Source organism: Tepidicaulis marinus, assembly GCF_000739695.1.
In the GTDB taxonomy this organism is placed as follows: Bacteria; Pseudomonadota; Alphaproteobacteria; order Parvibaculales; family Parvibaculaceae; genus Tepidicaulis; species Tepidicaulis marinus.
Map to the genome: position 1 here is coordinate 1 of NZ_BBIO01000005.1, position 113597 is coordinate 113597.

Sequence of the window (113597 nt, forward strand, 5' to 3'; positions counted from 1 at the left end):
TTGCCTGCCGGCGGAAAGCGTGCCTTGGCTGATCGCGTATGGCCCGCCCGCCACGGTCTCCCCTGCCGTCCGGACAAGCGCGCCGGTGAAGATCGAGGCATCATCCCCGTTCGTCAGCCCGCTATGGGTGAAGGTGAGCGCGGGGTCCACCGCGCCATAGACTTTTGAAAGCGCATTCGCCATTACCGTCAGCGCTGCAGGCGTGATGGTCAGGTTCGCGCCATTGAAGCTGATCGTATAATTGCTGCCGGCCGACAGCGTGCCTTGCGTGATCGCATAAGGCCCGCCTGCTACCGTTTCGCCTGCGGCCCGCACAAGCGCGCCGGTGAAGACCGAAGCATCGTCCCCATTCGTCAGCCCGCTATGGGTAAAGGTGAGCGCCGGATCACGCTCCGCATAGACTTTGGAGACCGCATCCGCCGTCACGGTCAGCGCCGCCGGCGTGATGGTCAGATTGGCGCCGGTGAAGCTGATCGTGTAATTGCCCCCGGCGGAGAGCGTGCCTTGGCTAATCGCGTAAGGCCCGCCCGCCACCGTCTCCCCTGCCGCGCGGGTCAGCGCGCCGGTAAAGAGCGAGCTGTTATCCCCGCCGACAAAGCCGGAGAAATTGAAAGTGAAAGCCGGGTCCGCGTCACCGTAAGTTTTCGTCTGCGCATCCGCTGCCACGCTCAAACTCGCCGGTGTAATGGCAGCAGAGCTGCTGGCCGTCGGCGAAAGCGTATAGTTCCCGGCATCGGTGCCTGAAAGCGCAAGGCCTGTCACGTTGACCGTCTTGCCTGCGCCCACATTGGCATCGGTAAAGGCAAAAGTGCCGGAACCTGCCGCCGACACATCATCTCCGCCCACAATGCCGGTAAGGCCGAGGATCGTACCGGTCGCCGCGACGGTGGCATCGTAGACCTTATCGTTCGCGGCCAAATTCACGCTGAGTGCCCTCGGCGTGATCGTGAAATTCGCGCCCGTGAAATCGATGATGTAATTGCCGCCTGCCAAGAGCGTGCCTTGGCCAATCGCATAAGGCCCGCCCGCCACCGTCTCGCCCGCTGCCCGGACAAGGCCGCCGGTAAAGAGCGAGCTGTTATCCCCGCCGACGAAACCGGAGAAGTTGAAGGTCAGGCCGGGATCCGCATCGCCATAAGTCTTGGAGAGCGCATCGGCTGCAACCGTCAGCGTTGCCGGCGTAATCGTTGCCGTCGCCGCCACACCCGGCGCGAGGACATAATTATTGGAATCCGCACCGTTAAGCGCCAGGCCCGAAATCAGAATGTTCTTAGCGACGCCCGCATTGGGATCGGCAAAGGCAAAGCTGCCCGAAACCGTGACATCATCTCCGCCGATCACGCCCGTCACGACGCTGCCTGACACACGTGCCACCACCGTGCCGTCATAAACCTTGTCATCCACCGTCACGGTCACCGTCAGCGTTGCCGGGTCGATGGTCAGCGTGCCGTTCTGCCAGATGATGTCGGCGCCGAGCGCATCGGAAAAGAGCCCGCGGATTTCATAAGTGCCCGCATCCGTCACCCCGGCAAGATTGCCGCCCAGCGTGCCGGACAAGGCAGCCATCGGGTCGGAGATTGTCGCCGTGAAGCCGCTCGCTGCCTGCCCGTCATAGGTCTTGGTGATGTCGTTCACATCGATGGTGATGGGGGTGAGGAAGGAGCGCAGCACCGGGCGCGCTTCATCTTCGTAGATTCGCCAGGTCGTGCCCGTGCCGCCATCGCCGTCAATGTCCCAACCCGCATCGATATAGGTTTGCGGGTCCATCAGTTCGGCTGTCGTGTGGCCCGTCACCGGCGATCCGCCGCCGACACCGTCAAGCCCGATACCGTTTGCCTGGCCAGATGTGTCCGTATCCCAGAAGGACCCGGTAAGCGGCGCGCCGCTGCCGCCGGGGGCAACCCGGCCCGCATAACCGCCGACATTGGTGCTGCCCGTCACCGCGCCCGATGAATAGGTGTTGACGATGCGGGACTGCGCCGAGGCCGGGGCATAGCGCCCGGCAAAGCCGCCCACTTCGTCATTGCCGTTCACGGCGCCGGTTGCATAGGAATTCTCGATAATGCCCGACTGCAGCCCGACGAAGCCGCCGATGAGATCGTTCCCGCTTACGCTGCCCGTCGCAAAGGAAAGCGTGATCGTGCCATTCGTGCTGTTCGTGCCGGCAAAACCGCCCACTTCATCCGAAGCGCCGCCCGGCGTCACGTTCCCCGTCGCATAGGACCGCGTGATCGTGCCGCGGCTATTGACGCCGATGAAACCGCCGACCCCTTCGATGCCTGTGCCCGTTACCGTGCCGCTAGCAGAAGAATCGCTGACCGTGCCCAGAATATCGAGGACGTTCACGCCATCGAAGAACGAGAAGCCGTTCGAGCCGATCAATCCGCCAACGCTGCCGCTGATCGCATTGTTGACGCCCGTCACATTGACGGAAGAGCTGACATTGCGGATGACGCCGCCATTCTGCCCGACCAATGCACCCGTATCCGCGCCGCCCGTCACCGAGCCGCCCGCCAGATGCACATTCTGAATGGTGGAGTTACGCGTGCGTCCGAAAAGACCGATATAGCCGTCCGTTTCCCCGCCGCGGCTGATGAAGAGACCCGAGATCGTGTTGTTGAGCCCTTCGAACGTACCCTGGAAATGATTGTTCCGGTCGCCGATGGGATCGAACCCCAGCCCGCCATTCAGCCCGGACGTGGAGGACGCATCGAGATCGCCCGCAAGCGCATAGCGCCCGGTAAGGCCGGAACCGATGGCCTGCAGATCGCTGACACTATGGATCAACGTATAGGCCTGCCCGTCAATGCTCAGGCTGGCGCTTGCCCCGGCAAGCGTCACGCTGCCATTCGTGCCGAAAGAATAATCCCCGCCGAAAGTCAGCGTCAGACCGCCCGAGGTGCCGGTCGAGGTGATATCCGAATTGATCTCGATATTGCGCACCGCATCGAGAATAAGAACCGTATCGGCACTCCAGGTAATATCGTCATTGATGAAGATATCACCATTGCCCGCGCTGGCGCCATTGTCGCTGTCGAGCGTCACGTTGGTGCTGGCAAGATTGGCGGACACCGTCGCCCCCGTAATATCCTCGCCGGTGGCCGCCACGGTCAGATCGTTCGGGTCGATGAGCCAGGTGCCGGTCGTGCCGTTTTCGGCAAGGGTCGAAACGCGTGTGCTCCCGGCAATGTCGATATCGCCGCCGGAGGTTTCTATGAAACCGCCCGAAGCCCCCGCGCCGCCTTCGGCTTTCAACGTGCCCGAAACGCGCATGCGCCCGCTTGCGACAAGCACGGCGTCACCGCCGTCTTTGCCCGCGTTTGAGGCGGAAACATCGATGAGCCCCGAAACATCGATATCCGCGGCCTCAGCTGTTACCGTGCCGCCCGCACCGTCAAGACCCCGCGCTTCCAGCGTGCCGGAAATGCCGATCTCATTCGACGCGGTCAGAAGAATGCGCCCGTCCCGCTCGGCGCTGCCCGTGGCGCGCACCAGCCCTTGCGTGTTCCCGGCAAGCGCATAGACATTGCCATGGGCGGCGGCAAGTTCCGCCTGCGCCGCGCTGACAGCGCCCTCATTCGTCACATCGCCGCTGGTGCTTGCGCCCTGAATGAAAAGCCGCTGCCCGCCGCCTTGCGTTTGCAGCAGCACCTCATCGCCCGCGCCGAGCGCCGCCACACCGTTTTCCGCCTCAACCGTTCCGGAATTCTGCACCGCCCGGCCGATCAGCACCACATCGCCAGCCTGCGAGACGATGCGGCCCGCATTGACGATGGAACCATGCGAGGAACCGGCAAAGCGCATCGCTCCGCCATCCAGAAAATCTTCATTGGCAATGTCGCGGGTCGAGGCAACGAAGCTGCCTCCCGTGACGATTTCCCCGCCGGGGCCGACTACAATGCCGTTAGGATTGATGAGATAGGCCGAACCCGTCGCGGTCAAAAGCCCGTCGATCTGCGAGATGTCGCCGCCCGTCACGTGGTTCAGCGTGGCGCCGAGGCCGTTCTGGATCGCCACGCTATTGCCCGCGCCGATGGAAAAGCCGTCCCAATTGATGATCCCGGCGAGCGAGCTTTGCGTGATGGTGGCGCTGGCGCCGGAAAACTGGATATCCCCCTGCCCGGCAACGAACTGCCCGCCGCTCGGCAGCGCCTCGGCGCCCAGCGCCGGCATCGCATAGCCCTGCGCAATGATCGTTGCACCCAACAGAGCCTTGCGGCTCGTCCCGAACACACGGTCCCCAGTAGCCATGCCGATCACCTTTCTACTCACTCATGAAACTGCTGTTCTAGGTGAAGCAAAAAAGGCGGGTGAAATCTAGGCAATTATTGATATAATATTAAAAAGTGATCGACTATTCACACTATTTATATACCGATTTACTTTTTTGAATAGAGATATATTTAATGCACACAAATAAACGGACCCCATCTTAACACATAAGTAAGGATTTCACATTTCACCATAGCGTGAGTGAAATTTTGGCAGTTTTTCTGGGATTTCCGTACCCCCACACCCTCATCAACCAATCGCCCCGCCAACCAGCCAGCCGGGAGGAAGCCGCCGCGTCATGAATATCCGGCAATTAGATCTCAATCTGCTTCTGGTTTTCGATGCCGTTTACAAGGAGCGCAGCATCAGCAAGGCGGCAGCGCGGCTCGACCTTTCCCAGCCCGCCGTCAGTAATGCGCTAAAGCGCCTGCGCCACTTCACCGGAGACAATCTCTTCTTCCGGGCCGGAAACGCCATGATGCCGACCCGCACGGCCAATGCGCTTGCGGTGCCGGTCGCCCACGCGCTCAGCACGGTCGAGGAAAGCTTTTCCTCGCTGCGCGCCTTCGACCCGGCGGCATCGACACGCCTTTTCAAACTCACCATCAACGATTTTCTGCGCGTGACGCTCGTTCCCCCGCTCACCAACTTTCTCGAGCGCGAGGCGCCCGGCATCAAAGTGGAATATCAGGCCCGGACCGGCACGGCCGCTGCTCATATCGACGCGCTCCGGCGCCGCCAGACGGAAATGAGCATGCTGCCCCGCTCGGCGGTCGAGGGGCTTGAGGAGATTTCCTATCTGCCGGTAACGACCGACGGGCTGCAGCTTGCGGTGCGGGCCGGCCACCCCCTGCTTGCCGGGCCCGTGACCAAAGAGGCGCTGGCCGGCGCGCGCTATGTCGCAACGAATAACGCGCCCTTCGTCCGCGCCATCGTCGACGGCGCCTTCAAGGCGGAGGGGATCGAGCGCAACATCACCTGCTTCGTGCCCGACACGACGACGATTCCCTCCATCGTCGAAATGACGGACCTGATCGGCGTGATCGGCCAGAACAGCCTCGCCCGGTATCAGCGCGATCATGCGCTTGTCAAACTGCCCGCCCCCTTCACCTTCCCGCAAATCGAGGCAGGCTTCGTTTGGCTGCGCGAGGCGGATGAAGATCAAGGCCTGCAATGGCTGCGGGATAAAGCCGCCCGGATTCTCCAGACCGCGCTTGCCGTCCATCCGCAAGACACGGCACCAAAAGATTAGGGGGAAGCGGAACCGGAAGTGGTGGCCGCGGCCGGACTCGAACCGGCACTCGCAAAAAGCGAAGCAGATTTTAAGTCTGCTGTGTCTACCATTCCACCACGCGGCCAGCGGGACCGGACGAAAGAAGCCCGGCAGGAAAGCCAAGGATAAGGCCCCAAAGAGACGCGGATTTCAACACGCTTGTCGGAATAGCTGCGCCCTTTCCAAGAGTTTTCCCCAAACAAAAACGGCGGCCCGAAGACCGCCGTTTTGAAACTTTCGTCAAGACAGGCTTAGTTGGCCATGCCCTGCCACACCGGCCAGCAATTGTTGCCGGCTTTGGCGGCGAGCTTCGCCTGCGCGTCTTTGGCGTTGGAGCCATCCGCAGCTTCGACGTAGTCGTCCTTGCCCGTGCACCAGACATAGAACTGATGCTTGCCGGCTTTCGACATGGCATCGAAGCTGGAGTCGAGCGCCATGGCGCCTGCGCTCATCAGCATCGTTGCTCCCGCAGCCATCCCAAGAATACCAAAAACTTTTTTCATCTTCCTGATCTCCCTCCGGGTTTAAAACCCTTGTTACAGGCCAGTGCCTGTTTTCCCCCACATGGCTCTTTCTCACCCAGGAGCCAAATGCACCGGGCGGCGACTGACAAGCCTTTTTCATTCGGCAATTTAGTCGATCGTGGGGAAATTGTATCCGATTCCATAAGAGATTCGACTGAATTCTTCGTAATGTTCGCGGGGATGTTGCAGAAAAGCGACGGAAAACCAAGCTTTTCCGCGGGGTTTGTGCCCCACCCTCGTCTCTGCCATCCCGCTTAAGGTTAAGAGGCCGCCCGCACGTCCCCCTCGATCGGCACCGCCCCCAGTTCCCGCATCAAGCCCCGCACCTCTTCTTGCGTGCGCACCAGCGCCGCCTCGTCAATGGACCTGATGACAATGCTGGTGCCGTAGCGCTTGCCGATGAAGAAGGGATAGGAGCCGATGCTGACATCGGGATGCGCGGCCTGCAGCGCGCCCAGCCCCTCCGCAAGCTGCCCCTCGCCCATCTCGCAGCTCACCGTGGCCGAGAGCATTTTGCGCCCGCCTTTCAGGCGCCCGGCAAGCCCGTCCATCATCACTTGTACGATCATGGGAATGCCCGCCATGACGAAGACATTCTCCATCTGAAAGCCCGGCGCCTTGCTCACCGGGTTGGGGATGAGCGAGGCCCCTTCCGGAATCCGCGCCATGCGCTTGCGCGCCTCGGTAAAGGGATTACCGGTTTCCTCATAATGCCTGGTGAGAATCGCCATGGCTTCGGGGTGATGGCCGATGGGCACGCCGAAGGCCTTGGCCACACAGTCGGCAGTAATGTCGTCATGGGTCGGGCCGATGCCCCCGGTGGTGAAGACATAGTCATAATTTGCCCGCACCTCGTTCAGCGTCTCGACGATCACCCGCTCCACATCCGGGATCATCCGCGCCTCGCGCACCTGGATGCCCATATCGCCGAGATAGCGGGCAATATAGGAAAGGTTGGCGTCCTTAGTGCGCCCGGACAAAAGCTCATCGCCGATCAACAAAACGCAGGCCGTCACCGGACCTTCCGCCGCGCCATTTCCCATCAGGGCCTCCAAACTGCAAAACTTTCTCTAAGGATAATACGCCAGCGGGCGCAGGCAATGGCCGCCATGCCTGCGCCTGCGCAAGGGGTCCCGCGCGAATTGCAACGAAAGCCCTTCAGTTGCGGCTTTTCCCCGGACTGATTATGGTCCGCCCCCATGAAATTCGACCCGCCCCTCCTCTCCGGCCGGCTAATCAAGCGCTATAAGCGCTTTTTAGCGGATATCCGCCTCGATAGCGGCGAGGAGATTACCGCCCATTGCGCCAATCCGGGCTCCATGATGGGCCTTGCGGGCGAGGGCATGCGGGTCTGGCTCTCGAAAAGCGGCAATCCGAAGCGAAAACTCGCCCATTCCTGGGAAATCGTGGAACCGGAGGCCGGCTGCCTCGTCGGTATCAACACGGCCCATCCCAACAGGATCGTGGAAGCCGCCATCTTGGCAGGCGAGGTGCCGGAACTGACGGGCTATGAAACGCTGCGCCGGGAGGTGAAATACGGCCAGAACAGCCGCATCGACCTTCTGCTGGAAGATCCCGGCAGGCCGCCCGCCTATGTCGAGGTGAAAAATGTCACCCTCGCCCGGGAGCCCGGAATCGCTGAATTTCCCGATGCCGTTACGGCCCGAGGGGCGAAACATATGGAAGAACTCGCCCGGCGGGCAGTTGCGGGCGAGCGGGCGGTTGTGTTCTTTCTTGTCCAGCGCAGCGATGCGGAACGGTTCCGCCTTGCCGCCGATATCGACCCGGCTTACGCAAAAGCCTTTGAGGCCGCTGTTAACGCCGGGGTCGAAGCCCTATGTTATAAATGTGTGATCACGCCGGAGGAAATCCGGCTCGACCGGAAGCTGACGCTATGAGCCTGACCGACCAAGACGAGGATTTCGAATTCGGGGATTACGACCCGATGGGCCGGAATATTAAAACCCATGGCGCGGAAGCCTTTGAGGGCATGCGCGCGGCGGGCCAGCTTTCGGCAAGCTGCCTCGACATGCTGACCAAGGAAATCCGCCCCGGCATGACGACGAAGGCAATCGACGATCTCGTTTTCGAGTTCGGCATGGATCACGGCGCCCAGCCCGCCACACTCGGCTACAGAGGCTTCACCGCCTCCTGCTGCACCTCTATCAACCATGTCGTTTGTCACGGCATTCCCGGCGACCGGGTGATGCGCGAGGGCGATATCGTCAATGTCGACGTCACCTTCATCAAGGATGGCTGGCACGGCGACACGAACCGCATGTTCTTTGTCGGCCAGGTGCCGCGCAAGGCCGAGCGGCTGTGCGAGATTACCTACGAAGCGATGATGCGCGGCATTGCCGAGGTCAAGCCCGGCGCAACGCTCGGCGATATCGGCGCGGCCATTCAGGAATATGCCGAAGGCGAGCGCTGCTCGGTGGTGCGCGAGTTTTGCGGCCACGGCCTCGGCCTCGTCTTCCACGACGCGCCCAATGTGCTGCATTACGGCCGGCGCGGCGAAGGCGCGGTGCTGAAGGAAGGCATGTTCTTCACCATCGAGCCGATGATCAATGCGGGCCGCCCGCATGTGAAAATGCTGAATGACGGCTGGACCGCCGTCACCCGCGACCGCTCCCTCTCCGCCCAGTTCGAACATTCGATCGGCGTGACAAAAGACGGCGCGGAAATTTTCACGAAATCCCCTGCCGGGCTCGACCGCCCGCCTTACGCCTAAACTCCGTGGCAGAGGCGGGGCAGCAGGATAAAGCCTCCGGCACGCCGCATCATGCCGGCCACCGCCAGCGCCTGCGCGAGCGGTTCAGAAAGGCAGGCGCCGAGGCGCTGGCCGACTACGAGCTCTTGGAGCTTGTGCTTTTCCGCGCCATCCCGCGGCGCGATGTCAAACCGCTCGCCAAGGGCCTGATCGCCAGGTTCGGCTCCTTCGCCGCGGCGATTGCCGCCGAGCCCGCCCGGCTTCTGGAAACCAAAGGCATCAGCGAGGCGGTCGTGACCGAATTCAAACTGGTGCAGGCGGCAGCCCTTCATCTTGCCCAGGCAAAGGTGATGAAACAGCCCGCCATTTCTTCCTGGTCGGCGCTTCTCGATTATTGCCGCGCCGCCATGGCATACGGGACGACAGAGCAATTCCGCATTCTCTTTCTCGACCGCAAGAACATTCTGATTGCCGATGAGATTCAGCAAAAAGGAACGGTCGATCACACGCCCGTCTATCCGCGCGAAATCGTCAAACGCGCGCTGGAACTTTCCGCCTCCGCCATCATTCTCGTGCACAATCACCCAAGCGGCGATCCGACCCCCTCTCAGGCCGATACCGAGATGACGAAGAAGATCGTGGAAACGGCAAAACCGCTCGGCATCGCCGTGCACGACCATCTCGTCATCGGCAAGGACGGCCATGTGAGCTTTAAGTCACTCGGCCTGCTCTAAGAGTGCCGCCTGCCGCTTTCGGGAATTGACGCCGCGCCGCCCGCGGGTATTCTCAGGGCCGCCGGGTGAACCGGCGATCAGGAGACTTTATGTCCAGCAAGGAAATTGTGCGCTAACTGCCCCGCTCTTCTTGAGTGAGCCTGGGCAGTAATCAATCCGCCCCGCAGGCCGCGCGTGCGCCTGCGGCGCTCGTTGATGTGTAACTTGCTGGTTTCCAATGAACATCTCGAAGAAAGAGCAGCGCGTACTTCACGCGCTGGCTCAAGGCGGGCGCATCGTCATTGAACGCGATGGCCCCCGCAAACTCACCCGTGTCGATTGCATCACCCGCGACGGCTGGTTCCTGACGGACTGCACCGAACCGGTTTTCAAGAAGCTGAAACGCCGCCGCCTCATCCGCTCGCAAGGCGGCAAGCCCTATAGGATCACCCGCGAAGGGCTCGAGGCGGTGCGCGCGCAGCTCGACAACAGATGAAAAGAAAGGGCGCCTCACCGGGCGCCCTTTCCTATCCATTCTAGTTTTTACCGGGCTCAGGCATTCACCGCCGAGTAAGGCGCCCATTTGTCCATCCAGGGCTGGGCTTTTTCGAGCTCATAGGCAAGCTGCAGCAGCAGCCCTTCCTGGCCCTTGGCGGCGGCGAACTGGCTGCCGATGGGAAGCCCCGCCTCGTTCCAGCTCAAGGGCACGGACATGGCCGGTGTGCCCGCCACATTGTGCTGCGGCGTGTAAGCGACGTAAGTCGTCGTGCGCTCATAAAGCGTATCGAAATCGACCGTCGGTGCCTGCTCGCCGAGTTTGGGCGGCGCGCTCGCCAGCGTCGGCGTCAGCCAGACATCATAGCCGGTGAAGAACTCGGCAATATCCGCTTCCACCTTGGCGAAATAGGCGAGCGCGTTTTTCATCGCATCCGCGTCCTTGGCATTGAAGAAATCGGCAAGGCCGAGCGTCCAGGGCTCGAGCAGTCCGGTTTCGGCGGCGGGCTTGCCCGTCTTTTCTTCCACCAGCGCTTTGAGCTGCGCCGGGCCGGAGGCCCAGGCCGTCAGGAAATGATCGATGAATTTCGGCCCGTCGATGGGCGGCGTCACATCGACGATCTCATGGCCGAGCCCTTTGCAAAGCTCCGCCGTTTCCTCGATTGCTTTGCGCACATCGCCGTCCGGGTCGCTGCCGTCATAGCGCGCCATGCTGAAGGCGATCTTGAGGCGCTTCGTGCCCGCATCCGTCACATTGCCGGTCGGAGCAAAAGCGCCGCCCTCTTTCACTTCCGTCAGATCGAGCAGCGCCGCGCTGTCGCGCACCGAGCGCGAGATGACATGCTTCACGGAAATATCGCCCGGCATCGGGTCCTTGTTCTGCTCCAGCATGCGCCCGCGGCTGGGTTTGAGGCCGAAAAGCCCGCAGCAGGACGCGGGAATACGGATCGAGCCGCCCCCGTCGCTCGACTGCGCGAAGGGCACCATGCCCGCCGCCGTTGCCGCCGCCGAGCCGCCGGAAGAGCCGCCTGTCGAATGCTCGAGATCCCAGGGATTGCGGCAGGCACCGAGCAGCAAAGGCTCGGTCGTCGCCAGAAGGCCGAATTCCGGCGTGTTGGATTTGCCGAGCACGACAAGCCCCGTCTCCAGCGTCTTATCCGTGTAAGGCGACTGCCAATCGGACACATAATCGGCGAGCATTTTAGAGCCGGAGGTGCGGCGCCCCCCTTTCAGGTCGTTCAGGTCTTTGAGAAGATAAGGCACACCGGCGAAAGCCCCCTCGCCCGCGCCTGCCTTGGCTTCCTCACGGGCCGCCTCGAAGGTCTCGGTCACCACCGCGTTGACCTTGCCGTCCAGCCGCTCGATCCGCGCAATCGCGGCATCCACCAGTTCAAGCGGCGTCACTTCTTTCTTCTTCACCAGTGCCGCCTGGCCCAATGCGTCCAGCTTGACGAAGGGGTCGTTTGCCGCGCGCGCGGGCATATGGCGAAAACCGATGGCAAGGGCGCCGGCCGCAGCCGAGCCCTTCAAAAATTGACGGCGATCCATGTATTCCTCCCAGAATTCTGTCTTTTCCATCTCGGCCGATGGGTAGGAGGGCAGTATTGCGCCTCTTTTTGCCAAATAAAATGCAATATATCTGAAGGACCCGTTCAGATTATTCATCGATAGGCCCCTTTCCGGGCAGAATTGGTCCCCTGCCCGCCTGCCGGGGCAAGGTTCAACCGGGCCGGAGCGGGCCGGTTGAGCCTTGCCCCGCCATCTGCTAAAGCAACGGCCTCCACTCCACCTCATTAAAGGCGAATGCTCGATGATCCCGCGCTACTCCCGGCCGGAAATGGCCTCCATTTGGGACCCTGCCACGAAATTCCGTATCTGGTTCGAGATCGAGGCCCATGCCTGCGATGCGCTGGCGGAGCTCGGAGTGATTCCCAAAGAGGCGGCCAAAACCATCTGGGAGCGCGGCGGCAAGGCCGAGTTCGACGTGGCGCGGATCGACGAGATCGAGCGCGAGGTCAAACACGACGTCATCGCCTTCCTGACGCACCTGTCCGAATTCGTCGGCGAGGACAGCCGCTTCGTCCACCAGGGCATGACCTCCTCGGACGTGCTCGACACCTGCCTCAACGTGCAGCTCACCCGCGCCGCCGACCTTCTGCTCAAAGACCTCGACGCCCTGCTCGCCGCGATCAAGAAGCGCGCCTTCGAGCATAAAGACACGATCACCATCGGCCGCAGCCACGGCATCCATGCCGAGCCCACCACATTCGGCCTCAAAATGGCGCAGGCCTATGTGGAGTTCGAGCGCTGCAAGGAGCGTATGCTCGCCGCGCGCAAGGAAATAGCGACCTGCGCCATTTCCGGCGCCGTCGGCACCTTCGCCAATATCGACCCGCAGGTCGAAGAGCATGTGGCAAAAGCCATGGGGCTCGAGCCGGAACCCGTTTCGACCCAGGTTATCCCGCGCGACCGTCACGCCATGTTCTTTGCAACGCTGGGCGTCATCGCCAGCTGCATCGAGCGGCTGGCGACGGAAGTGCGCCATCTGCAGCGCACGGAAGTGCTGGAAGCGGAAGAATATTTCTCCGAGGGCCAGAAGGGTTCCTCGGCCATGCCGCATAAGCGCAACCCGGTCCTGACCGAAAACCTGACCGGTCTTGCCCGCCTCGTGCGCGGCATGGCGCTGCCGGCCATGGAGAACGTCGCGCTCTGGCATGAGCGCGATATTTCGCACTCCTCCGTTGAACGGATGATCGGCCCAGACGCAACTGTCACGCTCGACTTCGCGCTCGTGCGCCTCACCGGCGTCATCGAGAACCTGCTCGTCTATCCTGAGCGCATGCAGGAAAACATGGACAAGCTCGGCGGCCTCGTCTTCTCTCAGCGCGTGCTTCTGGCGCTCACGCAGAAAGGCGCAAGCCGCGAGGACGCCTACCGCTTCGTGCAGCGCAATGCGATGCCCGTCTGGCGCGGCGAAGGCAATTTCCTCGAGCTTTTGAAAGCCGACAAAGAGGTTTCCGCGAAACTCTCGGACGCCGAACTCGATGAGCTTTTCGACATCGGCTACCACACGAAACATGTGGATACGATTTTCAAGCGCGTCTTCGGCAAGGCATAACTTTTTTTGTCGTCCCGGGACTTGTTCCCGGGATGACCGAAGAGCGGTGCGGCGATGCGCAAAGCCGCCGACACATGCCACACAGCTGACACCTAAACATGTATAGTCCCCGGCAAAACAACCGGAGGACAGACATGCGCACCGCTTTCGACGGCTCCATCCGCCGCCGCATCCATTTTTTCCGCCACGGCGATGTTTCCTATGTGGACAAAGAGGGTAACCGTGTGCCGGACAGCCGCGCCGTGCCGCTGACCGATTGGGGCCGCGAGCAGGCCGCGCTGATGTGCGACTATGTAAAAGAGCTTTCCTTCGATAAAGCCGTCTGTTCCGGCCTGCCGCGCACGGTGGAAACCGCCGAAGGTATTTTGAAGGACCGCGGCCTCAAGATCGAGGTGATGAGCGAGTTCGAGGAAATCCGCTCCGACCCCGACCGTTACAAGAACCTGAAAAGCCTGCACGATGTCGCTTACGCCTTCGAAGGCGCGCATCTTCCGGGCGCCCGCTACGGCGAGGGCGAAACCTTTCTGGAATTCGAGGCCCGCGTCGTTACCGGCATGATGCATCTTGTCGCCGACAAAAGCTGGCAGAACCTCGCCCTTGTCGCCCATGGCGGCGTCAACCGCGCCATTCTGGGCTGGGCGAGCGGCGCCAGCCTCGGCGCCTTCCACGCTTTCGATCAGAACACCTGCTGCCTGAATATCGTCGATGTGGACACGCACCCCGATACCGGCGAAATCCGCCGCATGACCGTGCGCGGCATGAACATCACGCCTTACGATCCGGTCAAAAAGAACGTCGACAAACTGGCGCTCGAAATGATCGCCGAACGCATGCGTGCGAAATACGGGTGAGGCTCAAGCGGGCTTGATCCCCGCCCAGCGGAAGGAGCGGCGCAGGAAGGAAAGCGCGCCGTTCTCAATGCACGCCCCGTGGGCGAGGATGATTTTCTCCGGCTGCCAGGACAGTATCTTTTCGACCTTAGCGCGCAGATGGGCCTTTCTGCCGAAAAACGTCGCGCGCAGATCGCGCGGCGCGGCGCCATTGGGCGCCATGATGCCGGTGAGGCGCAAAAGAAGATGCGTCCAGAACCCGTGCACTTTTTCCGGCTCGAAATTCTCGATAAGGTCCGTGACGATCAGCGTGCGCGAGGCGGCATGAAAGAACACCGCTTCGCTGAGCACATGCCCCTCGACGACACAGAACGCGATCTCCCCCGCCCAGGGCGTGTCCGCGCCGTTCGTCAATTCGTGATCGAAACGCACGCCCTTCTCCGGCCATGAGCGCTCTTCGACACGCGGCGCGGCAAAGCTTTGCGCATCCGGGTAAGCCGCCATCCACTCCCCGATCCACCAATAATGGATCTTGTTCGGGGCAACGAGATAAGCAACCTCGCCCAGCGCATCGACTTGCGCTTTCAGCTTATCGGTCAGCGGCACGGGCGAATGCAGCCAGAGCTTACCGTCTTTCAGGCGCACGATGGTCATGCGCGTCGGATAAGGCACGGTCACGATGCCCGCCTTGAAATCGATCAGCGGACCATCGGCAAGCCATATGTCCGGCCCGAAGGGTTTCAGTTCATAAAGCGGCTCATACGCATCGATCTGCCAGGCCATATCTCCTCACTGCGGATTTTCCTCCGGCAGTGCAAAACCTATCACATAATCGCCAAGCGTCGTGGTGGAGCGCGAATGGCCGCCCGCCGCGATCACCACATATTGCCGCCCTTCCCACTCATAAGACATGGGCGTTGCCTGCCCGCCCGCCGGCAAGCGCCCCTTCCAAAGCTCCTCACCCGTTTTCGCATTAAAGGCGCGCAGGTAATTGTCCATCGCCGCGCCGATGAAAAGAAGGCCCGACTTCATGACGAGCGGCCCGCCAAAACTCGGTGTACCGAGTTTCAAGGGGATCGGCACGGGCGCCAAATCTTCCACCGTGCCGAGCGTTGCTTCCCAGGCGATGCTGCCATCGGAAAGGTCCACCGCGTGCAGCACGCCGAAAGGCGGCGCGTTGCAGGGAAGCGAAAGCGGCGAGAAAACGAGATCGCGCTTCATGCCCCAGGCCGTGCCGGTCTGCGGGCTGATCTCTTTGCCGGGCTCCGCCGCCTTTGCCGCCGCAAAATCTTGCCGCCGGATGAGTTTGACCATATGCAGCGCGCGGTTCGTGTTCACATACATGAGCTGACTTTCCGGATCGAACGCCATGCCGCCCCAATTCGCACCGCCGCCTGTGAAGGGGAACAGCAAAGTGCCCTCCTCGCTCGGCGGCGTGAACAGCCCTTCGGAGCGGTATTTCGCGATCTCCCGCGAACAGGCCCATCTGTCGAGCGGGGTGAGGCCCCAGGCTTCGTCCGGCGTGATCGTCGTCGGCACGAGTGGCGGCGGGGCAAGCGGGAAAGGCTGTGTCGGCGACAATTGTTCGCCCGCCACCGCCCCTTGCGGCACGGGCCGTTCCTCCACCCCGAAAATCGGCTCACCCGTCTCCCGGTCGAGCACGAAGACAAGCCCCGTCTTTGCCACTTGCACGACCGCATCGCGCGGGCCTTCCGGGCGCTTCAGCGTCACAAGGCTCGGCTGCGCGGGCAAATCGTAATCCCAAACATCGTGATGCACGGTCTGGAAATGCCAGCGCACCTTTCCGCTCTCCGCCTCGAGCGCCACAACGGAATTGGCATAGCGGTTATCTCCCGGCCGCTCGCCGCCGAAAAAATCCGGGCTCGGCGAGGAAGTCGGCAAAAAGACAAGGCCCCGCCTTTCATCCACCGACATGGGCGCCCAGACATTGGCATGGCCGGTGCGCGCGGCCCGCGCGTCCCAGCTTCCTTCCTGCTCCGCTGCCCCCCGCGCCACGGGATCGAAGTTCCAGAGCGCCTCGCCGCTGCGCGCATCGAAGGCGCGCACCGTGCCCTTCGGCGCATCGGCGCGGTTATTGTCGCCGATCGACGAGCCGGTAATGAGAACGCCGCGCGCCACAATAGGCGGCGAGGTGATTTGAAACTCGCCGGGATAGGCAAGCGCCATGCCCGGCGCGATCCGCACTTCACCTCCAGCCCCGAAATCCGCGCAAGGCAGACCGCTTCTCGCATCGAGCGCAATGAGCCGGGCATCGTTCGTGCCCATGAAAATGCGCGCCGCGCAGGCCTCGCCCCTGGCCGCCGCCTCGTCCTTCCAATAGGTCACGCCCCGGCAGACGAATTGATTGGCCGGCTGATAATCGGTTTCGATCTGGGGGTCGAAGCGCCACTTTTCTTCCCCCGTGCCCGGATCGAGCGCCACCACCTCGTTGAAAGGCGTGCAAAAGATAAGCGAACCTTCGGCGAGAATGGGCGTGCCTTCAAAGGCGCTGTTCTTAATCGCCTCGGGCCGCGTGTTCATATCGCCGGTCGAATAACGCCAGGCGATTTCCAGATCGTCCACATTTTCAGGCGTGATCTGCGCCGCGCTGACATAGCGCTGGCCGCCCGCATCCCCGCCATAATGGCCCCAGCCGCTTTCGGCCCCCGCTGGCCCGCCGCCCGCGAGCATCACGCCAACAAACGCAGCGAAAACCGCCAATCCCGCAGCCCGGTTTCCTGTGCCCCAGCTTCTCATCTTCCCGCCCATGCGCCGACCGGTCATAGCCATCTCCATAAATGAATGATTCATTCATATACTCACATCTACGCTCTCCCGGTCAAGTCTGATATATCGGCCTAGAGCAACAACACACCTCACCTGGCGGGGCCCATGCGCAAAAAATCACCGGACCGGCTGGAGGCCATTGTCGAAGCCGCCCTCACCTGCTTCTCCCAAGCCGGCTATGCCCGCACGCAAATGGCCGATGTGGCCCGCGCCGCCCATGTCTCCGCCGGCACGCTTTACCTTTATGCAGCGAGCAAGGAGGCCCTTCTTCATCTCGCGGTGCTGAAAGCCGCCGGCGAGCCGCTGGAAGGGCTGGAGCTGCCCTTTGCGACGGAAGGGCTCGACGCGGTCAATGCCACGATCCGCGGCATTGCGGGGGAAGAAGGGCTCTGGCCGGAGCTCGGCAAAGCGCTGGAAAGCGGCAAGGCCCCTTCCCGCGCCGGGCTTCAGGCCATCGGCGCCGAGCTTTACGACCTCCTCGTCCCCGTCCGCCGCGCCGTCTGGCTGCTCGATAAGCTGGTGCTCGACATTCCTGAGATCGACCAGACTTACGCTGACGTGATGCGCGGGCGGTATATTGCGGATCTTTCGGCCTTGATCGCCCGCCTGCCCGGCGCCGCCTCGCCCATGGAACAGCGGCTGAAGGCGCGCATGGCCATCGAAATCATTTCCTGGGCCGCCATGCATCGGCGCAAGGAAAGCGAGCGGCACAGTTTCGCGCCGCTCAGTGAGGAAGATATCCGCCGCGCGGCAACCGCCGCCTTCGCTGCCTCTTTTTTAAGCGCTTGAGGCGGCGTTACTCTTCCAGCGAACAGGCCAGCCTGCCTGTCCAAAATTCCCATATCGCAACGCTTTTTTGCAGCTTGAGCGTGCAGAAACCCGCGCGCCATTTACCCGCAGTAAAGGCGCGATCCTGTTTAATGAAAGGGAGATAGCGCCCGCACCGCGCCGGCGCCTTGGGGAGATGACATCGTGGCCCGGCCCGCATTGTTCGGCATCAAGAGGGACAAGTTCTCCCTCGACACGATCCGCCTATATACGCAAGTCCAGGTGTTGGAACACCCGGAGCACCAAGACGCCTGCTACCTGCTGGAAGCATGGCAAAAGCTGCGCGATGAAGACCGCCTCCTTCACGCCAAGGACTTGCCGTCCAAGGCTTTCGCCGCGCTTTTGCCCCGCCTTTACCTTCTCGAACCGGCCAACGAAGCGGCAACCGATTGGCGCTTCCGCCTGGTCGGCACCGACATCGCCAACGCGTTTCCCGCCGACCCGACAGGCCGGTCGATCAGCGAGCTTTACGCGCCGGATAAAGTCCTCTCCAACGCCGCCGTCTACCGTGATGTGCTGCGGTTCATGCGCCCCGTCTTCACCAAGGGCCAGGTCGAAGGGCTCGACCGGGACTACAAGATCATGGAGTTCATCCATCTGCCGGTCGCCATTGGCGAGAGAGATGACAAGGTGCTGCTCGGCGGCGTCTTCGAGCATGGCTATGGCCGCTTGCCGCCGCTTCCGCTCAAGAAAAAAGAGCCGCCCGCTTCCTGAACAGCGAACGGCCCCGCTTCAATATACCGCAGGCTGAAAAGCCCCGCGTGACGCTCTTTAAGCTTCTTTTTCGATCTGTTCGGCGGCGGCGACCAGCAATTCGGCCATCTGGCGGCGAATCTGATGGTCCGACTGATCGACACCGGCCGCATCGAAATCGCCGCGCACCTTGCGGAAGACATCCTCTTCGCCCGCCTCTTCCAGATCCGCTTTCACGACCTCGGCGGCATAGGCTTCCGCCTCCGCGCCCGTCTTGCCGAGCAGGCTCGCGGCCCACAAACCAAGGGCCTTGTTGCGCCGGGCCTGGGCTTTGAAGCGCAGCTCCGCGTCATGCGCGAATTTGTTTTCGTAAGCTTTCTCGCGATCGCTGAAGCTCGACATATCGGGGTCTCCTTGGGAACAACTTTGACACAAATCTGCAAATCGGCGCTCTTGGGCGGCCTCTCCGGGCAGATTAGCGTCAACCGGTTGATTTTCATATATATTTTGAGTGACAAGAGGGTCGTTGTGCAAGCCGGGGTCTTCGGGTACTTTCCGAGCCATTGAACGGGGCGGAATCGACGGCTGACCCGCCCCCGCCTTCCGGCATCCGCCGCCGTCGGACGGGTGCAAGTTGATTGGAATCACACATATGAACCGCCGCAGACGGGTTTATGAGGGAAAGGCCAAGGTGCTTTATGAAGGCCCGGAGCCTGGCACCCTCATCCAGCATTTCAAGGATGACACCACTGCCTTCGACAACACCAAGCACGAGTTGATCGACGGCAAGGGCGTTCTGAACAACCGGATCTCGGAATATATTTTCACCCGGCTGAACGATATCGGCGTGCCGACCCATTTCATCCGCTCGCTCAACATGCGCGAGCAGCTGGTGCGTGAGGTCGAGATCATTCCGATCGAGGTCGTGGTGCGCAACGTCGCTGCCGGCTCCATTGCCAAGCGCCTGGGCATCGAGGAAGGCACGCCCCTTCCCCGCTCGATCATCGAGTTCTATTACAAGGCCGACGAGCTGCACGATCCCATGGTCTCCGAAGAGCACATCACCGCCTTCGGCTGGGCGACGCCTCAGGAGATCGACGACATCATGGCGCTGGCGCTCAGGATCAACGATTTCCTGACCGGCCTTTTCCTCGGCGTCGGCATCCGGCTTGTCGATTTCAAAGTCGAGTTCGGCCGTCTTTATGAAGGCGACATGATGCGCATCGTGCTCGCCGACGAAATCAGCCCCGACAGCTGCCGCCTCTGGGACATCGCGACCCAGGACAAGCTGGACAAGGACCGGTTCCGCCGCGACCTCGGCGGCCTTGTCGAGGCTTATCAGGAAGTGGCCCGCCGCCTCGGTATTCTCTTCGAGAACGATCCGAAAAAGCGCTCCGGCCCCACGCTGGTCAAATCGTAAAAGCACCGGCCTCTTCCCCGACAGAAGAGGCCGGTCCGTTTCCGCCCATCCGGCCCTCCCGGCCCGCGAAGACCCCTAGAAGGCTCGTTCATGAAGGCTCGTATAATTGTTACGTTGAAAAACGGCGTTCTCGACCCCCAAGGCAAAGCCATCGAACATGCGCTCGGCCAGCTCGGCTTCGGCGGCATCGGCGATGTGCGCCAGGGCAAATATTTCGAGGTCACTTTGAGCGAACAGGACCCGGCCAAAGCCCGCGCCCAGCTCGAAGACGCCTGCAAGAAACTCTTCGCCAATACCGTCATCGAAAACTACGCGATCGAGCTCGACGTATGAAATCCGCCGTTATCGTTTATCCCGGCATCAACCGCGAACGCGACCTCGCACGCGCGCTGGAACTGGTGACCGGCACCGCCCCTTACATGGTCTGGCATGACGATGCCGAAATTCCGGATGTCGATCTCATCGCCGTGCCGGGCGGCTTTTCCTATGGCGACTATCTGCGCTGCGGCGCCATCGCCGGGCAGGCCCGCATCACGGCCGATCTGAAAAAGAAAGCCGCGAAGGGCGTGCGCGTCTTCGGTGTCTGCAACGGGTTTCAGATTCTCACCGAAATCGGCCTCCTGCCGGGCGCGCTCCTGCGCAATGCGCATCTGAAATTCGTCTGCAAGGAAGTGAAGCTGGAAGTGGTGAACAGCCGCACCGCCTTCACGAACGCCTATGCCCAAGGCCAGATCATCCGCTGCCCCGTCGCCCATCACGACGGCAATTATTTCGCCGATGAAGGCACGATCCGCAAACTGGAGGACGAGCACCGCGTCGTCTTCCGCTATGCGCAAGGCACGAACCCCAATGGCTCCATCAACGACATTGCTGGCATTATAAATGAAAAAGGCAATGTGCTCGGCATGATGCCGCATCCGGAAAATCTGGTGGAACCCCTTCATGGCGGCCTCGACGGCCGCGGCATTTTTGAAAGCCTGTTGGAGACTGTTGCGTGATCCCCAACGAGATCGAAATCACCCCCGAGCTGGTTGCCGAACACGGGCTGAAGCCCGATGAGTATCAGCGTATCCTCGACCTCATCGGCCGCACCCCGACGCTCACCGAGCTCGGCATCTTCTCGGCCATGTGGAACGAGCACTGCTCCTATAAATCCTCGAAGAAATGGCTGCGCACTTTGCCGACCAAAGGCCCGCGCGTCCTTCAAGGTCCCGGCGAAAATGCCGGCGTCGTCGATATCGGCGACGGGGAAGCGGTGGTCTTTAAAATGGAAAGCCATAACCACCCCTCTTACATCGAGCCCTATCAGGGCGCGGCGACGGGGGTCGGCGGCATCCTGCGCGATGTCTTCACCATGGGCGCGCGGCCCATCGCGGCTATGAACGCGCTGCGCTTCGGCGCGCCCACCCATGAGCGCACCCGCCATATCGTTTCCGGCGTCGTTGCCGGGATCGGCGGCTATGGCAATTCCTTCGGCGTGCCGACCGTGGGCGGCGAGGTGAATTTCGACCCGAGCTACAATGGCAACTGCCTCGTCAACGCCTTTGCCGCTGGCCTTGCCGACACAGATAAGATTTTCCTTTCCGAGGCCAAGGGCGTCGGTATGCCCATCGTTTATCTCGGCTCCAAGACGGGCCGCGACGGCATTCACGGGGCAACCATGGCCTCTGCCGAGTTCGACGATGACTCGGAAGAAAAACGCCCCACCGTTCAGATCGGCGATCCGTTCGGTGAAAAACTGCTGCTGGAAGCCTGCCTCGAGCTGATGGCGACGGGCGCCGTCATCGCCATTCAGGACATGGGCGCGGCAGGCCTGACCTGTTCGGCCGTCGAAATGGGCGCGAAGGGCAATCTCGGCGTCGAGCTTGACCTCGACAAAGTGCCCTGCCGCGAAGAAGGCATGACCGCCTATGAGATGATGCTGTCGGAAAGCCAGGAGCGCATGCTCATGGTGCTGCATCCGGAAAAGCAGGCCGAGGCCGAAGCCGTCTTCCGTAAATGGGATCTCGATTTCGCCGTGGTCGGCAAGACGACGGACGATCTGCGCTTCCGCATCTTCCGCCATGGCGAGCTGATGGGCGATTTGCCGATCAAGGAACTGGGCGATGAAGCGCCCGAATATGACCGCCCCTGGGTGGAGACGAAACCGCCCGCCCCGCTCGATCCTGAAAGCGTGCCCGCGCCGAACGATCTTGGCGCGGTCTTGCTGAAGCTTTTGGGCTCGCCCGACATGTGCTCGCGCCGCTGGGTCTGGGAACAGTATGACCATCTGGTGCAGGGCAACACCGTGGTACGTCCGGGCTCGGACGCCGCCGTCGTGCGCGTCAAGGACTCCAACAAGGGCCTTGCCTTCTCGCTCGATGTGACGCCGCGCTATTGCACCGCCGATCCCGTCCAAGGCGGCAAGCAAGCGGTTGCCGAATGCTGGCGCAACATCACCGCCTCGGGCGCCGAGCCTTTGGCCGTCACCGACAATCTCAATTTCGGCAATCCGGAAAAGCCGGAGATCATGGGCCAGTTCGTCGGCTGCATCAAAGGCATTGGCGAGGCTTGCGAAGCGCTCGCCTTCCCCGTCGTCTCCGGCAATGTCTCGCTTTATAACGAAACGAACGGCCAGGCGATCATGCCTACGCCCGCCATCGGCGGCGTCGGCCTCATCCCCGATCTCGGCAAAACCGCCACCACCGCTTTCAAGGGTGAAGGCGAGGCCATCTATGTGATCGGCGAAACGCTCGGCCATCTCGGCCAGTCCGTCTATCTGCGCGATATCGAAGGCCGCCGCGAGGGCCCAGCCCCGCATGTCGACCTCGGCGCGGAAAAACGCCACGGCGATTTCGTCCGCTCCCTCATCCGCTCGGCCCGCGTTACCGCAGTCCATGACGTCTCAGACGGCGGCCTCCTTATCGCCCTCGCCGAAATGGCGATGGCAGGCGGCATCGGCGCTGAGCTTGAGGCGGAAACGGACCTGCCGCTCCATGCCTGGGGTTTCGGGGAAGATCAGGCCCGCTATGTCATCACGATTGCGCAGGCCGGCGCCGGCGATCTTGAAAAAGACGCGGAAAAAGCGGGCATTCCGCTGACCCGTCTCGGGCGCACAGGCGGTCGTGAATTGACACTGAACGGGCAGATCACCATATCATTGGATAAGTTGGCCCAGGCCCATGAGGGCTGGTTCCCGGCCTATATGGCCGCTCCCGATACCAACGCCTAAGCAAGGCAGGCCCGGCAAAGGAGACGACACATGGCCATGAGCGCCAAGGAAATCGAAACGCTGATCAAGGACGCCCTGCCGGACGCGACGGTGGAGATTCAGGATTTGGCGGGTGACGGCGATCATTATGCCGCCGTGGTCGTGTCCAAGGAATTCGAAGGCAAAAGCCGGGTTCAGCAGCATCAGATGGTTTACAAGGCCCTGCGCGGCCAGATGGGCGGCGCCCTGCACGCGCTGGCCCTGCAAACCTCTGCCCCCAATGCATGAAATTGGCGCATAAATCTCAGAGTTGAAAAGGACCCCGACATGAGCGAGCCCGAAGTTTTCAGCGCAATCCGCTCCGACATCGAAAACAACGACGTCGTGCTTTTCATGAAAGGCACGCCCGTCTTCCCGCAATGCGGCTTCTCCAACACGGTGGTACAGGTACTCACTTATCTGGGCGTGCCCTTCAAGGGCGTGAACGTGCTGGAAACGGACGAGCTGCGCCACGGCATCAAGGAATTCTCGGACTGGCCGACCATTCCCCAGCTCTATGTGAAAGGCGAATTCGTGGGCGGCTGCGACATCATCCGCGAAATGTTCGAAAACGGCGAGCTGCGCGAATACCTCGCCGCCAAAGGCATCGAAGCGGAACCGGCGCAGCAGTAAGCACCGCCGGCTTAAAACACAAAGGGGCCTTCAAGGCCCCTTTTCTTTTGTGCAGCTTTCCCCCGCACCGTAGCTGTCACCCCGGGCTTGTCCCGGGGTCCATGCAGCGTTGCGGCAGGCGGAGAGGCCGTGTGGGCCCCGGCTCGGGGGCCGGGGTGACGAGTGGGTGCAGGGGCGCTGTGCGTCCCAAACACGAAGACACACCTCCTCGCATCGCAGGGACGTACTTCCTTAGACACATATGAGGCCGTCACCCCGGGCTTGACCCGGGGTCCATGCAGCCTCCGCATCCGGCACCCCTGCCCCATGGATGCTCAGGTCAAGCCCGAGCATGACGAGCAGAAAACAAAAAAGCCGCGGAGCGAACCCCGCGGCTTTTCCAATTTGCACTCGCGCGAAACTTAGCGCGAATAAAATTCGATGATGAGGTTCGGTTCCATCTGCACCGGATAGGGCACATCGGCAAGCGCGGGCACGCGCACGAAGCTTGCCTTCATCTTGGAATGATCGACCTCGATATAATCGGGCATATCGCGCTCTGCGCTCTGGCTGGCTTCCAGCACGATCGGGTGCTGGCGCATACGCTCGCGCACTTCGATGACATCGCCCACACGCACCCGGTAGCTCGGGATCGTGACGCGCTTGCCGTTCACGAGCACATGGCCGTGGCTGATAAACTGGCGCGCGGAGAACACGGTCGGCACGAATTTGGCGCGGTAGATCACCGCGTCGAGGCGGCGCTCCAAAAGACCGATGAAGTTCTCACCGGCATCGCCCTTCATGCGCGTGGCTTCGTGATAGGTGCGCTTGAATTGTTTCTCGGTGATGTTGCCGTAATAGCCTTTCAGCTTCTGCTTGGCGCGCAGCTGAATACCGAAATCCGACAGCTTGCCTTTGCGGCGCTGGCCATGCTGGCCGGGGCCGTATTCACGGCGGTTGACCGGGCTTTTCGGGCGGCCCCAGATGTTTTCGCCCATACGCCGGTCGAGTTTATACTTCGAAGTGATGCGCTTGCTCATCGCAGTTTCCTTGTCATGTCTTGTGTCAGGAAACGCGCCCTCCTCTGCCCTGCTTGAGGGCCGACAGGGAGACGGTGCCAAGGCGCCTGGCTCTCCCGCGGGTGCGTAAATGTCCTGCGGGCCCGGCTGCAAAAGCCAGACCCGCAAGGACGGGCTGGGTTTACACCGCCCTTCTTTCCAAGTCAATTGCCCAAGTCAATTGCTCAGAAGGGCGCTTAATCCCCGGATTTCTTCACGCCCAGCTCTTCGCGCGCGCGCCGGTAGGCATGTTTGGTGAGCGCGGAGATGATCCCCCGGAAGGTGCGCACCTCTTGCTCGGTCATGGCCGCTCTCTGGAATAGATTCCTAATATTGCGGATCATGGCCGGGCGCTTTTCTTCCGGGCGCAGGAAGCCCGTGTCATCGAGCTCTTCTTCCAGATGGGTGAAAAGCCCCAAAAGCTCGCTCTTGGTGGCTGGGCGCGTATCGGCCATGGGCAGTTCTTCGTCCGGCGTCTCATCCCCCGCCCGGTTCCACTCATAGGCCATGAGCAGCACCGCCTGGGCGAGATTGAGCGAGGAAAAGGCCGGATTGAGCGGCACCGTCACCACCGCATCGGCCAGCGCCAGATCGTCATTCGTCAACCCCGTGCGCTCCGGCCCGAAGAGAAAGCCGGGATTGCCCCCCGCTTTCAAATGCGCGCGCATGCGCCTCACCGCCTCTTCCGGCGTATAGACGGGTTTGACCATGTCGCGCGGGCGCGCCGTCGTCGCCAGCACGAAATCGAGATCGCCCACCGCTTCTTCAGTGGTCGTCACCACTTTTGCATTGTCCAAAAGCGAATCGGCGCCCGATGCCGCCTTCCAGGCGCGCGGGTTCGGCCAGCCATCGCGCGGCGCCACAAGGCGCAGGTCCGTCAGGGCGAAATTCAGCATGGCGCGGGCCGCCGCGCCGATATTGTCGCCGAGCTGCGGCACCACCAGCACCATGGCCGGCCCCTTGGGCAGGTTTTTCGCAGCGTCTGCCTTGCGTTTATCCGTTCCGGCCATGCGCCCTTAAAATTCCCGTCACAATTTTCGGTTTGCCTGGCGCCCGCCCGCCCCGCCTGAAGCGGAAAAGGGGCGGAAAACGAAGCCAGCGCCGCTGCTTAAGCGATCCGCGATCTTTTATCAATCACCGCCGGATGCTATAGGTTCTGGCGGCTTATATAAGACACGAATCCCGCCTGCGGCCCCCCGGCCGTCCCACCCCAAAGAGGCCAGCGGCCCGCCATGGTCCGCTCAATAAACGAGGTACGTATCGATGTCCAAGATCAAGGTCGAGAATCCGGTTGTCGAGCTCGACGGCGACGAGATGACGCGGATCATCTGGGCGCTCATCAAAGAGAAGCTCATTCTTCCCTATCTGGACATCAAGCTGGATTATTACGATCTGGGCATCGAGCACCGCGATGCGACCGACGATCAGGTGACCGTCGATGCGGCGAACGCCATCAAGAAGCATGGCGTCGGCGTCAAATGCGCGACCATCACCCCCGATGAGACGCGCGTGGAAGAATTCGGCCTCAAGAAAATGTGGCGCTCGCCGAACGGCACCATCCGTAACATTCTCGGCGGCACGGTTTTCCGTGAGCCGATCATCTGCCGCAACATCCCCCGCCTCGTGCCGGGCTGGACGGAGCCGATCATCATCGGCCGCCACGCGTTCGGCGACCAATACCGCGCCACCGACTTCCGCGTACCGGGCAAGGGCAAGCTGACGGTGAAATGGGAATCGGAAGACGGCAAGGAAACCATCGAGGAAGAGATTTACGACTTCCCGGGCTCGGGCGTTGCCATGGGCATGTATAACCTCGATGACTCCATCCGCGACTTTGCCCGCGCCTGCATGAAATACGGCATGGACCGCGGCTATTCGATCTATCTTTCGACGAAGAACACGATCCTGAAAGCCTATGACGGGCGCTTCAAAGACCTCTTCCAGGAAGTGTACGAGAACGAATTCAAATCCCAGCTCGACGCCAAGAAGCTGACCTATGAACACCGCCTGATCGACGACATGGTGGCCTCCGCCATGAAATGGAGCGGCGGCTATGTCTGGGCGTGCAAGAACTATGACGGTGACGTGCAGTCCGACTCCGTCGCGCAAGGCTTCGGCTCGCTCGGCCTCATGACCTCCGTGCTGATGACGCCGGACGGCAACACGATCGAGGCGGAAGCGGCCCATGGCACCGTCACCCGCCATTACCGCGCCCACCAGCGCGGCGAGGAAACCTCGACCAACTCCATCGCCTCCATCTTCGCCTGGACACGCGGCCTCTCCTACCGCGCCAAGCAGGACGGCAACGGCGATCTGGCCGAATTCGCCGAAAAGCTCGAACAAGTCTGTGTCCGCACGGTTGAAAGCGGTTACATGACGAAAGACCTTGCCCTGCTCGTTGGCGCAGAGCAGAAATGGCTCACCACGGAAGGGTTCCTCGACAAAGTCGAGGAAAACCTGAAAAAGGCGATGGGAAAAGCCTGATACGGCCCGGCACCGCCGAGATACGGGATGCAATAGGGGAGCCATGCGCTCCCCTTTGTTTTAGGTCTCTCTTTCTTTTTCCGCCGCTATTTCTTCGGCCATTTCATCGCTGTCATCGAAGGCATGCTGGCGTGCGCGCGCGGCCTCGCGGATATTCTCGAAGGCCTTTTCATGGCGGCTGACAAAGCGGTGAAAATCGGCCCGCGATAGTTTGAGTACATGGCAGCGGGTCAGCGCCTCCACCGACGCCGAGCGCTTGCGCTCATCGATGAGCGCCATCTGGCCGAAGAAATCGCCCTCCTCCAGATCCACCACACCGCCGGGCAGATAAGCCCGCGCCTGCCCGACAACGATGAAATACATCCCGTCCGCGTCTTCTCCGCGCTGGGTAATCAGCGTGCCGGCGGGAATGATCTGCGATTGCAGGAGTTTGAGAAGATCGCCGACGGCGTAAGGCTCGAGCCCCTGAAAAAGCGGCACCCGCGCCACCATATCCCAGTTCACCACGAAATCGCGCCGGTGAATTTCCTGGGCAAAGCCGCTGGAGACGATGGCGATCGGCACCGCGAACATGCAAAGACCGAGCAGCATGACAACGCCGCCGACCAGCTTGCCGAGCAGCGTGACCGGCACCGCATCGCCGTAGCCGACGGTGGTCAGCGTTGCAATCGCCCACCACATGGCATCGGGCACGGAGCCGAAATGCGCCGGCTGCACTTCTCCCTCGATCCAGTACATTGCCGTCGCCGAGGTCATGAGAAGCCCGGCCATGATGATAAGCGCGCCCATAATGGCCCGGCTTTCGGCCGCCAGCACCCGGCCGAATGTGGCAAGGGCCGGCGAAAACCGCACCAGCTTGAGAAAGCGCAAGAGACGGAAGAGCCGGAGCACCCGCAAATCGATGAAGAAGAGGAACGACAGATAGAAGGGCGCGATCACCGCAAGATCGATCAGCATCGGCCAGGTCAGCGCCCAGCGCGCCCGCGCCTTTAGCGGGCTGAGATGCCGCACGCTCGGATGGTCCACCGCCACCCAGAGCCGGGCAAAATATTCCAGCGTAAAAATCGCGATGGAGAAAATCTCGAAGCGGAAAAACGCCGCGCCGTAACGCGCATCGACCTCCGGCACGGTCTGCAGCGCGAAGGCTGCGACATTCGCCAGAATGAGGCCGACCATAAAAATATCGAAGATAATGCTCGGCAGATCACCGGTCTTGCCCGCCTCCAGCACCACATAGAGGCGGCGGCGCAGCCCATGGGCGCCGGACGCGTTATGCGGGCCTTCAGGCGGCACCGGCAAGGGAGCTGACCATGGCGCGGATCGCGCCGAGCGCCGCTTCTGCTTTCGCCCCGTCGGGACCGCCGGCCTGGGCCATGTCGGGCCGGCCGCCGCCGCCTTTGCCGCCCACGGCTTCCGCCCCCGCCCGCACAAGCTCCACTGCGCTATAGCGGTCCGTCAAATCGCCCGTCACGCCGACGGCAAGGCCCGCTTTGCCTTCTTCCGTGGCCGTGACGAAGGCGACGATGCCGGTGCCGATCTGTTTTTTCGCCTCGTCGATCATGCCGCGCAGGTCCTTCGGATTGACCCCGTCGAGCTTGCGCGCAATGAGTTTGATACCGCCGAGGTCTTCGGCTGCCTGCCCAGAAGAAGACGAACCGCCGCCGCCCAGCGCGAGCTTGCGCTTGGCATCGGCGAGTTCCTTTTCAAGACGTTTGCGTTCCTCGACCAGCGAGAGAACGCGGGCCGGGACTTCATCCGGCGTCACCCGCAAGGCCGCCGCCGCATCGCGGGCAATCTCTTCCTGATGCACGAGATAGCGCCGCGCGCCCTCGCCCGTCAGCGCTTCGATGCGCCGCACGCCCGAACCCACGGCGCCCTCGGAGATAATTTTGAACAGCGCGATGTCGCCGAGGCGGCGCACATGCGTGCCGCCGCACAGTTCCACCGAATAAGGCCGCTTGCCCTCTTCATCGGGCGCGCCCATGGCAAGAACGCGCACTTCATCGCCGTATTTTTCCCCGAAAAGCGCAAGCGCCCCTGCCTCGATCGCGGCGTCCGGCGTCATCAGGCGAGTGGAAACATCCGTATTGCGGCGGATCTGATCATTGACGATCTCTTCCACCTTCGCGATTTCCTCCGCGCTCATCGGCTTGGGATGGGCAAAGTCGAAACGCAGCCGCTCGGGCGAAACGAGAGAGCCCTTTTGCGCCACATGTTCACCGAGCACCCGGCGCAGCGCCTCATGCACAAGGTGGGTCGCGGAATGATTGGCGCGCGTTGCCGTGCGCCGGGCCTGGTTCACCTGCAACTCGGCAATATCGCCGCTCTTCAGGCTGCCGCGTTTCAGCGTACCGAGATGGACGATGAGATCGCCGACTTTTTTCTGCGTGTCGCGCACGTCGAATTCGGCGCCGGCGCCGGTAAAGATCACGCCGGTATCGCCGACCTGGCCGCCGCTTTCCCCGTAAAAAGGCGTTTGGTTGAGAATGACCGCGCCTTCATCGCCCGCTTGAAGAGCGTCCACCCGCGCGCCGTCCTTGACGAGCGCCACGATTTTGCCTTCCGCCGTTTCATTCTCATAGCCAAGGAACTCGCTTGCGCCCGCTTCATCGCGCAGCTCGAACCAGAGCGTTTCGGTTGCCTGTTCGCCCGATCCCGCCCAGGCCTTGCGCGCCTCGGCCTTCTGGCGGGCCATGGCTTCATTGAACCCCTCCACATCCACATCCATGCCCCGGCCGCGCAGCGCATCCTGGGTCAGATCGAGCGGAAAGCCATAGGTGTCGTAAAGCCGGAAGGCGACATCGCCGGGCAGCGTGCCTGTGCCTTGACGCTGTTCGACCTCCTCATCCAGCAGCTTGAGGCCGCGGGCCAGCGTTTCACGGAAGCGGGTTTCTTCCAGTTTGAGCGTTTCGGTAATCAGCGCCTGCGCGCGCGTCAATTCCGGATAGGCCGCGCCCATCTGCTGGACAAGCGCGGGCACCAGTTTCCACATCATCGGGTCACTTGCCCCCAAAAGCTGGGCATGGCGCATGGCGCGGCGCATGATCCGGCGCAGCACATAGCCGCGCCCTTCATTCGACGGCAGCACCCCGTCGGCGATGAGGAAAGAAGACGAGCGCAAATGGTCCGCGATGACACGGTGGCTGACGCCATGGGCCCCGCGCGGCTCGGTGTTTGAGGCATGAGCCGAGGCCTCGATCAGTGCACGGAAGAGGTCGGTTTCATAATTATCATGCGTGCCCTGCAGCACCGCGCTGATCCGCTCCAGCCCCATGCCTGTGTCGATAGAGGGCTTGGGCAGCTCCACCCGGTTGTCGGGGGCGAGCTGGTCGAACTGCATGAAGACGAGGTTCCAGATCTCGATGAACCGGTCGCCGTCTTCATCCGGACTGCCGGGAGGGCCGCCCGGAATATGCTCCCCGTGATCGTAGAAGATCTCCGAGCAAGGCCCGCAAGGGCCCGTCTCGCCCATGGACCAGAAATTGTCCGAGGTGGGAATGCGGATGATCTTGCTGTCGGAAAAGCCCGCGATCTTTTTCCACAGTTCGAAGGCTTCATCGTCCTCGGAATAGACGGTGGCGAGCAGCTTGTCCTTCGGCAAGCCGAATTCCTTCGTGATCAGGTTCCAGGCAAATTCGATCGCCTCGGCCTTGAAATAATCGCCGAAGGAGAAATTGCCCAGCATCTCGAAGAAGGTGTGATGGCGCGCCGTATAGCCCACATTGTCGAGATCGTTGTGCTTGCCGCCCGCGCGCACGCATTTTTGCGAGGAAGCCGCGCGCACGTAAGGGCGCTTTTCCGCGCCGGTAAAAACGTTCTTGAAGGGCACCATGCCCGCATTGGTGAAAAGCAGCGTGGGATCGTTCGAGGGAACGAGCGAGGCCGATTGCACGGTCTCATGGCCGTGCTGGCCGAAATAATCGAGAAACGTCGCGCGAATATCGTTCAGGCCGCTCATAAAATTCACTCAAAAGATCAAGGTTTGTGGGCAGTTACCGGCAATAGCATGAGCCTAGCTTTTACTAGGCAAGCCCTACCCTGTCCAGCGGCGCCGGAGGCCTCTATCGCCCGCCCGCTTACCATTTAGAACGCTCCATCCGGCCGCCAAACGGGGGCCCATGCGAGAGAGTGCGAGAGAGAAGGCAAGAAAGAGGGCAAGCCTCGGGAAGACGAGCCCCGGAATCAAGAAGCGGCGCCGGGGACCGGCGCCGCTTCAACGCCTCAGGAGGCGTCACAGGAACTTTGAGCCTTTAAAAGAGGCGGCAGAGAAGGCGGATCAAGCCGTCTCGGCCTCATCGCCGTCATCATCCTCTTCGGCGCTGCCTTCGAATTCGGTCGCCACCAGGCCGGCATTTTCCCGCACGGCCTTTTCGATGGACGCGGCCATGTCCACATTTTCCTTGAGGAATTGCTTGGCGTTTTCCCGGCCCTGGCCGATCCGCTGGCTGTCATAGGAATACCAGGCGCCGGATTTCTCCACGACCCCGGCCTTCACCCCGAGGTCAAGCAATTCACCGGTCTTGGAAATGCCCTCGCCATACATGATGTCGAATTCCACCTGCTTGAAGGGCGGGGCAACTTTGTTTTTGACCACCTTGACGCGGACATTGTTGCCCACCACCTCGTCACGCTCCTTGATCGAGCCGATGCGGCGGATATCGAGGCGTACGGAAGCATAGAATTTCAGCGCATTGCCGCCCGTCGTCGTTTCCGGGCTGCCGAACATTACCCCGATCTTCATGCGGATCTGGTTGATGAAGATCACCATGCAATTGGATTTGGAGATAGAAGCCGTCAGCTTGCGCAGCGCCTGGCTCATCAGACGGGCCTGAAGACCGGGCAGGCTGTCGCCCATATCCCCTTCAAGCTCGGCGCGCGGGGTCAAAGCCGCCACGGAATCGATCACGACAATATCCACCGCGCCGGAGCGCACCAGCGTGTCGGCGATCTCAAGCCCCTGCTCGCCCGTATCGGGCTGGGAGATCAAGAGGTCTTCCAGATTGACGCCCAATTTACGCGCATAAATGGGATCGAGCGCATGCTCGGCATCGACGAAAGCGCAGACGCCGCCGCTTTTTTGCGCTTCGGCGACCGTATGCAGCGCAAGCGTCGTCTTACCGGAACTTTCCGGCCCGTAAATTTCGACGACACGGCCCTTCGGCAATCCCCCGATGCCCAGCGCAATGTCGAGACCGAGAGAACCGGTTGAAATCGACCCGATTTCGACCACCTGCTCGTTCTTGCCCAGGCGCATGATCGATCCTTTGCCAAAGGAACGTTCGATCTGGCCCAAGGCGGCGTCCAATGCCTTCTGCTTATCCATATCGCTCTTATCGTCTTTCCTGGAAAGGCTGACTACGTTTTCGGCTGTATCGCTCTTCGCCATCTTCGGCACCCCTTATTTCACAGGGGCCGGAGCCCCGCAATGGAAGTAAATGTACATATTTTGTTCTCATTGACAAGCGGTGAGATAAGTAGCTGTTTTAAAACGATAAATAAGAACGTGTTCGCAGAGCGTTCTCGAAAAATGGACCCCATTGGAACCGGAGCGAAGGCGACTCGCCGCCCGCCTCTGGCCAGCCTGCGCGCGGTGCAAGATTCGCCGCTCTCCTGCAGCCTATGAGCGTGCCCGCCGCACCCGTCAGATATGAAATCCTGACGCCAGATTTGCCGCGCCTTTGCCGTTGCAGGCAAGCCCTAAGCAGGGCACCTAAAGCGCCGGGGATGATCACGCCAATCCGGGGGACCTGCCCATGGCCGCCACCAGCCTTCCGCTTTCTTCCTTGCCGCTGCTGCTTCTGGCGCTGTTCGGCACGATCACCTTTATGGGCGCGCGGGCCTGGCGCGCAGGGACGCTTAGCCAAGGCGAAGCTGCGCTCCTTTTCGGGCTCTTTGCCGCCGGCGCGCTTTGGACCTGGGCTGCCGCCGAACTTGCCCTTTCCAGCACGGCGCAAAGCGCGGGCTTCCTCTTCTGGCTGCCCGGCCTCTGGCTGCCCTATACGATCATTTTTATCCTGCAGCCTTTGCGGCTGACCGCTTTCGGCCGCCAGGGACTTTACAAACTGATGGATCAGATCTCCCCCGCCGTCATCGTCGCGCTGGAAGGCTTGCGCATTCTCGGCCTCGGCACCTTGCTCAAAACGTTTCAGGGCACCTTCCCCGTTCATTTCGAAGTGCTGACGGGCATCCCCGATCTTCTTTTCGGCGTTTCCGCCCTCGCCGTCCTCTGGCTCATCGCGCGCGGGCGGATCACCTGGCGCGGGCTGATGCGCTGGCATCTTGCCGGGCTCTTCATTCTGGCACCCGCCGGGCTTTTCATTCAGCTCGGCCTGCCCGGCCCCTTGCAGCTTTTCTCCAGCCCGCCGACCAGCCTGGCGCTTTTCGAATTCCCGATGATCCTCGCGCCCGCCTCCGCCGTGCCGCTATTCGCTTTCATCAATGCGTGGTCGGTGCTCTGGCTGCGCCGGCGCAGGCCGGAAAACCTGCTCGCCCCTTATGCGCGCAGCGCCCCGGCAGAAGCTAGAGCAGAGGCATAGTTTGGCGCCCGCGCTAGGCCTCGTCGATCGCCTCTTTCACGGCGGCGGCAAGCTGCTTCAGCGAGAAGGGTTTGGGCAGGAAGCGGAAATCTTCAGTGGGATCAAGGCTCTTGGCAAAGGCATCTTCGGCATAGCCGGAGACGAAAATGATTTTCGTTGCCTTGCCCCGTTGGCGCAGTTCTTTGAGCATGGTCGGCCCATCCATGTTGGGCATCACCACGTCGGAGACGATAAGGTCGATCTTGCCTTCATGATTGTCGACGATTTCAAGCGCCGCCTCGCCGCTTTCCGCTTCCAGCACCTCATAGCCGCGCGTGGTCAGCGCGCGCACGGCAAAGGTGCGCACCGCATCCTCATCTTCCACGAGCAAAATAGTGCCCTTGCCGGTCAGATCGCGCGTATCGACGGGCGCGGCTTCCTCGGCCTTGGCGGCTTTTTCCTTCTCGGTCTCATAATAGCGCGGCAGATAGATGCGGAACGTCGTGCCCTTGCCCAAGGTTGAGTACGGGAAGATATAACCGCCCGTCTGCTTGACGATGCCATAGACCGTCGACAGCCCGAGCCCGGTGCCCTTATGCACATCCTTGGTGGTGAAGAAGGGTTCGAAGATTTTCGCCAGATGTTCCTTGGCAATGCCGGTCCCGGTATCGGCCACTTCGATCAGAATATATTCGCCGGGCGGCATCACCGAATGATCGAGCGCGCGCGAATCTGCCTCCGAGACATTGGCGGTGCGGATCGTCAGCCGCCCGCCTTCGGGCATCGCATCGCGCGCATTGACCGACAGATTGACGATTACCTGTTCCAGCTGGCTCTGGTCGACTTTGACAAGGCCGAGATCGCGCCCATGCACGATTTTCAGGTCTACCGTCTCGCCCAGCAGCCGGTCCAGCAGATTGTGCAATTCGGCCAGTTCGTCCGTCAGATTCAGCACTTTCGGGCGCAGCGTCTGGCGGCGGGAGAAAGCCAGAAGCTGGCGCGTCAAATTCGCCGCGCGGTTGGCGTTCTGCTTGATCTGCATGACATCGGCAAAGGAGGGATCGCCGGCCTTGTGGCGCGCGAGCAAAAGATCGCAAAAGCCGATAATGGCGGTAAGCAGATTGTTGAAATCATGGGCGACGCCGCCGGCCAGTTGCCCCACCGCCTGCATTTTCTGGGACTGGGCGAATTGCAGTTCCAGCGTTTTGCGCTCGGTGGAATCGACGATGTAAAGGGCAAGCTGCGCCTGTTCATCCCCCTCAACACCCGCAGGCCCGTCCGCCCGCCCCGCGCGGCTGTCGAGCCGGCTCGTATAGATCTGCACGATGCGGTCGTTTTGCCCGGCCAGATGCGCCTCGAAAGAGACGATGCCGTCGCCTTTCAGCCCGCGCGCGAGCGCATCCCGGAAACCGTCCCGGTCTTCGGGCGCCAGAAATTCGGTGAATTTGCCCGCCTTGTTAACCGGCATGTCCACAAGGCCTGTAAAGGCCGCATTCGCCGCTTCCACCCGTCCCTTGCCGTTCAGCATGACAACGCCGACGGGCGCATGCTGGAAGAAGCGGGAAAAGCGCATCTCCGCCTCGCGCAGGCTGGCTTCCATCTCATCGCCCGGCGAGCGGTCGAGCACCAGCGAGCGGGAGGCGAGCGGCGCCCCGGCGCTGTCATATTCATATGTCTGGATGATCCGGCTGGGCAGCGGGCCATGGGCCCCTTTCAGATCGAGATTGACCACCTGAAGGTCCATCCCTTCTTCACGCAGCGGCGGGGAAAGCGCAGCCACATCGCCCAGCGCCAGATCCTGCACGCTCATGCCCCGCGCCGTGATCTGCTCCGGCTCGAGCCCGAGACTGGCCGCAAGATGCTTGTTCACATAAGCGATCTTGCCGTCCGCCCCGGCAGAGAAAAAGCCGAAAGGCGCCGCATCCAGATAGGAAAGGTAGCGTGTGCGTTCCTCGCGCGCGTCTTTCGCCGCGGCCCGCTCGCCCGTCAAATCCTTGATATGCCAAAGCGCGGCATCGCGCCCAAAACTGCCTTGCCCGTCCAGCGGCCGCACCGACACCAGCGCCGTGACCGTGCGGGCCGCGCCGGCGGCAGGCTGGAACGTCAGCTCCGCCTCGTCTGCAAGGCCGAGCCGGGCCGCCTGGGCAAGCTGATAGAGCGCCTCCTCCACCCCCTCCTGGCCCGACAGCAGCCGGTCGAAGGGCACTGCCCGGCCCTTATCGTCAAGGCCGAGCGCCCGGTAGGCTTCATTGGCAAAGAGCACCGTGCCGCCCGCCGAGGTGATCAGGCAGGGATCGGGCAAGGCCTCCAGCGCCGGTGCTGCAAAGCCTTTGACCATGCGCGAAAGAGAGCCGCGCGCGCCGGCGCTGCTTCCCCGGGCCGCCAGGCCGAAAAAGGCCAGCGCCACGGCCGAGCAAATCCCGGCCAAAAGGAAATAGGCAACCGGGCCGATGGCGGAAAAATCGACAAGGGAAAAGGCCAGGAGCGCCACGGCGATGATCGCGCCCAGCCAGCTGATACGCGGCAGAAGGCCGCCGCGCGGCGCGGCAAACGCCGCCGCCTCGGTGTGGGCGTGCGGGCCCGGGCCATCTGCCCGGCCATCTATAGGAGCATCCAGTTGGCTCATGCGCTCAATTCGACCCGCGATCGGCTCTCGTGTCCAGGGCCGGACTTAAACGCCGGCGGAGCCTTGCGAATCAGGTCCGGCGCGTCCGCCAGGACATTTTAGCCTTAAGACGCATGACGTAGCCAATAACCTCTGCCACGGCGCGGTAATGTTCCGGCGGGATTTCCTCGTCGATCTCGACCGTGGCGTGGAGCGCGCGGGCGAGCGGCGGGTTGACCACAACGGGAATTTCATGCGCCTCGGCGATTTCACGGATTTTCAGCGCCACCGCGTCGATCCCCTTGGCCAGCACCAGCGGCGCGGCCATGCCCTGCTCGTATTTCAGCGCAATGGCATAGTGGGTCGGGTTGGCGATCACGACCGAAGCCTCCGGCACGGCGGCCATCATGCGTTTGCGCCCGCGCTCCATGCGCAGCTGGCGCAGCTTCGCCTTGACGGTCGGATCCCCTTCCATCTGCTTATATTCGTCTTTGATCTCCTGGATGCTCATGCGCTGCTTCTTCATCCATTGGAAGCGCTCGTAAAGATAATCCAGTCCGGCAAGAACGCCGAGCACCGCCAGGACGCCGATGGAAACGCGGATCGTCAGCATCTGCACCAGCGGCAGAATCTCGCTGACTTCATAAGTCACCATGACCGCCAGCCGGTCCCGCTCGGGCCAGAGAATGACGAACGTCACCACGCCGACGATACAAATCTTGACGATGCCCTTTGTGAAATTGACGAGGCTGGTGAGCGAGAACAATCTTTTGAAGCCTTGCAGCGGCGAGATTTTGTTCAGCTTCGGCTTCATTTTCTCGGTTGTGAAGATCGGCTTGTGCTGCAGCACATTGCCCGCCAGCGCGCCCGCCATCAAAACCGCCATGGGCAGCGCGAGAGAGAGCAGCACCGCCGTGCCGATATCCATCCAGAGCATACGCAAATGCTGCGCGTCCATCGGGATATCGTGGGGCGAGGCGATGAAGACTTCGAAGAAATGCGACAATTTCGCCGCCATGCCCGGCGACAGGAACCCCGCCGTAATGCAGGCGCCCAGCATCACGAACCAGGTATTGACCTCCTGGCTCTTGGCCACGTCGCCCTTTTTATGGGCGTCTTCCAGCTTCTTGCTGGTTGGCTCTTCTGTTTTTTCTGTATCGTCCGATTGGTCGGCCATGCCTCACCTTTCACTATTCAGCCGTCAGGCGAGAAACTGGCTCAAGGTCGCCTCGAAATAACCGAGGAACCACGACATCATGACGCCGAGCAACACCATCAAAAGCAAGAAGCCGAGGAAGATGTTGGCCGGCAGCGCGATAAAGAAGACCTGCAATTGCGGCATGAGGCGGGACAAAATCCCCAGCCCCATATAAAAGACCAGGCCGAAGACGAGGAACGGTGCGGAAAGCTGCACGCCGAGTTTGAACGATCCGGCGATGACGCCCGTTACCGCCTGCAGAAAGTCGCCGACCGGCAGCGGCGCGCCCGGCTTGAAAAGCGCATAACTGTCATTCATTACCGCGATCAAAAGGTAATGGAGATCGGTGGCGAAAATCATCGTCACCGCGACGACCGACATGAAAGAGCCCACAAGCGCGCTCTGAATGCCCTGTGTCGGGTCCACGTTCTGCGCGAAGGCAAGGCCCGTCTGAAAGGCGATGATCGTGCCGGCGATTTGCAGCGCCGTCATGAGCAGGCGCGCGGTGCCGCCGATCATCAATCCGATGAGAAATTCCGACACGATCGCGCCTGCCAGAAGGCCCGGCGTTGCCGGCAAGGTGCCGTAATTGTCCTGCACCAGCGGCATCAGGATCGCTGTCAGCGTCACGGCGAAGGTCAGGCGGATGCGCCCCGGCACCGAAATTTCGCCAAGCGCCGGCATCAGCATGATCATCGTGCCGATCCGGCAGAAGATCATGAGGAAAACGAAAACCGTATCTGGCGCGGCGGTAATGTTCACGCGGGAAGTTCCTGCCTGCTCACAAGCCGCCCTCAGCCGGCGACGATTTTATCGGCGATATACGTCATGTAGGTGCCCATGGCCTGGCCCATGAAGGGCAGGAAAACAAGCATGAAGAGAAAGATCGCAAGGATCTTCGGCACGAAGACCAGCGTCATTTCCTGAATTTGCGTCAGCGCCTGCACCAGCGCGATCGCAAGGCCGACCGCCAGCGCGACCAGCATCAGCGGCCCGGATACTTTCAGCAGTACGTAAATCCCTTCGCGGGCGACATCGAGAATTTCAGCGCCGGTCATTCGGCCATTTCCCCCTGCAAGCTGCCCGCTCCCCCGAGCGCGCATTTCAACAGCATGATTAAAGTTGCTTGCGCGCCGCCTAGATCGGCATGCGCATGATTTCCTGATAGGCGGTGATCACCTTGTCGCGCACGGCGACGACGGTCTGCACCGTGGCTTCGGCTTCGGAAACGGCGGTGACGAGATCGACCATGTCGCCCTGTTTGGCGACGGCGCTCACAGCCTGGGTTTCGCTGGCCTTGCCCGCTTCGACAACGCCGCCGAGCGCCTGGCCGACGAGATCGCCGAAACTTTGCCCGCCGAATTCCTTCGGTCCCTCGCTCTTGTCCGCGCCGCCCGATGCAACCGATTTGACCGCATTGGCATAAGCGTTGAGCGCAACGGATGCTGGAACTGTCATCTTCTAGCCCTTTCCTAACGGCGCAGCAGATCGATGGTGCTGGTCACCATGCGCCGGGTCGCCTGAATGACGTTCAGGTTCGCCTCGTAGCTGCGCTGTGCCTCGCGCATATCCATCGCCTCGACGAGCCCGTTGACATTCGGGGTTTTCACATAACCCTCTTCATTGGCGGCCGGGTGGCCGGGCATGTATTTCAGCGCAAACGGCGACTGATCGAGCTTCGGCCGCTCCACCTGCACTTTTTTCACACCAAGCTCGCGGTCGAGCTCATTGGAAAAACTCACCACCTTGCGCCGGTAGGGGTCCGCGCCGGGCGTCGTGCCGGTGGAATCGGCATTGGCGATATTTTCGGCAATCACCCGCATGCGCCCGCTTTGTGCGCGCAGGCCCGATGCCGCAACCATCATGGCTTTAACGAAATCCATCTTCTTTCTCCCAATCAGCTGCGCGGCCCGAGAGCCGTGCGCAGGAGCCCGAGGCTCTTGGAGTAAAGCCCCGTCACCATTTGATAATCGGTCTGGGTCTCGGCGACCTTGATCATCTGTTCTTCGAGCACGACGGAATTGCCCGCCGGCGTGGTTTCGGAATCGGGGCGCTCTTCGACTTTCGCCGCGCGGCCCGCGCCGCCGCCCGGCCCGATATGCATGGCATTCGTGCGAACGGGTTTGAGGACGGGCCCATGCTCGTTCAGCACAGCGCCGAAATCCTGCTCTTTCAAATCGCGCGCGGCATAGCCGGGCGTGTCGGCGTTTGCGACGTTCTGAGACAGCACGCGCTGGCGCTCCGTCAGCCAGTGCATACGGTCTTTGATCATGCCAAATAGGGGAATGTCACCTAAGGCCATTGCGATCTCGCGTTTCAACGTTGCAGAGCAGCTCTCCTTCCTTGGAGCGCGCCTCCGGCACATCGTCACGCCACACAATCCTTGGGCGGCAGGTCAATCTTTCCTACCTCGGGGCTAAAATTTCCTTAACAAAACCGCCAACTAGGAAATTCTGTCCCAGTAAGGCACCCCCTTAACGCGTTTTTAAGCTTAACAGCGGAAATATCTGCCTAGTGACCTGCACGCGGAAAGATCCGCAAAACAGCATCGCGGCATTGAGGGGCAAATGGACCTGGCAGAATACACACGTTTTTTGGGAGCCCTGCTTCTCGTGCTGGCCATGATCGGCGCCTGCGCCTGGCTGGCGCGGCGTTTCGGGCTGATGCAGAACGGGCTGCCCGGCGCATCGGCAAGCCGCCTTGCCGTCGTCGAGAAACTCACGCTCGATCCCAAGCACAAACTTCTGCTCATCCGCCGCGACGGTAAGGAACATCTGATCGTGGTCGGTGAAACGACGACGCTCATCGAAGCCGGGCTCGATGCGCCCGTCCCTGCTGAAACGGGGACGGAGGCAGAAGCGGCCAATGTCGCGTCTTTTCCGGGCGCCGCCCCCTCCGCCGCCTCTGCCGCAAGTGGAGCGGTTCAACCAAAAATGACCGCGCCCGAGTTTCTTCTCAAAGGGATCGCCTATCTCAAGGAGCGCCGTTCGTGACGCAGATTTTCAAATTGGCCCGGCCCGCTCTTTTCGCCGCTGCCGCCCTTGCGGTTCTCAGCCTCGCCTCGCCTGCCTTCGCGCAGAGCGTGAGCATCGATTTTGCGGAAGGTTACGGACTGACCGAGCGGGTGGTACAGCTCATCGCGCTGATCACCATTCTCACGCTCGCGCCCTCCATCCTCATCATGGTCACATCGTTCGTGCGCATCGTGGTGGTGCTTTCCTTGTTGCGCACCGCCATGGGCGTTCAGCAAAGCCCGCCCAATGCCGTGATGATTTCGCTTGCGCTGTTTCTGACCGCTTTCGTCATGGCGCCGGTTTTCGAACAGGCATATGAAACCGGCATCGAGCCGCTGATGAACGAGCAGATTGAAATCGGCGAAGCCTTCGACAAAGCCTCGCGCCCCTTTCACACCTTCATGATGAGCCAGGTGCGCGACAAGGATCTGGGTCTTTTCGTCAACCTCGCCAAAATCGAAGAACCGGAATCCCCCGAAGCCGTGCCACTGCGCGTGCTCGTGCCCGCCTTCCTGATCAGCGAGTTGCGCCGCGCCTTCGAAATCGGCTTCCTGGTCTTCGTGCCCTTCATCGTTATCGACATGGTCGTCGCCTCGGTGCTGATGTCCATGGGCATGATGATGCTGCCGCCGATCATCATTTCTCTTCCCTTCAAGCTCATCTTCTTCGTCTTGGTGGACGGATGGAACTTGATCACAGGCTCCCTGGTGAAGAGCTTCGGCATCTAGGCCGCAAGCGCTCTTCCTCCCAACTGAAAACCCCCGCGCTTTAAGGCGCGGGGGATTTTTTACATAAACCGGTTTCGGCGGAAAACTTCCGGCAAGATCAATTGATAGCGGTCGCCGATTGCGCTTCCAGCTCCTTGCCAAGCGTCGAGACGAATTCGTCCAGCGTATCGGCCCCGGCAAATTCCTTTGCAAGGCGGCGGAATTCCTCGCCCTGCCGCTCGATCGGTTCGGAGAGGATGGCGAATTTGCCCGCATCGGATCCCGCGCGCATCTGCTCGCCGAATTTCTCCCGCAGCCGCCCGAGCCCTGCCGGGTCGTCCGCCAGCGAATAGGCAATCGCCGCGCGCATGATCATCCGGCGCACTTTCGGCGGAAACTCACGCTCATTGAGCCAGGCATTGCCGAGCGCGGATTCCACCTGACGGCCCGTCTCTTCCCAGCGCTGAGCGGACCAGAGCACATCCGCCTTCATCCACTGGGCTTCTTCGGTATCCATCTCGGACAGAAGATCGAGCGCATGGTCATAAAGATTGAGTTCGGAAAGGGCCCGCGCTTCCAACAGCCGGCGCTTATCCGCCAGATTGTCCGGCAGCAGCGATTGACGGGTGGAGCGCAGCGCTTCCAGTGCCTTTTCCGGTTTGTGATCCATCAGCCGCACCAGCGCAAGCCGCGTTGCCACTTGCGCCCGCGCGATGCCGCGCAGCCGGTGATCCACCTGATGCTGCAAAAGTTCGGCGGCCTGATCGAGCAGGTCCACATCGACGAGCTTGTCCGACAATTGCCGGATCATGGCATCGCCCCGCTGACCGATCGGCGTCAGCTCGCGGAAATCGTAATAAAGGGACAGCGCCTCGACCGGGTCCATTTCATCGGCGCCCCCGCCCAGGAAAAGATCGGAGAACGTATCCGTCATCGTCGTGGCGATACGCCGAGCCTGATCGGTCTCGGGAAAATTCGTCACCGCCGTCTGCATGACGCGCAGCCCGTCTTCCACTTCCCCCATGGCGACATGCATTTCCCCAAGCCGCGCCATGACCGACAGCTCCAGATCGTCGCCCCGCCACATGAAACCGATCGCCTGCAGCTCCTGCATGAACGCAGCATCGGCCAACAGGCCCATCTTGTGTTTCATCTTGGCTTTCGCAAACCGGGCACGCGCGGCCACCGGGCGGGGCGCGCGTTTTTCAAGCCGCTCCAGCGTTTCCAGCGCTTCATCGGCTTTGCCCGCCGCTTCCAGCATCAAGCCGCGCACAAGCTGGGCTTCGGCGAGCCAGATATTGTTTTCCGTCTCTTCGGGAATTTCGTTCAGGTTATACGCGACGGAGGCAAGATCGCCTGCCGCAAGCTCCGCCTCGGCGGCCTTGACGCGGAACATCGCCTGGAAATCGGGCTCGTACTCGGTAAACGCCCTGCCTGCCCGGTCGAACTCGTCACGCGCCTCGCGCATATTGCCAAGCTCGGCCTGCGCCGTGCCCCGCCATAGAGCGGCATGAGGGTCCTGTGCCAATCCTTTACCCGACAGATCGCTCAGCGCTTCGTCGAAGCGGTGCATCATGATGTGCCCCACCCCGCGCAGCGCCAGATAAGCCGGTTCGAGCGCCACATCCGAACTCAGTTTTTCCGCCAGGCGCAGCACCGCAATCGCCTCCGCGCCGAGCTGATAGGCGAGCAGGAAGCGGGCGTAATCGAGCTGGTCGTCCAAATTATCGGCGGGCGCATTGGCAAGCTTGTCCAGATAAAACTGCCGCCGCTCGGCATAATTGGCGCCCGGCGCCTCCCGCCAGCGCTGAAAATCCATCTTGCCGGGCTGCACCGGCTCTTCAACCGCAACGGCCGCCGTCTCCGGGTCCGCATATTCCTCCACATCGCCCGAGGAAAGCGTCAGCCCCGCCCCGCGCGAGACGATCACCTCATCCTTGATCGCGCGGACGTAAAGATCGTCGGAGAGCGAGACGAAAGCGAGGCCCTGCGCGGTCGCAAGCGCCGCGAATTCCACAAAATTGCGCGGTGCCACCATGCCTTGCGGCGGTCCCTCCGCCGTCACGATCGCCAGAACGTCCTTGACGTTGGGATCGCGCACCCAGTGCACCTTGCCGCGCCCGTTCAAATCCAGGCTGACCTTGGCCTCCCCGTTCGCACTCCAGCCCCGGAAGAGCGAAACCGGCCGCACGGGTTCGACGATCGTATCGCCCATAGTGAAGACCCAATTATTGCCCTTCTCGCTGGCCGCCAGCAAAACCCGCTGCGGCGGCTGAAACTGCACGATGGTCGCATCTTCCATCGCCACGAGTTCGGCCGGGCCGAGCACCTTGCTCATCCCGGCGGTAAGCGCGGAGAAATCCAGTTCCCGTTTGGCATCGAAGACCAGCCAGATGCGCCCGTCCCGCTGAAACGCCGCCGCGCCGGTCCGCTCGGGCCAAGGAAAGATCAGGCGCACGCTCTCGCCCACAAGCTCCGCCGCCACATTGAGCGGGCCGTCATGATCGGCCGGAACCAACGCGCCCGGCTGCACTGCGGCCGGCTGCACTGCGGCCGGCTGCACTGCGGCGGGTCCGGCCTTCTCGCTGCCTGGGCCCGCCTCGGGGGGCCCATCCGTTGCCGCCATTTTTTCCCCGGCCGGTTCCGCTTCCCTCTTGCCTGCTTCCGGCTCGGCGGCTTCCGGCTCGGCGGGCACAGCTGTGCCCGATGCGATTTGCCGCGGCTTTGCGGCGGGCTGAGGAGCATCCGCTTTTTGCGTATCGGGTTTTTGCGTATCGGACGTCTTCGTGCCCGCATCTTGCTTCGCGCTCTTGGCCGGTGCCGAAGGTGCCGCCTCGGGCTTGGCCGCCGTGTCCGTCTCCTCACTCTTGCTCTTGGGCGGCGGCGCGGGCGCTTTGACAAGCGGCGGCGCCCCGCGCCCCGGTGCGACGATATCGATCACGACATTCAGGTCTTCGCGGAAATCGCGCACCGTCACACCCGGCACCGTGTCGATCGCGACACTGAGGCGGCCATTATTGCTGGCAGCCGAGGCGCCCACCAGAAAGGCCGGCGGGTCGACGCGCAGCCGGGCGAGCGGCAATTCCGCGTCCCGGTCGAAGATGACGGTCACGCGTCCGTCCCGGGCCGAAATATTATAAAGCACCGGCTGTCCCCAATCGAAGACGAGCCGGGTGAAAGTTTCATGCTCGCCCACCCGCAAAGTCACGCCGGGTTTGGGTTCGGCGATATTGAGTTCCGCTTCCCCTTCTTTCTCGGCGACGGCCTGCACCACGGCGCTGCGCTCTTCTTCCAGCCGCGCCAGCACATCGTCAGGCAGGCCGGGCGGTGCGCCCTTCCAGTTCGGCGGCAGCAGGTCCACATAAATCTCGTGGCCCGCCTCATGGGTATTGATGCGGAAATCGGCTTTCAGCGCCAGGCGCAGCGTCCGGTTGCCGGGGTCCGTGCGGATAAGCGCCACATAGCGGGGCATCTGCGCGGCAAGCTCGCTCAAATCCGCCTCGAAAGGTGTCTCGAAACTGACGACCAGCACATTCGCCGAGGTCAGGGCTTCGAACTTGGGGGCGCTTTGCATGCGCAAGGGATCGTCATGGCGCGGCCAGGCAAAGATCAGCCGTCCATATCCATCTTCCTCATCGCCGGTGACGGTAATGGGCGTCGCCGCAAAGGCCGGCGCGGCAAAGGCAAGCGGCAGCGCAAGCATGGCGAGCAGGGCGCAAAGCGCCGCGCCGATCCGCCATCTATCGTAGCGCATGCTCACCAATTGGCCTCCTTTTCGCCCGCAATCACGATGGCAATACCCGAGCCCGCATCGCTCGCCACCTCGGCGGACAAATCAATCGTGCCAGTATAGCCCCCTTCGCGCAAACGGTCGCGCAGAATGGCCGCCCGGTCGAATGCAAGCTGCCAGGCGCCCGTATCCGCGCCCAAAGCGGACATCGCCCCGGCTGGCACCGTGACGCGGATCTGCAGCGGATTGGAAGCATACTGAAGAACCGCCGCCAGCCGGTGCAGAAAATCCTCACCCTCGATCGTAAGCGTGCGCGTGCCGGCGGGGATAAGTCTGTCCGCGCGCATCAGCAAAATTAGCGGCTGCCCCGCCCCGCCAGCGGCCTGGCGCGCCAGCGCCGTCTGATCGCGCGAGGACGTGACACCGCCCGTCTCCAGCACCGCGGCAAGATAACCGGTCTCAAGACGCCCGCGTGCGCCTTTCAGCGGCGCGGCGAGCCCCGCGCTGCCTTGGGGCGCGCGCCCCGTCACCGCGCCGCTTGCCGCCGGTTCTCCGCGGAAAGCGGCACCGAGCGACATCCAGGCCGTGCCGCTGGGCGCGGAGGCGGCATAAATCAGCACGAAAAAGGTCAGCATCAGCCCCATAAGGTCCGTGAAGGTAATCAGCCAAAGCGGCGTTTCAGCCGCGCCCTGTTCCTGACCGCCAAAGAAAGCCCGGAGAATGCCCGTCGTCATGGCCGCCCTCCCCGCCCGCGCGGCTGCTCGGCAAAGAACTCGAAGAGCACGTCCCCGCCGCTCAAGGCCGATACATCGGCAATAAGCGCGCCCGGAGACGCGCCGCGGCTTTCCAGCGCCCTGGCAAAGGCCATCGCCCGGCGCTCGTCCAGGCGCCCCTCAGGCGCGGCCGGCACGACGATCCGCAGCCGGTGCCGCAATGCCGTCTCCCCGCGCCGCACGAGCATCGCGGCAAGCGTGTCGAGCAACCCGTCCTGCTCCGGGCGCAGCGCCCCTACGCCTTCGGCGAAAAAAGCCGCCGCAGGCAGGCGCAGCCGCAAAAAGCCGCCATCGCCCGAAAGGCCCGCGCCCAGTCCCGCCGCCCCGAGCCGGGCCCGCAGATCCTCGGCAAAAGCCGCCGAGACCGGCCTGTAGGCAGGCGCCCCCGGCAAAGCCTCGCGCACCATGGCGCGGCTGGCATCCGGCGCGCTTTGCCCGGCCGTGCCCTTGAACGCGGCCTGCACGCTGCCGATCACCGGCCCGCCTTTGGCCACGTCCTGTGAGGCCTGGCTGTTGAGATAGGCGAACATGGCAAGGAGAAGCAGAAAAACGGAAAGCAGCGTCCAAAGCGCGCTGAGAGAGCCGTCATTGACTTCGAGCGGCAGATCGCCCAATGCGCCGCGCGCAATGCCGTTGCGGCGTGCCGGCACAAGATGCGCTGAGCGCTCGCTCATAACTGGGCCCCCCGATACGCCATTCTGGCTTGCTCCGCTGCAGGTTCTTGCACGCGCCGTACTGCGCGCCCTGTGGCGGCACAATTTCCGGCCGTCCGTCTCCGGAGAGGAAAACGGACAGGATCAGATTAACGAATGACGGTTAAGTGCCCCTTAAGGCAGGCCGGTGCGAAACGGGAAAATCGCGAAGCGCGGCGCGCCGGTCCCAGCCGGAAAAGCGCCGGAAATCCCTCAATTTTCCACGCTTTTTGCGTCCTTGTCTTCCATCTGCGCTTTCATGGCCGGCGCGGTTTTTTCGAACTGCGCCGCCATTTCCTGCAATTCGGCGGGCAAGGGCTTGGGCAAGGCGATTTCCACGGTCAATTCCTGCGCGGTGACCGGGTCCATTTCGGCCATGATCGCGGCCATTTTACGCTCGTTCATCATATTGGCGAGCTGCAAAAGCACGTCCATATCCAGCCGCTCGAAAATCCGGGCGGCGTCTTTCGGCTTCATGGCCGAATACATTTTCACAAGGCCCTCGACGCGCATTTTCGTCTCGTCGTCTTTCTTGCCGAAATGCGCGGCGATCTTTTCTTCCACCGCTTCAAGCTCTTTGAACCGGTCACCGACGCGCTTTTCCGCCGCACTGATCAGGCGTTCGCGCATATCGAGCTCGCGGGCGCGCGCTTCCAGTTCCTTCCGCCGCTCGGAAAGGTTCTTGAGGACCTGCAATTTCGACGGTGTGAACTCGCCCCCCGCATTCAAGGGCATACCGTCCGCCCCTTTCACCACGACCCCGTCCGCCATTTCGCCAGTCATCATTTCGCCGGCCATTGTTTCGCCGGCCGCCATCTCGCCCGTTTTGGCAGCGGCGCTCTCTTCCATGGCCGGTTCCATGCTTTCACCGCCCGCTGCCGCGTCTTTCTCCATTGCCCCGCCTTCTTCCGCATAAGCAAGGGCAAAGCCGGTCACGGCGTCGAGCCCGTTGCCGAACCCCACGACCTTCAACCCCAAAAGCAGGGCGGCACTCAACATCAAGACAGGAAGCAAACGCAGGCGGCTGCTCATGATCGGGTTCCTTCCATCCGCCTAGCGCGCGCGGCGCAGAGCTTCCAGGAGTTTGTTTTGCAGGGCGGGCGAGGCGGCTTGTTCCTCGCGCGCGGGCACCGTGCGGTTTACCCGCAAGCTCGCGGGCAATTGGCGCGAATGGGTGCGGGCGGCGACCTGAGCTTCCAGGCGTTCGGCCAGGTTGTTGCCGCTTTCCACCATCAAGGAAAGCTCGTCGGCAAGCGCCTTGGCTTTGGAATTGCCGGCCTCGATCTTACCGGTCACTTCATCGCCCACTTCCCGGGCGCGTTTCACGCGCTCGTCCAAATGATCGGCTGCCGTGCGCGAGGTATCGTGCAACTGGCCGACGGAGCGCTGCGCCAGATCGGTCGCCTTGTGCAAGGCGTCGATCAGCTCGCGCATCCCGTCCTGCCCCGAGCGCAAGGCCCGCAGCTTGCGGTCCAGCACATAGCAGTAACAAATCGTGGCGACCAGAAGGACAGCCAGCAAACCTTCGAGAATGAGACCTGTGGGTATCGTCATCAGACCGTCGCCCCTTCATTATTTAAAAGTCTGTTCTTGATCGATTGCTTGATGCCTTGATCGAGACAGACCGCCACGTGATTGCCCATGCGCCCCATCCGGCCCGCCATCAGCGGAATGCCACCGCAGCGCATGCCGATCTGGTCTTGCGGGCCGTTGTTGAACATGACCGTTTGGCCGACTTCCAGATTCATCACCTCGCGCAGCATCATCGGCTGCTCGTCGAGCACCGCGTCGATCTGCACTTTCGTGGACCAAAGCTCGGTCGCAAGGTGGCCTTCCCAAATGGAGTCGCGGCCGAACTTTTCCCCCATGAACATCTGCAAGAGCAGTTCGCGAATGGGCTCCAGCGTCGCGTAAGGCAGCAGCATTTCCAGCCGCCCGCCGCGGTCTTCCATATCGATGCGCAGCTTGACCAGGATCGCCGCATTGGCCGGGCGCGCAATGGCGGCAAAACGCGGGTTCGTTTCCATCCGGTCGAGCTCGAAATGCACCGGCGACAGCGGCTCGAAGGCGGTCTTGGCATCGGCGAGCACCACTTCGATCATCCGCTCCACGAGGGAAAGCTCGATGGTCGTATAAGGGCGCCCCTCGATCCGCATCGCCGCCGTGCCGCGCCGCCCGCCGAGCAGCACGTCCACGATCGAATAGATCAGATTGGAATCGACCGTGAAGAGGCCGTAATTGTCCCATTCCTCCGCCCGGAACACCGACAGGATCGCGGGGAGCGGAATGGAGTTCAGATAATCGCCGAAACGGATGGAAGAGATATTGTCGAGGCTGACTTCCACATTGTCGGACGTAAAATTACGCAGGCTCGTCGTCATCAGCCGGACAAGGCGGTCGAAAACGATTTCCAGCATCGGCAGGCGTTCATAAGACACCAGCGCCGAGTTGATGATGGCGCGGATACCGCTGCGCTCGGCCGCATCGTTCTCGTCGATCTCGAAGCCCAGAAGGCTGTCGATCTCGTCCTGATTGAGCACGCGTTCGGCAGCGCCCGCTTTGACCATGGGCGTGTCGCCGGCAGAAGCGGCGGCAGGCGCGGCATCTTCAGCGCCCTCCCCATCGTCTTCTTCCGCCATCGCAGCCCATTCGGCGGCCATCGCCTCTTCATCGACGTCGTCGCCGCCTGCAGCTTCCGCTTCCCAGGCAGCGGCCAGCTCTTCCTGATCCAGATCTTCGTCAGCCATTCGCCAAATCCACCCTTACTGAACGATCACTTCACGGAACAGAACATCGGTCACCTTGACCGGACGCGCGGCGAGATTGACCCGCCGCAAAAGTTCCTGACGCAGCAGGAACATGCCCGCAGAACCTTGAAAATCTTCCGGGCGCAATTCGCGCAGATAGACCTGAAAGCCGTCCACCACGCGCGGCATCACCATTTCCAGATGCTCCATACCGTCTTCATTCGCCAGTTCCAGCGAGACGCGCAGTTTGAGATAGCGTGTCGGCCCGCCGCTCGGCGAGGAAAGGTTCACGAGAAATTCGGGCAAATCGTAGAAGACGGGCTCGCCCTCTTCGATCAGCGAAACTTCCACCTCTCCTTCCGCGCCGCCCGAAGCGCTGCCGCCGGAAAGAAAAAAAGCATATGCGCCGTAGCCAAGCCCCCCGACGGCCAGCAGCGGCAGAATGATGTAAAGCACGAGAAACTTGCCGCTCAGCTTCTTGCGGGCAGGTTCGCCTTCGCCCTCGGCAGTTTCCGTATCCAGATCGATGTCGCTCATAACATCTTCTTCCTATGTGCGATCTTCAGCGCCCGTTTCCCGGCCGGACCTTCCCCGCGGGTCTGAAACTTTCTGAATTCTGACCGTCTTTGGTTAATGAAGTCTTTTGTTCGGCAAATCTTGCCGGGTCGAGTTTTCCGTGCGCCGGTCCTTGCCGGGTGGTGTTATTCTTATGCCGTTGATTTTCAACGAAAATTTCTTTGGCACGCCCTCTGCAAATGATCCGGCGAAGCAGACCGCGGACCTGTCCGCAGAATGCATTGGGTGTGAAAATGGAAAACGCATTACTGATCGGCTTGACCCGTCAGATGACCCTGAAAAGGGAAATGGCGCTTGTCGCCAACAATCTGGCGAACATGAACACGACCGGCTTCAAAGCCGAGCAACCGCTATTTGAGGAATACCTCATGCCGGTTGCCCGCGATGACTCGCCGAACAAACGCCTTTCCTTCGTGCTCGACCGGGGCGTTCAGCGCAATCTGGCCGATGGCGGCCTGAAAACCACGGACAACCCGATGGATTTCGCCATTTCCGGCGACGGGTTCTTCAAGGTTCAGACGCCCGAAGGCATCCGCTACACGCGGAACGGCCATTTTCAGCTCGACGGCACGGGCCGCCTGGTAACCGATAACGGCCACCCGCTGCTGGCGGAAGGCGATGCGCCCGTTTTCTTTTCCACCGAGGAAACCGAAATCGAAGTGGCCGCCGACGGCACCATTTCCACCGAACTTGGCGAGCGCGGAAAAATCACCGTCGTTGCCTTCGACAATCCCCGCGACATGAAGAAGACGGGGAACAATATGTTCGAAACCGACCAGCCGGAAATCGAAGCGGAAGGCACGCGCATCATTCAAGGCGCGCTTGAAAGCTCCAACGTCCAGGCAATCGAGGAAATGACGCGCATGATCGATGTCCTGCGCTCTTACACCTCCGCCTCCAAACTCGTCGAACAAGCAGATGAAATGAAACGCCGTGCCATCCAGGAATTGGGCGGTCGCAACAATTAACGGGCGCGCCCGGAACGGATTGAACGGATAGAAAGGTCAAGCCATGCAATCTCTCAGCATCGCAGCCACAGGCATGATGGCCCAGCAGCTCAATGTCGAGGTCATCTCGAACAACATCGCCAATATGAGCACCTCCGGCTTCAAGCGCCAGCGCGCGGAGTTTCAGGATCTGCTTTATCAGAACCTGCGCCGTGTCGGCTCTGCCTCCTCGGATGCAGGCACCGTCGTCCCCGCGGGCGTTCAAGTCGGCCTCGGTGTGAAAACCGGTTCGGTTTACCGTATCACCACGCAGGGCAATCTCGACAACACCGAAGCCCCGCTCGATATCGCGATCCAGGGCCGCGGCTATTTCCGGGTGGATTTGCCCAACGGTGAAACGGCTTACACCCGCGCGGGTAACTTCTCGCGCGACCCGAACGGCCAGATCGTCACTTCCGACGGTTATGTCGTTCAGCCCGGTATCACCATTCCCGAAGACGCGATCGACATCACGATCAACGCGCAGGGCCAGGTGCAGGCCACGCTGCAGGGCGAGACGGACCCCGTGATCGTCGGCCAGTTCGACCTTGCCACTTTCGCCAACGCTCCGGGCCTCGATCCCATCGGCGACAATTATTTCGTGGAAACCGCCGCGTCCGGCGCCCCCAATATCGGCGCGCCCGGCGATCAGGGCTACGGCACCTTGCTGCAGAAATTCCTCGAAACCTCGAACGTCAACGCGGTGAGCGAAATCAGCTCTCTCATTACCGCCCAGCGCGCTTATGAGATGAACGCCAAAGTCATCACCGCTTCGGATGAAATGATGTCCGTCACCTCCAACCTTCGCTAACGCTTAACCCCGGCGCGAGGAGACACACGATGAAAACGACCGTGAAAAAATCAGCACTCGGGAAAATCGCGGCCCTCGGCCTGACGGGTTTTCTCGCCTTCACGCTGCCCGCCTCGGACGCCGACGCCGCGCGGCTGAAGTCGGACGTCATCGTCTCGGGAAGCGAAATCACGCTGGGCGATATTTTTGACGAGGCGGGCGCCGCCAGCGGTGTCGTCATCGCCGAAAGCCCCGTGCCGGGCCTGACCGACACGCTCTCCGTTTCGCGGATCAGCGCGGCGGCGCGGCGCAACGGCCTCGATTGGCGCAACCGCGACGGGCTGACCCATATCTCCGTCAAACGCACCGGCCTGCCCGTCGGCACCGAAGAAGTGCGCGATGTGCTGGCTCAGGCACTCGCCTCCCGCTTCCCGGCCATCTCCGGCTCGGGCGTGCTGGAAGTGGAAATCGCGCCGGGCAGCGCGCCGATCCTGGTGGCGGAAGGCGAAATACCGAGCGTCTCCGTCGACCGCTACAGTGTCGATACGGGCAGCGGCCGTTTCGTCGCCCTGCTGCGCGCGCCCGCAAACGACCCCGCTGCCCCGGTGCGCCGGGTAATGGGCCGGGCCTATCCGGCCCTCGATGTGCCGGTGCTCACCAATCAGAAATCCGGCGGCGAGCTTATCCGCGCCTCCGACATCGAATGGATGCGCGTGCCGCTGACGCGGCTCGGGCAAAACATGATCACGGATATGAACAAGCTCGTGGGCATGACGCCGCGCAACGGCATCCGCCCCGGCCGTCCGATCCGCGCCTCGGATGTGGAAACGCCCGTCGTCGTGGAGAAAAGCTCGCTCGTCAACGTCACGTTCAAAAGCGGTGCCATGGTGCTGAGCACCCGCGGCACGGCGCTGAACGCGGGCGCTGTCGGCGACACGATCGGCATCTTGAACGACCGCTCGCGGCGCACCATTCAGGCCGTCGTCACCGGGCCCGGCCAAGCGGTGGTCGGCTCGAACGATCCCGTCCGCCTCGTATCGGCGCAGTAAACGCGTGTTTCCAGGAATTCGCCATCAAGGCGCCGCCGACCCGGCGCCCGGCAAAGGAGCCAAAGCCATGTTCCATCCCTCCGCCTCCCTCGCCGCGCGCCTGCGCACCGGCCTTGCCGTCGCATTGATGGGCGCCAGCCTGGCCGCCTGCAGCGCCGCCGACCGTCTGGCCAATGTCGGCAAACCGCCGCCGCTGAACCCGATCGAGAACCCCGCCTCGCAGCCCGGCTATAAACCCGTGACGATGCCCATGCCGGCGCCCGAACAGGTGGTCTATCAGCCCAATTCGCTGTGGCGTTCCGGCTCGCGGGCCTTCTTCAAGGATCAGCGCGCCTCGCGTGTCGGCGACATTCTGACGGTCAATATCGACATCACCGACCGCGCGCGGGTCAATAACAGCACGACGCGCACGCGCTCCAATTCCGAAGACGCCAATGTGGGCGCGCTTCTGGGCTATGAATCCGCGCTCGGGAAAATTCTCCCCGAAGCCGTGGACCCCGACAATCTGGCCGAGTTCGGCAGCGACAGTTCGAGCCAGGGCACCGGCACGGTGAACCGGCGTGAAGAAGTGACGCTCACCGTTGCCGCCGTCGTCTCGCAGGTGCTGCCCAACGGCAACCTCGTGATCGAGGGGCGCCAGGAAGTCCGGGTCAATTTCGAAGTACGTGAACTGCTCATCGCGGGCGTCGTCCGCCCCGAGGATATTTCCGCCACCAACACGATCCAGCACACCCAGATCGCAGAGGCGCGGGTTTCCTACGGCGGGCGCGGCCAGCTGACCGATGTGCAGCAGCCCCGCTACGGCCAGCAGGTTTACGACATCATCATGCCGTTCTGATCCGTCAGAACCCGTTTCAAAGGGAGGACCGCCTCACGAAACACGACACCCATTTTTACACACCACACACCACACACCCAAAGAAAAACGCGGCTCACCTGAGCCGCGTTTCCTCTTTCGGGCAAGGCGTTCAAAGCCTTGCCGAATGCCTTCACACTTAATCGTCGCGATAGACCTTCTCGCGCTTCTCGTGGCGCTCCTGCGCCTCGATCGACAAGGTGGCGATGGGCCGCGCATCCAGCCTCTTCAGGCTGATCGGTTCTCCCGTCTCCTCGCAATAGCCGTAAGTGCCTTCCTCGATCCGGCGCAGCGCGGAATCGATTTTGGAAATCAGTTTGCGCTGCCTGTCACGGGTGCGCAGCTCAAGCGCGCGCTCCGTTTCACTCGACGCGCGGTCGGCGATATCGGGATGATGACCGGAATCGTCCTGCAAATGCTGCAAGGTTTCCTTGTTTTCGCGCAGAATGTCGTCCTTCCAAGCGAGCAACTTTTGCCGGAAATACTCCTGTTGACGCTTGTTCATGAACGGTTCGTCATCAGACGGTACATACCCTTTTGGTAACCGAACGCTCATGAGCCCTGCTCTCTCCTTCTCGACGCGATCTCCCCCCGCGTAAAAGCGGCTGGAGTATAGGTAGAGCCCCGACGATTCTCAATATCGGGACGAAATGCTGGTTTACGTACGGGCCAGCCGGGCTTCTTTAGCCATAATCCCGTGACATGTCGGTGAAAAATGGCCCTTAAGCAAGAAATTTTAAGGGGTTAGCGCCCGAATTTTGCCAGCTCCACCCGGGCGCGCAGTTCGATATGGTCCAAAACCTCGCAAAGCTGCGGGTCGGCGACCTGATCGCGCTGGCGCTCCACAATGCTCAAAAGCCGGGTGAGTTTGGGACCGGGCACCTGGCCGCTGAGAAGACCGAGCTTGATCTCATCGAGAATATCGAGGATTTCCTCGCCCCGTGCGACGGCGCGGCGCTTACCGCCTTTAAAATCGCCCACCGTATCGGCGCCCTGCACGGCCAGCAGCGCATCGAGCGCCGCCAGAGGACCGCTGCCGGCGGCCGCCCGGGCCGGGGCCGCATCGCTGGCGCCCGAGGGTTGAAAGACAGCGCCGGAGGCGGAAGATTTTCCTGCCCGCGGCGCGCTGCCGCTCGTGCCGATCTGTGTTCTGCTGCCCACTTTCATGATCTAGCCCTGCTACCCGAACCTTGTTTCCACCCCGGCGGATGCCGGCTAACTGCCTGCCGGAAAAGCGCAATTCCGGCCATGTTCGGGGAATCCTGCGCCAGAGCATTTAACATGACGTTAAGGTTAAATGGCGCCAGGCAAATTTTACCGCCCAGGCCCGGCGTTTCTTGCCCTGCGGGCAAATTAAGGCCGTCCGGACATTGCCTCACGGCAAGAAAGAATAAGAAAAAACAATAAGTTATGGAAATACATCACCGCAAACGACTTGGCACGCATTTCGCTTCCCTTCAGACAGAAATTCATGCGCGGAGTGCAGCAACCGATGAAAAGCCACGCTCGACAATTCAGCCACCGCCTGTTCGGCGCCCTTCTGGCCGGTCTGGTTCTGGCCGCGGGCCTTTTTCCCGCGCCCGCCCAAGCCACCTCCCGGATCAAGGACATTGCCGATGTCGAGGGTATCCGCGACAACTTGCTGGTGGGCTACGGCCTCGTCGTCGGCCTCGACGGCACGGGCGACACGCTGCGCAACACCTCTTTCACGCTGCAGAGCTTGACCGCCATGCTGGAACGGCTCGGCGTCAACACGCGCGGCACGGACCTGCAAACGGAAAACGTCGCCGCCGTCATGGTGACGGCCAACCTGCCCCCCTTCGCCCCGCAAGGCACCCGCATCGACGTCACCGTCAGCGCGTTGGGCGATGCGGAAAGCTTGCAAGGCGGCACGTTGCTGGTCACCCCGCTCATGGGCGCGGACGGCGAGGTTTATGCCGTGGCCCAGGGTTCGCTGGCCGTCGGCGGTTTCAGCGCGCAAGGGGAAGCGGCGTCCATCACGCGCGGTGTGCCCACCAATGGCCGCATCGCCAATGGCGCCATCGTCGAGCGGGAAATCGAATTCGAGCTGGCAACCCTCGGCCGGCTTCGCCTGGCACTGCGCAATCCGGACATCACCACCTCGAACCGCATCGCCACCGCCATCAACACCTATCTGGGCGCACCGGCCGCTGAAGCGCAGAACCCGACCTCCGTCGAACTGCGCATGCCGGCAGGTTTTCAAGGTTCGATCATCGACCTTCTGACCGAAATCGAGCAGCTGCGCGTGCAGCCGGACATGCCCGCCCGCGTCGTCATCGACGAGTCTTCGGGCGTCATCGTCATGGGCCAGGACGTGCGGGTAAGCACGGTGGCCATTGCGCAAGGCAATCTGACGATCCGCGTTACCGAGACGCCGCAGGTCAGCCAGCCCAATCCCTTTGCCGAACAAGGCGACACGGTGGTCGTGCCCCGCACGGAAGTGGAAGTGGACGAGGGCGCGGAGCGGCAATTGGCACTGGTCGGCGGCTCCGTCTCGCTGCAGGAACTGGTGAACGGCCTCAACGCGCTTGGCATCGGGCCGCGCGACATGATCACCATCTTGCAGTCGATCAAGACCGCGGGCGCTCTTCAAGCCGAAATCGAGGTGATGTAATGGAACTCTCCGGCGCCTTTTCCGCACAGCTCGCCGCACAAAGCCATGAGCCTTCCTCCTTGCGCACCCGCAACGCGGAGAAAGCCCGCGAAGTGGCGCAGGATTTCGAGGCGCATGTCATTTCCGCCTTTGCCGAAAGCATGTTCGCTGAAATTCCGACCGATGGCCCCTTTGGCGGCGGCCACGGCGAGAGTGTGTTCCGCTCCTTGCTCATTCAGGAATATGGCAAGGAAATGAGTCAATCGGGCGGTATCGGTATCGCCGATAATGTCTTCAAGGAAATTCTCAAATTGCAGGAGGCATCGCAATGACCGCTGCACGCAAATCCAACTACACCGCCATCGAAGCGGCCCCGCCCCGCGAGCGCGTGGAGCGGCTGATCTCCGTTACGGACCATCTGATGCGGATCGTGGAACAGGAAAGCACGTTCCTGCGCAACAAAGAACCCTACCGGATCGAGGAAGTGCATGAAGAAAAACTGCGCCTGACCTCCGATTACGCCATGGATATCGGCCTTCTGAACAAGACGCCGCATATCCTCGATCAGGCGCCTGCCGAGACCGTTTCCCGGCTCAAAAACAACATGAAACAGCTTTCAGAAAAGCTGACGGAAAACGAAAAGCTGCTCGGCGCGCTGAAAGACGCCTCCGAGAATCTGATCAAGAATATCGCCCGCATCGCCGCGCGCGAAAGACGCCCCGCTGCCGGCTATGGCAATTCCGGCCAGATACCGGATCTGCCGAAGACGGCTCCTTCGGCTCTCTCGCTCGACAGGCAGATTTAACGAGCTCCACTCGCGCAAGGGATTTGCTGGGTCCGTACAGTTTTCCACAAAAGGTTAAAATGCTTTAACCCGGCGTTAAAGCTTGCCGCCTATGCTGCTGTCCTAGGGGATGTTTGTGTTCAACCTTAAGGGGGGAGAGCATGAAACGGTGGCTTAGATGGATAGCATCGCCCCATTGCCAGGAACGCAGTCTCTTGCAGCGCTAGCTGCAGGGGATAAGCCCGCGCGCACGGCCGAAGCCCAAAGCGTAACCCCGCGCCCGGTCGAGCGGTCCCGCCCCGCAAACGCCGCTCAAAACGGCCAGGAAGGCGATGAAGCCGCCATCCGCGCAACCATTGCCGAATTCTTTGCCGAAAACCGCGAAATCCATGTCGAAGTGGACGACCCCTCGGGCCGCGTCATCTTTCAGTCGCTGGACAAGGAAACCGGTGAGGTGAAAAACCAGGTGCCGAGCGAAGATATCGTCAAGCTCGTCACGCAGTTGCGCAACCCGCGCGGGCTCATCGTCGACGCCAAAGCCTGACCGCCCCTCCCCCCGCGTTCCTTCTGCGCCGCCTGAAATCCGCGCGCCTTTTCTTCTCCTTAACGGATCACTAACCTTAATTTGGGACGAATAGAGTCCTCAAGGTCAGATCTGACGGGCGCCCGCGCCCGCAAGGAGCCCCAGGCATTATGACGCACACGCCTTCAGCGCCCGCTCTGCAGGAAAATACCGAGATTGCGAGCCGCTTCGAGCGCGCCATGCGGCTGCACCAGAAAGGCCGGCTCGACGAAGCCGAACGCCGCTATGCCCGTATCCTTGAAACCGATCCGAACCATGCCGATACGCTGCACCTCCTGGGCGTTCTGAAAAGTCAGCGCGGCCAGCGCGAAGAAGCCGAAACATTGGTGCGCAAGGCCATCGCGATCGATCCGACGCACCCGATCTATCATCTGAATTTGGGCGGCATTCACATCGACGGCCAAAAATATCTCGGCGCCTTGGATGCATTCGACGCCGTCATTGCCCTTGATGACCGGATTGCCAAAGCACACACGTTGAAGGGGCACGCCCTGCTTCAACTGGAACGGATCGAGGAGGCAGAGAAACAGCTCAATCACGCGTTGACGATTGAAGGGGTGGATGGTGTTACCGTTTACGGTGACCTCTTTGAGGTCAACATAAAGCAGGAAGATGCGACCGCTCTGCGCGAAACCATTGCCCAGGCATTGGAGCAATATCCGAACAACGCAAATCTCCAATATCGCGCAGCAAACGCGCTGCGCGCGTTCGAGTTTCACGAAGATTCGCTTCCCTACTATGAACGGGCAACCGAAATCGACCCTTCCCTGATCGGCGCTTACTGCAACCAAGCCCTGTCTTTGTCAGGCCTGAAGCGGCGCGATGAGGCGAGGAAACTCCTGAAACAAGCTCTGCGCCGGCGGGGAGACATCCCGGAACTCTACCTTGCCCTTTCGATGATTGCGCATGATGACGGAGAGTTACAGGAATCCGTCGACTGGGCCGAAAAGTCGCTGGAAGTGTCCCCTGAATTCGCCTTTGGATACAGTGCCATCGCCCGGGCCCTGGGCACCAACGGCATGTACCAGGACGCGATCGCCGCTTACAAGAAAGCGCTTGAACTCGACCCGACGATGTTCTCGGCACTCCAGAACCTGGGCAGCACACTCTATTCGATCGGCTTTCCCGAAGAAGCGATCACTTATTACGCCAAATCCCTTGAGCAAAACCCGAAGAACGACATCGCTTATTGGAACCTGTCCCTCGCCTTCTTATCGACGGGCCGGCTGGATGATGGCTGGGGGCTCTACAGCTACGGCTTCACCAGCAAGCAGCGCAAACCCTACCGCCCCTTCCCCGGCCTGCTGTGGGACGGTTCTTCACTCGAAGACAAGACCATCATGCTGTGGCGCGAACAGGGGATTGGCGACGACCTGCGCTACGCCTCTGTCTATGGGGAGATCATCGCCAAGGCGAAGAAAGTTATTATCGAAACCGATCCGCGTTTCGTGCCGCTCTACCAGCGCACCTGGCCGGAGGCAACCGTCCGCCCGGAAACGGGAACGAGCACCGGCCTCGGCAACATGGAAGAGGTGGATTTCGACGTGACGGCGCCGGCCGCCTTGGCCGCCTCTTATCTCCGCCCCACACTCGAAGACTTCCCGCCGCATCAAGGATATCTCGTCCCCGACCCTGCCAGGCGGAAAGTTTTCAGAGAATGGCTGGAGTCGCTTGGCCCCGGCCTTGCGCTTGGTTTTGCCTGGCGGTCCCGTCACAGAAACGCTACACGCGATCATTTCTACACAGAGCTTGAAGATTGGCTTGATCTGTTCAAAACACCGGGCATCAAGATCATCAATCTGCAATACGATAACGCGGCACCAGACCTTGAGGCTTTCGAAAAGCGTCACGACATTAAAATTCACCAATTCCCCGACCTCGATCTCTTCTCCGACCTCGAAGGCGCCGCCGCTCTCACCAGAGAACTTGATCTTGTCGTGACTGCCGGGACGTCGGTCGGCGATATGGCCGGCGCACTCGGCATTCCGGTTTTTACTTACAGTTTCGCCAAACATTTTGCCAAACTCGGGACCGATTATGTGCCCTGGTTTCCCTCCATGGACATCACGGATTTCTACCCAGGGATCACCCCCAAAGAGGAATACGTTTGCGAAGTATCCGAGAAATGCAAACGCCTGATCGACGAGATGCAAAGGACAGCGTCATGAATGGGAAAAATCATGTTTTGGCGGAGCCCGCCGCTGCCATAGGCACCGATCAGGTCATTCAAAGCGGATTGCAGTTCCACCAGCAAGGCGCGTTCGATAAAGCCGCGCGCCTCTACGAAAAAGTGTTGAAGAAAGAGCCCGGCAATTTGGCCGCGCTCAACTTCCTTGCCGATGCGAGACTGCGGGAAGGCAAACCGGCACGCGCCGTTCAGACCGCGCAAAAAGCTCTGAAACTCAAAGGGGATATGCCCGGCACGCTCTTCATTCTCGGCAATGCACTGAGTGCCATGGGCCGTCACGCCGAGGCAGCTCGCCAACTTGAAGAAGCCATTCGGCTAAAACCCGATTATGCCGATGCCTATCTCTCGCTCGGCAATGCGTACCGGGAACTGGGTGAAGGCGGAAAATCGCTCGCCGCTTATGAAAAGCTAAGCGATCTGAGCCCCGACTTCGCCGAAGCCCGCTTCAACCTCGCCAATGCCTACCGGCGGGAGGGACTACTGGAAGAGGCGGCGGACGAATATGCCGAAACACTCCGGCTTGATCCTCGTATGGCTGTCGCTCACAGCAATCTTGCCGGCACGCTCTCCAAACTCAACCGACCAGAAGCAGCGCTTGATCACGCGCAAAAAGCCCTCGCGCTCGATCCCGTCCTGAGCACGGCTTACGTCAATGCCGGCAATGCGCTCAAGACACTCGGCGATCTGACAGCAGCGGAAGCTCAGTACAGGCACGCCCTGGAACATGCCGATGAGGACGCAAGCACCCATGGCCTGCTCGCAACGAGCCTCCAAGGTCAAGGCCGTTTCGAAGAAGCCTTTGCCGAATATGCACACGCCCGGAAACTCGATCCGCGTTCCGATCTCATTCTGGGGGATTTAAGCACAGCGCAGCTCGCCGCAGGCCACCTCGGCGAAGGATGGGACAACCACGAAGCCCGCTTCAAAGCCGGCACGAATATCGGCAACCGGGATTTTCCGGGTGTGCCCCGCTGGAACGGGGAACCTCTCGACGGTAAGACGATCCTTGTCTGGAAAGAACAGGGGATCGGTGACGACATCCGCTATATTTCCTGTCTGCCCGATCTTCTGGCCGCCAAACCTGAAAATGCAACCTGCCGGGTGGAAACCGATCCCCGTCTCATCAAGCTCTACGCGCGCAGCTTTCCCGGCGCCATTATCGAAGGCATCGGGGCGAACGATGCAGCAGAAGACATCGATTATCAGATCCCCATGGGGTCCCTTGCCCGTCTTTACCGGCGCTCGCTCGATGCTTTTCCGGCAACACCGGGATATCTGGTCCCGGACCCGGAGCGCAGGCAAGAACTGCGTGCTTGGGTCGACGGGCTTGGCGAGGGCCTGAAAGTCGGCTTCGCCTGGCGAAGCGGCAACATGGGTGAGGGTCGCTCGGTCCACTACACGCAAATCGAAGACTGGGCAGAACTGCTGGCTCTGAAAGGGATCGAACTCGTCAATCTGCAGTATGGGGCTGTCGAGAGCGAGTTGAAACGGGCCGAGGAGAAGACCGGCCGCGTCATTCATCAAGCCGAGCTCGATCTCTTCAACGATCTGGACGGTGCGGCGGCCCTGACCGCCTCGCTTGACCTTGTTATCAGCGCGGGCACTTCCGTCGCCGATATGGCCGGCGCGGTCGGCACGCCCACTTTCATTTATGCCCCTGCCTTCCACCCCATGATGCTGGGAACCGATCACCTGCCCTGGTATCCCGCCATGCAGGCCTTCGCGCGTAAATGGAACGAGCCCATGGCGCAGGTTGTGGAAAAGATCACGGCGGCCCTTACCGCCCGGCTCTAAGTCCTTGTTTTTTCACGGCCGTCTTACTGGGCGTAATTTTCCGGTAAGGCGGCAAAAACTGCCCGCAAACGGCAAGTTTTCCCTACCTCCCCCATTCCAAAATACACATAAAACATTGATATGAAACAGTTTTTCAGTGTGGCCCGCCCTTTGCTCCTACCTCTTCGACCATTGCCGGTTGTCGGCACGAGGAGATCGATATGAGCGATCAACGGATCTTTTTTACGGAAGACAAGACGAGTGTGAATAAGTTCGCGTTCCGTAAAGACGCCGTTTACCCAGAATTAATCATTAATTCCGAGTATATGGCTCGTGCCGCAGTGAAACAGACCGGCTTAAACCCGGAGGGTAGCAACAATGGCTGAAGTGGTTCTATCGGGTGCAATCCGCTCGAACCTTTTGAGTATCCAGAACACGGCGAGATTGCTGGACGACACCCAGCTGCGCCTGTCCACGGGTCTCAAGGTAAATAGCGCGGTCGACGATCCGACTGCATTTTTCCAGGCACGCTCGCTCAACACGCGCGCCGGTGACCTGAACCGGCTGGTGGACTCGCTCCAGCAGTCGATCAACACGATTCAGACGGCCGATGAAGGCATCACCTCGCTGCAGAAGCTGGTGGAAAGCGCCAAGGCACTTGCCAACCGCGCGCTGGAAACGCCCATCGTCGCCTCTTCTTCCGAAGGCCCGCGCCAGGTTGTAACCGATCCGAGCGTTGCCGCCACAGCCTTCAACACCGCGATTGCCAGCACCGACGTGCTCACCGTGCAGGTCGGCGGCGGCTCGGTCCGCTCCGTCACCGTGGGCAGCAAGACCGTCGGCGAGCTTGTCAGCGCCATTAACGGTCTTACCGGGGTTTCGGCTGAAATTACCAACGAGCGCTCGCTCAAGATCGAGGGCGATAGCGGCCGTGCGCTGGTTATCTCCAGCTCGACCGGTTCAGTCGCGCAGGATCTCGGCCTTGCCGGCTCGTTCACGAACGGCACGAACCGCGACAAATTCGAGTCGGACTATAATGAGCTCCGCCTCCAGATCGATCAGCTGGCCGGTGACGCGAATTACCAGGGCGTCAACCTGCTGCGCGGCGACGATCTGACCATCAATTTCAACGAAAGCCAGACCAGCCAGATCACCATCCGCGGCGTGGACTTCACCGTGGACGGCGACCTGAGACTGCCGGAAATCACCGCCCGTTCTTGGGAAAACGAGGTGAACCTGCGCAACACGGTCCGCGATCTCGATGCGGCAAGCCGCACTTTGCGCACCCAGGCCTCCACCTTCGGCTCAAACCTGGGCGTGGTGGAGATCCGTCAGGGCTTTACCGACCAGCTCATCAACACGCTGGAAGGCGGCGCGGCAGATCTGACTCTGGCCGATACGAACGAGGAAGGCGCCAATCTGCTTGCCTTGCAGACCCGCCAGCAGCTCGGTTCGGTGGCGCTCTCCATCGCCTCGCAGTCCGAACAAAGCGTGCTGTCGCTCTTCTAGCAGAGCTTTCTGCGGCAGTTCATTGTTGCCTTTTACTTCAGCGGAGCTTCGGCTCCGCTTTTTTTTGCAATTTTTTCAGCGGATTTCCGCCGAATTTTCAGAAAAATTGAGACGCATAAAATTTTTCCGGGCCCGTTTACCGGCCATTAAACGCTCTTTGCCATGATCACATCGAACTCAGAAAGAGTTCCGGTTCAGGAAGAACCAACTGCTAATCCTAGGAAAGGGATGCTAAAATATGTCTGGTATTACTCTCTCGAGCGCTGTTCGTGACAACCTTCTGTCTCTCCAGAACACCGCTAAACTCACCGCTGACACTCAGAGCAAGCTTTCTACGGGTCTGAAGGTCCGGAGCGCTGTCGATAACCCGACCTCGTTCTTCACCTCGCAGAGCCTGAACGCGCGTGCAGGCGACCTGAACGCCCTGCTCGACAACACCGGCCTTGCCGTTCAGACGCTGCAGGCGGCTGACGAAGGTCTTTCCGCTCTGACGAACCTGGTGCAGCAGGCCCGTGCTACGGCCACGCAGGCCCTGAACACGCAGATTTCCGCCACGACGGCCCAGACGGCTAATCTGGGTGCTTCCGCTGCTGCGACGGCAAACGTCGTCTCCGCCGGTGTCGGCGTTGCTGCCAACAACACCATCACCGTTACGACCACGGGCGGTAACGGCACGACCTTCTCTGTCACGACCTCGGCTGCCGCTGGCCGTGACTTCAACGAATTCGCCTCTGCCATTAACGGCGGCACGGGCATTTCGGCAAGCTTCGCCGATGGCGTTCTGTCGATTTCCGGTGACGGCGGCCGCACGGTCACGATTTCCGGTACCGCTGCTACGGCTCTGGGTATTGCAGGCACCTTCACGAACGGCACGAACCGTGACCAGTTCGCGACGGACTTCAACAACCTGCGTACGCAGATCGACCAGTTGGCCGGTGACGCAAGCTTCAACGGCGTTAACCTGCTCGACGGCGACAACCTGACGGTGACGTTCAACGAAACCGGCACGTCCACCCTGGAAATCTCCGGTGTGACCTACGACTCCGCCGGCCTCGGGATTTCTGCACAGGACGGTAGCACGTTCGCCACCGACTCGGGCGTTCAGTCCGCTCTGACGAGCCTGAACGGCGCGCTCACCTCGCTCCGCTCGCAGGCATCCACCTTCGGTAACAACCTTGCCGTTGTGGAAAACCGTCAGGACTTCACGAACAACCTGATCAACACGCTGGAAAGCGGTGCCGCCGGCCTGACGCTGGCTGACACCAACGAAGAAGGCGCGAACTTGCTCGCTCTGCAAACCCGTCAGCAGCTCGGCTCGATCTCGCTCTCTCTCGCTAACCAGGCTGACCAGGCCGTGCTGCGTCTCTTCTAATAGCAGCACAAGACGACATCTAAAGCGGCGGGGCCCAGGAAAGGCCCCGCCGTTTGCTTTTGTGCCCTGCCCCCAAGGCGGCCCCGCAAGAGGCCGCGGATACCGCCGGATTTCCGCCTGCCGCAAAAAACAGTTAATCTGTTTTATCTCATGCAGCGGCGAATCAGGCAGCGGCAAATCAGGGGTGCAGAACCATGGCTTTGAAAGTCGAACTGAAACCGGGAGAGCGCATTATCCTCGGCGAAAGCGTCATCACCAATGACAGCCAGCGCACCCGGCTCTTCATCGAAGGCACCGCCCCCATCCTGCGCGAAAAAGACATCATGCGGGTGGAAGAGGCCGACAGCCCTTGCAAAAAGATATACCTGATCGTCCAGATGATGTATCTCGCCGCCGATCCATCCAAACATCACGATCTTTATTTCGAACTTATGAAGGATGTCAGCGAGGCAGCACCCAGCATGGTCCCGCTGATCGACGCCGTTAACAACCGAATATTAACCGGCGAAATGTACAAAGCTCTAAAGGAAGCTCGCAAGTTGGTGGATTACGAGCAGGAGCTAATTGCCAATGTTAAATCCGGCTGAAGCCTACGGTAAGACGGCTAAGATGGCCCCTGGGGCGCCCCGGGAGCTGGAAGGCAACCTTCTCATCAAAGCCGCATCTCAGCTTCAACGGATCAAAGAGAGCTGGCCCGACAGCAAAAAAGAGCTCTCCGGCGCCCTCCTTTACAATCGCAAACTCTGGACGATCTTCGCCGCCTCCGCGGCCGAGGACAATCACCCTCTCCCCCGCGAGATCAAACAGAACATTGCCAACTTGGCGCTCTTCATTTTCAAGCATACGGCCTCGGTGGAAGCGAAACCCGCGCCGGAGCGCCTGGATACGCTGATCAATATCAACCGCCAGATCGCCGCCGGCCTCTTCCAGAAGCCGGGCGCAAGCACGGCTCCTTCCGAGCCTGCCGCCGCGAATTTCTAAGCCGCTAAAGGCTCAGGCAAATCAAAACCAGCCGCAAACGACAAGGCCCGCCGAAGCGGGCCTTTTTCATTTCATGCGCCTTGGGAGTCTGCCGGCGTCTTACCGGATGAAGTTCAGAAGCGACAATTCGTTGGCGCGCGCCGTTACCTGATAGCTTGCCTGGATCTGCACCTGCAACTTGCCGATCTTGGCGCTGATCTCGTAAGGGTCCGCCCCCTCCCGGTCTTCCACAAGCCCCAGAGAAAGTGACAGGCTCGTTTCGTGCCGGGTCTGGGTCTGTTCCAGCCGGTGCTGCGTCAAGCCAAGCTCCGTCACCACATCGGCCACCGACGCTTTACCCTCGAAGGTCAACTCCTGGCCGATACGTTTGGTCAGAGCGGCATAAGCATCCGGCGCATTGGGATCGGCGTCGGAGAATTGAAGCGCAGCATAAATCGCCTGGGTCTTCAGCGTATCGCGGATCGGGCTTTCATCGGCACGGGCCCCATAAGAAATGCTCTGCCCCTCACCGATACGCGCTGTGACGCTGTCGCGGGCAATACCTGCCCCATCGCCTTTGTACCAGTAGACCGTGTTGGCCGGTGTCCCGTCGATCAGGCCCGTTGCCGTATCGAAGGGCGGGCCATCCACGCGCTGCGGCGCGGTCCCATTGCCATAATCGAAGAAATTATCCGCCGCTTCCTTGGCCGAGGCCGCCCGCAGCGTCGTCTGGGAAAACTCCTGCAAAGCCGCATCGAAAGCGGCATTGAAGTTTGCCGCCGTCGCATCCTCATCCGCGCCGATCAGGAACTGGCCCTCTTCGGGCGGGTTCGTATTCGTGGCTTCCAGCGTAATAGTCTCCGTCGTGCCATCGGGCAGATCGACTTCGATGGAAACCGTCTCTCCCGCATTCGGCAGCGTGGCCGAGAAGGCGATGGTCAGCCCCGCCGGTGTGCCTGTCGGCTGCGGCACCGTGGTGCCCGTCAGATTGGAGGTCGTCGCCGAGAGCTTGAGGCCGAAGGCGTTGGGCGACGCGCTCTCGGCAATCCGGACTTCCTCGGGATTGGGCTGGCTCAGCGCCAGACGCCCGCGATTGTCGGCGCCAAGATCGGCCTGACGGCGCTCGTCGATGAGCTGCTTCAGACCGGCATGGGTAACATCGCCTTCCAGAATTTCACTGGGCAGGGCCACGGGGCGCGTATCGGTGTTCTTGCCGGCAAAAAGATAGCGGTCATCGAGTTCCAGGTTCAGAAGCGACACCAGCTCATCCAGGTTCGCGCCCGCATTTGCTTGAAGCTGCGTCTGCCCGGTGCTCAAGAGCTCGAACGTGCTGGTAAGCGAGGCGGTCTTGCTCGTATTGGCAATCTCCTCCACGCGGGTCAGCGCATCGACGGAGGCTTTCGTGCGCAGCTTCACCCGCTCGATCGTGGAGATGAACCCGTCCGTCTCTTTTACCTGACTGCGCAGGGAAAGTACCAGCGTGCGATCGCTGCCGAGCCCGGAAAACGTATCGGACTTCTTCTGGGTGACGAGCTGACGGCGCAGGTCTTCAAACTGCGTCTGCAGGCGGGAAATATCGTCCTTGAAGCGAAGAGCTTGAGACAGAGAAGAAATTTGCATGGCTTACCTGCCAATTGTCAGAAGGGTCTGAAACATTTCCTGGATCGCGGTGATCACCCTGGCATTCGCCGCGAACGCGTTCTGCAGCACCAGGAGATTTGCCATTTCCTCATCGACATTCACCCCGGTCCCATCCGCGAATTTTTCTTCCAGTGCATTTTTGACCAGCGACACGCTTTCAAGATCGCGCTTCACTTCGGCGACCTGGCCGGTCTGAAAGGAGACGAGCCGGCGCGCAAAGGCATCCACCGAACCGGAGAAGGGCGATCCGCCGCCGCCGATCCCGCTATCGGGATGATATTCGCGCTGGTTCTCTTTCAGCCGGCGGATCAGATCGAGCGGGCGGGTATTGTCACCGGAGGGTGTCGCGGGCGAGGTCTGATAGGAGACGAGCAGCGTATTGTCGTTGCGCACCGCATCGTTAAGCTGAATACGGCCGGCAAAGCCCAGCTTCTGGGTCTGCCCGTCCTGGCTGTTGGAATAGATCTTGTTCGTCGCTCCGTCCACGAAGAGCGCAAGGCCGGTACCAGCGTCCTGCAAAGCGGCCGGTGTGACGACAGCCGATACGCCGTTCACATCCGAGGTCGCGCCTGCCCCGTCATCGAGGAAGCGGATCGTGTTCGCGCCCGGTGTGGAGGCAACAACTTCAGCAGGCAGCGCCGCATTGATATCCGTGATGATATCGCCGATCGGCTGATTGAAGTTGATGCCGACGACCTGATCGTTCGGATTGGCCGTGACCGTATTGGCAAGCGGCAGCGAGGCCGGATCATCCACCGCAATGAAAGTGATGTTCACCGGGGTGCCAGGCGGCGTCACCGTATAGTTCAGGTGAATTTCGTTGCCCGGCTGGACGTTCGCAATATCGATATCGAAACCGCTCGCCGGGCCCGCCGTTGCCGCAACGCCGTTCACCTGCTCTTCGGAAAAGGCAAGCGCAAGGCCCGAGGCAAGCTCATCGAGCTGCGCCTGGGTCTCCACCAGAACGTCATCGCGCAGCTTCAAGTAGCCGCCGATTTCGCCGCCCTGAAAGGCGCCGGCCTGAATGAGATCGACTTCCACCCCGCCCGAAGTAATGGAGATCGTGCCGACATTGCGCTGCGCCGGGTCCGTGGAATATTGCGAGTTGGCCGCAATCGAAGTGCGTTCGTCGAAATTCAGTACCTGGGCGGTCTTGTCCGCCAGGAGAAAACCGCTGGAGGTGAAAACCGACAGCGAGCCGTCATTCTGCTCAACGACGCGGATGTCGAGCAAATTAGAGAGCTTGTCGATCGCCAGATCGCGCTGGTCTTCCAAATCCGCCGTGGAAATCGACCCGTCCTGGCGCTGGGAAATCTGCACATTGACATTGGCAATGTTCTGCAAGAGCGCGTTGACGTCATCCACCGCCGTGGCGATGTTATTTTCCGCATCGAGGCGCAGCCCCTGCACCTGATTGGTCAGATAGTTCAACAGCTCGGCGGAGCGGCTGGCCTGGTTGATGACGGACTGACGCACGGCCGAATTGGCCGGGTCCGTCGTCAGATCTTGCAGGCTGTCGCCCAAAGCTTCCAGAACGCCAGCAATCGACGTCTCGTCCTCCGGACGGCCGAAAAGATTATCCACGCGCTGCAGGAAGCTGGAGAGCACTTCGAGGGAACCTGCCCGCGCATTCTGAGTGCGCAGCTGCTGTTGCAGGAAAAGATCGACCTGACGCACCGCTCCTTCCGAGCGCACGCCAATACCTTGCCCGCCCGCCACGACGTTCTGCTGCGGCAGAACCTTGCGCGTGTAGCCGGGAGTGCTGGCATTCGCCACATTGCGCGAGACGAGATCGATCCCGGCCTGCGTGGTGCGAATGCCGCTAAGGGCAACACTGATGGACGAATAAAGACCCATGGTCCCATTTCCTGCTTAAGGCGCCGGGCGAAGGGAAAGGCACCAATGCCCCTCCCCGCCTCAGTCAGCCGTTAGCGCTTCATGTTGAGCGTTTCCTGGACGAGTTCGTCGGTGGTCGTCACGATGCGCGTGCCTGCCGTATAGGCCTGCTGCGTGATGATCAGCTTGGAGAACTCATCGGCAATATCCACGTTCGAGGCTTCCGTCGCCTCGCCCACGATATTGCCCGGATCACCGGTCAGCGGCTCACCCGATTCCTGCGTCACGGCAAAGGCCGTGCCGTCGATTTTTTTCAGCTGGTCCGGCGAGTTGAAGCGGGCCACCGAAATCTCTGCAAGATCCAGCGTCTTACCGTTGGAATAAGAGCCCGTCACACGGCCATTGTCACCGACCCCAACCTCCACGAGCCGGCCAGCGGCAAAACCGTCTTGGTCGATCTCATTGACCGTGACCTTGCCGTTCGGATCGGAAAATTGCGTCACGTTACCGGAGCCGTGATTGACGGTGATATTGCCGATATTCACCCCGTTCACCGTCAACCCCGTAATCGTGGTGGAGTTGACCGCCGGGTTCAGCTGGCCGTTCTGAAAGATGTAATCCTGGCCGACATTGACCCATTTGGGCTGCGCGCCGGTGGCCGCATCATTGCTCTTATAGAAGAGGTTCCAGGTGTCGCCATTGGCGGTGCCGGCACCGTCCGCCGCGTTATCGACCTTGGCCCAGCGCAGCTGCACGTTCAGCGGATTGCCGGTCGGATCGAAAAGCGTGATGGCGCCGCCCGAAAGCGAGCGGTCAAGGAAGATATTCTCATCGCCCGCCTGCACGAACCCGTTGACCGGGGGCGAGCCCACAGCCGTGATCGTGGAAGGATCGTTGGCGAAAGGGTTGCCCGGCGCTGCAGGGTCGCCCGCCGTCAGCAGCTCGCTATTGGCGGTGTTGGGATCGAAGGCCACAGTCTTGGGATCGGACGGCAGGTTGACTTCATAATCGAGCTGGGTGGAGGCCTGAGCCGGCAAGAATTGCCGGGTGACCTGAATGACGCCCGGCGTATTGCCGGACGGGTTGCCCGTTGCCGGGTCGATGGCCAGGCCCTGAAGGTAGTAGCCACCGCCATTCACCAGATAACCGTTCTTATCGACCGTGAAGTCGCCGCGGCGGGTGTAGCGGTCCACATTCAAGAACACAGGATCGTTATCGACCGTGGCAATCCGCTCGGACACCACGAAAAACCCGTCCCCGTTGATCGCAAGGTGGGTTTTCACGTCCGAGGCGTTGATCACGCCCTGCACGGAATTGGTGAAGGCCGGCCGGGCCGTTACGGACCCTGGCAAATGATTCCGCCCGCTGGACACCGTCACCACATCGTAAAAGCTCGTATCCGTCCGCTTGAAGCCGACGGTCTGCGAGTTGGCGATATTGTCCGAAATATGCCCGAGGGCGCTGGCCTGCGCCCGGATCGAGTTAACGGCCGTGGTCATCGCACCGAAAAAGCTCATCGCATTCTCTCCTAACCTGCCCCCGTCCACGATCCCCGCAGGAGGCACTTTCAACTGCCCTTCCATGAGCAAGGAAGAGGCCAGATTTTTTATCTATATTTTTCAATAGGTTAGGGAAAATCGAGATCAAAACCCCCGGCAATCTCCGCCGCCGGGCGGCAAGTTTTGCCCGTCCGGCCCGACCAAATGTGCAAGGCGGCTATACGCGAGCGTTTCTTGATCAATCCCCCGCCAGGCCCTAGTTTCGGGGCCATTCTGCCATTCAGCGCTGAGCGAAGGGGCAGGCGAGCCATGCTTGGCCAGGCGCCTCGAAAACAGGGAAGAAAAGAAATATGAAGTTTCAAGGGACACAGGATTACGTCGCCACCGAAGATCTGCGCGTGGCGGTGAACGCCGCCATTACGCTGGAACGCCCGCTCCTGGTGAAGGGGGAGCCCGGCACCGGCAAGACCGTGCTGGCAGAAGAAGTGGCGAAAGCCCTGAACATGCGCCTGATCACCTGGCACATCAAATCCACCACGAAAGCCCAGCAGGGTCTTTATGAGTATGACGCCGTCTCGCGCCTGCGCGACAGCCAGCTGGGCGATGAGCGCGTGAAGGACATCGCCAACTACATCGAGAAGGGCAAGCTTTGGGAAGCCTTCGATGCGGATGAGCGCGTCATTCTTTTGATCGACGAGATCGACAAGGCCGATATCGAATTTCCGAACGACCTGCTTCAGGAACTCGACCGGATGGAATTCTTCGTTTACGAGACCGGTGAAACGATCAAAGCCAAGCACCGGCCGATCGTCATCATCACCTCGAACAACGAAAAAGAGCTGCCCGACGCCTTCCTGCGCCGCTGCTTCTTCCACTACATCAAGTTCCCGGATGATGAGACGATGACGCAGATCGTCGATGTGCACTTCCCCGGCGTCAAAGGCCGGCTGGTGCAGCAGGCGCTGTCGATCTTCTATGAAATCCGCGACGTGCCGGGCCTGAAGAAAAAGCCCTCCACCTCCGAGCTTCTGGACTGGCTGAAGCTGCTGCTAGCCGAGGACATTTCGCCCGAAGCGCTGCGCGAAAAAGACCCGACTAAGCTCATCCCGCCGCTCCACGGCGCGCTTCTGAAGAACGAGCAGGACGTGCACCTCTTCGAACGCCTGGCCTTCCTGGCCCGCCGCGAGCGCAACTAGGGAGGCTGCCCCACCGCCCCCTTCCTTCGTCACCCTCGGGCTCGACCCGAGGGTCCATCGGAAGGCTGCGGCAGGCGGGGGAGCCTCATGGATGCTCGGGTCAGGCCCGAGCATGACGATTAGGGATAAGGGCGGCCCTTTGAAAACGCCGCCCTGCCCTTTAAATTATAAGAAAGCGCCAATAGGCCGTTTGGCCGAGAGGGATACCCTCGAGAGGAACGCCATATGTTTATCAACTTCTTCCAGGAACTGCGCTCAGCCAATATTCCGGTTTCCTTGCGCGAATATCTGACGCTGATCGAGGCGATGGATTCCGATGTCATCGAGCAGAAGGTCGAGGATTTCTACTATCTCTCGCGCGCCGCGCTGGTGAAGGACGAGACCAATCTCGACAAGTTCGACCGGGTCTTCTCCCATGTCTTCAAAGGGCTCGACAGCCTGGAGGAAGGCGATCTCGCGCAGATCCCGGAAGAATGGCTGAAGAAGCTGACCGAGAAATTCCTCACCGAAGAGGAAAAGGCGCAGATCGAAGCCTTGGGCGGCTGGGAAAAGATCATGGAGACGCTGCAAAAGCGCCTCGAGGAACAAAAAGAGCGCCATGAAGGCGGCAATAAATGGATCGGCACCGGCGGCACCTCCCCTTTCGGCGCTTATGGCTATAACCCGGAAGGGGTGCGTATCGGGCAGAAGGAAGGGCGCCACGGCAAGGCCGTGAAGGTTTGGGACAAGCGCGAATACAAGAACCTCGACGACAGCGTCGAGCTTGGCACGCGCAACATCAAGGTGGCGCTGCGCCGCCTGCGCAAATTCGCCCGCGACGGACAGCCGACGGAACTCGATCTCGACGATACGATCAAGTCCACCGCCCATCACGGCTATCTCGACATCAAGATGGTTCCCGAGCGCAAGAACAAGATCAACGTGCTGATCTTTTTCGATATCGGCGGCTCGATGGACAGCCACATCAAGCTCTGCGAGGAGCTGTTCTCGGCGGCACGCTCCGAATTCAAGAACATGGAATATTTCTACTTCCACAACTGCCTCTATGAGTATGTGTGGAAGGACAATAAGCGCCGCCACAATGAGCGCATGAACACCTGGGACGTGCTGCATAAATACCCGTCCGACTACAAAGTGATCTTCGTGGGCGATGCGTCCATGAGCCCTTATGAAATCACTTATGCGGGCGGCTCGGTGGAGCACTGGAACGAAGAGCCGGGCGGCATTTGGCTCGAGCGCCTGCAGCAGATTTACGAAAGCGTGATCTGGCTGAACCCGGTGGGCGAGCAGCATTGGCAATACACGCCTTCCATCGAGCTTATTCAGCAGATCATCCATAACCGGATGTTCCCGCTGACGCTGGAAGGGCTCGACAATGCCATGCGCGAGCTGAGCCGCGGCTAAACTTGCGTCTCTATGAGCGGGCGACCATGCCGTCGACCAGATGGACATTCCGGTCGGCGGCGTCCGCAAAATCGGTGTCATGGGTGACGGCCACCACCGTCATCCCTTCGTCCCGCGCGAGGCGCACGAAAATATCGCGCACGATATCCGAGTTCTTGGTGTCGAGATTGCCCGTCGGCTCATCCGCCAGAATGATTTTGGGATTATTGGCGAGCGCCCGTGCAATGGCGACGCGCTGGCGCTGCCCGCCGGAAAGCTGGTCCGGGCGCTTTGTCCCTTGCTCCCCGATCTCGAAATAATCGAGCAGCTCCGCCGCCCGTTCCTTGATCTCTTTCTCACTAAGCCGCCCAAGCCGCTGCATGGGCAGCATGACGTTTTGGGCGACCGAAAATTCAGGCAGCAAAAAGTGAAACTGGAAAACGAACCCCAGTTTCTCAAGCCGCAGCGCCGCAAGCTCGGCCCGTTCCAGCCCCGCCGTCGATTGCCCGTCGATCAGCACTTCGCCTTCCGTCGGCACATCAAGCAGCCCAAGAAGATAAAGCAGCGAGGATTTGCCGGAGCCGGAAGGCCCCGTCACGGAAACGAACTCGCCCGGCGCGATCTTCAGGTTGATATCCTTGACCAGCGTCACTGGCACAGCCTCCTGCAGGATGCGCGTGACATGGCGTGTCTCGATGGCAGGTTCCATTACGCCGCCCCCCGGATAATATCGACGGGGCGCACCTGCGAGGCCCGGTGCGCGGGCAGCCAGGCGGCAAGCACAGCGGAGGCAAGCGCGAAAATCCCGGCAATGACGAATTGCGTAAAGCCATAATCGAGCGGGAAACCTTGCGCATCGATCAGCCCTTCCACATCGAACTCAATGGAGGCAAGAGTGGATATGAGCCCGATACCGACGCCCCAGCCCGTCAGCATGCCGATAATACCGACAACGAAACCTTGAATGAGGAAGATGGCCCGGATGTCCCGCGCCCTAAAGCCCATGGACATCAGAATGGCAATGTCGCGGCGCTTTTCCATCACCACGGTCGAGATGATGTTGAAGATGCCGAACGAGGCCACGATCATGATGGCGCTGACGATGGAATAAAGAATGGCGTTACGCACGACGAAGAGACCGAGAATATCCTCGTTCACTTCCTGCCAGCTTTCCGCCTTGTAGTCCCAGCGCTGCTCGAGCTGCCGGGAAAATTCGAGCGCGGTATTGGGGTCGGGCAGTTTGATCCGCAGCCGGTCGGCAATATTGGGCTTGTTGAACAGCACCTGCGCGTCTTTCAGCAGGACATAAGCCTGCCCTTCATCGAGCAGAATGTTGCCCGCGCGGAAAATACCCACCACTTTCATCAGCACCACATTGCCGCTCGGCGCGATGACGGAAGCAAGATCGCCCATATTCAGGTGCAATCTGTCGGACAGCCCCTTGCCGATCACGATGCCGTCCGCCGTGGTTTTCAGCGCATCGAGCGAGCCTTCGCGCATGTCTTCTTCGATAGTAGTCAGGCGCGGCTCGACATCGGGGTCGATGCCCAGAATGGAAACATTCCGCTCCTCCCCGCCGTACCGCACGATGGAGGCGCCCGATAAGCCCGGCGCGGCAATCACCCCTTCAATCGCCTCAAGCTGCTCGAGCTTGCCTTTGTAATTCTTGATGCCGCGCAGATATTCGCGCGGCTTGACGCCCTTGAGCGCCACCGCCCCTTCCTGAAAAATCGTAAAAAGCGGCTGGCGCGCCGGCTCCCGGAACTCGTCCTTGACGGTAATATGAGGCTGGCTATCCACCAGGCGGCTGACGAAATCGTTTTCCGAACCCTGCATGAGCGAGGAAGTGCCGATAAAAAATCCGACGCCCAGCGCCACGCCCAGCACCGAGACGAGGCTTTGCCGCCGCCGGTTCAGAAGATGGGCGAAGGCGATTTGAAAGTTGACGCGGGAAAAGAGCAAGGTTCACTCCGCTGGCAGCGCGGCATCGACCCGCATGCCATCTTCAAGCCCGGCAGGATCGAGCAGCACGATTTCGCCCGCCTCGAGCCCTGAGCGGATTTCCGCCTCCGTACGTCCGATCGTGCCCGGCGCCACATTGCGTTTCACGGCCTTACCGTCTTCAAGAACGAACAGAGCATTACCGGCAAGCGCGGAGGTAGGCACCAGCACCGCCTCTTCCGTCTCCCGCACGATGATATTGATTTCCGTCGTCATGCCGGAGAGAAGCGGCGTGTCGCTTGGCAGGGCGATATGCACCCGGTAGCTGCGGCGCACGGGATCGCCGAAGGGGGTGATCTTGCGCACCTCCCCTTCCAGCGCGCGGTCGGGAAACGCATCGGAGCGGATGAGCGCGCGTTGGCCGATCTTAACCTGCGGGATATCTTCTTCATCCACATCCGCCTCGATCCAGAGCTGGGAGGGATCGCCCAGGATGGCGAGTGTTTCACCCGCCCGCACCAGATCGCCCACTTGCGGATCGTCCTCGAAGCGCAATATCTGCCCGCTCATCGGCGCGCGGATGTGGTGTTCTGAGAGCTGCGCTTCTGCAGCATTGAGCGCGGCCTGCGCGCTTTGCGTATTCGTGAAGGCCTGATCGCGGGCCGAGGCGCTGATATTGCCGGAGCGGAAAAGCCGCACGACGCGCGCCTGCTCGGCCTTGGCAAGATCGAGCCGGGCCTCAAGCTCGGCAACGCGCGAGCGCGCTTCGGTATCATCGAGCACCACCAGAAGATCGCCCTTCGTGACCATCTGCGATTCGCGCACCGGCATCGCCACGATGCGGCCTGCGATCTTCGGGCCTGCCCGCGACATGCGCACCGGCTCTACAGTGCCCGTCGCATAGACGGCCTCAACGGCAGGACCAATCCTGGCTTTTTCAGCCTGATAGGTGGAACCGCCGAAGAAAAAGTAAGCCCCGGCTGCGGCCAAGATCACAAGCCCGGCGGCAGCCGCCCATCCCCATTTTGAAGCCACACACGTCTCCTGCTTTGGCCGTTCCAACCGGCTGCATTTGCGGAACACTGAGGCCCACGCGAACGCGGCGCAAGCATAGCGCACTTACCCGGCATTTCCGCCGCCTGATTTGCCCATTTTGAGCAAGACAGGCGCCCCTGCCATGATTAGGGTCAATCCGCCGCATCACAAGCGCACGGCCCGGTAATGAGCAACATTTTTCAAAATCCAGCCGGAAAGGCAGCCGGAAAGAGAGACTGGCGCCGGCCGGAAATATTGCTGCTCGTCATGGCTGCTGCCGTGCCGCTTTCCTTCGCCACCTGGCAATCTCTGGTGAACAATTTCGCGATCGAGCGGGCCGCCTTTACCGGCGCTGAGATCGGTATCCTGCAATCGCTGCGCGAGGTACCGGGCTTTCTGGCCTTCACCTTCGTTTTCATTCTATTGGCGATCAAGGAACAGCGTTTCGCCCTGCTCTCCCTTGCCCTTCTTGGCACGGGCACGGCGCTGACCGGCTTCTTTCCCACCGCCATCGGCTTTTACTGCACGACGGTGCTGATGTCGGTGGGCTATCATTATTATGAAACGGCGCAGCAATCGCTGGCGCTGCAATGGCTGCCGAAATCTGAGGCCCCGGCGATCCTCGGCAAGCTGATCGCCATGGCAGGTTTTGCCAGCCTCGTTGCCTATGCGCTGATCTATGTGACCTTCGAGGCGCTGCATCTCGATTATAAATGGGTCTATGCCGCAGGCGGCGCCGTCACCTGCCTCATTGCGCTTGCCGCCTTTCTGCTTTTCCCGGAATTCAAAGCCGCGGTGCCGCAGCACAAAACGCTGATCCTGCGCCAGCGCTACTGGCTTTATTACGCGCTCACCTTCATGGGCGGCGCACGGCGGCAGATTTTCGTCGTCTTTGCCGGTTTCATGATGGTGGAAAAATTCGGCTATGCGGTGACCGAAATCACCATGCTCTTTCTGATCAATCAGGCCTTCAACATGGTGCTCGCGCCGGCCATAGGCCGCGCCATCATCCGCTTCGGGGAGCGGCGCGCGCTCACCTTCGAATATATCGGCCTCATTCTCGTTTTCGTGACCTATGCCTTTGTGGAAAATCCGCTGATCGCCGCCGTGCTCTATGTCATCGACCATGCTTTCTTTGCCATGGCGATTGCGATGAAAACCTATTTCCAGAAAATCGCCGATCCGGCAGACATCGCCCCCACCGCCGGGGTCGCCTTTTCGATCAATCATATCGCCGCCGTCGTCATTCCGGCGCTTTTCGGGCTCATCTGGCTTTTCAATCCTTCCCTCGTCTTCCTTCTGGGCGCGGGCATGGCGGGCATCTCTCTCGTCTTTGCGCGAATGATCCCCTCCCATCCCCAGCCCGGCCATGAGCTGATCTGGCAAAAACCCGTGCCCGCTCCACAAGCGGCAGACTGAGGAAAGGCCTTCCCATGGAAAAGACCATCCGCTTTTTCGCTGGGCTCGATCTCATCGTCACGGGGCTCTTCGTACTGCCGCTCACCGCGCGGCCTCTGCTCGATCTCATTTTTTGGCTGCATGCGCGTTTCATCGCCCCGGAGGCGGCGCCGGAGATTGGCGTGACCGCCATGGCCTTCATCAATATTATGGGCGTTATCGGCGTCATCTGGGCGCTGGCGCGGCTCAAAATGCCCGTAGCCCTTCTTGCCCGGCTGGACGGGGCCGGACGGCTTGTCGTCGCCGCGCTGCTGCTCTGGCATATTGCGGGCGGGCTTTCGCCCATTTTCGCGCTTTTCATCCTCACAGAGCTTGCGGGCGCGGTGTTTCAGCTCCGCCCCGGCTTTGCCCGTTCCAGAACGGCTTGACCCCACCACATTTTCGCCTCAACTCTTGGTAAGGCTGTTTCCATCCAACCCATAATGGGCGGAGGGCAAAATCATGTTCAAAGCGTTCATCGCGGCGGCACTCAGCGCGGGCCTTTTGACCGCCTGCGCAAGCGAAGCGGACAAACGGGCTGAAGCCGCCCGCATCGAAGCGGAAGACGACCGGAACTGCCAGGAACTCGGCTTCGAACCGGGCACGGAGGCTTACGGCAATTGCCGCCTGAAACTAAGGGAAATCCGCGCCAAGGAACGGGCCAAGCAGAACTCTTCGCCGACCTTCGGCGTTGGTATCGGCGTGGGCACCAGTTTTTAAGGCCGAGGAGAGAAAGATGCGCACCTGGCCCCTCATCGTTTCACTTGCCGCGCTGCTCAGCCTCGGCGCCTGCGTCTCGGCAGAAGAACGCGAGCGCATGGCCGCCGAACAGCGCATCGCCGATGAACAGGAATGCACGCAGCTCGGCTTTGAACGCGGCACGGAAAAGTTTTCCGAATGCCTGCTCAAGCTGCGCGAAATCCGCGCCGAAGAACGCCGCGCTCAGGCGATCGAACAAGCCAACCGCCATCCCTTCTTCTACGATCCCTGGTATTATGGCAGGCCCTATCCGCACCGCTATTGGTAGGACTTAGCGGGCCTCCGCCGCGCCCCAATAATTGAAGCCGGCGATCTTCGGCGTCGAGGGCAGATACATCGTCTCCAGCTTGCCGATCTTGAAGCCCGAGCTTTCGATGATCGACGGGATCTCGCGGTTGAGATTGCACCCCCCGCAAACCGCCTTCCAGACCGGGTTGACCCGGTCCTGCCATTTGCGCACGCCTGCATCTGGCGCCGCGCCATGCTCACAGAAAATCATCTTGCCGCCCGGCCGCAAAACCCGGCGCATTCCTTCGAGCGCCTTTTCAGGCTCGGGGATCGTGCAGAGGCTGAAGGTGACGAGCACGGTATCGACGCTATTGGCATCGAGCGGAATTTCCTCGCCCGGCAAGCCGATAAACTCCACATCGAAAGGCAGGTCCTTGGCGCGGTCGCCGGCAATGCGCCAGCTTTCCTCGGAAGGGTCGAGCCCGATCAGCTTTTCGACCTTGGAAGGGTCGTAATATTCCAGATTGAGGCCGGTGCCGATGCCGATTTCCAGAATCCGGCCTTCCGCCTGCGGCACGACCTTGCGGCGCTGATGGGAGATAGGTTTGGTCCCGCAAGCCACGTTGATAATCCGCGGCACGATATATTTTTCGTAAAAGCCCATATCTCTTCCCTCTCGGTCTTTAGCCTGCCACCACGCAGGGGCTGAAGGGAAATCCCGCTAAAGGCTGCTCATCGCCACTGCGAGACGCCGAAACGCAGGAGCCGGTCCCCTTCGATGGGTCCAATAAGACGGCCCCGCCCCTTCAACGTCAACACGCAAGCGCGCAACAGGCCTTTGCTTTTGAGCGTGGAGGCAAGGCGCACACCGCGCGACAGCGCCTCCCAGATAAGATCGGGCTCCATGACCGGCACCTCCCGCACCGCCTCATAAGCGCCCAAAAACCGGTCTTTGCCTTGCATATAGCTGGCTTTCACCCCCTCCGCCTGCACGCCGTGGGCGATATAAGCGCTGGCATAAGCGGCAAGAGCGGCGTTTTTGGAAAGGACGCAGACGGTATCGGCCAGCCCCAGGCTGGGCAGGCCGCCGCCGGTGCCCGCGCATTGCGCAGCGCCGAACGCGCCGGTATGAGCCATAAGTTCGCTTGCCTTACGCGCATGGACCGCCGCTTCCTCCTGCCAGGCGCTGCCCGGCTTTGCGGCAAGGAGCAGGCCTTCCTCGAAAACCGCCCCTTCCGCTTTTTCTTCTGCAACCCAAAGATCGGCCAGCGCGCCATAAGCGGCAAAACGGGGAGAGACGGCCGGCTCGCGCGCGGTATGACCCACCGCCTCATGCACCTGGCGCATCGCCTCCATCATGGCGCGGCCAGCGGCCGAGCGCGGCAAGGCGTCCGTGCCATGGGCATCGATCAGCTCAAGATCGGCAGGCAAGCCATCCAAAAGCGCCTCCGCCCCGGCGGGCAGGCCGGGCGCGGCACCCTCGTCTTTCAGGAATGGGAAATAGCCCGCGCGAAAGCGGGCCGGAACTCCATCGGCAATCTGCATCTTTCCTCTCACAAAACAGCGCCCTTTCATAGCAAGGCACGCCGCTGAAGGCGAGGAAAGCCGGGGCCAAACCCCGTTAGGCGGGCTCCGGGGCCTTCACATTTTCCGGAAGAACGAGACGCAGCCCGTCGAGCTCCTCGGTAAAGATGAGCTGGCAGGACAGGCGCTCGTCCGGCTCGGCGAAATTCTCGTCCAGCCGTTCCAGCTCGTCCTCGCGCGGCTCGTGCAGCCGGGCGGCCCAGGCCGGGTCCACATGCACCTGGCAGGTGCCGCAGACGCAGGAGCCGCCGCATTCCGCCTCAAGGCCGAAACCATGGGCGCGGATGATTTCCATCACACGCCATCCTTCCACGGCGTCGAGCGCGTGCTCGACCCCGCCGCTGTCAGCGACGATGATTTTCATGTGTCCGCTCCTTGCTAAGGAGAAAGATCAGGCGACGCCGAGCTTCTTCTGCAGGCTCGTCGACGAGGTCGTGTACTGGAACGTGATCTTGGCTTCCGGATTGATGTGCTTGAAGGCAGCCTGCGCCATCAAAGCGGCTTCATGGAAACCGGAAAGGATCAGTTTCAGCTTGCCCGGATACCAGTTGATATCGCCGATGGCATAGATGCCGGGCTCGTTGGTGGCGAATTTCTCCGTATCCACCGGGATCAGGTTCTCATGCAGGTTGAGCCCCCAATTGGCGATGGGACCGAGCTTCATGGTGAGCCCGAAGAAGGGAAGCAGCGTGTCGCATTCGACGTTGAAATCGCCGTCCTTGCCCTTCACCGTCACCCCTTCCAGCTGCCCGTTGGCACCGTGAAGCTCAGTGATCTGGCCGAGATGAAATTTCATCTTCTGCTCGTCCACCAGAGCGCGCATCTTGTTCACCGAATCCGGCGCGGCGCGGAAGCCGTCCCGGCGGTGAATGAGCTGCATGGAATTGGCCAGCGGCTGCAGGTTGATCGTCCAGTCGAGCGCGCTGTCGCCGCCGCCGGAGATCAGGATGTTTTTGCCGCGGAAATTTTCCATCTTTTTGACGGCATAGAAGACCGACGTGCCTTCATATTCCTCGATGCCCGGGATCGGCGGCTTCTTCGGCTGGAAGCTGCCCCCGCCCGCGGCGATGACGACGACCGGCGCTTCGAAGACGAGCCCGCCATCGGTCTTCAGACGCCAATGGCCTTCCCCGGTCTTCTCCATGCTCTCGACCATCTCATTATAGTGATAGGTCGGATCGAAGGGGGCGGCCTGCTCCATCAGCCGGTCCGTCAATTCCTGGCCAGACACTTGCGGCAGGCCCGGAATGTCGTAAATCGGCTTTTCCGGATAAAGCTCCGCGCATTGCCCGCCCGGCTTGTCGAGAATATCGATAAGGTGCGCCTTCAGGTCCAAAAGGCCCAACTCAAACACCGCGAAAAGCCCCACAGGGCCTGCGCCGATGATGACAACGTCCGTCTTGATCGTTTCCTGGGTCATAAAATGCCGTCCATCTGTGTCGCACCCGGCGCCCAATTAGCAAGGCTGGCCTGTGAGGTAAAGAACAAACTCCTGTTGTAATAATCATTCAAATTCAAAATTCAAGTGTGAAAATTGACAATTCACACTATATGTGTGTTTATTAAGGCGGTATTTCTGCCTTACCGGGCCTCTTCCGCCACCCGCCCTTCGGCGACGGGCGCATCTGCCACACCGGTTTTCCGGCGATTTCAGGGTGACTTTCCCGGCCCGATGCCTATCTTGCCCCTAGATAGACCGATTTGCCCCCCGATTGACCCCAAGGAGGACCCGGTGGCCGTGCACTGCGAAACCATGTCCGATGTACGCCGTGAAATCGACCGGTTGGACCGCGAGCTGGTGAAACTGCTGGCCGAGCGGCAGGGTTATATCGAACAGGCCGGCCGCATCAAAGGCCAGCGCAGCGCCGTGCGCGACCAGGCCCGCATCGAGGATGTCGTCCAAAAGGTCCTGGCCGAGGCCGAAAAAGCCGGCCTCTCCGGCGCCATCGCCGAACCCCTCTGGCGGCTTCTCATCGAAAAGAGCATCGAGCACGAATACGAGGTTTTCGATAAGAAGTCGGCCGCCGAGTAAGGGTTCATTAGCGTAAACCAAAGTTTAACGCCTCTCCGTTACCCAGTTAGGATGGGTATCATGGGAGAGTGAGATGCAGCGCGACGCCCTTCTGGCACTACTGGAAAATGCCATTGCGCAGGTGAACGCCACCCTGGCGCCGGAAAAGCAGATTTCCGCCGCACCCGGCACCGTTCTGACGGGCGCCGAAAGCCAGCTCGACTCCCTGACCCTGACCACACTCTTTTTTGAGATCGAAGCCCGCGCGAGCGCAGAAGCCGGCGCGAGCATCGATCTTTTCGGCGCGCCCTTTCTTCTCGACCCAGACCATTCCTTGACTGTCAACGATCTTGCATTCTGGCTGAGCGAACAGCTGGCCGCCTGACGCAAACGCCCGGAACCTGATGACCCAGACGCCAGCCCTCACCTTCTACACATCCTTTACCGGCGGCACGCTGGCGCGCCTTGCCACGGCTGCAGGACTGCCTGCGGTAAGTGAGCCTCTGGATGCGATAGAAACAGAGACGCAAAAAGGACCGGCATTTTTCTGGGCAACAGCCGAAGCGGTCAGCCCTGCTTTTGCTGCCGCCCAGCGCATGGAAGACGTAGATCCTGCGCAAGTCTGCGAAGATGCCGCAGCTTTTGGCCGCCGCCTGTGCCGCCACGCAGAAGGCCGCCCGGCCTTGCTCGCGGCAAGTCTTGTGCCTGCCCTGCCGGGACGCGGCCTTGGCCCGCTGGAGCTGACCCATGAGGCAGGGCTGAAACGCCTTCTCATGCAGATGAACCTGACGCTCGCCGACACGCTGGCAGGCAGCAGCGTCCTGCTTCTAGATGCCGAGCGCTGGCTCGCTGCGGCAGGCCCTCAGGCCTATCAGCCCAAGCATTGGTATGTTGCGAAAATTCCTTTCAGTGACGGCGTATTCCGTGCCGCAATCACCGACCTTACCGCCACCCGGCGCGCGCAAAGGGGTGAGGCGCGCAAGATCATCCTTACCGATCTCGACGACACGCTTTGGGGCGGCATTCTGGGGGAAGTCGGCTGGGAAAAACTGCGCCTGGGCGGCCACGACTATATCGGTGAGATGCACCAGGACATTCAACGCGCCTTGAAAGCCTGGTCGAATACGGGCGTGCAGCTCGCCATTCTGTCCAAGAACGATGAGCAGAACGCGCTTGAAGCCCTCGCCTCCCATCCGGAAATGATTTTGAAGGAAAGCGATTTTGCCGGCTGGCGCATCGACTGGAACGATAAAGCCGCCAATCTGCAGAGCCTCCTTTCCGAACTGCGTCTCGGACTGGAGAGCGCCGTTTTCATCGACGACAACCCCGTGGAGCGGGACCGCATCCGGCAAACCTTCCCGCAGGTTTTCGTACCCGACCTGCCCGCCGACAAAACTCAGTGGCCAGGATTGATCCGCAATCTCGATCTTTTCGACCGCGCGGCGCTTAGTGATGAAGACCGGGCCCGCTCGCGCATGTATCAAGCCGAACGCGCGCGCAATCAGGACGCCGTGAAAACGGCCGGACAAATGGAGAGCCGGGAAGACTGGCTGCGCTCACTGGAAATGCAGGTCACCGCATCGCCCCTGAATGGCACGGACATGCAGCGCGCCGTGCAGCTGCTCAACAAAACCAACCAGATGAATCTAACGACCCGGCGGCTTTCAGAAGAAGAGCTCAAAGCCTGGCTTAATGAGCCGGGCCGCGAGTTCTGGACCTTCCGTGTCGCCGACAAGTTTGGCGATACCGGCCTGACCGGTTTGCTGGGTCTTGAGGTTTTAGCCGAAACCGCGCTCATCACCGATTTCGTCATGAGCTGCCGTGTGATCGGCCGGCAGGTGGAAAATGTTTTGCTCGCCCATGCCTATACGCGGGCAAGGGCCAGTGGGGCAGTAAAACTTGAAGCCAAACTCCTGGAAACCGAACGCAACACGCCCTGCCTTGAATTCTTCCAAAAGGACGCTGGTTTTCAGGAAGAAGCCGGCAGGGTCTTCACCTGGGACATGGGAACGCCTTACGCGGTGCCCAGCACCATAGGTTTTTCTTTTCAAGAGGGCGAAGCTGAGAAACTCCTTACGGAGACCCGGTTATGAGTGCGCTTACCATTCGCTTTGCCGAGCCGGGCGACCGGGACCGCATCATGCTCTTCTGGCATGAGCATTGGATCGCCGGCCACATCATGAGCCGGGACACGGAGCTTTTCTCTTGGCAATACCAAGACGGTAACAAGCTCAATATCGTCATCGCAGAAAAGGGCGATGAGCTTCTGGGTTTTCTCGGATTCATCCCCGACAGCCGCTTCGATACCGATACACGCCCTGAAGAACAGGTAATCGCGCTCGCCGGCTGGCGCACGAAGGACGGCGCCCCGCCCGCTCTGGGTACCGCGCTTCTGGCTCACCTGCGCAAGAACGTACCCCACGGCGCGCTTGTCACGTTAGGGCTCAACGCAGATGTCGCGCGGCTCTATGAAAGATTGGGCTTCAAGACCGGCCTCATGGATCACTGGGTCCTGCCCAATTGGCAGATGAGCGCTTACCGTCTTCTGAAATTACCGGCTGGCGTTCATTTGCCTGCCGCTACTGGGAACAAGATCCTCCGGTGCCTTTCGGAAAACGATTTTCCCCTTTACGCAAGCGGGCGTAAATCGGGGTTTTATATAAGTGCCCGCTATGCACAGCACCCGCGCTATGAGTATCGCATTTACGGCGTTGAGCAGGACGGGGTTCCCGAGGGGCTCATCGTTCTGCGCATCGCGGAGGCTGAGAACGCCAAGGCCTTCCGGCTTGTCGACATGTCGGGGCCGCAGACCCTCTTTGCCGGGATTGCCCCCGCCCTTCAAGAACTGATGCATAGCGAAGGCGTGGAATATGCCGACTTCTTCTGCCACGGCGTCGAAGCCGAATACATGAACGCAACGGGCTTCATGGATGTGGCGGCCACAGGCGCCACCGTCCCCAACCATTTCGAACCCTTCGTTCCCGACAACAGGCCGATCCCTTACGCCATTCTCAATCCAAAAAATATTCCCCCGACCTTATGCAAAGGGGACGGCGATCAAGATCGCCCCAACCTGAACGACCCGTCTTCCCCTTCCCGCATGGAGCTGGCCACGCATGAACACCTCAACTGAAAAAGCGACCCGACAAGGGGCTTGGGAGACTGCATATGCAAAAGGGCAGAATTTCGTTTTCTACCCGCATGAGGAAATTATCCGCTTTCTCGCCCGTCATGTGCGCCGCCGCACAGGCCTCGACAGCTACAAAGACATGATGCCGGGCGCGAAAGGTGCGAGGCTCCTTGATGTGGGATGCGGCATTGGCCGCCATCTGCTTCTTTCTCATCAAATGAGCTTCGACACATACGGGATCGATTTATCATCGAAAGCCATCGACCTTGCCCGTGACTGGCTGAAACGGGAAGGCATGGAGAAAACCGATGAGCAGATTTTACAAGGCGACGTACGGCACTTGCCCTGGCCTGAGGACTACTTCCAGGTCGCCCTTTCACACGGGGTTTTCGATAGTATGCCGACGGAGATTGCCCGCGCAGGGATCGAAGACCTTGCCCGGGTCATGATAAAGGGCGGGCTATTCTATTGCGATCTCGTTGCCGGCAATGCAATCGAGGAAACGGTCGAAAGCGAGCACGAGAAAGACACTGTTCAATCCTATTTCGACCAGAGAAAAATCGATCTCCTTTTTGAAGGACGCTTCAAAATAGTCGAACAAGCGCTTACTCACCGGGACGATGTACTGAACGGCACCCGCATGAGCCGCTGGCACCTGATACTTCAGCGAACATAATCACGCCCATGCTCACCATCGTCATGTATCATTATGTGCGTCCGCTGGCACAAAGCGCCTACCCCCGGATCAAGGGGCTCGATACGGCGCTTTTCGATGCGCAGCTCGACTATCTGGCGCATTATTATGAGCCGGTGACGATGGAAGACGTGCTGGGTGCTCTCAAAGGAGAGACTGAGCTACCCGAGCGGGCCATCATGCTCAGTTTCGATGACGGGTACCGAGATCACTATGAAGAAGTTTTTCCTCGGCTGGAAAAACGCGGGTTTAAAGGCGCTTTCTACCCGCCGGCCGCGACAGCTCTCGACCGGGAAATTCTCGACGTCAACAAAGTGCATTTCATTCTCGCCGCTGCGCCGGATACCGGCATGCTGAGGCAAACGCTCGACGCGTGGATCGAGGAAGAAGCGGAGCGCACCGCCCTTCCCTCCCTCACTGCGCTTTCGGCGGAATATGAAAAGCCTTTCGGTTATGACGACGCCGAAACTATTTACATCAAACGCCTGTTACAACACGCCTTGCCCGAAGAAATCCGCAGCCGCCTGACCGACCGGCTTTTCGCTAAATTCGTCAGCGCGGATGAAAAAGACTTTGCCGAGAGCCTTTACTGTAACGCCGCAGAGCTCAGCGAAATGCGCGAGGCCGGTCACCATATCGGCTCTCACGGCGACCGCCATTACTGGCTCTCGCGTCTTACGCCGGAGGACCAGCGCCGCGATATCGAAAACTCGATGCGTCTGCTCGACGTGATCGGCGCATCCCGGAAGGATTTCACTTTCTGCTATCCTTACGGCGACTACAACGAGGCAACGGAAGCCGTTCTGAAAGAACTCGGCTGCGCCGCCGCGCTTACAACCAAGGTAGGTCTGGCCGAAATCACACCAGAAAACGCGCTACGCCTTCCCCGCCTCGATACGAACCATTTGCCGAAAGAAAGTGGCGCCCCGGCGAATGAATGGACCCAGCGGGTGCTTGGCAAATAACCGGTCAGGCTCGGCGACGCCCCATTAAAAACGCTGCAAATTCAAAATCGAGCGCCGTGTCGATATCGACGGAGCGCTCTTCTGGCATCTCGTAAAGGCGCGTGCCCGGCTGGAAAAGCTTCATATCGGCGGTGAGCACCTCCCGGCGCCAGACATAGACAGAGCCGTTCATATCGAAGGTGCGCGGCGCGTCCTGACGGCGGGCAAGCGGCGGATCGACCGGCTTGGAAAGTCCCACGGTTCCATCCGCCCTCTCTTCCACCAAAGAAAAGTAAGGCGAGCATTTGGCAGGCGAACCGGTGATGACATTGGGGGCGCCGCTTTCCTCCAGAAGCGCCACTGCGCCTTGAATATCGGAAGGTTCCCGCAAAGGCGCGGTCGGCTGCAAGTCCACCACCACATCGGAATGCCCATGCCGCTTTTCCACTTCTTCGACGCAGTGGAGAATAGCCGGAAGCTTGGGCGCCGTATCGCTGGCAAGGTCAGCGGGCCGCAAGACCAGCTCGTCCGCTCCCGCTTCTTCAGCGGCGCGCAAAATCGCTTCATCGTCGCTTGAAACAGCCACCGTCTCGAAGAGCCCGCTCGCCAGCGCCTGGACAATAGAATGCGCGATCAGCGGCTTGCCGCCGAGCGGGCGGATATTCTTTCCCGGCACGCCCTTCGAGCCGCCCCGCGCCAGAATGGTGCAGATCCGCCTCACAGCATTTTACCTTTCACAGCGCCGTCCTTGCCGAAGACCGCGCCATATTCTTCCTGCGCCTTGTCGAGATCTTCAAAGCGGCCGATATCGATCCAGTATTCATGGATCGGGAAGGCGGCGGCAAGACCGCCATCCTTGATCAGCGCCTCGAAAAGCTCGGGCATGTCATACATTTCATCTTCCGGCACATAAGAAAGGACGGAAGGCGAAAGCGCATAAATACCGCCATTGACGAAATAGCTTTGCACCGGCTTTTCCACAATGCCGGTGATGCGGTGCCCGCGCGTGTCGATCACCCCGTAAGGCACCTGCAAACGGTAATCGCGCACGCCCATCGTGGCATCAGCTTCCTGTTCGTTGTGAAAATCGATAAGACGCCGGAAGTCGATATCCGTCATGAGATCGGCATTCATGACGAGGAAAGGTTCCACCGGCCGCTCGGGCAGAAGATGCAACGCGCCTGCCGTGCCGAGGCGCTTATTTTCTTCGAGATAAGTAATCTCAACGCCCCATTTCGACCCGTCCTTGAAATAGTCTTCCACTTTTTCCGACTGATAATTGACGGAAAGGAAGAGCCGCTTGAAACCTTGCTCGGCAAGGCGCTCGATAATGCCTTCCAGCACTGGCTTGCCGCCGACGGGGATAAGCGGTTTGGGCAGATCCTCGGTCAAAGGCCGCAGCCGGGTGCCGAGCCCGCCCGCCATGATCACCACCCAGTTGCCGCTGTCCTGCTGACGCACCAGCTGATTAAGCGTTTCAAGCCCGACAATATGCCCGCCATGATCCACCACCGGCACTTGCGCAATACCGAACTGCTTCATCCATTTAAGGACGGTCGCCCGGTCGATCTCCGGCCCGGCGGTGATGGGGTTCTCCTTCATCGCCTTGGTGACGGGCGCTTCCATCCCCTCCCCGCGCAAAAGCGCGCGGCGGATATCGCCGTCCGTTATCGTGCCTTTCAGATGGCTCTCCCCATCCACGATAAGCACGATCTGCAAAGCGCTTCGATCGAGCGAAGCAATCGCCTCGCGGATCGTCGCGCTTTCAGGCAATGCGGCTTTTTTCCAATCGGCCATTTGTCCTCACAGCCCAATAAGCTCGTCCGGCGCAAAAGCGCGCGGCGCCGGCTTGCCAAGTAGCGACCAGAACGCGAGCGGTGAAAGCCCCGTGCCGGGCCGCTTTACCGTCAAATTTTCTTCCGTAAAAAGCTCACCCTTGGCAATGGGCCGCGCCGCCACAAGGCTCTTGCGCGCCACATCGGCGGTCTCCGTTTCAACGCCGCGCGGCTCTTTGATGCCATCGCCAAGCGCCGCGCTTACCCGGCGCACGCCGCTGACAAGCGCGCGCAAGCCGTCCGGCTCGATGGAGGCTTTATGGTCTGGCCCTGGCAAGGTTTTGTCGAGCGTGAAATGTTTCTCGATCATGGCGGCGCCGAGCGCTGCAGCAGCAATGGGAATATCGATACCGACACTGTGATCGGAAAAGCCCACCGGCAGGCCGAATTTTTGCCTCAACGTGTCCATGGCTTTCAAGTTGATCTCACCATCCGGCGCAGGATAGGCGCTGGTGCAATGAAGCAGCGTCACATTGGCCCGTAAGGCGCGCTGCCCTGCCCCGCTTTTATAAGCCGCCTGAAACGCGCTTTTGGAAGGCACGCCGCCTTCCCCATACCCGAAAGCGAGGACGCCGAGCGCCGCCTCGATCTCCTCCAGCCGCGCCATGCCGGTGGAAAGAATGACGGGGCGGCGGGTGCGCGCAATGGCCAGAAGGAGCGGCGCATTGGTCAACTCGCCCGAGCCGATTTTAAGCCGCGCCAGCTCAAGCCGGTTTGCTAGTAAATCGAGGCTTGGAAAATCGAACGGCGTCGACAAAAACTCGATGCCGCGCTCCGCACAGCGCGTTATGAGGGTCCGGTGCGCCGCTTCATCCAGCTCCAGCGCCTTTAGCATCTCGTACTGGCTTTGTGCCTTGCCGGTTTCCAGCTTCTGATAGGCGGCTTTGGGCGCGGCTTTCGTGGCAATCGCATCGGCGCTGAAGGTTTGAAACTTGATGACATCGGCCCCGGCATCCGCGGCGACATCAACAAGTTTAAGCGCCCGCTCGAGCGACCCGTTATGGTTCACGCCCGCCTCGGCGATGATCTCGACATAGGGCGGCTTGCTCATGCCGTCACCTCAAGCTCGTAAAAACGTTTCATCAGTACGTTTTCCAGCGGCAGATCGCGCAGTTTTTCATAAATCCGCTGCGAGGCCCCGCCCCGCCCATAAGGTGTTTCGCAGCGCTTTGCCCGAACTTGCATGTCTTCCGATAACGCCTCACGGATTGCCGCGGCAATCGCGCCGGCTTCCGCCTCACAATCGATCACGCAAGGCGCGCGCAGCCGCCCCTGCTGGCGCGGACCGATATTGACCGTGGGCGTACCCACTGCCGGCGCCTCAATGATACCGCTAGATGAATTGCCGATCACGGCATCCGCCGCGCGCAGCACCGTGCCGTAGCGCCGCCGCCCGAGCGATTGCACACACACGGTGCGCGGCGCATGACGCACGGCATAAGCTTCGATAAGCCGGGCAATTCCTTCTCCGGCCGTATCCGCATTGGTGCCGGTAAAAATGATCCGGGCCTCGGGAAAGGCATCGAGCGCGGCGAGAAGCTGCACCGCCGCTTCCCCGGCCTCGCCTGCCAGCGTCACAGGGTGATACGTTACAAGAAAAAGCGGCCCGCCTGCCCCCGGCACACCAAGCCCGGCAAGAATGTCCTGCAGGTCCGCTGCATCTTCGGCTGGCTCTTCCGTCAGGGGATCAAGGCCCGGCGCGCCGACATTGAAAACACGCGAAGGGTCTTCGCCCATCTGAATGACCCGGCGCCGGTAAGGCTCGGCAGCAACGAAATGATAATGGGCCATCTTGGTGAGCGCATGGCGGATCGCTTCGTCGATCTGTCCCTCGCTTGCCTCTCCGCCATGAATATGGGCAATGGGAAGGCGCGCGAGCATAGCCGCTTCCGCGGCGGCCAGAATTTCGTATCTGTCCCCCAGCACCACAACGATATCGGGCTTCAATGGCTCGAACGCGCGCCCGAGCCCGCCAAGCCCGCGGCCCATCGCCTCGGCAAGACCTGCGGCATCGTCGGCGCCGATCTCCATATCCACTTTCGCGGCGATGGGAAAACCGTCCGCCTCGATCTCGCGCAAGGTCATGCCATGGCGCGCCGACAGATGCGTGCCGGTAACGATGAGCTGCAGCTCTATGGCCGGATCGCGATGCAACAGGCCGATCAGGCGGTGCAGAATGCCATATTCCGCCCGCGAGCCCGTTACCACCGCAATGCGCCGCTGCGCTGCCGTCACCGCGCGCCTCCTCATTCAGATGTTGTAGCGCTCATGCTTATAGGCTTCCAGATTGGCAGGATCGGAGAACCAGGAGATCGTTTCGGAAAGACCGTGGCGCAGCCCGTCGATACCGGCAAATTGCGGTTCCCAGCCGATGAGGCGCTTGGCCTTGCTGTTATCCGCGCAAAGCCGCTCCACTTCGCTTGCCGACGGGCGCAGACGGCTTTCATCCGTCACGACCTTGATGTCCTGCTGCATCAGCTCGCCGATCAGGCGCACCGTATCGCCAATGCTGATTTCAAAGCCGGTGCCGAGATTGACCACTTCGCCGAGCGCGGCATCGCTTTCCAGCATCATGCGAAAGCCCCGCACCGTGTCCGCCACATAGGAAAAGTCCCGCGTCGGCGATTGGTTGCCGAGCTGGATTTCACGTTTACCGGCGGCGATCTGCGAGATCACGGTCGGAATAACCGCGCGGGCCGATTGGCGCGGGCCGAACGTGTTGAAAGGCCGGATCACGGTCACGGGCGTGCCGAAGGAAAGGTAATAGGAAAGCGCCATTTGATCGGCGCCGATTTTGGAGGCGGCATAAGGCGACTGGCCGACAAGCGGATGCTCTTCCGTAATCGGAACGCTCTGCGCCGTGCCATAGGTTTCCGAGGTTGAGGTTTGCACCACCCGCTCCACCCCGAGCGAGCGGGCCGCCTGCACCACATTCAGCGTGCCGGTGATATTGGTTTCGACATAGGAGGACGGGGCGACATAGGAATAGGGAATGGCGATGAGGGAGGCCAGATGCGCCACCCGCGCGCAGCCGCGCATCGCTTCTTCCACCACGAAAGGATCACGGATATCGCCCGCAAAAACCTCGAACTGGCCGCGCACGTCCGGCGCGGCCCTGTCGAGCCAGCCCCAGCTGCTCAGCGAATTATAAAAAACGAAGGCGCGCACGTCATAGCCGGCGCGCACCAGGTTCTCGACCAGATGCGAGCCGATAAAACCGTCAGCGCCGGTAACGAGAATTTTTCCGGTGGCAGCAGACATAAGCGGGAGGTTTCCTCATAGAGAATCTCTCCCGTATTAGAGCCGGATATGGTTAACGATGTCTTGAAACCCGCCTCCGGAAAGGCGGGTTTCCTTAAGAACCAGAGTTAAAAAAGCTTAAAACTGCTTTTCGGGCAGGTCGACGACGAGGCCGTCGATTTCGTCCGTGACCTTGATCTGGCAGGACAGGCGGCTGTTGTCGCGCACGTCGAAGGCGAAGTCGAGCATGTCTTCTTCCATCTGCTCGGCCGTGCCCGTCTTGTCCAGCCAGTCCTTGCCCACATAAACATGGCAGGTCGCGCAGGCGCAGGCGCCGCCGCAATCGGCATCGATGCCGGGAACGGAGTTCTTTACGGCCGCTTCCATCACGGTCATGCCGTTTTCGGCCTCGACCGTATGTTTGGTGCCGTCATGTTCGATAAAGGTGATCTTTGCCATTGTCTTTTTATCGCCGTCTTTGATGCCGGAAGAGTTGCCGCCGCCTCCCTGACCGCAGCCCCTCTTACATAATTGACGCCGGCTCGCCTTTTCAAGGCCTTCCCCTTGAGCCACGCGCTCGGGGAAGCCTGCCAGCACCTTGTTCGCTGAGGGGCTTATCACGCCTCTTTGCCCAGCGTCCAGCCACTTTTCCCCGCCCTTCGGGCGCGGCCCCTCGGCCTTTATGGTCATTTCGCCGCAGGCCGGTTAAAACGGGCGCGGTTCACAAACAACAACGGTTCGGCCCATGACGCCCCCCTCATATGAAAGCGAAGCGGACTGCGTGGTCATCGGCGCGGGCGTTATCGGGCTGGCCGTTGCCCGCGCGCTTGCCCTGAAGGGCCGTGAGGTGATCGTACTGGAAAAGGCCGGGCAGATCGGCACCGAAACCTCCTCCCATAATTCCGAAGTCATCCATGCCGGGATCTATTACCCCGAAGGCAGCCTGAAGGCGCGTACCTGCGTGGAAGGGAAGGAGCGCCTTTACCGCTATCTGGCCGAACGCAGCATCGCCCACCGGCGCTGCGGCAAGCTCATCGCCGCCGCCGGCAAAGAACAGGAAGGCGAACTTGCCGCCATCCGGCAAAAGGCGGCGGCAAACGGTGTCACCGATCTTGAAAGCCTCACCGCCCGCCAGGCGCAGGCCCTGGAACCGGCGCTTGCCTGTAAGGCGGCGCTCCTATCCCCCTCCACCGGCATTTTGGACACCCATGGCTACATGCTGGCCTTGCAGGGGGACCTGGAAGACAGGGGCGGCATGATCGCCTTCGGCGCGCCGCTCTTAAAGGCCGCCCGGCTGAACGATGGCTATGGGCTGGAGGTGGGCGGCGCGGCGCCCATGCGCCTTAAAGCCCGCTGCCTCGTCAATGCGGCAGGTTTCAGCGCGCCGGACCTTGCCCGCAAGATCGAAGGGCTGGACGCAGCCCATGTGCCCCCGGCCTATTACGCCAAGGGCAATTACTTCACGCTATCGGGCAAAGCGCCTTTCTCCCGGCTCATCTATCCGGTGCCGGAGGCAGCGGGCCTTGGCATTCACCTCACCCTCGATATGGGCGGCCAGGCCCGTTTCGGGCCGGATGTGGAATGGGTGGAAGGCCCCGATTATGCGGTGGATGCGGCGCGGGGGGAGCGTTTTTACGGCGCCATCCGCGCCTATTGGCCGGGGCTGGAAGACGGCGCGCTGCAGCCGGGCTATGCCGGCATCCGGCCGAAAATCCAGGCGCCGGGCGAGCCGGCGCGCGACTTTCTCCTCTCCGGCCCCGCCGATCACGGGCTCGAAGGATTGCTCAATCTCTTCGGGATCGAAAGCCCCGGCATCACCGCCTCCCTCGCGCTGGCCGAAGAAGCGGTCATGCGCCTGGAGCTTTGAGATTTAGCTGGCGAGAAGCAAATCGATATAGGCCGTCGCCGTATCGAGCTGAGCTTCGATCTCGCCGATCGCTTTGAGACGGGCGTCCTGCGCGCCTGCGCCAAGGCTCTCCGCCTCTTCGCAGACCGAGGCCACCGCCCACGCGCCGACCGCCTTGGCCGAGCCCTTCAGACTGTGCGCCGCGCGGTGCCAGTCCTGATCACTCTCCGCATCCCGCATCCGGCTCACATAAACCCGGGCCTGCTGGCGGAAAAGACCCAACAGCTCCGATTCCAGATTGCGGTCGCCCATCGTGTAGCGGGAAAGATGAACCAGATCGACCGGCCGCCCCGCTTCGCCGGAAAACCCGTTCAGGCCTGCCAAAGCCTCAGCCTCACTGGCGATAGACATATCCTTCATACCGAAGCCCTTCACAAACGCCACTTACTGCCCAAACCACCCGGGCTACCCAAGTCACCCAAGCTGCCCAGGCACAAATCCGAACACGAATAATGTGCCTGTAGCTCACTCTATCGCGCAATGCCTTCTAAATACTTAGCCCCAATCGTTTTGGCACAGTTTAAAAAACGCTTAATTCCCCTTAAAACTTTAAACAATTAAATCTCGATTTGTTTACGAATGGCGTTATTTACTGTCGAAAATAGTTAATCATTATTAACAAACGGTCGTTTTTAACTTGCGCCTAAAGTTAAGGCTTGGTAAAAATAACAAACGGGGCACCAACAGCCTCGTGAATCGTCAAGAACCCCTCGTAGTGCCCCCGGCGCCCCCCCACGCCGGGGGCTTTCGTTTGCGGGGCACCGACGAAGGAAGCACCGCGCGCCAAGGCGCGCTGCCACACTTCAAGTCTCAGATTGTTAGGATGCTTTTCCGCACGCATTCCATGCAGCAGGAAAATTGTCAGGCTTTCGGTTTCTCCGCGCCCAGCACTTTGTAGCCTTCCGCCGTCAGCTTGCAGACAAGCCAATCTTTCTTGATCGGGTTCTTGAACCAGGGCTCCGCCCAGCCCCGCTCGATGCAGGAGCGGATGGTGCGAATGTCGATCTCCTGCCCTTCATCGTCGAACAAAGGCAGCTTACCGCCCGGCTGTTTCAGCCCGCGAATGAGATAGCGCGTCTGCGCCCAGGTGGGTTTGTGGGAAAAGCGTGCTTCGTGAGCCTGCGGGCCATGCCCCGTCCCGGCAGCAGAGGCTAAGTCCCCGCTGCCGTTCGGAAGATCGTTCCCGGAACGGACGGCCTCCTCCGCCGCCGCCGGAATGGCCCCAAAGCGCTGCCGCTCACCTGCCATATCAGCCTCCCAGGCCAAGGTCTCAAGGCTTGTTGGGAAACCATCTTGAAACCTCGGGCAGCGGGACGCAAGAGCAACCGCGCCCGGCTAAAAGGCGCGGAACCCGCTCATTTCAGCGCCTACCTTCTCAGGGTGAAATGCGCAGCGACTGAATTTGCCCGCCCTTCAGCCCGAAATCGAACGTCAGCATGATCGGCGCACCGGGAAAATCACCCGCCACCTCCGCCCGCACGCGGCAATCACTGTCTTCGGCATCAACGACGGCCCGAGGCAGCGGCACCGCCTTGGCGGCGATCGCCGCGCTGAGAATCCATGCCCTGATTTCTTCACGCCCGCGATGCGTCCGGTTCTCGTCAAAAACCTCCGCATCCGCCGCGAAGGGCGCAAGAATGGCGTCCGCATCCAGCCGGGCGCTAGCCGCCATATAATCGGCAACGGGTTTGGGGAGCATAATCGTCATGACATGTCTTCCTTTTCTCAAGCGCGGCGTGAAAGATTGCCGGGTCTCATACATGCCGCTAGGCTTAGAACATGACAAGAACGCACGAAAAGGTAACTGACAGACCTCCAGGTAAGCGGCCCGACTACACGGCGGAGCTTGCAGCGAGAGGCATCGAAAATGTGCTGCAGGTCATCGGCGGCAGATGGAAACTCGTCATCCTCTTCCAGCTCTTCGGCGGCAAGACCCTGCGCTTTTCCGAACTCGAGCGCGCTATCCCCGGCATCTCGCAAAAAATGCTCATCCAGCAATTGCGCCAACTGGAAAAGGATGAAGTCGTCACCCGCACCGTCCATCCCGAAGTGCCGCCCCGCGTGGAATACCGCCTCACCGACTGGGGTCAATCCCTCTGCCCCGCCCTCGACAGCCTTTTGATATGGGCAGAAGCCGCCTCCGCCAAAAAACGCGAAGCACTGTTGAACTTAGATAAGGCGGACAGTGAATGAACTTTTCGACAGAAACCTGACGCACGAGCGATTTCGGTGTCACGCACATCTTTCTAAACGGAAAATCTCTACGCGCTGCCACTCATCCGCCATATCAACCTCCCGGCCAACCCCTCGAGGTGTGTTGGGAGATTTGTGCGGGCCCTTAAGGGCAACGAGGCAAGCCCCTCAAAATTTCAGCGTCAGCCGGGCGGTTAGGCCGTGATCCTGCGCCTCGTCCGAAAGCTGGCCCTGATAGGCGACGCTGAGACCTGCATCCGCTGAAATCGCACCGCTGAGGCCGGGGGGAAGTGATGACCGCTATTATGGCCATATCCGCCCCCAGCCAAGAACGAGGCGCCACTGCAGCATTGACGCCCCCCGCGCCATGGGCGAGTCTGAGGGCCAACGCGTCCGGAATTCTGGGAAAGCCCGCATGATCAAGCCGACATCCGCCTCCAAGCCTGCCGGGACCGCCCCGGCGCCTGCCCCAGCCGCGCCCGCCGCCAACGAAGACTCGCCCGAGGCCGGCCAGCTTTACCGCCTGATCAACAAGCGCCCCAGCCGCTCCATTCCCTATGTGGCCGCCCTTCTCAGCCTTTTCGCCGCCGGTACCGCCCTCGCCTATATGACCGGCCGTTTCACCGGGCCCGCCGCGTTGCCGTCAACGCTGGGGGAAGCCGCGCCGCTGCTGGCCGCCGTGCTCGCCCCCGTCATCATCATCTGGCTTTTTGCCTGGCTTATTTGGCGCGGGCAGGAAATGCGGCTCATGGCCGAAGCGCTGGCCCGCACCGCTCTGCGCATTACCGAGCCGGACGAGACTGCCCGCGAACGCGCCAAATCGCTCGCCGCGTCCGTGCGCCATGAACTTCTCACCTTACAAAACGGCATGGACGCGCTGCTCGCCAATGCCTCCCATCTCAGCCAGGAACTTGCCGAAAATATCGACACGGTGGACCGCAGCGCGACGCGCACGGAAATGCGCACCGCCGATCTCGTGCGCGCCATTGAAGAGGGCCGCGCCAGCCTGGATGCCATTTCAAAGGCGCTCGGGAGCGAGGCCGATACGGTACGCAAAGCGCTGCGCGAGCAAAATGACGATGTGCGTGCGCTTACCGGCAATGCCGAAAGCGTGTTGAAAGAGGCCGCCGAAAAGCTGCGCCTGCAAACCGAAACCCTTGCCCGCGTGAGCGAGGCGGCGGCAACGGGCGCAGGCAGCACCGCCACCATGCTCGACAAGCAATCCTCGCGCCTGGAAGTCGTGGCCGAAAGCGCGCTTGGCAAAGCCGACACGCTCGCCCAGCGCTACGAGAAACAGCGCGAGACGATGCGCGGGACGGTGGAAAGCATCGAAAAAGAACGCGAGGCCTTGGACGCCGCCTTTACCCGCCAGCGCGAGACGATCGAAACCACGACCGAAGCGCTTGGCGCGCGCACGAAGGAAATCAACGAGAGCGTCTCCAAATTCGCCTCCGAACTCGACCATGCGCTGGAAGCGGCGGCAAAGCGCGCCAAGGTCATGGGCGAGACGTTCCGGCAGGAAGCGGGCGGCATGAGCGGCGCGGTGGAAAACGCCGCCAAGTCCATCGAGGAAGCGGCAGGCAAAGCCTCCCATAAAATCGAACAGGCGGCAGGCTCGATCCGCGCCTCTTCGCAGGATCTGGAAAGCAGCCTGCAAGGCACCACGGACACGATCAGCAGCGCCTATAAAAGCCTGCGCGAGGAAGTCGACGCCCTGGCGCAAAAGGTAGAAAGCAATACCGCCGCGCTGAAAGATACGTTGGAAAGCCAGCTTACAGCTCTTGCCAGCCGCTTTGGCGCGGAAACGGCCGGCCTGAAAGAGGCGGCGGAAGCCACGATGACGGGCATCCACGATCACATCGAGGAACGGTCGAAAGACGCCCGCGAGACGCTGCACGATGCCGCCGTCGATATGGAAAAACTGTCGGAGCAATTGAACTCCGCCATGTTCCGCCTGGGCGGCGCGGCAAAAGATGCAGGCCGCTCGCTCCACGAGGCGACGGACGATTTGCAAAAGCGGATCGACGAGCTGCCTGCCGAGGCGACCGAAGGCGCAAAAGCGCTGCGCGAGGTGATCGAAGAACAGATCGAGGTGCTTGCCTCCATCGCCGATATCGTGGTGCGCAATGCCCGCGTTTTCGACCGCACCGCCGCTGCCGCGCCCCGCACCCATGCCGCACCCATGCCGCCCTACCGCAGCGAGCCCCTGCCCGCCGCGCCCGCAGGCGTGCAGGCCGACAGCCGCTGGAGCCTCTCGGATCTTTTAAGCGCGGCGCGCAAATCGGAAACGAAAGAAAGCGAGAGCGCACGGGGCCCGCAAAAGAGCGGCGATCTGAGCCGCGCCTCTTTGCACATCATCGAGACATTGCAATCGCTTGCCATCGATCTCGACCGGGCGCTGGAACAAAGCCCGCCGCCCGAACTTTGGCGGCGCTATCACGGCGGGGAGCGGAATATCTTCACCCGCAGGCTCTACAACCTGCAGGGGCGCAATCTGCACGACAAGATTGCCGAGCGCTATGAGAACGACCGCGAATTCCGCCAGCACGTGGACAAGTTTATCACGCTCTTCGAGGAATTGCTGACCGCCGCCACCGAAAACGACCGGGAAAACATCCTGCTCGATACCTATCTCACGTCCGATACCGGCAAGGTCTATCTGATGCTCGCCCAGGCAAGCGGCCACCTGAGCTGAAGGAAGGCGCGGCGGCCTCAGCCCTCGCGCGCTTTCATCTCTTCGTGTCCTTCCACGGCATCATGAGTCCATTGCGCCATCTCTGCCATGATACCGCTCAGCCCCGTGTCGAATTCGAGCACCAGCTTCGCGACCCGCGTTTCATTCGTCGGGCGCACCGCCTCGAAGGAACGCGAGGCAACGATCCGGTCATTTGGATAGTCGATGAGCCGCGCATTTAGAACGATATGAACATTCTTACCCGCCCCGCTTTCATTTTCGACACCGAAGGCGCGCAGTTCGAGGCGCAGCTCATAATCCGGTTTCAGCCCGGCGCCCTTGCGCCCCACGGCGAGAAACTTGCCCGTATTGTCGAGCGAGGCGACGGTAAGCGCCTGAACCATGCGCGGCGCGCGGTCGGTCCAGCGGGCATCGGCGAAATAGCTCACCTCGTTAGGGGTCGGCAAATAGACGATCCGGTTCGTATCATAGGCGGCCGGTGAAAAAGGTTCGGCCACGACGATCTGCGCCCGTGTCGGCTCTTCCTGCGGCATGGCAGGCTTTGCCGCCGTCAGCACGAAGATACTGGGCGGCTCGCTATCGGCGGCCGAAAGAACCGCGCAGCCCCCAAGCGCCAGCGCCGCCAATGACGCCAAGACGCCAAGGCGCCCTGCCTTCAAAAGACGGCGCGCGCCGCTCGAAACAAGTCTCATCATTCTGCCCCTTGATATTCCGGCACGTCATTGCCCAGGAGAAAGGCCCCGGGATTGTCTTCCGCCCGCGCGACGACCCTGTCGAGATTGCGCACAAGCTCACGCATCTCCGCGATCAGAAGCGGCATTTCCCCGAGCCCTTCGCGCGCGAAGCGGTCGATGGAAGCGCGGTTACCCTCCACGATGCTTTCGAACTGCTGGCCGAGTTTGCGGTAGGAATTGGCCGTAGCGCGCGCGTCGGCCACGAAACGCCTCACATCCTTTTGCAGGATATCATCCGCGACCGCCGTAATGCTTTCCACATTGCCGGAAATCTTATTCACGTTTTCCAGCGTTTCCTCCAGCGCGTCGGAGCTGGCGGCGAGTTTTTCCGAGACCGTGTTGAGATTGGTCATAATGCCGGTGACGTTCTGATCGTTCCGCTGCACAAGCACACGCAGATCGTGGATAAGTTGATTGGCGTTATCGACGGCTTCGGGCGCGCTGGTGAACAATTGCTGGATGGTGGACTTTTCCGCCTTGATGACGGGATAGTCTCGGCCGCCCTGCGCCTCGAGAGGCGGCGAGCCGGCCGAGCCGCCCGAAAGCTCGATCAAGGCCACGCCTGTCAGCCCGAAAAGCTCAAGCCGTGCTTCCGTGTCTTCCTTCACGGGCGTGCGGGCGTCGAGCTCGACCAGCGCCACCACCTTGCTCGGGTCGTTGCGCGCCAAACGCAGATCGACAACCTGCCCCACCTGGATGCCGTTATATTGAACGGTGCCGGATTTCGTCAGGCCGGAGACGGAGCCTTCGAAAACGATTTCGTAATATTCGTAAGTCCGGTCGAGCTGGAAGCGGCCGATCCAGAGCGCAAAGAGAAAAATCGCGGCGATACCGGCAAGCGCGAAAGCGCCGATAAGCACGTTGTTCGATTTGATCTCCATCAGACAGAGCCCCTCTCTTGGCGTTGGCTTTCCTGTGTCATCCGGGCTTTCCCTGCGCCCGGCCCGCGGCGCGCCCGCGCGGCCCTTTGAAATATTCCGTAATCCAGGGATGATCGCTGGCCATCATATCCTCCATGGTGCCGGCGAGGATAACACGTTTATCCGCCAGAACCGCGATCCGGTCGCAAGTGGCGTAAAGCGTATCGAGATCATGAGTAACGAGGAAGACGGTCAGTCCCAGCGCCTGCTGGAGCTCTTTCAAAAGCCGGTCGAAGGCCGCCGCCCCGATAGGGTCGAGCCCCGCCGTCGGCTCGTCGAGAAACAGGATTTCAGGATCGAGCGCCAGCGCCCGGGCAAGCCCGGCGCGTTTGCGCATGCCCCCTGAAAGCTCGGAAGGGTATTTCGATGCCGCCTCGATGGGCAGGCCGACAAGGCGCACTTTCAGCGCCGCCAATTCGTCCATCATATCGCCGGGCATCTTCAAATGTTCGCGGTAGGCCACCTGAACGTTTTCAGCCACCGTCAGCGCGGAAAAAAGCGCCCCGTCCTGAAAGAGAATGCCCCAGCGCTGCTCCAGTGCCTGGCGCTCTTCTTCGTTCAGCATCGAAGGTTCTTCGCCCAGCACCTCGATGCGGCCGGCGGCGGGCCGGTTGAGCCCGACGATCGTGCGCAAAAGGACCGACTTGCCGGTGCCCGAGCCGCCGACAATGCCGAGCACCTCGCCCTTGCGCACTTTCAGGTCGAGATTTTCATGCACGACATGATCGCCGAACTGCGTGCGCAGCCCCCTCACATCGATGACCGCCTCATCCTTCATGCGTTAAATCCCCACCGCCGTGAAGAACATGGCGAAAAGCGCATCCAGAATAATGACCATGAAAATGGATTTCACCACGGACTGCGTGGTTTGCTGGCCGACCGATTCCGCGCTGCCCGTCACTTTCATCCCGCAATGACACCCGATCAGCGCGATGACGATCGCCATGAAAGGCGCTTTGAGAAGACCGACGCCGAAGGTCCAGAAACCCGCCGCTTCCTGCAGACGCACGAGAAAAACGCCCGGTGTCGTATCGAGCAGCATCCAAACCGTCACCGCCCCGCCGAGGAGCCCCATAATATCGGCAATGAAGGTGAGGAGCGGCAAGGTCAGCACAAGCGCCAGCACACGCGGCACGATCAGCATTTCCACAGGATCGAGCCCGAGCGTGCGCATGGCGTCGATCTCCTCGCGCATTTTCATCGAGCCGATTTCGGCCGCAAAAGCGCTGCCCGAGCGGCCGGCAACGATGATGGCGGTAAGGAGGATGCCGACTTCCCGCAAAAAGATGATGGCAACGAGATTGACCGTGTAGACATCCGCCCCGAAGCGTTTCAACTGCTCCGCCCCTTGCTGGGCGATTACCGCGCCGATCAAAAAGGTGATCAGGCAAACGATAGGCAGCGCATCGAAGCCCGCCTTTTCCATATGATGGACAAGCGGCACGAGACGCAGGCGCCGGGGCGATTTCACCGCCCGCCAAAGCGCCTGCAGAAAAATACCGAAATAGCCGACGATCCCGTGCACTTCCGCGCCCGTTGCCAGCAGCGCATCGCCAACCCGGGCGGTCAGCTGCACAGCAAAGGGGCGCATGTCGTGCAGCGTGTCCGGGCAGGTGCCGCGATTGGCCTGCACGGTGTCGAACAATGTCTGAAATTCACCGCGCAATCCTTCAAAGCGCGGGGTGAGGCCTTGTGCCAAAAAACGCTCCGCCGTGCGGTCCAAAAGCCAGGCGCCCGCCGTGTCAAGCCGGCTCACATTCTTGAGATCGAAAGTGACCTGAGCGCCGCGGATGCGTGCGGCGGAAAGCTCGTCCAGCGCCGCGCCAAGCGCCGCAGCCTGGCGCACGGTCCAGTCGCCGGAGGCCGAAAACATAAAGCCGGAGCCGGTTTCCTCGGTTTTGAAACTGGGCGTCTGGCTCATATCCCCTCAATACGCTAAATTGCCCGCGTAAACGTAGTTTTAGCTTCAATTTCGGCCCGCGTCACCGGGCCGCATGGATTTGAAGCCTACCCGTTCTAGCTTCGTTGTATAAGGGCTCATCCTGATGCGGAAAAAGGCGCGGTAGAACGCACGGGAGCGAAATTTTGGAGTGCAGAGGACCAATAAGATGAATTTCATGAAGATTGCGATGATTGCCGGCACAGCGCTTGCCTTCAGCCAAGCGGCATCGGCCGAAGAAGCGGATCTTGAAAAAGGCGCAAAGGTTTTCAAGAAATGCCAGGCTTGCCATACGCTGGAAGAAGGCGCTTCGAATAAGATCGGCCCGAATCTCTATGGCATGTTCTCCCGCGGCGTGGCTGCGAAAGAAGATTTCCGCTATTCCGATGCAATGACGGAAAAAGCCGGTGAAATCGGTTCCTGGAACGAGGAAAATCTTGCGGAGTATCTCGAAAACCCGCGCAAATATGTGCCCGGCACCAATATGGCCTTCGCCGGTTTGCGCAAGGAAAGCGATCGCACGAACCTGATCGCGTATCTCAAGCAGGAAACGGGCGCGGCCGAATAAACGCGCCCCGCTTAAGCATTCAAGCCGGTCCGGACCTTCATATCCGGGCCGGTTTTTCATGTCCGTTTCCGCCGAAACTGGCCGCGCGCAACAAGAAGGGTCAGGAGGAAGGCCGGCAGATATAGCCAATAAGGATCGATCCTTTCCTGCGCAACCTCCGCGCCCAGCACTTGCCAGTCGAAGCCGACACCCAGCTTTTCGGCAGGCGAGGCAAAGCGCACGAGATCGACAAAGGTCTTGCCTTCTTCCTGCCTGAGCTCCATGCCCGCAGCGCTAAGGCGCTCGCCCGCGTTGCCCGGCGCCCCGAGCGGCAAGCGGATGGTGCGGCGCACGAGATCACCCTCGAAAGTTTCCCCTTCAAAAACAAGCGCGATGCTGGCCTCTTCCGGCGCTTCCTCGATAAGCACCGCCGCTTCTTCGTAAGGGACCTGCTCGAAAGGCGGTACGACCTGATCGATCCAATAAGCCGGGCGCAGCAGCGTGAAAGCGACGAGTAGCAATACCGCCCCTTCCCAAAACTTCAGCCGCGCAAAGAAATAACCTTGAGAGACGGCCGCAAAGAGAAGAACACCGAGCGTTGCCCCCAGCGCCGTCAATGCAAGGTCCAGCGGTCCGTCGATGCCGATGAGCAAAAGTTTCGTATTGAAGATGAAGAAGAACGGCAAAATGACGGTGCGCAGCGAATAGCGGAAAGCGGTGATCCCCGTGCGGATGGGATCGCCGCCTGAAATCGCCGCCGCCGCAAAAGAGGCAAGGCCTACGGGCGGCGTCACATCCGCCATGATGCCGAAATAGAAAACAAAGAGATGAACGGCGATAAGCGGCACTACCAGCCCATTCGCCGCGCCAAGCTCCACCACCACGCCCGCAAGAAGCGCGGAAACGACGATGTAATTGGCCGTGGTCGGCAGGCCGAGCCCCAGAACGAGGCTGAGCACGGCAACATAAACCAGCATCAAAACCAGATTGCCGCCGGAAAGAAACTCGACAAGCTCCGTCAGCCGAAGCCCCACCCCCGTCAAGGAAACTGCGCCGACGATAATGCCCGCCGCCGCCGTCGCCACGGCGATCACGATCATGTTGCGCGCGCCCGCTTCCAGCCCGTCCCAGATCGTGCGCGCGCCCTCTTTCACGTCAGCGGGACGAAAACCCCGCCCGGCGAAAAGCGAAATGAGCACATGCTGGCTTGCCAGAATGACCATGAGCCCCACCACCGCCCAGAAGGCGGAAAGGCCGGGCGAAAGACGTTCGACGACAAGACACCAGATGAGAACCGCGATGGGCAAAAGAAAATGCAGCCCCTGGCGCACCGTGTCCGAAAAACGGGGAAGGAACAGCGCCTCCTCATCCGCTGCCCCCATAGATGCGGAGCTGCCGGGCCGTTCTTCATCGCGCGCCGCCGCATAAACGGCGCCCATATAAAGCGCCAGCAAGGCACCCATCAGCAGCCAGAACGCGCCGCCGCCCAGAGCTTGCATCAGCTCGACGAAAAAATAGGCAAGGCCCAGAAAGATCATCATTCCGGCCAGCACCAAGCCGCCCCGCACCAGACGCATGGGCAAGGCGGGCAGAGGGTCGGGCCGTTCCAAAAGCGGCATATCCGCCTTCACCGCTTCCAAATGAACGATATAGACCAGCGCGATATAGGAAATGACAGCGGGCAGGAACGCATGGGTAATGACATCGACATAGGAAATGCCGACATATTCCACCATCAAAAACGCCGCCGCGCCCATGACCGGCGGCATGATCTGCCCGTTGACGGACGAGGCGACTTCCACCGCCCCGGCCTGCTCTTTCGAAAAGCCGACTTTGCGCATGAGCGGAATGGTGAACGTGCCCGTCGTCACGGTATTGGCGATGGAAGAGCCCGAGACGAGGCCCGTCATACCCGAGGCAAGTACCGCCGCTTTTGCAGGCCCCCCGCGCATATGCCCGACAAGCGAGAAGGCAAGGCGGATGAAATAATCCCCTGCCCCGCCCGTCTCAAGCAGCGCGCCGAAAAGCACGAAGAGGAAAATCACGCCGGTCGACACGCCAATGGCGACACCGAAAACCCCCTCCGTCCCGAGCCATAAATGGCTCATGGCACGGGAAAAGGACGCGCCCTTCCAAGCAATGATGTCGGGCGCGTAATTGCCGAAAAATATGTAAGCCAGAAAGAGCAGCGCGACGATGACGATGGGCGGCCCCAGCGCGCGGCGCGCCGCTTCCAAAAGCAAAACGATACCGAGGCCGGAAACGGCAAGGTCGAGATCGCTCGGCAGGCCGGGACGCAAGGCCAGCCCGTCGCGGAAAATGAAAAGATAAGCCGCCGCGAAAGCCCCGAGCCCGGCAAGCACCCAATCAAACAGCGGAATATCCGTCCCGCGCTTTTTCAGCGCCGGAAAACAAAGGAAGGCAAGCAGCAAACCGAAGGCAAGGTGTATGGAGCGCGCATCGGTATCATTCAGAACCGGAATGGCCGGCGCTGCGATAAAGGGTAGAGGCGATGTATACCAAAGCTGGAAGAGCGACCAGAGAACGGCGAGCCCGGCAACGGCCTTGCCGGAGATGCCGCCGACCGCGCGTTCGCCTTCCAGTTCCCATAGCAGTTCCTCATCCGGGCGGGTATGGCCCGTGCCTTCCGGGTTACGCGGCTCGCTCATTCTTCTTTTCTCCGCAAATCCCGTGTGAAGGGTGCCCGTGCGAAGGGCGCAAGCTTATTCGATGAGGCCCGCTTCCTTGAAGTAGCGCGCCGCCCCTTCATGCAAGGGCGCGGTGAGCGCGTGTCTCGCCATGCCTTCTTTCGTCAGCGCCTGGAACGCCGGATGCAGTTTGCGGAAATCGCCGAAATTTTCGAAGACCGAGGAGGTCAGATGATAAACGACATCCGCATCCACCTCTGCGGTCGAAACCAGCGTCGCGGCGACGCCGAATGTCTGCACATCATCCGGATTGCCCTGATAAAGGCCGCCGGGAATGGTGGCGGGCGCATAGAAGCTGTTTTCGGCGATCAGCTTTTCGACTTTCGGCCCGTTCACGTTGATGAGCCGCGTCTCGCAGGTCGTCGTCGCTTCCTGGATCGAGCCGCTCGGGTGGCCGACCGCAAAGACGATCGCATCCACTTTATTGTCGCATAGCGCCATGGACTGTTCGGTGGAAACCAGCTCGGAGGCGAGCAGGAAGTCGCCAAGCTCCCAGCCATAGGCTTTCATCAGCACTTCCATCGTGGCGCGCTGGCCGGAACCGGGATTGCCGATATTGACCCGCTTGCCCTTCAAATCCTCGAAAGAGGAAATACCGGCATCGGCGCGCGCCAGCACGGTGAAAGGCTCGGGATGCAGAGAGAAAACCGAACGCAGGTTTTCCATCGGTCCCGCAGCGGTGAACTGCGAGGTGCCTTTATAGGCGTGGTACTGCCAGTCCGACTGAGCCACGCCAAGCTGCAACTCGCCCTGGCGCAGGGCATTCAGATTGAAGATCGAGCCCCCCGTGCTTTCCACCGAGCAGCGGATATTATGCGCCTCGCGGGTCTTGCGCGTCAGCGCGCAAATGGCCCCGCCCGCCGGATAATAAACGCCGGTCAACCCACCCGTGCCGATGGTCACATACTGGCGCTCCTGCGCGCCCGCCCCCATGGCACCGGCCGCCAAGGCGAAAATTCCCACAATCAGAGCTGCCAGACGCGCCATTTAACACTCCCTTTATGTGCTTTAATTCCGGTTACCCCTATTGATGGCAGCAGGCTTGCCCGATGGCAACTGCGCCCCGCCTTCGCCGGGGCCCCGCCTGCCTCATTTTACCGCCATTTTTTGGAACAAATGCTGCAAGTCACCCCTTAAGTCATGGTCCCGTGTTCCAGATCGGGACAATGGATATGGTGCAACCCGGGCCAAAAGCCCAGACCTGAGTCAAGATTATGCAGCCCTCGGCCTTGTTCAGACGCCTAGCCTGGTCCCTGCCGGTCCTTATCGTGGCCGGCTCGCTTGCCGTGTCCGTTTATGACCCACTCGGCCTGCGCACCCGCATGGCCGATGTCTCCTTCGACCTCATTCAACAATTCGAGCCGCGTCCCGCCGGCCACCCGGAAGCCATTTATATCGATATCGATGCGCAGACCGCCGAGCGTGTCGGCGCCTGGCCTTGGCCGCGCCCGCGCCTCGCGCAGCTTATCGAGGCCGTGCATGGCGCAGGCGCAAGCGTCGTCATTCTGGATGAAACGCTGGAAACTCCGGACCCCACCTCGCCCGGGCAGGTACTGGCACTCTGGCCGCCCTTCCCCGCCGATGCCGATGTTGGCGCCGTGACGGACGCCTTGCGCGCCTTGCCCGATCACGACATGGCGCTTGCCATGAGCCTGCGCCGGGGCCCGACCGTGCTGTCCATCACGCCCGGCAAGGGCGAAGCGCATAAACCGCGCAATACCGGCTGGGCGCTGACGGCCGTCGGCGGCGATCCTTACGCGCATCTTCCTGCCTTCACCGAATGGACCGGCAATCTGAGCGCGCTCGACAGAGCGGCGGCGAGCATCGGCGTGCATCTGCCCTCGCAGGCGCGCACGGACATGGTCCGCCATCTGCCGCTTTTCGCCAATCTGGGCGGCGATCTCATTCCCGCATCGGCGCTGGAAGCGCTGCGCCTGAAGGAAGGGGCAAGCGCTTATGAAATGCGGCTTCGCACGGCCCCGACTAAATACGACATCACCAATCTGGGCGGTATCTCTTCCATCGCGGTTGCCGGAAAAACCATTCCGACGCTGCAGGACGGTTCCTTCCCGCTTTATTTCCGCATGGAGCGCGAAGGCGCCTCCGTGCCGGCCTGGCGCTTCCTGGAAGACGGCGCCAATGCGTTGGATCTCAGCGGACGGATCGCCGTGATCGGCGTCTCGAAAAACGGCATCGATAAATTCCACACGACGCCCATCGGTCCGCTCCCTTCGGGCGCGATCATCACCGAAGCGCTCGATCAGATCATCACGGGCACCATGCTGACCCGGCCCGATTGGGGACAGGGCGCGGAAATGCTGCTGATCGGCGGCGGCAGCCTGCTTATTTTGCTGATCGTGCTCGGCTCGCGCCGCTATCCCTGGCCCATTCTTTTCACGTTGCTGCTGACCGGCGGCGCGGCTTACGGCACCTGGTACGCCTTCACCGACCAGATGTGGATTCTCAATCCGGTGCAACCGATTGTCACGCTGCTGGCCGTCTATATCGTCTCGGCCATGCTTAACCGGCTCCGGATCGATGCGGAAACCCGCTTCATCGAAAACCAGTTCACGCACCGCCTGCCGAAATCGAAGCTGAACAAGCTGATCGCCCAGCCGCGCCGCATTCCCCACAAGGGCACGGGCGTGGAAGTTACCTCCATGGTCGGGGGGCTGCGCGGTTTCAACATCATCGCCGACCGCTATCTTGCGGACCCTGAAGCTTATGCCGATATCCTCAACCGTTTTTTCACGCCCGCGACGAAACTCGTGCATGAACGGGGCGGCATGATCGAACGCTATATGGGCGAGACGGTGCACGCGGTCTGGAACACGCCCTTCCCCGTCACCGACCATGTGGCGCGGGCTTGCGACGCGGCGCTGCGCATGACCGAGCAGCTCGACGCGCTCAACGATTTCCTGCTGGAAGACGCAAGCCGCCTCAACATGTCTTATGTACCGCTCTCCGTCTCCATCGGTATCGATTCGGGCGAAGCGATTGCCGGCAATCTCGGCGCAGATCACAATTTCGATTATGGCATCTCCGGCGAGCCGGTGACCTTTGCCAATTACCTGCAGCGCCATGCCCGCCATTACGGGCCCGCCATCATCGTGGGCGAAGGCGCGCAGCGCATCCTGGGCGACCGCTATGCGCTGCTCGAGGTCGATCTCATCGCCACGCCGCGCCATCCCAACGGCTCGCGCGCCTTTGCGCTGCTGGGCGATTCCATCGTCCGCGCCAGCCCGAAATTCCGCGCGCTGCAGGAAGCCCATCAGGCGCTCTTCGAAGCCTACCGCCATCAGCGCTGGGCCGAGGCACGGGCAGTCATCGCCCAGGCGCGCAAGCTCAACGGGGCCATCGAAACGCTCTACGACCTTTACGAGCAGCGTATCGCCCATTTCGAAGCGAACCCGCCCGGCCTTGCCTGGAACGGGGTGTGGTACGCGGGCCGCATTTAATGCCGGGGGTGATTGCCGGACCTTGCGTGATCGCCCCTTGGCGGGCACGCAAAGGGACGGCATGATGCGCCCATGCGCAACCTGACCGTCACCATTGAAGCCTGGCCCATCAAAGGACGCTTTGCGATTTCCCGCGGCGCCAAGACAGAGGCGGAGGTGATCTTCGTCACCCTGGAAGACGGGCCCCATAAAGGGCGCGGCGAATGCGTGCCTTATGGCCGCTATGGCGAGACGCTGGAAAGCGTTGCCGCGCAAATCGATTCCATTGCCGATGAGTTTCAGGAAAAACCGAGCCGGGAGGCTTTAGCGCGGCTCCTGCCCGCAGGCGCGGCGCGCAATGCGCTGGACTGCGCGCTTTGGGATCTGGAAGCGAAATGGGCGGGCATGCCCGTCTGGCAACTGGCCGGCCTGCCGAAACCCGAACCGCTCACCACCGCCTTCACGCTCAGCCTCGATACGCCCAGCGCCATGCATAAGGCGGCAAAGAACGCAGCAAGCCGCCCGCTCCTCAAAATCAAGCTTGGCGGGGACGGCGATCTTGAGCGGCTGGCCGCCGTGCGCGAGGGCGCGCCGGGGTCCGATTTGATCGTCGATGCGAATGAAGGCTGGGCGCCGGATAATCTGGAACGTCTTTTAAGCGAGATCGCCCCTTACCGCGTGGCGCTGATCGAGCAGCCCCTGCCCGTCGGAGACGATGCCTGCCTAGCCTCGGTGAAAAGCCCCATTCCACTCTGCGCCGATGAAAGCTGCCACACCTCGGCGGACCTCGTACGCCTTGCCAGCCTTTACGATGCCGTCAACATCAAGCTCGACAAGACGGGCGGCTTCACAGAAGCGCTGCACACGATCGAGAAAGCGCGCGGCCTCGGCATGGAGATCATGATCGGCTGCATGGTGGGAACGTCGCTGGCCATGGCACCGGCCGCCCTGCTTGCCGCGGGCGCTGCCTTTGTCGATCTGGACGGGCCGTTGCTTTTGGCCGAGGACCGGGAGCCGGGCCTTCGCTATGAAGGCTCGGTGCTTTTCCCGCCCGAACGGGCGCTTTGGGGATAGGCCCAAAGCGCCGTTCCATCAGATATCGAGCACGATTTTGCCGAAATGGCTTGCGCCCTGCATCAGCTTCAACGCAGGCACGATCTCTTCCAGCGGATAGGTCTTATCGATCACGGGCTTGATGTCGTTCTGCTCCACCGCGCGGACCATCTCTTCAAAGTGCTGGCGGCTGCCCACCGTGATGCCGGAGATTTTGGCGTTCTGGCCGAACATCGCCGCGACATTCATGTCCTTCACGAGACCCGAAAGAATACCGATCACCGCGATATGCCCGCCGGTACGGATCGCCATGATGGATTGCGGGAAGGTTTCCGCCCCGCCCACTTCCACGACATGATCGACGCCGCGCCCGCCGGTCAGCTTGCGCGCTTCGCTCGCCCAGTCCGGCGTCTTTTTGTAATTGATGAACTGATCGGCGCCGAGCGCCTTGGCCCGGTCCAGCTTTTCGTCAGAGGAGGATGTGATGATGACATGGGCGCCGGCGGCCTTGGCAAATTGCAGCGCGAAGATCGAGACACCGCCCGTGCCCTGCACAAGCACCGTGTCGCCCGCTTTCAAGTTGCCTTCCACGAAAAGCGCCCGCCAGGCGGTGAGCCCGGCGCAAGGAAGGCAAGCGGCCTCTGCCGGCGTCAGGTTCCTCGGCGCTTTGGAAACGCCGTCGGCGGAGACGCAAACATAATCTTCCGCACAGCCATCGATCGGCCCGCCGAAAGAGGTGGCAAGCGCGGCAGGGGTCGGCGGCCCGGCAAGCCAGCCCTGAAAGAAGGAGGGGCAGACAAGATCGCCCTTTGCCACGCGGCGAACCCCGTCGCCCAGCTCCACCACTTCACCGCAACCGTCGGAAAGCGGGACAAGCGGCAAGGGATAATCCCCGCCGAAGCCGGAAGTAATGGCAAGATCGCGGTAATTGAGCGAGGCGGCTTTCAGCTTGACCAGAATTTGCCCCGGCCCCGGCTTCGGCACATCCCGCTCTTCGAGTTTCAGATTGTCCAGTCCGTAGCTTCCGGAAATCACGGCGGCGCGCATGATCACCCTCCCTCATTGCGTCTTATTGAATATGGATAAGACCAATGTGACCGGGACGGAGCGGATTTCAAGCCAAGCTTTGCCCTGCCGTAGCGTCAGCGCGGCGTGTTTTCTCAAAGCGGGAAAATGCAGAACGAGAAGGGTCAGATCAAAACGGCCAAATCAAAAAGGTCTGTCGCCCTTGATCTGGGTGCGGTGCATAACGCGCCTGCTCGAGGCATCGAAACTGTCGCGCCGGTGAATGGTGCAGCGATTATCCCAGATCAGGAGATCGCCGAGCGCCCATTGATGGGTCCAGGCGAATTTTTTCTGTTCGCAATGCGCCCAAAGCCGGTCGAGCATCGCATCGCTTTCGGACGTGCTCAGCCCTTCCACATAGGCATTGCGGCGGCGGCCGAGATAAAGCGTCTTGCCGCCGGTTTCAGGATGCGTGCGCACCATGGGATGCATCTCGCCCGGCATCTGGCGGATATCCGTCACGCTTTCAAACCCGGCGCGCGTCTCCCCGACACTGGTCGTGCTGGCATCATGAAAACAGCGGTGCTGCTCAACGAAGGCGCGCAGATCCTCCGGCAGCTCTTCATAGGCTTTGTACATATTGGCAAAGCTCGTATCGCCGCCGGTGGGCGGAATTTCGAGCGAGTAAAGGACGCTCGCCTTGGGCGGCTTGGCCACATAGGACATGTCCGTGTGCCAGTCGGCTTCCTTGTCGCCCAGCGCGCCGATGGGCCGGCCGTTTTCCTTCACATTGGAGATGATCCAGATTTCGGGGCGCGAGAGCGCCTGACTGCCTGCCATATCCGTTGCGCTGGCAGGCGCCAGATCGAGCTCGCCGAAATGTTTGGAAAACCGCACGAGATCGTCGTCGCTGATTTTCTGCCCGCGAAAGAGCAATACCTGATGGTCGAGCCAGGCTTGCTGCACGGCTTCCATATCGCTCTCGCTCAGCGGGGCGGAAATATCTATTCCCGAAACGACAGCGCCCAGCGCGGCGCCGGTCGGCACAACCTCGATTGCCATTCCTGCTTACTCCTTTAGGCTGGGGCCATCATAATCATCCGGCAAGCAATTTCCAGATAGGCCGGGGGGCGGCAAAGAGCCACCCCAAAACCGCCGGCACACCCGAATTTGAAGACGCAAAGTCCGAGGAACAAAGCTGCAGATGAGTGAAGGGAAGATGGACAAGACCGCCTATAAGTCCCGGCTCAAAGAGCTGCAGAAACGTCTCAATCTTCTGCAGCACGCCATGGCGCGCCAGAGCTTAAACGGGATTGTGGTGCTGGAAGGCTGGGACGCGGCGGGCAAAGGCGGCGTCATCCGCCGCATCGCCTGGGCACTCGATCCGCGCCATTTGAAAGTCTGGTCCATCGGCGCGCCCTCCCCGGCAGAAAAGCGCCAGCACTGGCTGAAACGCTTCTGGCAGCGCTTACCCGATGACGGGGAGATTGCCGTCTTCGACCGCTCCTGGTACGGGCGCGTGCTTGTGGAACCCATCGAAGGCTTTGCAAGCAAAGAAGAAGCCTCTCGCGCTTACCGGGAGATCAATGAGTTCGAGAACATGCTCACCGATGAGGGAGTGCGCATGATCAAACTCTTTCTCGATATCACCCCGCAGACCCAATACCGACGGTTCGAGAAGCGGTTCCGCTCGCCGCAGAAGCGCTGGAAAATGACGCGCGAGGATTTGCGCAACCGCAGCCGCTGGGACGATTATGATGAAGCTTATGAGCGCATGATTGCCGAAACCTCGACACCTGCCGCTCCTTGGGTGCGGATCAATGCGAATGAAAAGCGCGCCGCGCGCCTCGCCTGCCTTGAAGAAATTCTCAAAGTGCTGGGCGCCGGGATCGACGTGGCACCGCCGCCAATCGACCCGGACGTGAAAGCCTTCTTCGATGAAAAGAACGGGAAGCTTTAAGCCGCGTCGACAAGAAGCCCGCCCTGCCAGCGCCGCCAGGTGACAAGCGCTGCCCCCGCTCCCATTAGGGCCACACCGGCCATGACATAAAATCCGGTGCTCTGCGCGGCTTCATAAAGCGGGCCGGATAGCGCCATGAAGCCTGCCATCATGATGCCGCCGGAAACCGCCGCATAAAGGCTCTGTGCCGTGGCGGCAAGCTCAGGGGTAACGGCCCGCGCAATGAAATGCATGGCGCCAAGATGCGCCGCCCCGAAACTGAGCCCGTGCAAGGCCTGCGCAAAACAAAGAACGGCAAGGCCGGGTTCCTGTGCCGTAATGAGCCAGCGCAAGACGCCAGCCCCTGCCGCAAGAACGACAAGCCCGACGGGCCCGAAAACCCGCGCAAGCCAGGCGGATGCCATGAAGAGCGAGATTTCCGCAACCACGCCAAGCGCCCAGAGAAAACCGATCAGCGTTTCGCTGAGCCCCAGCCGCTGCCAGTTGAGCGAGCCGAAAGCATAAAGAAAGGCATGGCTCGACTGGGTGAGCCCGGCGGCGAGCACGAACCCGAGAAAGACCGGATGGCGCAGCACTTTGAGCGCATTCGCCCAGGAAAGCGGCGGCGCGGCGCTGTCCTTGCGCCCTTCGGCGGGCAGCAGAAAACCGACGGAGAAAGTCAGCGCAATGCCGAAAAGCATCGCCGCCAGAATGTGGCTTTCCCGGCCCGGTAAAAGCCACCAGCCCATCGCATAGCTTGCCACGATGAAGCTGACCGAGCCCCAAAGCCGCACCCGCCCGTAATCCATCCCCTCCTCGCGCACCGCGCGCATCGCAAGGCTTTCGGTCATGGGAATGATGGAAGGATAAAGCGTCATCAACACAAGGCTGATGAGAAAGATGGGCAGAAACCCGTCCGCCAGAAAATAAAGCGCGGCAGCACAAAAAGAAACCGCCGCCAGCGCCAGCATCATGCCGCGCCGGTTCTCCGCCCTGTCCGCCAGAAAGGCGAGCGCGGGCCCGGCCAGAATGCGCAGCAGCATGGCGCCTGAGAGCACGAT

General features: G+C 61.0%; 109 protein-coding genes and 1 tRNA gene (1 of these 110 running past the window's edge). 53 read left to right on the forward strand and 57 right to left on the reverse strand.

The genetic code is table 11. The features are described 5' to 3' along the window. On the reverse strand, nt 1–4251 hold a 4251-nt coding region (locus M2A_RS05960; protein WP_156101682.1), incomplete at its 3' end, for an MBG domain-containing protein. Between the two features lie 319 nt (nt 4252–4570). Here M2A_RS05960 and M2A_RS05965 point away from each other — a divergent pair. Continuing rightward, on the forward strand, nt 4571–5524 hold the full coding sequence (locus M2A_RS05965; RefSeq protein WP_045444453.1) for a LysR substrate-binding domain-containing protein: 954 nt from the start codon (nt 4571–4573) through the stop codon (nt 5522–5524). Between the two features lie 19 nt (nt 5525–5543). Here the strand turns inward: M2A_RS05965 and M2A_RS05970 are convergent. From M2A_RS05970 to M2A_RS05980, 3 genes are all read right to left on the reverse strand, one after another. Further along, nucleotides 5544–5630 (reverse strand) — tRNA-Leu (locus M2A_RS05970). A gap of 166 nt (nt 5631–5796) precedes the next feature. Continuing rightward, nucleotides 5797–6003, reverse strand: a complete 207-nt coding sequence (locus M2A_RS05975; protein WP_156101683.1) for a hypothetical protein — start codon at nt 6001–6003, stop codon at nt 5797–5799. A gap of 326 nt (nt 6004–6329) precedes the next feature. Further along, nucleotides 6330–7112: a competence/damage-inducible protein A gene (locus M2A_RS05980; protein ID WP_045444458.1), complete on the reverse strand. Its 783-nt coding sequence runs from the start codon at nt 7110–7112 to the stop codon at nt 6330–6332. Between the two features lie 156 nt (nt 7113–7268). Between M2A_RS05980 and sfsA the strand changes: the two genes are divergently transcribed. The 4 genes from sfsA to M2A_RS06000 all read left to right on the forward strand — a co-directional run bounded on the left by sfsA (nt 7269) and on the right by M2A_RS06000 (nt 9988). Further along, a complete protein-coding gene (sfsA, locus tag M2A_RS05985; protein ID WP_045444461.1) occupies nt 7269–7967 on the forward strand; it encodes a DNA/RNA nuclease SfsA in 699 nt (232 codons plus the stop codon). A 47-nt stretch (nt 7968–8014) separates the two neighbouring features. After that, nucleotides 8015–8800 (forward strand): type I methionyl aminopeptidase, encoded by a 786-nt coding sequence (map, locus tag M2A_RS05990; protein WP_045444857.1) that lies wholly within the window; start codon nt 8015–8017, stop codon nt 8798–8800. Between the two features lie 5 nt (nt 8801–8805). Then, a complete protein-coding gene (gene radC / locus M2A_RS05995) occupies nt 8806–9513 on the forward strand; it encodes a RadC family protein (RefSeq protein ID WP_045444463.1) in 708 nt (235 codons plus the stop codon). A gap of 217 nt (nt 9514–9730) precedes the next feature. Next, complete coding sequence (locus M2A_RS06000) at nt 9731–9988, forward strand: YjhX family toxin (protein ID WP_045444465.1); 258 nt, start codon at nt 9731–9733, stop codon at nt 9986–9988. 56 nt (nt 9989–10044) lie between these two features. Here M2A_RS06000 and M2A_RS06005 read toward each other — a convergent pair whose 3' ends face one another. Further along, nucleotides 10045–11535, reverse strand: a complete 1491-nt coding sequence (locus tag M2A_RS06005) for an amidase (RefSeq protein ID WP_045444860.1) — start codon at nt 11533–11535, stop codon at nt 10045–10047. Between the two features lie 262 nt (nt 11536–11797). Between M2A_RS06005 and purB the strand changes: the two genes are divergently transcribed. Further along, the gene (purB, locus tag M2A_RS06010; protein WP_045444468.1) at nt 11798–13105 is read left to right on the forward strand and encodes an adenylosuccinate lyase; all 1308 of its coding nucleotides are present in this window, start codon (nt 11798–11800) and stop codon (nt 13103–13105) included. Nucleotides 13106–13239: 134 nt separating this feature from the next. Continuing rightward, complete coding sequence (locus M2A_RS06015) at nt 13240–13956, forward strand: histidine phosphatase family protein (protein WP_045444471.1); 717 nt, start codon at nt 13240–13242, stop codon at nt 13954–13956. A gap of 3 nt (nt 13957–13959) precedes the next feature. On the opposite strand, the gene M2A_RS06020 is transcribed toward M2A_RS06015, so the two are convergent. After that, a complete protein-coding gene (locus tag M2A_RS06020; protein ID WP_045444474.1) occupies nt 13960–14718 on the reverse strand; it encodes a DUF4336 domain-containing protein in 759 nt (252 codons plus the stop codon). Nucleotides 14719–14724: 6 nt separating this feature from the next. Next, nucleotides 14725–16626, reverse strand: a complete 1902-nt coding sequence (locus tag M2A_RS06025; RefSeq protein WP_045444863.1) for a pyrroloquinoline quinone-dependent dehydrogenase — start codon at nt 16624–16626, stop codon at nt 14725–14727. 201 nt (nt 16627–16827) lie between these two features. Between M2A_RS06025 and M2A_RS17185 the strand changes: the two genes are divergently transcribed. Next, nucleotides 16828–17511, forward strand: a complete 684-nt coding sequence (locus M2A_RS17185; RefSeq protein WP_052379244.1) for a helix-turn-helix domain-containing protein — start codon at nt 16828–16830, stop codon at nt 17509–17511. Between the two features lie 183 nt (nt 17512–17694). After that, a complete protein-coding gene (locus M2A_RS06035) occupies nt 17695–18264 on the forward strand; it encodes a PAS domain-containing protein (protein ID WP_197052853.1) in 570 nt (189 codons plus the stop codon). Nucleotides 18265–18321: 57 nt separating this feature from the next. Here the strand turns inward: M2A_RS06035 and M2A_RS06040 are convergent, their stop codons facing one another. Then, complete coding sequence (locus M2A_RS06040; protein WP_045444479.1) at nt 18322–18645, reverse strand: DUF1476 domain-containing protein; 324 nt, start codon at nt 18643–18645, stop codon at nt 18322–18324. A gap of 250 nt (nt 18646–18895) precedes the next feature. On the opposite strand from M2A_RS06040, the gene purC reads away from it, so the two are divergent. From purC to grxD, 6 genes are all read left to right on the forward strand, one after another. After that, nucleotides 18896–19663: a phosphoribosylaminoimidazolesuccinocarboxamide synthase gene (purC, locus tag M2A_RS06045; RefSeq protein ID WP_045444482.1), complete on the forward strand. Its 768-nt coding sequence runs from the start codon at nt 18896–18898 to the stop codon at nt 19661–19663. 90 nt (nt 19664–19753) lie between these two features. Continuing rightward, nucleotides 19754–19996, forward strand: a complete 243-nt coding sequence (purS, locus tag M2A_RS06050; RefSeq protein WP_045444485.1) for a phosphoribosylformylglycinamidine synthase subunit PurS — start codon at nt 19754–19756, stop codon at nt 19994–19996. After that, entirely contained in the window at nt 19993–20661 is a 669-nt protein-coding gene (gene purQ, locus M2A_RS06055) for a phosphoribosylformylglycinamidine synthase subunit PurQ (protein WP_045444487.1), read from the forward strand. Before purS ends, purQ begins: the two co-directional genes overlap by 4 nt. Continuing rightward, nucleotides 20658–22874 (forward strand): phosphoribosylformylglycinamidine synthase subunit PurL, encoded by a 2217-nt coding sequence (gene purL, locus M2A_RS06060; protein WP_045444490.1) that lies wholly within the window; start codon nt 20658–20660, stop codon nt 22872–22874. The genes purQ and purL overlap by 4 nt, the downstream gene beginning before the upstream one ends. Nucleotides 22875–22904: 30 nt before the next feature. After that, nucleotides 22905–23141, forward strand: coding sequence for a BolA family protein (locus M2A_RS06065; protein ID WP_045444493.1), 237 nt, complete (start codon nt 22905–22907; stop codon nt 23139–23141). Nucleotides 23142–23180: 39 nt separating this feature from the next. Next, nucleotides 23181–23525: a Grx4 family monothiol glutaredoxin gene (grxD, locus tag M2A_RS06070; RefSeq protein WP_045444496.1), complete on the forward strand. Its 345-nt coding sequence runs from the start codon at nt 23181–23183 to the stop codon at nt 23523–23525. Nucleotides 23526–23926: 401 nt separating this feature from the next. On the opposite strand, the gene rpsD is transcribed toward grxD, so the two are convergent. Together rpsD and M2A_RS06080 are read right to left on the reverse strand one after the other, a co-directional pair. Continuing rightward, nucleotides 23927–24544, reverse strand: a complete 618-nt coding sequence (gene rpsD, locus M2A_RS06075) for a 30S ribosomal protein S4 (protein ID WP_045444499.1) — start codon at nt 24542–24544, stop codon at nt 23927–23929. A gap of 215 nt (nt 24545–24759) precedes the next feature. Beyond that, the gene (locus M2A_RS06080; protein ID WP_045444502.1) at nt 24760–25572 is read right to left on the reverse strand and encodes an RNA methyltransferase; all 813 of its coding nucleotides are present in this window, start codon (nt 25570–25572) and stop codon (nt 24760–24762) included. A 253-nt stretch (nt 25573–25825) separates the two neighbouring features. On the opposite strand from M2A_RS06080, the gene M2A_RS06085 reads away from it, so the two are divergent. Continuing rightward, a complete protein-coding gene (locus M2A_RS06085) occupies nt 25826–27046 on the forward strand; it encodes an NADP-dependent isocitrate dehydrogenase (RefSeq protein WP_045444504.1) in 1221 nt (406 codons plus the stop codon). 60 nt (nt 27047–27106) lie between these two features. On the opposite strand, the gene M2A_RS06090 is transcribed toward M2A_RS06085, so the two are convergent. The 3 genes from M2A_RS06090 to recA all read right to left on the reverse strand — a co-directional run bounded on the left by M2A_RS06090 (nt 27107) and on the right by recA (nt 32369). After that, the gene (locus M2A_RS06090; RefSeq protein WP_045444869.1) at nt 27107–28339 is read right to left on the reverse strand and encodes a cyclic nucleotide-gated ion channel; all 1233 of its coding nucleotides are present in this window, start codon (nt 28337–28339) and stop codon (nt 27107–27109) included. Next, on the reverse strand, nt 28329–31004 hold the full coding sequence (gene alaS, locus M2A_RS06095; RefSeq protein WP_045444506.1) for an alanine--tRNA ligase: 2676 nt from the start codon (nt 31002–31004) through the stop codon (nt 28329–28331). The genes M2A_RS06090 and alaS overlap by 11 nt, the downstream gene beginning before the upstream one ends. A gap of 318 nt (nt 31005–31322) precedes the next feature. After that, the gene (gene recA, locus M2A_RS06100; RefSeq protein ID WP_197052863.1) at nt 31323–32369 is read right to left on the reverse strand and encodes a recombinase RecA; all 1047 of its coding nucleotides are present in this window, start codon (nt 32367–32369) and stop codon (nt 31323–31325) included. 430 nt (nt 32370–32799) lie between these two features. Here recA and M2A_RS06105 point away from each other — a divergent pair, with 430 nt between their 5' ends. Beyond that, complete coding sequence (locus M2A_RS06105; RefSeq protein ID WP_045444511.1) at nt 32800–33582, forward strand: DUF8737 domain-containing protein; 783 nt, start codon at nt 32800–32802, stop codon at nt 33580–33582. Between the two features lie 13 nt (nt 33583–33595). Here the strand turns inward: M2A_RS06105 and M2A_RS06110 are convergent, their stop codons facing one another. From M2A_RS06110 to M2A_RS06140, 7 genes are all read right to left on the reverse strand, one after another. Beyond that, nucleotides 33596–36187 (reverse strand): response regulator, encoded by a 2592-nt coding sequence (locus M2A_RS06110; protein WP_052379246.1) that lies wholly within the window; start codon nt 36185–36187, stop codon nt 33596–33598. 70 nt (nt 36188–36257) lie between these two features. Then, nucleotides 36258–37343 carry a flagellar biosynthesis protein FlhB gene (flhB, locus tag M2A_RS06115; RefSeq protein ID WP_045444514.1) on the reverse strand — a complete coding sequence of 362 codons (1086 nt, stop codon included), beginning with the start codon at nt 37341–37343 and terminating at the stop codon, nt 36258–36260. A gap of 24 nt (nt 37344–37367) precedes the next feature. Beyond that, nucleotides 37368–38126, reverse strand: a complete 759-nt coding sequence (gene fliR / locus M2A_RS06120; RefSeq protein ID WP_081875428.1) for a flagellar biosynthetic protein FliR — start codon at nt 38124–38126, stop codon at nt 37368–37370. Between the two features lie 32 nt (nt 38127–38158). After that, on the reverse strand, nt 38159–38422 hold the full coding sequence (gene fliQ / locus M2A_RS06125) for a flagellar biosynthesis protein FliQ (RefSeq protein ID WP_045444517.1): 264 nt from the start codon (nt 38420–38422) through the stop codon (nt 38159–38161). A gap of 79 nt (nt 38423–38501) precedes the next feature. After that, nucleotides 38502–38822: a flagellar hook-basal body complex protein FliE gene (fliE, locus tag M2A_RS06130; protein ID WP_045444520.1), complete on the reverse strand. Its 321-nt coding sequence runs from the start codon at nt 38820–38822 to the stop codon at nt 38502–38504. 14 nt (nt 38823–38836) lie between these two features. Beyond that, nucleotides 38837–39247, reverse strand: coding sequence for a flagellar basal body rod protein FlgC (gene flgC, locus M2A_RS06135; protein WP_045444523.1), 411 nt, complete (start codon nt 39245–39247; stop codon nt 38837–38839). 14 nt (nt 39248–39261) lie between these two features. Continuing rightward, nucleotides 39262–39636 carry a flagellar basal body protein gene (locus M2A_RS06140; protein ID WP_197052854.1) on the reverse strand — a complete coding sequence of 125 codons (375 nt, stop codon included), beginning with the start codon at nt 39634–39636 and terminating at the stop codon, nt 39262–39264. Nucleotides 39637–39931: 295 nt separating this feature from the next. On the opposite strand from M2A_RS06140, the gene M2A_RS17190 reads away from it, so the two are divergent. Beyond that, nucleotides 39932–40357: a FliO/MopB family protein gene (locus tag M2A_RS17190; protein ID WP_052379247.1), complete on the forward strand. Its 426-nt coding sequence runs from the start codon at nt 39932–39934 to the stop codon at nt 40355–40357. Next, nucleotides 40354–41106 carry a flagellar type III secretion system pore protein FliP gene (gene fliP, locus M2A_RS06150; RefSeq protein ID WP_197052855.1) on the forward strand — a complete coding sequence of 251 codons (753 nt, stop codon included), beginning with the start codon at nt 40354–40356 and terminating at the stop codon, nt 41104–41106. The genes M2A_RS17190 and fliP overlap by 4 nt, the downstream gene beginning before the upstream one ends. Nucleotides 41107–41203: 97 nt before the next feature. Here the strand turns inward: fliP and M2A_RS06155 are convergent, their stop codons facing one another. The 7 genes from M2A_RS06155 to M2A_RS06185 all read right to left on the reverse strand — a co-directional run bounded on the left by M2A_RS06155 (nt 41204) and on the right by M2A_RS06185 (nt 49564). Further along, nucleotides 41204–44845, reverse strand: coding sequence for a tetratricopeptide repeat protein (locus tag M2A_RS06155; protein ID WP_156101684.1), 3642 nt, complete (start codon nt 44843–44845; stop codon nt 41204–41206). Further along, nucleotides 44842–45549: a flagellar motor protein MotB gene (locus M2A_RS06160; RefSeq protein WP_045444528.1), complete on the reverse strand. Its 708-nt coding sequence runs from the start codon at nt 45547–45549 to the stop codon at nt 44842–44844. The genes M2A_RS06155 and M2A_RS06160 overlap by 4 nt, the downstream gene beginning before the upstream one ends. Continuing rightward, nucleotides 45546–46262 (reverse strand): hypothetical protein, encoded by a 717-nt coding sequence (locus M2A_RS06165; RefSeq protein WP_045444530.1) that lies wholly within the window; start codon nt 46260–46262, stop codon nt 45546–45548. Before M2A_RS06165 ends, M2A_RS06160 begins: the two co-directional genes overlap by 4 nt. Before the next feature lie 231 nt (nt 46263–46493). After that, nucleotides 46494–47312 (reverse strand): MotE family protein, encoded by an 819-nt coding sequence (locus tag M2A_RS06170; protein WP_045444532.1) that lies wholly within the window; start codon nt 47310–47312, stop codon nt 46494–46496. 21 nt (nt 47313–47333) lie between these two features. Then, the gene (locus M2A_RS17195) at nt 47334–47834 is read right to left on the reverse strand and encodes a DUF6468 domain-containing protein (RefSeq protein ID WP_052379248.1); all 501 of its coding nucleotides are present in this window, start codon (nt 47832–47834) and stop codon (nt 47334–47336) included. Continuing rightward, nucleotides 47834–49027 (reverse strand): flagellar motor switch protein FliM, encoded by a 1194-nt coding sequence (gene fliM, locus M2A_RS06180; RefSeq protein WP_045444535.1) that lies wholly within the window; start codon nt 49025–49027, stop codon nt 47834–47836. Before fliM ends, M2A_RS17195 begins: the two co-directional genes overlap by 1 nt. 15 nt (nt 49028–49042) lie before the next feature. Beyond that, nucleotides 49043–49564 (reverse strand): flagellar basal body-associated FliL family protein, encoded by a 522-nt coding sequence (locus tag M2A_RS06185; protein ID WP_045444538.1) that lies wholly within the window; start codon nt 49562–49564, stop codon nt 49043–49045. A 272-nt stretch (nt 49565–49836) separates the two neighbouring features. Here M2A_RS06185 and flgF point away from each other — a divergent pair, with 272 nt between their 5' ends. The 4 genes from flgF (at nt 49837) to flgH (ending at nt 53266) form a co-directional block, all read left to right on the forward strand. Continuing rightward, the gene (gene flgF, locus M2A_RS06190) at nt 49837–50571 is read left to right on the forward strand and encodes a flagellar basal-body rod protein FlgF (protein ID WP_045444541.1); all 735 of its coding nucleotides are present in this window, start codon (nt 49837–49839) and stop codon (nt 50569–50571) included. A gap of 43 nt (nt 50572–50614) precedes the next feature. Further along, on the forward strand, nt 50615–51400 hold the full coding sequence (gene flgG / locus M2A_RS06195; RefSeq protein ID WP_045444544.1) for a flagellar basal-body rod protein FlgG: 786 nt from the start codon (nt 50615–50617) through the stop codon (nt 51398–51400). A gap of 29 nt (nt 51401–51429) precedes the next feature. Beyond that, complete coding sequence (gene flgA / locus M2A_RS06200) at nt 51430–52428, forward strand: flagellar basal body P-ring formation chaperone FlgA (protein WP_045444547.1); 999 nt, start codon at nt 51430–51432, stop codon at nt 52426–52428. Between the two features lie 67 nt (nt 52429–52495). Further along, nucleotides 52496–53266: a flagellar basal body L-ring protein FlgH gene (gene flgH / locus M2A_RS06205; RefSeq protein ID WP_045444550.1), complete on the forward strand. Its 771-nt coding sequence runs from the start codon at nt 52496–52498 to the stop codon at nt 53264–53266. Nucleotides 53267–53423: 157 nt separating this feature from the next. On the opposite strand, the gene dksA is transcribed toward flgH, so the two are convergent. Together dksA and M2A_RS06215 are read right to left on the reverse strand one after the other, a co-directional pair. Next, entirely contained in the window at nt 53424–53840 is a 417-nt protein-coding gene (gene dksA / locus M2A_RS06210; RefSeq protein ID WP_045444552.1) for an RNA polymerase-binding protein DksA, read from the reverse strand. Between the two features lie 188 nt (nt 53841–54028). After that, the gene (locus tag M2A_RS06215; RefSeq protein WP_045444555.1) at nt 54029–54451 is read right to left on the reverse strand and encodes a flagellar assembly protein FliX; all 423 of its coding nucleotides are present in this window, start codon (nt 54449–54451) and stop codon (nt 54029–54031) included. 325 nt (nt 54452–54776) lie between these two features. Between M2A_RS06215 and M2A_RS06220 the strand changes: the two genes are divergently transcribed. The 11 genes from M2A_RS06220 (at nt 54777) to flaF (ending at nt 65088) form a co-directional block, all read left to right on the forward strand. Then, nucleotides 54777–55919, forward strand: coding sequence for a flagellar basal body P-ring protein FlgI (locus M2A_RS06220; RefSeq protein ID WP_045444887.1), 1143 nt, complete (start codon nt 54777–54779; stop codon nt 55917–55919). After that, nucleotides 55919–56230 (forward strand): rod-binding protein, encoded by a 312-nt coding sequence (locus M2A_RS06225; RefSeq protein WP_045444558.1) that lies wholly within the window; start codon nt 55919–55921, stop codon nt 56228–56230. Before M2A_RS06220 ends, M2A_RS06225 begins: the two co-directional genes overlap by 1 nt. Beyond that, nucleotides 56227–56703: a hypothetical protein gene (locus tag M2A_RS06230; protein WP_045444561.1), complete on the forward strand. Its 477-nt coding sequence runs from the start codon at nt 56227–56229 to the stop codon at nt 56701–56703. Before M2A_RS06225 ends, M2A_RS06230 begins: the two co-directional genes overlap by 4 nt. A 157-nt stretch (nt 56704–56860) precedes the next feature. Continuing rightward, on the forward strand, nt 56861–57226 hold the full coding sequence (locus M2A_RS17200) for a flagellar protein FlaG (RefSeq protein ID WP_052379249.1): 366 nt from the start codon (nt 56861–56863) through the stop codon (nt 57224–57226). 149 nt (nt 57227–57375) lie between these two features. Continuing rightward, complete coding sequence (locus M2A_RS06240) at nt 57376–59433, forward strand: tetratricopeptide repeat protein (RefSeq protein ID WP_045444564.1); 2058 nt, start codon at nt 57376–57378, stop codon at nt 59431–59433. After that, nucleotides 59430–61247, forward strand: a complete 1818-nt coding sequence (locus M2A_RS06245) for a tetratricopeptide repeat protein (protein WP_052379250.1) — start codon at nt 59430–59432, stop codon at nt 61245–61247. The genes M2A_RS06240 and M2A_RS06245 overlap by 4 nt, the downstream gene beginning before the upstream one ends. A 200-nt stretch (nt 61248–61447) precedes the next feature. After that, nucleotides 61448–61612 carry a hypothetical protein gene (locus tag M2A_RS17965; protein ID WP_156101685.1) on the forward strand — a complete coding sequence of 55 codons (165 nt, stop codon included), beginning with the start codon at nt 61448–61450 and terminating at the stop codon, nt 61610–61612. Beyond that, complete coding sequence (locus M2A_RS06250; RefSeq protein ID WP_045444567.1) at nt 61605–62735, forward strand: flagellin N-terminal helical domain-containing protein; 1131 nt, start codon at nt 61605–61607, stop codon at nt 62733–62735. Before M2A_RS17965 ends, M2A_RS06250 begins: the two co-directional genes overlap by 8 nt. A 238-nt stretch (nt 62736–62973) precedes the next feature. Further along, nucleotides 62974–64107, forward strand: coding sequence for a flagellin N-terminal helical domain-containing protein (locus M2A_RS06255; RefSeq protein WP_045444570.1), 1134 nt, complete (start codon nt 62974–62976; stop codon nt 64105–64107). Between the two features lie 194 nt (nt 64108–64301). Further along, the gene (flbT, locus tag M2A_RS06260; RefSeq protein ID WP_045444573.1) at nt 64302–64694 is read left to right on the forward strand and encodes a flagellar biosynthesis repressor FlbT; all 393 of its coding nucleotides are present in this window, start codon (nt 64302–64304) and stop codon (nt 64692–64694) included. Beyond that, nucleotides 64678–65088, forward strand: coding sequence for a flagellar biosynthesis regulator FlaF (gene flaF / locus M2A_RS06265; protein WP_045444575.1), 411 nt, complete (start codon nt 64678–64680; stop codon nt 65086–65088). Before flbT ends, flaF begins: the two co-directional genes overlap by 17 nt. A 99-nt stretch (nt 65089–65187) precedes the next feature. Here the strand turns inward: flaF and M2A_RS06270 are convergent, their stop codons facing one another. From M2A_RS06270 to M2A_RS06280, 3 genes are all read right to left on the reverse strand, one after another. Continuing rightward, on the reverse strand, nt 65188–66687 hold the full coding sequence (locus M2A_RS06270; RefSeq protein WP_045444579.1) for a flagellin: 1500 nt from the start codon (nt 66685–66687) through the stop codon (nt 65188–65190). 3 nt (nt 66688–66690) lie between these two features. Further along, nucleotides 66691–68565, reverse strand: a complete 1875-nt coding sequence (flgK, locus tag M2A_RS06275) for a flagellar hook-associated protein FlgK (protein ID WP_045444583.1) — start codon at nt 68563–68565, stop codon at nt 66691–66693. Nucleotides 68566–68636: 71 nt separating this feature from the next. Beyond that, nucleotides 68637–70061: a flagellar hook protein FlgE gene (locus M2A_RS06280; protein WP_045444586.1), complete on the reverse strand. Its 1425-nt coding sequence runs from the start codon at nt 70059–70061 to the stop codon at nt 68637–68639. Between the two features lie 332 nt (nt 70062–70393). Between M2A_RS06280 and M2A_RS06285 the strand changes: the two genes are divergently transcribed. Further along, nucleotides 70394–71239, forward strand: a complete 846-nt coding sequence (locus M2A_RS06285) for an AAA family ATPase (protein WP_045444589.1) — start codon at nt 70394–70396, stop codon at nt 71237–71239. Nucleotides 71240–71464: 225 nt separating this feature from the next. Next, on the forward strand, nt 71465–72643 hold the full coding sequence (locus M2A_RS06290; RefSeq protein WP_045444592.1) for a vWA domain-containing protein: 1179 nt from the start codon (nt 71465–71467) through the stop codon (nt 72641–72643). A 10-nt stretch (nt 72644–72653) separates the two neighbouring features. On the opposite strand, the gene M2A_RS06295 is transcribed toward M2A_RS06290, so the two are convergent. The 3 genes from M2A_RS06295 to M2A_RS06305 are packed head-to-tail and all read right to left on the reverse strand — an operon-like array spanning nt 72654 to nt 75598. Then, the gene (locus tag M2A_RS06295) at nt 72654–73331 is read right to left on the reverse strand and encodes an ABC transporter ATP-binding protein (RefSeq protein ID WP_045444594.1); all 678 of its coding nucleotides are present in this window, start codon (nt 73329–73331) and stop codon (nt 72654–72656) included. Then, nucleotides 73331–74584, reverse strand: coding sequence for an ABC transporter permease (locus tag M2A_RS06300; RefSeq protein WP_045444596.1), 1254 nt, complete (start codon nt 74582–74584; stop codon nt 73331–73333). Before M2A_RS06300 ends, M2A_RS06295 begins: the two co-directional genes overlap by 1 nt. A 3-nt stretch (nt 74585–74587) precedes the next feature. Continuing rightward, on the reverse strand, nt 74588–75598 hold the full coding sequence (locus tag M2A_RS06305) for an efflux RND transporter periplasmic adaptor subunit (protein WP_045444598.1): 1011 nt from the start codon (nt 75596–75598) through the stop codon (nt 74588–74590). A 186-nt stretch (nt 75599–75784) separates the two neighbouring features. Between M2A_RS06305 and M2A_RS06310 the strand changes: the two genes are divergently transcribed. The 4 genes from M2A_RS06310 (at nt 75785) to M2A_RS06325 (ending at nt 78062) form a co-directional block, all read left to right on the forward strand. Then, a complete protein-coding gene (locus M2A_RS06310; RefSeq protein ID WP_045444600.1) occupies nt 75785–77017 on the forward strand; it encodes an MFS transporter in 1233 nt (410 codons plus the stop codon). Between the two features lie 14 nt (nt 77018–77031). After that, nucleotides 77032–77424, forward strand: a complete 393-nt coding sequence (locus M2A_RS06315) for a hypothetical protein (RefSeq protein ID WP_045444603.1) — start codon at nt 77032–77034, stop codon at nt 77422–77424. A 73-nt stretch (nt 77425–77497) separates the two neighbouring features. After that, nucleotides 77498–77755, forward strand: a complete 258-nt coding sequence (locus M2A_RS06320; protein WP_045444606.1) for a hypothetical protein — start codon at nt 77498–77500, stop codon at nt 77753–77755. Nucleotides 77756–77771: 16 nt separating this feature from the next. After that, entirely contained in the window at nt 77772–78062 is a 291-nt protein-coding gene (locus M2A_RS06325) for a hypothetical protein (protein ID WP_052379251.1), read from the forward strand. Between the two features lie 3 nt (nt 78063–78065). On the opposite strand, the gene M2A_RS06330 is transcribed toward M2A_RS06325, so the two are convergent. The 4 genes from M2A_RS06330 to M2A_RS06345 form a co-directional block, all read right to left on the reverse strand. Continuing rightward, a complete protein-coding gene (locus tag M2A_RS06330) occupies nt 78066–78686 on the reverse strand; it encodes a class I SAM-dependent methyltransferase (protein ID WP_045444609.1) in 621 nt (206 codons plus the stop codon). A 68-nt stretch (nt 78687–78754) separates the two neighbouring features. Continuing rightward, complete coding sequence (locus M2A_RS06335) at nt 78755–79567, reverse strand: hypothetical protein (protein ID WP_045444612.1); 813 nt, start codon at nt 79565–79567, stop codon at nt 78755–78757. Nucleotides 79568–79643: 76 nt separating this feature from the next. Next, complete coding sequence (locus tag M2A_RS06340; protein ID WP_045444615.1) at nt 79644–79970, reverse strand: 2Fe-2S iron-sulfur cluster-binding protein; 327 nt, start codon at nt 79968–79970, stop codon at nt 79644–79646. 27 nt (nt 79971–79997) lie between these two features. Further along, nucleotides 79998–81026: an NAD(P)/FAD-dependent oxidoreductase gene (locus M2A_RS06345; RefSeq protein ID WP_045444618.1), complete on the reverse strand. Its 1029-nt coding sequence runs from the start codon at nt 81024–81026 to the stop codon at nt 79998–80000. 312 nt (nt 81027–81338) lie between these two features. Here M2A_RS06345 and M2A_RS06350 point away from each other — a divergent pair, with 312 nt between their 5' ends. The 6 genes from M2A_RS06350 (at nt 81339) to M2A_RS06375 (ending at nt 86406) form a co-directional block, all read left to right on the forward strand. Next, nucleotides 81339–81638, forward strand: coding sequence for a chorismate mutase (locus M2A_RS06350; protein ID WP_244444395.1), 300 nt, complete (start codon nt 81339–81341; stop codon nt 81636–81638). Between the two features lie 73 nt (nt 81639–81711). Then, nucleotides 81712–82002, forward strand: a complete 291-nt coding sequence (locus M2A_RS06355) for a hypothetical protein (protein ID WP_045444621.1) — start codon at nt 81712–81714, stop codon at nt 82000–82002. A gap of 19 nt (nt 82003–82021) precedes the next feature. Then, complete coding sequence (locus M2A_RS06360; protein WP_052379252.1) at nt 82022–83710, forward strand: HAD-IIIC family phosphatase; 1689 nt, start codon at nt 82022–82024, stop codon at nt 83708–83710. After that, nucleotides 83707–84750, forward strand: coding sequence for a GNAT family N-acetyltransferase (locus tag M2A_RS06365; protein WP_045444624.1), 1044 nt, complete (start codon nt 83707–83709; stop codon nt 84748–84750). Before M2A_RS06360 ends, M2A_RS06365 begins: the two co-directional genes overlap by 4 nt. Next, a complete protein-coding gene (locus M2A_RS06370; protein ID WP_045444627.1) occupies nt 84734–85423 on the forward strand; it encodes a class I SAM-dependent methyltransferase in 690 nt (229 codons plus the stop codon). The genes M2A_RS06365 and M2A_RS06370 overlap by 17 nt, the downstream gene beginning before the upstream one ends. An 8-nt stretch (nt 85424–85431) precedes the next feature. Next, complete coding sequence (locus M2A_RS06375) at nt 85432–86406, forward strand: polysaccharide deacetylase family protein (protein ID WP_045444630.1); 975 nt, start codon at nt 85432–85434, stop codon at nt 86404–86406. A gap of 4 nt (nt 86407–86410) precedes the next feature. On the opposite strand, the gene M2A_RS06380 is transcribed toward M2A_RS06375, so the two are convergent. The 6 genes from M2A_RS06380 to M2A_RS06405 form a co-directional block, all read right to left on the reverse strand. Further along, a complete protein-coding gene (locus tag M2A_RS06380; RefSeq protein ID WP_045444633.1) occupies nt 86411–87106 on the reverse strand; it encodes an acylneuraminate cytidylyltransferase family protein in 696 nt (231 codons plus the stop codon). Next, nucleotides 87103–88182: a nucleotidyltransferase family protein gene (locus M2A_RS06385; RefSeq protein WP_045444636.1), complete on the reverse strand. Its 1080-nt coding sequence runs from the start codon at nt 88180–88182 to the stop codon at nt 87103–87105. Before M2A_RS06385 ends, M2A_RS06380 begins: the two co-directional genes overlap by 4 nt. Nucleotides 88183–88188: 6 nt before the next feature. Next, the gene (gene neuB / locus M2A_RS06390) at nt 88189–89271 is read right to left on the reverse strand and encodes an N-acetylneuraminate synthase (RefSeq protein WP_045444639.1); all 1083 of its coding nucleotides are present in this window, start codon (nt 89269–89271) and stop codon (nt 88189–88191) included. Continuing rightward, complete coding sequence (gene neuC, locus M2A_RS06395) at nt 89268–90455, reverse strand: UDP-N-acetylglucosamine 2-epimerase (RefSeq protein WP_197052856.1); 1188 nt, start codon at nt 90453–90455, stop codon at nt 89268–89270. Before neuC ends, neuB begins: the two co-directional genes overlap by 4 nt. 15 nt (nt 90456–90470) lie before the next feature. Continuing rightward, entirely contained in the window at nt 90471–91481 is a 1011-nt protein-coding gene (locus M2A_RS06400) for an NAD-dependent 4,6-dehydratase LegB (RefSeq protein WP_045444645.1), read from the reverse strand. A gap of 117 nt (nt 91482–91598) precedes the next feature. Further along, nucleotides 91599–91919, reverse strand: a complete 321-nt coding sequence (locus M2A_RS06405) for a 2Fe-2S iron-sulfur cluster-binding protein (protein WP_045444904.1) — start codon at nt 91917–91919, stop codon at nt 91599–91601. A gap of 286 nt (nt 91920–92205) precedes the next feature. Here M2A_RS06405 and M2A_RS06410 point away from each other — a divergent pair, with 286 nt between their 5' ends. Further along, nucleotides 92206–93327, forward strand: coding sequence for an NAD(P)/FAD-dependent oxidoreductase (locus M2A_RS06410; RefSeq protein WP_045444648.1), 1122 nt, complete (start codon nt 92206–92208; stop codon nt 93325–93327). Nucleotides 93328–93330: 3 nt separating this feature from the next. Here M2A_RS06410 and M2A_RS06415 read toward each other — a convergent pair whose 3' ends face one another. The 3 genes from M2A_RS06415 to M2A_RS06430 form a co-directional block, all read right to left on the reverse strand. Continuing rightward, nucleotides 93331–93726 (reverse strand): Hpt domain-containing protein, encoded by a 396-nt coding sequence (locus M2A_RS06415; protein WP_045444651.1) that lies wholly within the window; start codon nt 93724–93726, stop codon nt 93331–93333. 501 nt (nt 93727–94227) lie between these two features. Continuing rightward, nucleotides 94228–94614 carry a hypothetical protein gene (locus M2A_RS18145; protein WP_197052857.1) on the reverse strand — a complete coding sequence of 129 codons (387 nt, stop codon included), beginning with the start codon at nt 94612–94614 and terminating at the stop codon, nt 94228–94230. Between the two features lie 127 nt (nt 94615–94741). Further along, nucleotides 94742–95074, reverse strand: coding sequence for a nuclear transport factor 2 family protein (locus tag M2A_RS06430; protein WP_045444657.1), 333 nt, complete (start codon nt 95072–95074; stop codon nt 94742–94744). Nucleotides 95075–95145: 71 nt separating this feature from the next. Here M2A_RS06430 and M2A_RS06435 point away from each other — a divergent pair, with 71 nt between their 5' ends. Together M2A_RS06435 and M2A_RS06440 are read left to right on the forward strand one after the other, a co-directional pair. After that, complete coding sequence (locus tag M2A_RS06435) at nt 95146–95559, forward strand: winged helix-turn-helix transcriptional regulator (protein WP_045444660.1); 414 nt, start codon at nt 95146–95148, stop codon at nt 95557–95559. Nucleotides 95560–95974: 415 nt separating this feature from the next. Next, nucleotides 95975–98254, forward strand: coding sequence for a coiled-coil domain-containing protein (locus tag M2A_RS06440; protein ID WP_045444663.1), 2280 nt, complete (start codon nt 95975–95977; stop codon nt 98252–98254). 17 nt (nt 98255–98271) lie between these two features. On the opposite strand, the gene M2A_RS17205 is transcribed toward M2A_RS06440, so the two are convergent. The 4 genes from M2A_RS17205 to M2A_RS06460 are packed head-to-tail and all read right to left on the reverse strand — an operon-like array spanning nt 98272 to nt 101829. Then, nucleotides 98272–98949 carry an ABC-type transport auxiliary lipoprotein family protein gene (locus M2A_RS17205; protein WP_052379253.1) on the reverse strand — a complete coding sequence of 226 codons (678 nt, stop codon included), beginning with the start codon at nt 98947–98949 and terminating at the stop codon, nt 98272–98274. Beyond that, nucleotides 98946–99869, reverse strand: coding sequence for an MlaD family protein (locus M2A_RS06450; protein WP_045444666.1), 924 nt, complete (start codon nt 99867–99869; stop codon nt 98946–98948). The genes M2A_RS17205 and M2A_RS06450 overlap by 4 nt, the downstream gene beginning before the upstream one ends. Nucleotides 99870–99906: 37 nt before the next feature. Then, complete coding sequence (locus tag M2A_RS06455) at nt 99907–100686, reverse strand: ABC transporter ATP-binding protein (RefSeq protein WP_045444669.1); 780 nt, start codon at nt 100684–100686, stop codon at nt 99907–99909. 3 nt (nt 100687–100689) lie between these two features. Beyond that, nucleotides 100690–101829: an ABC transporter permease gene (locus M2A_RS06460; RefSeq protein ID WP_045444672.1), complete on the reverse strand. Its 1140-nt coding sequence runs from the start codon at nt 101827–101829 to the stop codon at nt 100690–100692. A 187-nt stretch (nt 101830–102016) separates the two neighbouring features. Between M2A_RS06460 and M2A_RS06465 the strand changes: the two genes are divergently transcribed. After that, entirely contained in the window at nt 102017–102415 is a 399-nt protein-coding gene (locus M2A_RS06465) for a c-type cytochrome (RefSeq protein WP_244444396.1), read from the forward strand. A gap of 56 nt (nt 102416–102471) precedes the next feature. On the opposite strand, the gene M2A_RS06470 is transcribed toward M2A_RS06465, so the two are convergent. Next, complete coding sequence (locus M2A_RS06470) at nt 102472–105063, reverse strand: TRAP transporter permease (protein WP_045444675.1); 2592 nt, start codon at nt 105061–105063, stop codon at nt 102472–102474. A 54-nt stretch (nt 105064–105117) separates the two neighbouring features. Next, nucleotides 105118–106089 (reverse strand): TAXI family TRAP transporter solute-binding subunit, encoded by a 972-nt coding sequence (locus tag M2A_RS06475; protein WP_045444677.1) that lies wholly within the window; start codon nt 106087–106089, stop codon nt 105118–105120. A 242-nt stretch (nt 106090–106331) separates the two neighbouring features. Between M2A_RS06475 and M2A_RS06480 the strand changes: the two genes are divergently transcribed. Together M2A_RS06480 and dgcA are read left to right on the forward strand one after the other, a co-directional pair. Next, nucleotides 106332–108560 (forward strand): CHASE2 domain-containing protein, encoded by a 2229-nt coding sequence (locus M2A_RS06480; RefSeq protein ID WP_197052858.1) that lies wholly within the window; start codon nt 106332–106334, stop codon nt 108558–108560. A 72-nt stretch (nt 108561–108632) separates the two neighbouring features. Next, nucleotides 108633–109613, forward strand: a complete 981-nt coding sequence (gene dgcA / locus M2A_RS06485) for an N-acetyl-D-Glu racemase DgcA (RefSeq protein ID WP_045444681.1) — start codon at nt 108633–108635, stop codon at nt 109611–109613. An 18-nt stretch (nt 109614–109631) separates the two neighbouring features. Here dgcA and M2A_RS06490 read toward each other — a convergent pair whose 3' ends face one another. Both M2A_RS06490 and M2A_RS06495 read right to left on the reverse strand, forming a co-directional pair. Beyond that, nucleotides 109632–110639, reverse strand: coding sequence for a zinc-dependent alcohol dehydrogenase family protein (locus tag M2A_RS06490; RefSeq protein WP_045444682.1), 1008 nt, complete (start codon nt 110637–110639; stop codon nt 109632–109634). 162 nt (nt 110640–110801) lie between these two features. Next, complete coding sequence (locus M2A_RS06495; RefSeq protein WP_045444684.1) at nt 110802–111659, reverse strand: TauD/TfdA dioxygenase family protein; 858 nt, start codon at nt 111657–111659, stop codon at nt 110802–110804. Between the two features lie 142 nt (nt 111660–111801). On the opposite strand from M2A_RS06495, the gene M2A_RS06500 reads away from it, so the two are divergent. Continuing rightward, nucleotides 111802–112557: a polyphosphate kinase 2 family protein gene (locus M2A_RS06500; protein WP_045444685.1), complete on the forward strand. Its 756-nt coding sequence runs from the start codon at nt 111802–111804 to the stop codon at nt 112555–112557. On the opposite strand, the gene M2A_RS06505 is transcribed toward M2A_RS06500, so the two are convergent. Then, nucleotides 112554–113597, reverse strand: the 3' portion of a protein-coding gene (locus M2A_RS06505) for an MFS transporter (protein ID WP_052379254.1). Its footprint extends 120 nt past the window's final position; 1044 of the gene's 1164 nt are visible here — the last part of the coding sequence; its start codon lies off the right edge, out of view; it ends in the stop codon at nt 112554–112556. The genes M2A_RS06500 and M2A_RS06505 overlap by 4 nt on opposite strands.

Bases quoted from the DNA above. Each gene is read 5' to 3' on its own strand.
- M2A_RS05965 (WP_045444453.1), top strand. From the start codon at position 4,571: ATGAATATCCGGCAATTAGATCTCAATCTGCTTCTGGTTTTCGATGCC.
- M2A_RS05975 (WP_156101683.1), bottom strand. From the start codon at position 6,003: ATGCTGATGAGCGCAGGCGCCATGGCGCTCGACTCCAGCTTCGATGCC.
- M2A_RS05980 (WP_045444458.1), bottom strand. From the start codon at position 7,112: ATGGGAAATGGCGCGGCGGAAGGTCCGGTGACGGCCTGCGTTTTGTTG.
- sfsA (WP_045444461.1), top strand. From the start codon at position 7,269: ATGAAATTCGACCCGCCCCTCCTCTCCGGCCGGCTAATCAAGCGCTAT.
- map (WP_045444857.1), top strand. From the start codon at position 8,015: ATGGGCCGGAATATTAAAACCCATGGCGCGGAAGCCTTTGAGGGCATG.
- M2A_RS06000 (WP_045444465.1), top strand. From the start codon at position 9,731: ATGAACATCTCGAAGAAAGAGCAGCGCGTACTTCACGCGCTGGCTCAA.
- M2A_RS06005 (WP_045444860.1), bottom strand. From the start codon at position 11,535: ATGGATCGCCGTCAATTTTTGAAGGGCTCGGCTGCGGCCGGCGCCCTT.
- purB (WP_045444468.1), top strand. From the start codon at position 11,798: ATGATCCCGCGCTACTCCCGGCCGGAAATGGCCTCCATTTGGGACCCT.
- M2A_RS06015 (WP_045444471.1), top strand. From the start codon at position 13,240: ATGCGCACCGCTTTCGACGGCTCCATCCGCCGCCGCATCCATTTTTTC.
- M2A_RS06020 (WP_045444474.1), bottom strand. From the start codon at position 14,718: ATGGCCTGGCAGATCGATGCGTATGAGCCGCTTTATGAACTGAAACCC.
- M2A_RS06025 (WP_045444863.1), bottom strand. From the start codon at position 16,626: ATGCTCGCGGGCGGCGGGCCAGCGGGGGCCGAAAGCGGCTGGGGCCAT.
- M2A_RS17185 (WP_052379244.1), top strand. From the start codon at position 16,828: ATGCGCAAAAAATCACCGGACCGGCTGGAGGCCATTGTCGAAGCCGCC.
- M2A_RS06040 (WP_045444479.1), bottom strand. From the start codon at position 18,645: ATGTCGAGCTTCAGCGATCGCGAGAAAGCTTACGAAAACAAATTCGCG.
- purC (WP_045444482.1), top strand. From the start codon at position 18,896: ATGAACCGCCGCAGACGGGTTTATGAGGGAAAGGCCAAGGTGCTTTAT.
- purS (WP_045444485.1), top strand. From the start codon at position 19,754: ATGAAGGCTCGTATAATTGTTACGTTGAAAAACGGCGTTCTCGACCCC.
- purQ (WP_045444487.1), top strand. From the start codon at position 19,993: ATGAAATCCGCCGTTATCGTTTATCCCGGCATCAACCGCGAACGCGAC.
- M2A_RS06065 (WP_045444493.1), top strand. From the start codon at position 22,905: ATGGCCATGAGCGCCAAGGAAATCGAAACGCTGATCAAGGACGCCCTG.
- grxD (WP_045444496.1), top strand. From the start codon at position 23,181: ATGAGCGAGCCCGAAGTTTTCAGCGCAATCCGCTCCGACATCGAAAAC.
- rpsD (WP_045444499.1), bottom strand. From the start codon at position 24,544: ATGAGCAAGCGCATCACTTCGAAGTATAAACTCGACCGGCGTATGGGC.
- M2A_RS06080 (WP_045444502.1), bottom strand. From the start codon at position 25,572: ATGGCCGGAACGGATAAACGCAAGGCAGACGCTGCGAAAAACCTGCCC.
- M2A_RS06085 (WP_045444504.1), top strand. From the start codon at position 25,826: ATGTCCAAGATCAAGGTCGAGAATCCGGTTGTCGAGCTCGACGGCGAC.
- alaS (WP_045444506.1), bottom strand. From the start codon at position 31,004: ATGAGCGGCCTGAACGATATTCGCGCGACGTTTCTCGATTATTTCGGC.
- recA (WP_197052863.1), bottom strand. From the start codon at position 32,369: ATGGATAAGCAGAAGGCATTGGACGCCGCCTTGGGCCAGATCGAACGT.
- M2A_RS06105 (WP_045444511.1), top strand. From the start codon at position 32,800: ATGGCCGCCACCAGCCTTCCGCTTTCTTCCTTGCCGCTGCTGCTTCTG.
- M2A_RS06110 (WP_052379246.1), bottom strand. From the start codon at position 36,187: ATGAGCCAACTGGATGCTCCTATAGATGGCCGGGCAGATGGCCCGGGC.
- flhB (WP_045444514.1), bottom strand. From the start codon at position 37,343: ATGGCCGACCAATCGGACGATACAGAAAAAACAGAAGAGCCAACCAGC.
- fliQ (WP_045444517.1), bottom strand. From the start codon at position 38,422: ATGACCGGCGCTGAAATTCTCGATGTCGCCCGCGAAGGGATTTACGTA.
- fliE (WP_045444520.1), bottom strand. From the start codon at position 38,822: ATGACAGTTCCAGCATCCGTTGCGCTCAACGCTTATGCCAATGCGGTC.
- flgC (WP_045444523.1), bottom strand. From the start codon at position 39,247: ATGGATTTCGTTAAAGCCATGATGGTTGCGGCATCGGGCCTGCGCGCA.
- M2A_RS06140 (WP_197052854.1), bottom strand. From the start codon at position 39,636: ATGATCAAAGACCGTATGCACTGGCTGACGGAGCGCCAGCGCGTGCTG.
- M2A_RS17190 (WP_052379247.1), top strand. From the start codon at position 39,932: ATGGACCTGGCAGAATACACACGTTTTTTGGGAGCCCTGCTTCTCGTG.
- M2A_RS06160 (WP_045444528.1), bottom strand. From the start codon at position 45,549: ATGACGACGGGCATTCTCCGGGCTTTCTTTGGCGGTCAGGAACAGGGC.
- M2A_RS06165 (WP_045444530.1), bottom strand. From the start codon at position 46,262: ATGAGCGAGCGCTCAGCGCATCTTGTGCCGGCACGCCGCAACGGCATT.
- M2A_RS06170 (WP_045444532.1), bottom strand. From the start codon at position 47,312: ATGAGCAGCCGCCTGCGTTTGCTTCCTGTCTTGATGTTGAGTGCCGCC.
- M2A_RS17195 (WP_052379248.1), bottom strand. From the start codon at position 47,834: ATGACGATACCCACAGGTCTCATTCTCGAAGGTTTGCTGGCTGTCCTT.
- fliM (WP_045444535.1), bottom strand. From the start codon at position 49,027: ATGGCTGACGAAGATCTGGATCAGGAAGAGCTGGCCGCTGCCTGGGAA.
- M2A_RS06185 (WP_045444538.1), bottom strand. From the start codon at position 49,564: ATGAGCGACATCGATCTGGATACGGAAACTGCCGAGGGCGAAGGCGAA.
- flgF (WP_045444541.1), top strand. From the start codon at position 49,837: ATGGAAAACGCATTACTGATCGGCTTGACCCGTCAGATGACCCTGAAA.
- flgG (WP_045444544.1), top strand. From the start codon at position 50,615: ATGCAATCTCTCAGCATCGCAGCCACAGGCATGATGGCCCAGCAGCTC.
- flgA (WP_045444547.1), top strand. From the start codon at position 51,430: ATGAAAACGACCGTGAAAAAATCAGCACTCGGGAAAATCGCGGCCCTC.
- flgH (WP_045444550.1), top strand. From the start codon at position 52,496: ATGTTCCATCCCTCCGCCTCCCTCGCCGCGCGCCTGCGCACCGGCCTT.
- dksA (WP_045444552.1), bottom strand. From the start codon at position 53,840: ATGAGCGTTCGGTTACCAAAAGGGTATGTACCGTCTGATGACGAACCG.
- M2A_RS06215 (WP_045444555.1), bottom strand. From the start codon at position 54,451: ATGAAAGTGGGCAGCAGAACACAGATCGGCACGAGCGGCAGCGCGCCG.
- M2A_RS06220 (WP_045444887.1), top strand. From the start codon at position 54,777: ATGAAAAGCCACGCTCGACAATTCAGCCACCGCCTGTTCGGCGCCCTT.
- M2A_RS06225 (WP_045444558.1), top strand. From the start codon at position 55,919: ATGGAACTCTCCGGCGCCTTTTCCGCACAGCTCGCCGCACAAAGCCAT.
- M2A_RS06230 (WP_045444561.1), top strand. From the start codon at position 56,227: ATGACCGCTGCACGCAAATCCAACTACACCGCCATCGAAGCGGCCCCG.
- M2A_RS17200 (WP_052379249.1), top strand. From the start codon at position 56,861: ATGGATAGCATCGCCCCATTGCCAGGAACGCAGTCTCTTGCAGCGCTA.
- M2A_RS06240 (WP_045444564.1), top strand. From the start codon at position 57,376: ATGACGCACACGCCTTCAGCGCCCGCTCTGCAGGAAAATACCGAGATT.
- M2A_RS06245 (WP_052379250.1), top strand. From the start codon at position 59,430: ATGAATGGGAAAAATCATGTTTTGGCGGAGCCCGCCGCTGCCATAGGC.
- M2A_RS17965 (WP_156101685.1), top strand. From the start codon at position 61,448: ATGAGCGATCAACGGATCTTTTTTACGGAAGACAAGACGAGTGTGAAT.
- M2A_RS06250 (WP_045444567.1), top strand. From the start codon at position 61,605: ATGGCTGAAGTGGTTCTATCGGGTGCAATCCGCTCGAACCTTTTGAGT.
- M2A_RS06255 (WP_045444570.1), top strand. From the start codon at position 62,974: ATGTCTGGTATTACTCTCTCGAGCGCTGTTCGTGACAACCTTCTGTCT.
- flbT (WP_045444573.1), top strand. From the start codon at position 64,302: ATGGCTTTGAAAGTCGAACTGAAACCGGGAGAGCGCATTATCCTCGGC.
- flaF (WP_045444575.1), top strand. From the start codon at position 64,678: ATGTTAAATCCGGCTGAAGCCTACGGTAAGACGGCTAAGATGGCCCCT.
- M2A_RS06270 (WP_045444579.1), bottom strand. From the start codon at position 66,687: ATGCAAATTTCTTCTCTGTCTCAAGCTCTTCGCTTCAAGGACGATATT.
- flgK (WP_045444583.1), bottom strand. From the start codon at position 68,565: ATGGGTCTTTATTCGTCCATCAGTGTTGCCCTTAGCGGCATTCGCACC.
- M2A_RS06280 (WP_045444586.1), bottom strand. From the start codon at position 70,061: ATGAGCTTTTTCGGTGCGATGACCACGGCCGTTAACTCGATCCGGGCG.
- M2A_RS06285 (WP_045444589.1), top strand. From the start codon at position 70,394: ATGAAGTTTCAAGGGACACAGGATTACGTCGCCACCGAAGATCTGCGC.
- M2A_RS06290 (WP_045444592.1), top strand. From the start codon at position 71,465: ATGTTTATCAACTTCTTCCAGGAACTGCGCTCAGCCAATATTCCGGTT.
- M2A_RS06295 (WP_045444594.1), bottom strand. From the start codon at position 73,331: ATGGAACCTGCCATCGAGACACGCCATGTCACGCGCATCCTGCAGGAG.
- M2A_RS06310 (WP_045444600.1), top strand. From the start codon at position 75,785: ATGAGCAACATTTTTCAAAATCCAGCCGGAAAGGCAGCCGGAAAGAGA.
- M2A_RS06315 (WP_045444603.1), top strand. From the start codon at position 77,032: ATGGAAAAGACCATCCGCTTTTTCGCTGGGCTCGATCTCATCGTCACG.
- M2A_RS06320 (WP_045444606.1), top strand. From the start codon at position 77,498: ATGTTCAAAGCGTTCATCGCGGCGGCACTCAGCGCGGGCCTTTTGACC.
- M2A_RS06325 (WP_052379251.1), top strand. From the start codon at position 77,772: ATGCGCACCTGGCCCCTCATCGTTTCACTTGCCGCGCTGCTCAGCCTC.
- M2A_RS06330 (WP_045444609.1), bottom strand. From the start codon at position 78,686: ATGGGCTTTTACGAAAAATATATCGTGCCGCGGATTATCAACGTGGCT.
- M2A_RS06335 (WP_045444612.1), bottom strand. From the start codon at position 79,567: ATGCAGATTGCCGATGGAGTTCCGGCCCGCTTTCGCGCGGGCTATTTC.
- M2A_RS06340 (WP_045444615.1), bottom strand. From the start codon at position 79,970: ATGAAAATCATCGTCGCTGACAGCGGCGGGGTCGAGCACGCGCTCGAC.
- M2A_RS06345 (WP_045444618.1), bottom strand. From the start codon at position 81,026: ATGACCCAGGAAACGATCAAGACGGACGTTGTCATCATCGGCGCAGGC.
- M2A_RS06355 (WP_045444621.1), top strand. From the start codon at position 81,712: ATGCAGCGCGACGCCCTTCTGGCACTACTGGAAAATGCCATTGCGCAG.
- M2A_RS06360 (WP_052379252.1), top strand. From the start codon at position 82,022: ATGACCCAGACGCCAGCCCTCACCTTCTACACATCCTTTACCGGCGGC.
- M2A_RS06365 (WP_045444624.1), top strand. From the start codon at position 83,707: ATGAGTGCGCTTACCATTCGCTTTGCCGAGCCGGGCGACCGGGACCGC.
- M2A_RS06370 (WP_045444627.1), top strand. From the start codon at position 84,734: ATGAACACCTCAACTGAAAAAGCGACCCGACAAGGGGCTTGGGAGACT.
- M2A_RS06375 (WP_045444630.1), top strand. From the start codon at position 85,432: ATGCTCACCATCGTCATGTATCATTATGTGCGTCCGCTGGCACAAAGC.
- M2A_RS06385 (WP_045444636.1), bottom strand. From the start codon at position 88,182: ATGGCCGATTGGAAAAAAGCCGCATTGCCTGAAAGCGCGACGATCCGC.
- neuB (WP_045444639.1), bottom strand. From the start codon at position 89,271: ATGAGCAAGCCGCCCTATGTCGAGATCATCGCCGAGGCGGGCGTGAAC.
- M2A_RS06400 (WP_045444645.1), bottom strand. From the start codon at position 91,481: ATGTCTGCTGCCACCGGAAAAATTCTCGTTACCGGCGCTGACGGTTTT.
- M2A_RS06405 (WP_045444904.1), bottom strand. From the start codon at position 91,919: ATGGCAAAGATCACCTTTATCGAACATGACGGCACCAAACATACGGTC.
- M2A_RS06410 (WP_045444648.1), top strand. From the start codon at position 92,206: ATGACGCCCCCCTCATATGAAAGCGAAGCGGACTGCGTGGTCATCGGC.
- M2A_RS06415 (WP_045444651.1), bottom strand. From the start codon at position 93,726: ATGAAGGATATGTCTATCGCCAGTGAGGCTGAGGCTTTGGCAGGCCTG.
- M2A_RS18145 (WP_197052857.1), bottom strand. From the start codon at position 94,614: ATGGCAGGTGAGCGGCAGCGCTTTGGGGCCATTCCGGCGGCGGCGGAG.
- M2A_RS06430 (WP_045444657.1), bottom strand. From the start codon at position 95,074: ATGACGATTATGCTCCCCAAACCCGTTGCCGATTATATGGCGGCTAGC.
- M2A_RS06435 (WP_045444660.1), top strand. From the start codon at position 95,146: ATGACAAGAACGCACGAAAAGGTAACTGACAGACCTCCAGGTAAGCGG.
- M2A_RS06440 (WP_045444663.1), top strand. From the start codon at position 95,975: ATGATCAAGCCGACATCCGCCTCCAAGCCTGCCGGGACCGCCCCGGCG.
- M2A_RS17205 (WP_052379253.1), bottom strand. From the start codon at position 98,949: ATGATGAGACTTGTTTCGAGCGGCGCGCGCCGTCTTTTGAAGGCAGGG.
- M2A_RS06450 (WP_045444666.1), bottom strand. From the start codon at position 99,869: ATGGAGATCAAATCGAACAACGTGCTTATCGGCGCTTTCGCGCTTGCC.
- M2A_RS06455 (WP_045444669.1), bottom strand. From the start codon at position 100,686: ATGAAGGATGAGGCGGTCATCGATGTGAGGGGGCTGCGCACGCAGTTC.
- M2A_RS06460 (WP_045444672.1), bottom strand. From the start codon at position 101,829: ATGAGCCAGACGCCCAGTTTCAAAACCGAGGAAACCGGCTCCGGCTTT.
- M2A_RS06465 (WP_244444396.1), top strand. From the start codon at position 102,017: ATGAATTTCATGAAGATTGCGATGATTGCCGGCACAGCGCTTGCCTTC.
- M2A_RS06470 (WP_045444675.1), bottom strand. From the start codon at position 105,063: ATGAGCGAGCCGCGTAACCCGGAAGGCACGGGCCATACCCGCCCGGAT.
- M2A_RS06475 (WP_045444677.1), bottom strand. From the start codon at position 106,089: ATGGCGCGTCTGGCAGCTCTGATTGTGGGAATTTTCGCCTTGGCGGCC.
- dgcA (WP_045444681.1), top strand. From the start codon at position 108,633: ATGCGCAACCTGACCGTCACCATTGAAGCCTGGCCCATCAAAGGACGC.
- M2A_RS06490 (WP_045444682.1), bottom strand. From the start codon at position 110,639: ATGCGCGCCGCCGTGATTTCCGGAAGCTACGGACTGGACAATCTGAAA.
- M2A_RS06495 (WP_045444684.1), bottom strand. From the start codon at position 111,659: ATGGCAATCGAGGTTGTGCCGACCGGCGCCGCGCTGGGCGCTGTCGTT.
- M2A_RS06500 (WP_045444685.1), top strand. From the start codon at position 111,802: ATGAGTGAAGGGAAGATGGACAAGACCGCCTATAAGTCCCGGCTCAAA.